This is a genomic window from Shewanella sp. HN-41, assembly GCF_000217915.1.
Lineage (GTDB): Bacteria > Pseudomonadota > Gammaproteobacteria > Enterobacterales > Shewanellaceae > Shewanella.
The window spans coordinates 1-115,343 of sequence record NZ_AFOZ01000013.1 but is presented as its reverse complement, the minus strand read 5'-3'; the positions used below and the strand labels follow the sequence as shown (position 1 = coordinate 115,343).

At 46.8% G+C, this 115,343-nt stretch carries 97 protein-coding genes, 1 tRNA gene, 2 pseudogenes and 1 riboswitch (1 of these 101 running past the window's edge); of the genes and pseudogenes, 46 read left to right on the top strand and 54 right to left on the bottom strand.

Translation table 11 applies throughout. From position 1 onward, the window contains the following. Both epd and tkt read right to left on the bottom strand, forming a co-directional pair. Positions 1-899, bottom strand: partial view of an erythrose-4-phosphate dehydrogenase gene (gene epd / locus SOHN41_RS02135; protein WP_007645049.1) — the 5' portion only. It extends 118 nt beyond the left edge of the window; only the first 899 of its 1,017 coding nucleotides appear in the window; the start codon lies at positions 897-899; its stop codon lies beyond the left edge, outside the window. A gap of 128 nt (positions 900-1,027) precedes the next feature. Beyond that, positions 1,028-3,022 carry a transketolase gene (tkt, locus tag SOHN41_RS02130; protein ID WP_007645043.1) on the bottom strand — a complete coding sequence of 665 codons (1,995 nt, stop codon included), beginning with the start codon at positions 3,020-3,022 and terminating at the stop codon, positions 1,028-1,030. 488 nt (positions 3,023-3,510) lie between these two features. Between tkt and metK the strand changes: the two genes are divergently transcribed. The 3 genes from metK to SOHN41_RS02115 all read left to right on the top strand — a co-directional run bounded on the left by metK (position 3,511) and on the right by SOHN41_RS02115 (position 6,454). Then, positions 3,511-4,662 (top strand): methionine adenosyltransferase, encoded by a 1,152-nt coding sequence (gene metK, locus SOHN41_RS02125; RefSeq protein WP_007645041.1) that lies wholly within the window; start codon positions 3,511-3,513, stop codon positions 4,660-4,662. A gap of 465 nt (positions 4,663-5,127) precedes the next feature. After that, positions 5,128-5,691, top strand: coding sequence for a hypothetical protein (locus tag SOHN41_RS02120; RefSeq protein ID WP_007645029.1), 564 nt, complete (start codon positions 5,128-5,130; stop codon positions 5,689-5,691). Between the two features lie 73 nt (positions 5,692-5,764). Continuing rightward, the gene (locus tag SOHN41_RS02115; RefSeq protein WP_007645026.1) at positions 5,765-6,454 is read left to right on the top strand and encodes a hypothetical protein; all 690 of its coding nucleotides are present in this window, start codon (positions 5,765-5,767) and stop codon (positions 6,452-6,454) included. Between the two features lie 57 nt (positions 6,455-6,511). On the opposite strand, the gene SOHN41_RS02110 is transcribed toward SOHN41_RS02115, so the two are convergent. Both SOHN41_RS02110 and SOHN41_RS02105 read right to left on the bottom strand, forming a co-directional pair. Beyond that, positions 6,512-6,862: a hypothetical protein gene (locus tag SOHN41_RS02110; protein ID WP_007645024.1), complete on the bottom strand. Its 351-nt coding sequence runs from the start codon at positions 6,860-6,862 to the stop codon at positions 6,512-6,514. A 28-nt stretch (positions 6,863-6,890) separates the two neighbouring features. Next, complete coding sequence (locus SOHN41_RS02105) at positions 6,891-7,439, bottom strand: GNAT family N-acetyltransferase (RefSeq protein WP_007645022.1); 549 nt, start codon at positions 7,437-7,439, stop codon at positions 6,891-6,893. Between the two features lie 173 nt (positions 7,440-7,612). Here SOHN41_RS02105 and SOHN41_RS02100 point away from each other — a divergent pair, with 173 nt between their 5' ends. Further along, on the top strand, positions 7,613-8,626 hold the full coding sequence (locus SOHN41_RS02100) for a GGDEF domain-containing protein (RefSeq protein WP_007645020.1): 1,014 nt from the start codon (positions 7,613-7,615) through the stop codon (positions 8,624-8,626). Between the two features lie 17 nt (positions 8,627-8,643). Here the strand turns inward: SOHN41_RS02100 and SOHN41_RS02095 are convergent, their stop codons facing one another. Further along, the gene (locus SOHN41_RS02095; protein ID WP_007645018.1) at positions 8,644-8,877 is read right to left on the bottom strand and encodes a hypothetical protein; all 234 of its coding nucleotides are present in this window, start codon (positions 8,875-8,877) and stop codon (positions 8,644-8,646) included. Between the two features lie 70 nt (positions 8,878-8,947). On the opposite strand from SOHN41_RS02095, the gene SOHN41_RS02090 reads away from it, so the two are divergent. After that, positions 8,948-9,364 carry an META domain-containing protein gene (locus SOHN41_RS02090; protein ID WP_007645016.1) on the top strand — a complete coding sequence of 139 codons (417 nt, stop codon included), beginning with the start codon at positions 8,948-8,950 and terminating at the stop codon, positions 9,362-9,364. A gap of 54 nt (positions 9,365-9,418) precedes the next feature. On the opposite strand, the gene SOHN41_RS02085 is transcribed toward SOHN41_RS02090, so the two are convergent. Next, positions 9,419-10,750 carry a dicarboxylate/amino acid:cation symporter gene (locus SOHN41_RS02085; protein ID WP_037457858.1) on the bottom strand — a complete coding sequence of 444 codons (1,332 nt, stop codon included), beginning with the start codon at positions 10,748-10,750 and terminating at the stop codon, positions 9,419-9,421. Positions 10,751-10,927: 177 nt separating this feature from the next. Next, entirely contained in the window at positions 10,928-11,224 is a 297-nt protein-coding gene (locus SOHN41_RS02080) for a hypothetical protein (RefSeq protein ID WP_007645012.1), read from the bottom strand. A gap of 209 nt (positions 11,225-11,433) precedes the next feature. On the opposite strand from SOHN41_RS02080, the gene SOHN41_RS02075 reads away from it, so the two are divergent. Then, complete coding sequence (locus SOHN41_RS02075) at positions 11,434-11,877, top strand: GNAT family N-acetyltransferase (RefSeq protein ID WP_007645010.1); 444 nt, start codon at positions 11,434-11,436, stop codon at positions 11,875-11,877. 79 nt (positions 11,878-11,956) lie between these two features. Here SOHN41_RS02075 and SOHN41_RS02070 read toward each other — a convergent pair whose 3' ends face one another. Further along, the gene (locus SOHN41_RS02070; RefSeq protein WP_007645005.1) at positions 11,957-13,252 is read right to left on the bottom strand and encodes a serine/threonine transporter; all 1,296 of its coding nucleotides are present in this window, start codon (positions 13,250-13,252) and stop codon (positions 11,957-11,959) included. A gap of 441 nt (positions 13,253-13,693) precedes the next feature. Further along, complete coding sequence (locus SOHN41_RS02065) at positions 13,694-16,258, bottom strand: acylase (RefSeq protein WP_007645001.1); 2,565 nt, start codon at positions 16,256-16,258, stop codon at positions 13,694-13,696. A 257-nt stretch (positions 16,259-16,515) separates the two neighbouring features. On the opposite strand from SOHN41_RS02065, the gene yjjX reads away from it, so the two are divergent. The 3 genes from yjjX (at position 16,516) to SOHN41_RS02050 (ending at position 20,814) form a co-directional block, all read left to right on the top strand. Further along, positions 16,516-17,070, top strand: a complete 555-nt coding sequence (gene yjjX / locus SOHN41_RS02060; protein WP_007644999.1) for an inosine/xanthosine triphosphatase — start codon at positions 16,516-16,518, stop codon at positions 17,068-17,070. Positions 17,071-17,181: 111 nt separating this feature from the next. Then, positions 17,182-18,144: a bifunctional helix-turn-helix transcriptional regulator/GNAT family N-acetyltransferase gene (locus SOHN41_RS19710; protein ID WP_007644997.1), complete on the top strand. Its 963-nt coding sequence runs from the start codon at positions 17,182-17,184 to the stop codon at positions 18,142-18,144. Positions 18,145-18,357: 213 nt separating this feature from the next. Further along, a complete protein-coding gene (locus SOHN41_RS02050; protein WP_007644996.1) occupies positions 18,358-20,814 on the top strand; it encodes an ankyrin repeat domain-containing protein in 2,457 nt (818 codons plus the stop codon). Positions 20,815-20,981: 167 nt separating this feature from the next. Here the strand turns inward: SOHN41_RS02050 and SOHN41_RS02045 are convergent, their stop codons facing one another. Both SOHN41_RS02045 and SOHN41_RS02040 read right to left on the bottom strand, forming a co-directional pair. Beyond that, on the bottom strand, positions 20,982-22,172 hold the full coding sequence (locus SOHN41_RS02045) for a serine hydrolase domain-containing protein (protein WP_007644995.1): 1,191 nt from the start codon (positions 22,170-22,172) through the stop codon (positions 20,982-20,984). A gap of 118 nt (positions 22,173-22,290) precedes the next feature. Next, positions 22,291-22,608 carry a hypothetical protein gene (locus SOHN41_RS02040; RefSeq protein ID WP_007644994.1) on the bottom strand — a complete coding sequence of 106 codons (318 nt, stop codon included), beginning with the start codon at positions 22,606-22,608 and terminating at the stop codon, positions 22,291-22,293. A gap of 300 nt (positions 22,609-22,908) precedes the next feature. Here SOHN41_RS02040 and SOHN41_RS02035 point away from each other — a divergent pair, with 300 nt between their 5' ends. Beyond that, on the top strand, positions 22,909-23,307 hold the full coding sequence (locus tag SOHN41_RS02035) for a hypothetical protein (RefSeq protein ID WP_037457855.1): 399 nt from the start codon (positions 22,909-22,911) through the stop codon (positions 23,305-23,307). Positions 23,308-24,020: 713 nt separating this feature from the next. Here the strand turns inward: SOHN41_RS02035 and nqrF are convergent. Genes nqrF through SOHN41_RS02005 form a run of 6 tightly spaced genes read right to left on the bottom strand, consistent with a single transcriptional unit; the run spans position 24,021 to position 29,911 of the window. Then, positions 24,021-25,238 (bottom strand): NADH:ubiquinone reductase (Na(+)-transporting) subunit F, encoded by a 1,218-nt coding sequence (nqrF, locus tag SOHN41_RS02030; RefSeq protein ID WP_007644992.1) that lies wholly within the window; start codon positions 25,236-25,238, stop codon positions 24,021-24,023. A 51-nt stretch (positions 25,239-25,289) separates the two neighbouring features. Next, positions 25,290-25,898, bottom strand: a complete 609-nt coding sequence (gene nqrE, locus SOHN41_RS02025; protein ID WP_007644991.1) for an NADH:ubiquinone reductase (Na(+)-transporting) subunit E — start codon at positions 25,896-25,898, stop codon at positions 25,290-25,292. A 9-nt stretch (positions 25,899-25,907) separates the two neighbouring features. Further along, positions 25,908-26,528, bottom strand: coding sequence for an NADH:ubiquinone reductase (Na(+)-transporting) subunit D (locus SOHN41_RS02020; protein WP_007644989.1), 621 nt, complete (start codon positions 26,526-26,528; stop codon positions 25,908-25,910). Next, positions 26,525-27,319, bottom strand: coding sequence for a Na(+)-translocating NADH-quinone reductase subunit C (locus tag SOHN41_RS02015; RefSeq protein WP_007644987.1), 795 nt, complete (start codon positions 27,317-27,319; stop codon positions 26,525-26,527). Before SOHN41_RS02015 ends, SOHN41_RS02020 begins: the two co-directional genes overlap by 4 nt. Next, the gene (locus tag SOHN41_RS02010; RefSeq protein ID WP_007644985.1) at positions 27,309-28,541 is read right to left on the bottom strand and encodes an NADH:ubiquinone reductase (Na(+)-transporting) subunit B; all 1,233 of its coding nucleotides are present in this window, start codon (positions 28,539-28,541) and stop codon (positions 27,309-27,311) included. The genes SOHN41_RS02015 and SOHN41_RS02010 overlap by 11 nt, the downstream gene beginning before the upstream one ends. Beyond that, positions 28,541-29,911: a Na(+)-translocating NADH-quinone reductase subunit A gene (locus tag SOHN41_RS02005; protein ID WP_007644983.1), complete on the bottom strand. Its 1,371-nt coding sequence runs from the start codon at positions 29,909-29,911 to the stop codon at positions 28,541-28,543. Before SOHN41_RS02005 ends, SOHN41_RS02010 begins: the two co-directional genes overlap by 1 nt. A 453-nt stretch (positions 29,912-30,364) precedes the next feature. Between SOHN41_RS02005 and SOHN41_RS02000 the strand changes: the two genes are divergently transcribed. Both SOHN41_RS02000 and SOHN41_RS01995 read left to right on the top strand, forming a co-directional pair. Further along, positions 30,365-31,405 carry an NADP(H)-dependent aldo-keto reductase gene (locus tag SOHN41_RS02000; protein WP_007644981.1) on the top strand — a complete coding sequence of 347 codons (1,041 nt, stop codon included), beginning with the start codon at positions 30,365-30,367 and terminating at the stop codon, positions 31,403-31,405. A gap of 123 nt (positions 31,406-31,528) precedes the next feature. Beyond that, the gene (locus SOHN41_RS01995) at positions 31,529-31,951 is read left to right on the top strand and encodes a VOC family protein (RefSeq protein WP_007644980.1); all 423 of its coding nucleotides are present in this window, start codon (positions 31,529-31,531) and stop codon (positions 31,949-31,951) included. Between the two features lie 199 nt (positions 31,952-32,150). Here the strand turns inward: SOHN41_RS01995 and dbpA are convergent, their stop codons facing one another. From dbpA to SOHN41_RS01975, 4 genes are all read right to left on the bottom strand, one after another. Next, a complete protein-coding gene (gene dbpA / locus SOHN41_RS01990; protein ID WP_007644978.1) occupies positions 32,151-33,560 on the bottom strand; it encodes an ATP-dependent RNA helicase DbpA in 1,410 nt (469 codons plus the stop codon). A gap of 285 nt (positions 33,561-33,845) precedes the next feature. Further along, positions 33,846-34,703: a pirin family protein gene (locus tag SOHN41_RS01985; RefSeq protein ID WP_007644976.1), complete on the bottom strand. Its 858-nt coding sequence runs from the start codon at positions 34,701-34,703 to the stop codon at positions 33,846-33,848. A gap of 517 nt (positions 34,704-35,220) precedes the next feature. Then, a complete protein-coding gene (locus SOHN41_RS01980) occupies positions 35,221-35,835 on the bottom strand; it encodes a LysE family translocator (RefSeq protein WP_007644975.1) in 615 nt (204 codons plus the stop codon). Beyond that, positions 35,835-36,941, bottom strand: coding sequence for an NADH:flavin oxidoreductase (locus SOHN41_RS01975; RefSeq protein WP_007644973.1), 1,107 nt, complete (start codon positions 36,939-36,941; stop codon positions 35,835-35,837). Before SOHN41_RS01975 ends, SOHN41_RS01980 begins: the two co-directional genes overlap by 1 nt. Before the next feature lie 104 nt (positions 36,942-37,045). On the opposite strand from SOHN41_RS01975, the gene SOHN41_RS01970 reads away from it, so the two are divergent. Then, entirely contained in the window at positions 37,046-37,957 is a 912-nt protein-coding gene (locus SOHN41_RS01970; RefSeq protein ID WP_007644971.1) for a LysR family transcriptional regulator, read from the top strand. 262 nt (positions 37,958-38,219) lie between these two features. Here SOHN41_RS01970 and SOHN41_RS01960 read toward each other — a convergent pair whose 3' ends face one another. Further along, positions 38,220-38,489, bottom strand: a complete 270-nt coding sequence (locus tag SOHN41_RS01960; RefSeq protein ID WP_050801810.1) for a hypothetical protein — start codon at positions 38,487-38,489, stop codon at positions 38,220-38,222. 521 nt (positions 38,490-39,010) lie between these two features. After that, positions 39,011-39,214, bottom strand: a complete 204-nt coding sequence (locus SOHN41_RS01955) for a YheV family putative zinc ribbon protein (RefSeq protein WP_037457901.1) — start codon at positions 39,212-39,214, stop codon at positions 39,011-39,013. 252 nt (positions 39,215-39,466) lie between these two features. On the opposite strand from SOHN41_RS01955, the gene SOHN41_RS01950 reads away from it, so the two are divergent. Next, positions 39,467-41,377, top strand: coding sequence for an ABC transporter ATP-binding protein (locus SOHN41_RS01950; protein WP_007644963.1), 1,911 nt, complete (start codon positions 39,467-39,469; stop codon positions 41,375-41,377). Between the two features lie 41 nt (positions 41,378-41,418). Continuing rightward, a complete protein-coding gene (locus SOHN41_RS01945) occupies positions 41,419-41,880 on the top strand; it encodes a DUF2390 domain-containing protein (protein ID WP_007644961.1) in 462 nt (153 codons plus the stop codon). Positions 41,881-41,922: 42 nt separating this feature from the next. Here SOHN41_RS01945 and SOHN41_RS01940 read toward each other — a convergent pair whose 3' ends face one another. From SOHN41_RS01940 to SOHN41_RS01930, 3 genes are all read right to left on the bottom strand, one after another. Further along, positions 41,923-42,333 carry a GFA family protein gene (locus SOHN41_RS01940; protein ID WP_007644959.1) on the bottom strand — a complete coding sequence of 137 codons (411 nt, stop codon included), beginning with the start codon at positions 42,331-42,333 and terminating at the stop codon, positions 41,923-41,925. A 16-nt stretch (positions 42,334-42,349) separates the two neighbouring features. Next, positions 42,350-43,951, bottom strand: a complete 1,602-nt coding sequence (locus tag SOHN41_RS01935) for a GMC family oxidoreductase (protein WP_007644958.1) — start codon at positions 43,949-43,951, stop codon at positions 42,350-42,352. Positions 43,952-44,029: 78 nt separating this feature from the next. Beyond that, entirely contained in the window at positions 44,030-44,539 is a 510-nt protein-coding gene (locus tag SOHN41_RS01930; protein WP_007644957.1) for a hypothetical protein, read from the bottom strand. A 110-nt stretch (positions 44,540-44,649) separates the two neighbouring features. Between SOHN41_RS01930 and SOHN41_RS01925 the strand changes: the two genes are divergently transcribed. The 3 genes from SOHN41_RS01925 to SOHN41_RS01915 all read left to right on the top strand — a co-directional run bounded on the left by SOHN41_RS01925 (position 44,650) and on the right by SOHN41_RS01915 (position 46,866). Continuing rightward, on the top strand, positions 44,650-45,621 hold the full coding sequence (locus tag SOHN41_RS01925; protein WP_007644956.1) for a hydrolase: 972 nt from the start codon (positions 44,650-44,652) through the stop codon (positions 45,619-45,621). A gap of 22 nt (positions 45,622-45,643) precedes the next feature. Beyond that, entirely contained in the window at positions 45,644-45,889 is a 246-nt protein-coding gene (locus SOHN41_RS01920) for a YheU family protein (RefSeq protein WP_007644955.1), read from the top strand. Positions 45,890-45,978: 89 nt separating this feature from the next. After that, positions 45,979-46,866, top strand: a complete 888-nt coding sequence (locus tag SOHN41_RS01915; protein ID WP_007644954.1) for a phosphoribulokinase — start codon at positions 45,979-45,981, stop codon at positions 46,864-46,866. A 422-nt stretch (positions 46,867-47,288) separates the two neighbouring features. Here SOHN41_RS01915 and SOHN41_RS01910 read toward each other — a convergent pair whose 3' ends face one another. Both SOHN41_RS01910 and pepB read right to left on the bottom strand, forming a co-directional pair. Next, positions 47,289-47,798 (bottom strand): GNAT family N-acetyltransferase, encoded by a 510-nt coding sequence (locus tag SOHN41_RS01910; RefSeq protein ID WP_007644953.1) that lies wholly within the window; start codon positions 47,796-47,798, stop codon positions 47,289-47,291. A 174-nt stretch (positions 47,799-47,972) separates the two neighbouring features. Continuing rightward, positions 47,973-49,265, bottom strand: coding sequence for an aminopeptidase PepB (pepB, locus tag SOHN41_RS01905; protein WP_007644951.1), 1,293 nt, complete (start codon positions 49,263-49,265; stop codon positions 47,973-47,975). 181 nt (positions 49,266-49,446) lie between these two features. On the opposite strand from pepB, the gene sfsA reads away from it, so the two are divergent. The 8 genes from sfsA (at position 49,447) to SOHN41_RS01865 (ending at position 56,336) form a co-directional block, all read left to right on the top strand. Further along, positions 49,447-50,151, top strand: coding sequence for a DNA/RNA nuclease SfsA (sfsA, locus tag SOHN41_RS01900; protein ID WP_007644949.1), 705 nt, complete (start codon positions 49,447-49,449; stop codon positions 50,149-50,151). 163 nt (positions 50,152-50,314) lie between these two features. Next, positions 50,315-50,758, top strand: a complete 444-nt coding sequence (gene dksA, locus SOHN41_RS01895; protein WP_007644947.1) for an RNA polymerase-binding protein DksA — start codon at positions 50,315-50,317, stop codon at positions 50,756-50,758. A gap of 175 nt (positions 50,759-50,933) precedes the next feature. Continuing rightward, positions 50,934-51,827: a tRNA glutamyl-Q(34) synthetase GluQRS gene (gene gluQRS / locus SOHN41_RS01890; RefSeq protein WP_037457849.1), complete on the top strand. Its 894-nt coding sequence runs from the start codon at positions 50,934-50,936 to the stop codon at positions 51,825-51,827. Between the two features lie 19 nt (positions 51,828-51,846). Further along, a complete protein-coding gene (locus SOHN41_RS01885) occupies positions 51,847-53,343 on the top strand; it encodes a polynucleotide adenylyltransferase PcnB (RefSeq protein WP_037457848.1) in 1,497 nt (498 codons plus the stop codon). Beyond that, on the top strand, positions 53,343-53,831 hold the full coding sequence (gene folK, locus SOHN41_RS01880) for a 2-amino-4-hydroxy-6-hydroxymethyldihydropteridine diphosphokinase (protein WP_037457846.1): 489 nt from the start codon (positions 53,343-53,345) through the stop codon (positions 53,829-53,831). Before SOHN41_RS01885 ends, folK begins: the two co-directional genes overlap by 1 nt. A 56-nt stretch (positions 53,832-53,887) precedes the next feature. Further along, entirely contained in the window at positions 53,888-54,682 is a 795-nt protein-coding gene (panB, locus tag SOHN41_RS01875) for a 3-methyl-2-oxobutanoate hydroxymethyltransferase (RefSeq protein ID WP_007644943.1), read from the top strand. 27 nt (positions 54,683-54,709) lie between these two features. After that, entirely contained in the window at positions 54,710-55,555 is an 846-nt protein-coding gene (panC, locus tag SOHN41_RS01870; RefSeq protein ID WP_007644941.1) for a pantoate--beta-alanine ligase, read from the top strand. A 277-nt stretch (positions 55,556-55,832) separates the two neighbouring features. Next, positions 55,833-56,336 (top strand): hypothetical protein, encoded by a 504-nt coding sequence (locus SOHN41_RS01865; RefSeq protein WP_007644940.1) that lies wholly within the window; start codon positions 55,833-55,835, stop codon positions 56,334-56,336. 53 nt (positions 56,337-56,389) lie between these two features. Here SOHN41_RS01865 and SOHN41_RS01860 read toward each other — a convergent pair whose 3' ends face one another. Next, entirely contained in the window at positions 56,390-58,894 is a 2,505-nt protein-coding gene (locus tag SOHN41_RS01860; RefSeq protein ID WP_007644939.1) for a S8 family serine peptidase, read from the bottom strand. A gap of 409 nt (positions 58,895-59,303) precedes the next feature. Between SOHN41_RS01860 and SOHN41_RS01855 the strand changes: the two genes are divergently transcribed. Together SOHN41_RS01855 and SOHN41_RS01850 are read left to right on the top strand one after the other, a co-directional pair. After that, positions 59,304-59,723: a curlin gene (locus SOHN41_RS01855; protein ID WP_037457843.1), complete on the top strand. Its 420-nt coding sequence runs from the start codon at positions 59,304-59,306 to the stop codon at positions 59,721-59,723. A 14-nt stretch (positions 59,724-59,737) separates the two neighbouring features. After that, the gene (locus tag SOHN41_RS01850) at positions 59,738-61,246 is read left to right on the top strand and encodes a curlin (protein ID WP_007644937.1); all 1,509 of its coding nucleotides are present in this window, start codon (positions 59,738-59,740) and stop codon (positions 61,244-61,246) included. A gap of 114 nt (positions 61,247-61,360) precedes the next feature. On the opposite strand, the gene SOHN41_RS01845 is transcribed toward SOHN41_RS01850, so the two are convergent. After that, positions 61,361-62,026, bottom strand: a complete 666-nt coding sequence (locus tag SOHN41_RS01845) for a helix-turn-helix transcriptional regulator (RefSeq protein ID WP_007644936.1) — start codon at positions 62,024-62,026, stop codon at positions 61,361-61,363. A 635-nt stretch (positions 62,027-62,661) separates the two neighbouring features. Further along, complete coding sequence (locus SOHN41_RS01840) at positions 62,662-63,270, bottom strand: DUF2238 domain-containing protein (protein ID WP_007644935.1); 609 nt, start codon at positions 63,268-63,270, stop codon at positions 62,662-62,664. Positions 63,271-63,424: 154 nt separating this feature from the next. On the opposite strand from SOHN41_RS01840, the gene serA reads away from it, so the two are divergent. Then, positions 63,425-64,654, top strand: a complete 1,230-nt coding sequence (gene serA, locus SOHN41_RS01835; RefSeq protein WP_007644933.1) for a phosphoglycerate dehydrogenase — start codon at positions 63,425-63,427, stop codon at positions 64,652-64,654. A 153-nt stretch (positions 64,655-64,807) separates the two neighbouring features. Further along, positions 64,808-65,770, top strand: coding sequence for a tRNA-modifying protein YgfZ (gene ygfZ / locus SOHN41_RS01830; protein ID WP_007644931.1), 963 nt, complete (start codon positions 64,808-64,810; stop codon positions 65,768-65,770). 62 nt (positions 65,771-65,832) lie between these two features. On the opposite strand, the gene SOHN41_RS01825 is transcribed toward ygfZ, so the two are convergent. The 3 genes from SOHN41_RS01825 to SOHN41_RS01815 all read right to left on the bottom strand — a co-directional run bounded on the left by SOHN41_RS01825 (position 65,833) and on the right by SOHN41_RS01815 (position 73,699). Continuing rightward, complete coding sequence (locus SOHN41_RS01825) at positions 65,833-66,849, bottom strand: response regulator (protein ID WP_007644929.1); 1,017 nt, start codon at positions 66,847-66,849, stop codon at positions 65,833-65,835. A 66-nt stretch (positions 66,850-66,915) separates the two neighbouring features. Next, positions 66,916-72,213 carry a PAS domain S-box protein gene (locus tag SOHN41_RS01820; protein WP_007644927.1) on the bottom strand — a complete coding sequence of 1,766 codons (5,298 nt, stop codon included), beginning with the start codon at positions 72,211-72,213 and terminating at the stop codon, positions 66,916-66,918. 127 nt (positions 72,214-72,340) lie between these two features. After that, the gene (locus SOHN41_RS01815) at positions 72,341-73,699 is read right to left on the bottom strand and encodes an alanine/glycine:cation symporter family protein (protein WP_007644925.1); all 1,359 of its coding nucleotides are present in this window, start codon (positions 73,697-73,699) and stop codon (positions 72,341-72,343) included. 249 nt (positions 73,700-73,948) lie between these two features. Next, positions 73,949-74,079, bottom strand: a riboswitch (glycine riboswitch). A 418-nt stretch (positions 74,080-74,497) separates the two neighbouring features. On the opposite strand from SOHN41_RS01815, the gene SOHN41_RS01810 reads away from it, so the two are divergent. From SOHN41_RS01810 to SOHN41_RS01790, 5 genes are all read left to right on the top strand, one after another. Beyond that, the gene (locus SOHN41_RS01810) at positions 74,498-75,187 is read left to right on the top strand and encodes an ABC transporter ATP-binding protein (RefSeq protein ID WP_007644921.1); all 690 of its coding nucleotides are present in this window, start codon (positions 74,498-74,500) and stop codon (positions 75,185-75,187) included. Between the two features lie 9 nt (positions 75,188-75,196). Beyond that, complete coding sequence (locus SOHN41_RS01805; protein WP_007644918.1) at positions 75,197-77,794, top strand: ABC transporter permease; 2,598 nt, start codon at positions 75,197-75,199, stop codon at positions 77,792-77,794. Beyond that, positions 77,791-78,957: a lipocalin-like domain-containing protein gene (locus SOHN41_RS01800; RefSeq protein WP_007644916.1), complete on the top strand. Its 1,167-nt coding sequence runs from the start codon at positions 77,791-77,793 to the stop codon at positions 78,955-78,957. The genes SOHN41_RS01805 and SOHN41_RS01800 overlap by 4 nt, the downstream gene beginning before the upstream one ends. Before the next feature lie 226 nt (positions 78,958-79,183). Then, complete coding sequence (locus SOHN41_RS01795; protein WP_007644914.1) at positions 79,184-79,414, top strand: hypothetical protein; 231 nt, start codon at positions 79,184-79,186, stop codon at positions 79,412-79,414. A gap of 207 nt (positions 79,415-79,621) precedes the next feature. Next, entirely contained in the window at positions 79,622-80,323 is a 702-nt protein-coding gene (locus SOHN41_RS01790; RefSeq protein ID WP_007644913.1) for a DUF3581 domain-containing protein, read from the top strand. Positions 80,324-80,469: 146 nt separating this feature from the next. On the opposite strand, the pseudogene SOHN41_RS01785 reads toward SOHN41_RS01790, so the two are convergent. Both SOHN41_RS01785 and SOHN41_RS01780 read right to left on the bottom strand, forming a co-directional pair. After that, positions 80,470-81,530: pseudogene (locus SOHN41_RS01785) on the bottom strand (porin). A gap of 430 nt (positions 81,531-81,960) precedes the next feature. Further along, positions 81,961-83,025, bottom strand: coding sequence for a porin (locus SOHN41_RS01780; protein ID WP_007644907.1), 1,065 nt, complete (start codon positions 83,023-83,025; stop codon positions 81,961-81,963). 429 nt (positions 83,026-83,454) lie between these two features. On the opposite strand from SOHN41_RS01780, the gene tcdA reads away from it, so the two are divergent. Further along, complete coding sequence (tcdA, locus tag SOHN41_RS01775) at positions 83,455-84,261, top strand: tRNA cyclic N6-threonylcarbamoyladenosine(37) synthase TcdA (protein ID WP_007644903.1); 807 nt, start codon at positions 83,455-83,457, stop codon at positions 84,259-84,261. A gap of 104 nt (positions 84,262-84,365) precedes the next feature. Here the strand turns inward: tcdA and SOHN41_RS01770 are convergent, their stop codons facing one another. Further along, the gene (locus tag SOHN41_RS01770) at positions 84,366-85,979 is read right to left on the bottom strand and encodes an ATP-binding protein (protein ID WP_007644902.1); all 1,614 of its coding nucleotides are present in this window, start codon (positions 85,977-85,979) and stop codon (positions 84,366-84,368) included. Between the two features lie 169 nt (positions 85,980-86,148). Between SOHN41_RS01770 and SOHN41_RS01765 the strand changes: the two genes are divergently transcribed. Continuing rightward, on the top strand, positions 86,149-86,760 hold the full coding sequence (locus SOHN41_RS01765; protein ID WP_007644901.1) for a superinfection exclusion B family protein: 612 nt from the start codon (positions 86,149-86,151) through the stop codon (positions 86,758-86,760). 124 nt (positions 86,761-86,884) lie between these two features. Here the strand turns inward: SOHN41_RS01765 and SOHN41_RS01760 are convergent, their stop codons facing one another. Beyond that, positions 86,885-87,016, bottom strand: coding sequence for a DUF3149 domain-containing protein (locus SOHN41_RS01760; protein ID WP_007644900.1), 132 nt, complete (start codon positions 87,014-87,016; stop codon positions 86,885-86,887). Positions 87,017-87,300: 284 nt separating this feature from the next. Between SOHN41_RS01760 and SOHN41_RS01755 the strand changes: the two genes are divergently transcribed. The 3 genes from SOHN41_RS01755 (at position 87,301) to SOHN41_RS01745 (ending at position 90,861) form a co-directional block, all read left to right on the top strand. Continuing rightward, a complete protein-coding gene (locus tag SOHN41_RS01755; protein WP_007644899.1) occupies positions 87,301-88,890 on the top strand; it encodes a bacteriohemerythrin in 1,590 nt (529 codons plus the stop codon). Between the two features lie 147 nt (positions 88,891-89,037). Beyond that, a tRNA-Leu gene (locus SOHN41_RS01750) sits at positions 89,038-89,124 on the top strand. 639 nt (positions 89,125-89,763) lie between these two features. Further along, positions 89,764-90,861 carry an RHS repeat domain-containing protein gene (locus tag SOHN41_RS01745; protein WP_007644898.1) on the top strand — a complete coding sequence of 366 codons (1,098 nt, stop codon included), beginning with the start codon at positions 89,764-89,766 and terminating at the stop codon, positions 90,859-90,861. A gap of 368 nt (positions 90,862-91,229) precedes the next feature. On the opposite strand, the gene SOHN41_RS01740 is transcribed toward SOHN41_RS01745, so the two are convergent. The 12 genes from SOHN41_RS01740 to SOHN41_RS01680 form a co-directional block, all read right to left on the bottom strand. Continuing rightward, on the bottom strand, positions 91,230-92,321 hold the full coding sequence (locus tag SOHN41_RS01740) for a porin (RefSeq protein ID WP_007644897.1): 1,092 nt from the start codon (positions 92,319-92,321) through the stop codon (positions 91,230-91,232). A gap of 137 nt (positions 92,322-92,458) precedes the next feature. Beyond that, positions 92,459-93,439, bottom strand: coding sequence for a formate dehydrogenase subunit gamma (locus SOHN41_RS01735; protein ID WP_007644896.1), 981 nt, complete (start codon positions 93,437-93,439; stop codon positions 92,459-92,461). Between the two features lie 89 nt (positions 93,440-93,528). Next, the gene (locus tag SOHN41_RS01730; RefSeq protein ID WP_007644895.1) at positions 93,529-94,128 is read right to left on the bottom strand and encodes a TorD/DmsD family molecular chaperone; all 600 of its coding nucleotides are present in this window, start codon (positions 94,126-94,128) and stop codon (positions 93,529-93,531) included. Continuing rightward, positions 94,128-94,673 (bottom strand): 4Fe-4S dicluster domain-containing protein, encoded by a 546-nt coding sequence (locus SOHN41_RS01725; protein WP_007644894.1) that lies wholly within the window; start codon positions 94,671-94,673, stop codon positions 94,128-94,130. The genes SOHN41_RS01730 and SOHN41_RS01725 overlap by 1 nt, the downstream gene beginning before the upstream one ends. Positions 94,674-94,683: 10 nt before the next feature. Continuing rightward, positions 94,684-96,897, bottom strand: coding sequence for a molybdopterin-dependent oxidoreductase (locus SOHN41_RS01720; protein ID WP_007644893.1), 2,214 nt, complete (start codon positions 96,895-96,897; stop codon positions 94,684-94,686). A 111-nt stretch (positions 96,898-97,008) separates the two neighbouring features. After that, the gene (locus SOHN41_RS01715) at positions 97,009-98,445 is read right to left on the bottom strand and encodes a disulfide bond formation protein B (RefSeq protein WP_007644891.1); all 1,437 of its coding nucleotides are present in this window, start codon (positions 98,443-98,445) and stop codon (positions 97,009-97,011) included. A 209-nt stretch (positions 98,446-98,654) separates the two neighbouring features. Further along, complete coding sequence (locus SOHN41_RS01710; RefSeq protein WP_037457837.1) at positions 98,655-99,617, bottom strand: LysR family transcriptional regulator; 963 nt, start codon at positions 99,615-99,617, stop codon at positions 98,655-98,657. A 549-nt stretch (positions 99,618-100,166) separates the two neighbouring features. Then, the gene (locus SOHN41_RS20250; RefSeq protein ID WP_007644883.1) at positions 100,167-100,445 is read right to left on the bottom strand and encodes a hypothetical protein; all 279 of its coding nucleotides are present in this window, start codon (positions 100,443-100,445) and stop codon (positions 100,167-100,169) included. Positions 100,446-101,128: 683 nt separating this feature from the next. After that, the gene (locus tag SOHN41_RS01695; protein ID WP_007644881.1) at positions 101,129-101,770 is read right to left on the bottom strand and encodes a response regulator transcription factor; all 642 of its coding nucleotides are present in this window, start codon (positions 101,768-101,770) and stop codon (positions 101,129-101,131) included. After that, on the bottom strand, positions 101,745-102,824 hold the full coding sequence (locus SOHN41_RS19565; protein ID WP_158091847.1) for a PAS domain S-box protein: 1,080 nt from the start codon (positions 102,822-102,824) through the stop codon (positions 101,745-101,747). Before SOHN41_RS19565 ends, SOHN41_RS01695 begins: the two co-directional genes overlap by 26 nt. A 313-nt stretch (positions 102,825-103,137) precedes the next feature. Beyond that, entirely contained in the window at positions 103,138-103,587 is a 450-nt protein-coding gene (locus SOHN41_RS01685; protein ID WP_007644877.1) for an Hsp20/alpha crystallin family protein, read from the bottom strand. A gap of 27 nt (positions 103,588-103,614) precedes the next feature. After that, positions 103,615-104,085, bottom strand: coding sequence for a CBS domain-containing protein (locus SOHN41_RS01680; protein WP_007644875.1), 471 nt, complete (start codon positions 104,083-104,085; stop codon positions 103,615-103,617). Between the two features lie 334 nt (positions 104,086-104,419). Between SOHN41_RS01680 and SOHN41_RS01675 the strand changes: the two genes are divergently transcribed. The 5 genes from SOHN41_RS01675 to napB are packed head-to-tail and all read left to right on the top strand — an operon-like array spanning position 104,420 to position 109,381. Continuing rightward, positions 104,420-104,689, top strand: a complete 270-nt coding sequence (locus SOHN41_RS01675; protein ID WP_007644873.1) for a chaperone NapD — start codon at positions 104,420-104,422, stop codon at positions 104,687-104,689. Continuing rightward, the gene (napA, locus tag SOHN41_RS01670) at positions 104,686-107,166 is read left to right on the top strand and encodes a nitrate reductase catalytic subunit NapA (RefSeq protein WP_007644871.1); all 2,481 of its coding nucleotides are present in this window, start codon (positions 104,686-104,688) and stop codon (positions 107,164-107,166) included. Before SOHN41_RS01675 ends, napA begins: the two co-directional genes overlap by 4 nt. Positions 107,167-107,217: 51 nt before the next feature. Beyond that, positions 107,218-107,952 (top strand): ferredoxin-type protein NapG, encoded by a 735-nt coding sequence (gene napG / locus SOHN41_RS01665; protein WP_037457833.1) that lies wholly within the window; start codon positions 107,218-107,220, stop codon positions 107,950-107,952. 41 nt (positions 107,953-107,993) lie between these two features. Continuing rightward, positions 107,994-108,953 (top strand): quinol dehydrogenase ferredoxin subunit NapH, encoded by a 960-nt coding sequence (napH, locus tag SOHN41_RS01660; RefSeq protein WP_007644868.1) that lies wholly within the window; start codon positions 107,994-107,996, stop codon positions 108,951-108,953. After that, positions 108,950-109,381, top strand: a complete 432-nt coding sequence (napB, locus tag SOHN41_RS01655; RefSeq protein ID WP_007644867.1) for a nitrate reductase cytochrome c-type subunit NapB — start codon at positions 108,950-108,952, stop codon at positions 109,379-109,381. The genes napH and napB overlap by 4 nt, the downstream gene beginning before the upstream one ends. Before the next feature lie 220 nt (positions 109,382-109,601). On the opposite strand, the gene SOHN41_RS01650 is transcribed toward napB, so the two are convergent. Then, positions 109,602-109,754, bottom strand: a complete 153-nt coding sequence (locus SOHN41_RS01650) for a hypothetical protein (protein WP_007644866.1) — start codon at positions 109,752-109,754, stop codon at positions 109,602-109,604. A 94-nt stretch (positions 109,755-109,848) separates the two neighbouring features. Between SOHN41_RS01650 and SOHN41_RS01645 the strand changes: the two genes are divergently transcribed. Then, the gene (locus SOHN41_RS01645; protein WP_007644865.1) at positions 109,849-110,736 is read left to right on the top strand and encodes a LysR family transcriptional regulator; all 888 of its coding nucleotides are present in this window, start codon (positions 109,849-109,851) and stop codon (positions 110,734-110,736) included. A 135-nt stretch (positions 110,737-110,871) separates the two neighbouring features. Here the strand turns inward: SOHN41_RS01645 and fusA are convergent, their stop codons facing one another. The 3 genes and pseudogenes from fusA to SOHN41_RS01630 form a co-directional block, all read right to left on the bottom strand. Beyond that, the gene (gene fusA, locus SOHN41_RS01640) at positions 110,872-112,965 is read right to left on the bottom strand and encodes an elongation factor G (RefSeq protein WP_007644864.1); all 2,094 of its coding nucleotides are present in this window, start codon (positions 112,963-112,965) and stop codon (positions 110,872-110,874) included. Between the two features lie 451 nt (positions 112,966-113,416). Beyond that, the gene (locus SOHN41_RS01635) at positions 113,417-114,868 is read right to left on the bottom strand and encodes a diguanylate cyclase (RefSeq protein WP_007644862.1); all 1,452 of its coding nucleotides are present in this window, start codon (positions 114,866-114,868) and stop codon (positions 113,417-113,419) included. Positions 114,869-115,023: 155 nt separating this feature from the next. Further along, positions 115,024-115,343, bottom strand: a pseudogene (locus SOHN41_RS01630) (acetyl-CoA carboxylase biotin carboxyl carrier protein); the annotation flags it as partial.

Here is a 115,343-nt window from a genome sequence, read left to right as displayed (position 1 = left end):
TGGGTACCATCGACAATACTGGAACGGGGATCATGGTTAAAATCACATGATACTAAAGGCTCATCAGTATAGCCTAAGATGCCGTTAAACCGTCCATTAGCGGCCAATTCTAACACTTGATTGACGGTAGCAATATCCACTGTTTTCGCTAAAGTGACTGAAAGATCGATGGCGGTCACATTGATGGTGGGAACCCGCACCGAAATCGCCTCAAACTTGTCTTTCATGTGCGGCAGAATACGTTCGATACCGCGGGCAAGTTTAGTATCAACAGGGATAATGGATTGGCCAGCGGCGCGAGTACGACGCAAATCATCATGATAGGCATCAATCACTTGCTGATCGTTCATTGCAGAATGGATAGTGGTAATGGCACCGCTTTTCACCCCAAAGTGTTTATCGAGCACATCGATAACCGGGACGATACAATTTGTCGTGCAGGAGGCATTAGAAACCACAGTGTGCTCGGCGCGCAGTAAATTGTGGTTCACGCCATAGACAATAGTGCCATCCACATCGGCCGACGAGGGATGGCTAATCAGCACCCGTTTAGCGCCCGCATGAATATGGGCCTCGCAGCTTTGGCGATCTAAGATTGCGCCCGTGGCTTCATAGACGATATCAATATCCATCTCGCGCCATGGCAATTTTGCGGGATCCGCTTCATGGAGAATTTGAATGGCATCATCGCCGATCAGCATATGATCATCGACTAGCTTAACTTTATGCGCAAAGCGACCGTGGGTTGTGTCGTACTGGGTCAAATGAATAATGGCTTCAGGCTTAGCCAACTCGTTTATCGCGACAATCTGTATTTGTTGACGTTTTCCCGACTCATATAAAGCTCGAAGAATAGAGCGGCCAATACGACCATAACCATTGATTGCGACTCGGATCATTGAGGTCTCAACTTCCTCTTAACAATACAGCATAAACAAAAACGGCCTGCAAACGATTGCAGGCCGCATTATACAGATTAACAGTTCAAAAGTTTAACCTTTTGTATTTAATCTAATCCCTTAAGCTATTAGCCTAATGATTTTGCTGCATTCAGCACATTTTCAACGGTGAAGCCGAAATGGTTCAGCAGTACATTGCCAGGAGCCGACTCGCCGAAAGTCGTCATACCAACGACAGTGCCTTCGAAACCAACATACTTATACCAGAAATCGGTATGAGCCGCTTCGATAGCGACACGCTTAGTCACTGCTTTTGGCAGTACAGACTCTTTATAAGCCGCATCTTGCTTATCAAACTCAGTGTTTGAAGGCATAGAAACCACGCGCACTTGCTTACCTTGCTCGGTTAATGCAGCGGCGGCATCCATCGCTAATTGCACTTCACTACCGGTCGCGATCAGGATCAGCTCTGGTGTACCAACACAATCCTTAAGCACGTAAGCACCTTTCGCCACATTGGCTAACTGCTCACTAGTACGCGCTTGAGCTTTAAGGTTTTGACGGCTGAAGATCAGTGACGTTGGCGCATGACGACGTTGAATCGCGGCTTTCCAAGAAACGGCAGTTTCAGCCGCATCACAGGGGCGCCACACGGCCATATTTGGCGTCATACGTAAGTTGGCTAATTGCTCAACTGGCTGATGGGTTGGGCCGTCTTCACCTTGACCGATAGAGTCATGGGTGTAAACGAAGATGTTCTGAATGCCCATCAGCGCAGACATACGCACCGCATTACGGGCGTATTCCATAAACATCATGAAAGTCGCGCCGTAGTTGATGAAGCCACCGTGGAGTGACACACCGTTCATGATGCCGCTCATACCGAACTCACGCACACCGTAGTACACGTAGTTACCCGCAGCATCGTCTTGAATGCCCTTAGAACCTGACCATAGGGTTAGGTTAGAACCCGCTAAGTCGGCGGAACCGCCAAGCAGTTCAGGCAACATAGCACCAAAGGCTCCGATGGCATTTTGTGAGGCTTTACGGCTCGCAATGCCTTCGGCTTTATCTTGGCAAGCTTGGATAAAGGCCTGCGCCTTCTCTTCGAAATCGGCAGGTAATTCACCTTTCAGCACACGGCGTTCGTACTCGGCAGCCAGCTCTGGATAGGCTTTCGCGTAGGCAGCGAATTTTTCGTTCCACGCCGCTTCACGGGCAGCACCAACTTCTTTTGCATCCCAACCCGCATAGACTTCGGCGGGGATTTCGAATGGTGCGTATGGCCAGCCCAAGAATTCACGGGCCGCAGCAATTTCTGCATCGCCTAATGGTGCACCGTGGCAATCGTGGCTGCCAGATTTGTTTGGCGAACCAAAACCAATAATGGTTTTGCAGCAGATCATGGTTGGCTTGTCGGTCACCGCTTTCGCCGCTTCGATAGCCGCGCGAATCGCATCGCTATCGTGGCCATCGACGTTAGCAATTACATGCCAGCCGTAGGATTCGAAACGTTTTGGCGTGTCATCGGTGAACCAGCCTTCTACATGGCCGTCGATAGAAATGCCGTTGTCATCCCAGAATGCAATCAGCTTGCCTAGACCTAAAGTACCGGCAAGAGAACAGGCTTCGTGGGAAATACCTTCCATCAAGCAGCCATCGCCGAGGAAGCAGTAAGTATAGTGGTCGACAATATCATGGCCATCACGGTTAAACTGCGCCGCTAGTGTTCTTTCGGCAATCGCCATACCCACAGCGTTGCTGATACCCGCACCTAATGGGCCTGTGGTGGTTTCAACACCAGGGGTATAGCCGTATTCTGGGTGACCAGGGGTTTTTGAATGCAACTGACGGAATTGCTTCAGCTCATCCATTGGCAAGTCATAACCCGTCAGGTGAAGTAAAGAATAAATCAGCATTGAGCCGTGGCCATTAGAGAGGATAAAACGATCTCTATCTACCCATTTTGGATTGTTCGGATTGTGCTTAAGGAAATCATTCCACAGCACTTGCGCAATATCTGCCATGCCCATTGGGGCGCCGGGGTGGCCTGAGTTTGCTTTTTGAACTGCATCCATACTTAACGCACGGATTGCGTTGGCGAGTACTTTACGGGAAGACATGCTCTCTCCTGCTTAATTTGTGGGGTCTAGCGGGCAATTTGGACGCATATTTTCCCCTACATAAAGGGATGACGCAAACGAAAAATGCACACAAAGGCTTAAGTGGGGGCATTTAAAAGCGATATGGAACCGGCATTCTGACAATAAAACGCCTCAAATCGACAACATTTACATTACATAGCATTTAATAAGACCATTTTATGCACCTCAAGTCCGGCTATCGGCAAGGTAAAAAACCTCTATACTTTGAAGGCCCACATGAAAGGCCCAGATTTATGCCAAATGGAAATGACATAAATAATTAAATAAATTCAAAATATTAAATGTACTTCCCAAGCCAGTAGCCCCCTTCGCAATTTGGGGTATGCCTCACTTTACACACAAATATTTAGCTTAGGGGGTGTCATCAAAGTGAAATTCCACTAAAATAGCCGTCTAGATGTAGATGCTTCTACACGTTTGAATGCTAACGACGAGATTTTCCTACTATGGCAAAGCACTTGTTTACTTCTGAGTCGGTCTCAGAAGGTCATCCCGATAAGATTGCAGATCAGATTTCTGATGCTGTGCTAGACGCAATTCTGGCTCAAGACCCAAAAGCACGCGTGGCGTGTGAAACTTATGTCAAAACCGGCATGGTATTAGTAGGTGGTGAAGTCACTACCTCTGCCTGGGTTGATATTGAAGAGCTAACCCGTAAAACGGTTCGTGAAATTGGCTATACCCATTCAGATATGGGCTTCGACGCCGATTCTTGCGCCGTATTAAACGCCATTGGTAAACAGTCTCCCGACATTAATCAAGGTGTTGATCGCGCAGATCCTAAAGAGCAAGGCGCCGGCGACCAAGGGCTGATGTTTGGTTATGCCAGCAACGAAACTGATATTCTGATGCCTGCACCTATCACCTATGCCCACGCATTAGTGAAGCGCCAATCAGAAGTCCGTAAAGACGGCACTCTGCCATGGCTGCGCCCCGATGCGAAAAGCCAAGTCACCTTCGCCTACGAAAACAACAAGATTGTCGGTATCGATGCGATCGTGCTTTCAACCCAGCACAGCCCTGACATCGCCCAAGCAGATTTGATCGAAGGCGTGATGGAAACCATCATCAAGCCGGTTCTACCTGCCCAGTGGTTAAGCAAAGACACTAAATACTTTATCAACCCAACCGGCCGTTTCGTTATCGGCGGACCTATGGGTGACTGTGGTTTAACCGGTCGTAAGATCATCGTTGATACCTACGGCGGTATGGCGCGTCATGGCGGCGGAGCTTTCTCGGGCAAGGACCCATCGAAAGTTGACCGTAGCGCGGCATACGCTGCCCGTTATGTGGCGAAAAACATCGTTGCTGCGGGTCTGGCTGACCGTTGTGAATTGCAAGTGTCCTATGCTATCGGTGTGGCAGAGCCAACATCAATCAGCATCGAGACCTTCGGTACGGGTAAAGTGTCTGAAGAAGTGCTGATCAAGTTAGTCCGTCAACACTTCGATCTGCGCCCATATGGCCTGACTGAAATGTTAAATCTGGCTCGCCCAATTTATCAGGCAACGGCCGCTTACGGCCACTTTGGCCGCAACGAGTTCCCATGGGAAGCGACGGATAAAGCCGAAGCACTGCGCGCTGACGCGGGTCTGTAGCCCTAAGACATCCCACGCTTTACGATTAAGCGCCATAAAAAACCGCCATTGGGCGGTTTTTTTATACCTGTTTAACCCCTTAGCCAATCCCAAATAGCACTTTTTTGAGTATTTTCTATTTCTTATTAATCAGGCGATTATAAAGGCGAGATAATTATACTCACGCTTACCCAATAGCATCTTTTTTCAATCTAAGCTGTTGAATATCAAGTTAGTACCTGGACTCAAAAACCATTTATCTAGCCACTTAGCACTGCAATTAACATCGACAAAAGACATTTGATTTTGAAACACAGTCAACTACGCTTATGGGCACTGCGAGATATCTCTTTGCAGTCACTACGGGTTTTACTTTGACAGGGAAGTCGAGAACAACCTCAGCTCTATTTTCCCTAGGTATAAGTAAAACAAACATGTCACTCTATGCTGGCATAGCCAGTTACTGTTCGAATAAGGATATTCAAAATGACTAGTTTGAATTTTATCGCCCCACATAATCAAATTGCTTTTGCTGCCCCAGAAAGAAACAGCACGGGGGTTTCCTCTTGGAAAGTTTCGACTAAGCGCGGTACCCAATCAGGTTTGGGAGTCTCGGTCTCAGGTGCCGGAGCTTGGGCCAAACTAGATGGTACAATGAAATTCAAAATTCGTAGTTTAGATAACTCAAAAACCTACGACATGATGAAAAAGGAATACCACATCGGTGGAGGTGTAAGCGCGTTCTGGAGCTGGTTAGGTATTTCGGCCAATGCGGAAACCCATAAAGAAGAAATTCACGAAGTCTTCAAAGAAGTTTCAAACTCGCAGGAAGTCGATGGTGCAGCCAATGTTAGCCTTTATGTTTCGGGCCAATATCCTAATGTGCAGGTAGATGCGTCAGGCTATGTGTTAATTATGCAAATTGAGGACAGTTCTGGTAATACTTACAACATGATGTCAGCGGGCGACCCAGCTAGCGATACTGGTGCGCAAGATCAAAACGGTAATGCATTACCGAGTAAAGATAACAACAGTACTATTACCTTGTAGCTACCAGCAGCATAGATAGCCATATCATCGCCCCAGCTCGATGTCTGGGGCGTATTTTGAGAAAATAACTCACATGTATATTGTCACACTCCCCCAAGATCTGATTCAGCGCAATCATTTGATTCTCGCATCATCGGGTGAAAAACGTTTAAAAACTGATGAAAAACAGTTAATAACACCACCAAACACGGCTTCAATGCTAAGTGGTACAGTCTATCAAGGGTATAATCAGGTATATGCGCAACTGACTGCTGGCAGCCAAGGTTCAATTGAACTCCACTTTGAGCTTTCAATTCCCAGTCTTTCGGCTGCAACCTTTGCATCATACCGTGACGAAATTAGGCAAATATTATCCCCAGAGGATGAATTACACATTGCGATTGCAGCAGGGATTAAACCTCCACCACCCCAAGCAGCAACTAAAATGGCGAATTATGGATTACAACTGTTTGCACAACAGATAGTCAAAGGGGTCAACATCACCGCACACAGTATCAGCTTTAATGCGTTTTCGTCCTCAGCAGATTGTCAAAAAATACTGTTGAGTATGCGTCAACTAGCTGTAGTACAAGTCCAATTTTCAGGTTCACTCGCATTAAGTTCACACTTAACCACAACACAAAATCTAGCGGTATATTTACCAATCACATCGATTGTTTTCGGTGACGGTTTAACGATTCCATTTTCAGCTTATGCCACAAATGCACTTATCACTGAGACGCCACAGCAACAATTAACTATCCCCGAGCATTTCTGGTCCTAAGCAACTGTCGTCATAAGTAGATTGAAGAGCCTCGTAATCAGTAGCCTTATATTGACATTAGCAATGGTCAAAATGGGCGTTTTGCATGCAAAGTAGACCCAGCTGCTCCTGGGATAAAATGGCGCACTCCAGTGGCTTCATAGTGTTGACTCGGCTTGCTTGTTCCTCGGTTAGCCGTGTTACCGCCGCCGAATAGGCATTGGTTCTGCCGCAATCGAGCCAAATATTGCCAACTTGTACCCCATAATGCAGTGTTTGCCCTGAGCCCGAGACAAACTCAACTTCGAATCCCTTCGCCTCACAGCCATGGTGAGCGCACTCAGATAGGACCAGTCTCAGATTATCCCAAGCCGATAGAGTGACCCCGGTGTAGGCCGCCAATAAGGACTCAACAAATTGTATACTCACGCATTTACCTCCAAGGTAATCTAAGCGATTACCGCAGTGTTTCTGCCACCATTAAATAATAGTCTCTGGCAGAGACAGTGAAAAAGTCCAAAACTTGCATCTTGGCCTTACCTGAATGGGCGGCAAAGGAGCGCTCATTATCTTCGGCAATAAAGGTCAGCATATAGCTAAAATGGGGAGCTACTTGGCGGCAAATTTCACTGACTAACGCCTCGAAAACCCCTTGTCCACGGTAGGTTTGTTGCACCCAAATAGGTCCGTATTGGCAAGAGTTTGCCTTAGTTAATTTAGGCCCATGCCAATCGAGTTGGGGTAAACGATTCAGCAAGGTACGGTAAATGGGCCAAGCCTCGAAAAATCCCCAACGGCCAGCAATCACATACCCCATAATCCGCCCTTTATCTTCGGCCACGACAATCCAATGCTTAGTGATTAATTCGGTCAATTCCGTGCGGTTAAATGCCTGTCCTTCGAGCCCCATAGCTGAAGGAGACAGTTCGTCATTAAGAAACGTTTTCTCTAATAGCACTAATAAATCAACGTCTTGAACTGTTGCTGGTCGAATATTTACTGTCATTCTATTTACTCAAGATAGTGAGCTATCTGGCTGGCGGCGCGCCAGTATACAGTAAGCGGATCGCATCCTAATAATAGATGCACAAAAAATGATGTTTTTTTATCCTATAGGTTTGCTAATTATCCTTTTGTTTCCCAAACTTAATGCATATTTAGCGACTGCTAGGCGACTTTATGCTGCCCGATACTATCAATCCAAATGTGAGCCTGCTCGACAGTGACCATCAACAAGTCAATTTTGGACGTTGGATGCACCAATGCGAATTGATCAAAAGCTTCTATAACGCCACCAGCGTGTTTGTGCTCCAATCGATTAACTCAGGTTTTGAGATTATCGTCAGCTCCATAAGTGAAACCCCGCTCTTCACTTCTGGCACCCTCTATCCGCTAGACTTTCCCCTCTTTAAACAGTGTGTTTATAGTAAGCCAGAGGGAGATTATCAAAATCTATCGCGGTTTATGCTCGATGAATTACCGCGGGATTTTGATGGCATACAGTCTATTCTCTCACGCCCCATCACTTGGCCCGATGGCAGCCAGTTTGGGGCGTTATGCGTACTCAACCCACACATGACAGATCCCCTAGGCAATGCCGCTATGTTGGAGCCATTTCAGATCTTGTTGCAACAGGATCTCTCCCTCTTGTGTCAGTACCATCGCATCGAATCCCTTTCCATGCGCGATCAAGAAACCGGCATGCTCAATCATTATGGTTTCGTGATGATGGCACCAAGGCAGCTCAACTTGGGCCGACGCTTTGGCGCCCATGCGGGGATTATTTTCTTTGAATTACAATGTCCTAAAAACACAGAAAAGCCCCTTGAAGAAAAACACCATAGATTACTCGGTAACTTGATCCAAGATACGATACGCACCGCCGATATTGCCGCACATTACACTGCCACTCAGTTTGTTGTGTTGGTATTTGTGGATAATGAGCGGGATGTTCTGCATATTATGAAGCGCGTCGAAAAGCAGTTAGAACAACAAAACCATGCACTTAAACTCGATAGCAGTTATAGTTTTTTTACCCCAGAATCGAGCGCCAAACTCGCACCTATGATGGAGGATGCCCGCTGTAAATTAAAATCCATGTCCCCAGAGCCAGTGCCAAAGGTTAGTAATCAGGAACAAGGGATTAATGCCAAGCTTTATGATAATCCCGCGGCAGACTCGGCCGAGCTGTAAACTGTGCCTCAGTGTTATTATTCGTTGGACTCTGCATCCTGACGTTTTGCCCATTGAACAAACAACACCACTGGATAGGGCGACATCAGTACAAGCCCTAAACCAATCAACGTTGAGATTAATAACATGCCGCTGATCTCTTGACTCCATTGGGTCAACAGATAGATCCCAATCCCGCAAACTAACATCAATACGCCTAACCAATGTAAAAACTTCAACAAATTCATAATACTTTTAATTGGGTCTACCATATAAACCTCTTTAGATCTCGGGCTAAACTTGTACACTATGAACATAGACATGGAACAAGGAACTGAGACAATGTTAAAGCAAACATTCATTTTAGGTGCATTCGCATTGGGATTAACTGCCTGTCAGAGCGCAGATACAGTCAAAAACGACACTATCCCACTACAGGGCAGTTGGTATATTGAGGCGGTTCAAGGTCAGCCCACTATCGATTACAGCCCAGCACAAATTACCTTCGACGCCGAAGGTAAACTCCATGGCAACAACAGTTGTAATAACTTTTTCGGCCAATACACTCAGCAGGGGCAAGAACTTAAGCTTATGCCCGCTGGGAGCACAATGAAAGCCTGTGTCGATGCCCTAATGCAACAAGAGCACAAAGTGATGCAAGCCATGCCACTCGTCGCCAAAGCAAAACTGCTGCAGGGTCGCCTCACCCTATTGAGTAACGACGACAAACCTGTGATGGTGTTAAGCCAAATCAAATAAGCCTAAATCTAAAAAAACCGCCAATGGCGGTTTTTTTAGATCCAATATCATAACTTAGGCTTTGGCATTCTTCGCCGCCGCATGTTCGATTGCCGCATTTTGCTCGGCGAACACAGCGCTTTGTGCCATATCGGCATTGTAATGCTCGACATCGAGTTCATCTTCAGACTTGGCAATCACAGTCGTTGCCACGAGATCGCCCGATACGTTAACGACTGTCCGTGCCATATCCAGAATACGGTCAATACCCGCAATGAGCGCCACCCCTTCTAAGGGCAAACCCACGGTTGAAAGCACTAAGGTCAGCATGACTAAACCGGCACCAGGGACACCCGCCGTCCCGATGGAAGCCAACGTCGCGGTTAAAATAATGGTCAGATAATCCACCCAAGTTAAATCGATACCGAAGGCCTGCGCCACAAACAACGCTGTCACCCCTTGGTATAAAGCCGTCCCATCCATATTGATCGTGGTGCCAAGGGGCAACACAAAGCTCGAAATCTTTTTATTAACCCCGAGATACTCGCTGGCACACTTCATACTGGCGGGCAACGTACCCGCCGAACTTGAGGTAGTGAAAGCCACCGCCATAGCATTACTAATGCCCTTGAAGAACTGCAAAGGGTTCAGCTTAGCAAATACACGTAACACAATACTGTAAAAGCCTAAAACATGAATAATACAGCCTAGATACACCGCAATAATCACCTTAATCAGCGGCCATAACATCTCAATGCCATATTCCCCCGCGACCCATGCCATTAGGCCAAATACGCCGTAGGGGGCGAGTTTCATCACCATATCGGTAAGCTTGTACATGGCCTCGGCTAAGCTCTCAAACACTTTGACAGCAGGTTTGCCATGGTCGCCAATCAGAACCAAAGCTATGCCCAAAGCCACTGCAAATACAATCACCTGTAAAATTTGGCCGCTTGCCAACGCGGCAACGGGATTGGTTGGCACTATGTCAATAAGGGTTTGCATCACCGAAGGGGCTTCCTTCACCGTCTGCACCGCATCATGCTGTAATAACGGGACGCCAGCACCGGGCTGAATAACATAGCCCACCACTAAACCTAAGCTGATCGCAATCGCAGTGGTACAGAGATAAAATGCAAAGGATTTGAAGCCAATCCGCCCCATCTTGGCGGTGTCTTCCATAGAGGTCACGCCCACAATTAACGAGCAAAATACCAAGGGCACAATCAGCATCTTAATGGTATTGACGAAGAGCGTGCCTATCGGTTTTAAGTAAGTCGCCTGTTCACCGAGCACCACACCAACGCTAATGCCCAACACCATACCGACAAAAATTTGTAGCCATAACGGCACTGACATCCAAAAAGACCAAGCTCGGCCTAACGCTGATGACCTCTGTTTTGACATGTTTTTAACCTTGAATTTTAAATGATGATATGGCGTGCCCTATCCTTGGCGGCACTAATTTAAGCCTCTAAATTAGCTAACCGCCGAGTCTAGCATAAGGGATAAAAATCTAAGGATGATCTGCATCACGTTGATGCCAACCGCTGCAAAATACACCAAGGTGTAGAAACAAAGCACCTAAGCCTCAAAATATCCCGTATTCACTGGCGGGGCAATTTGTTGGCGGTAAAGCGCGGCCGGAGGTTGCTCACGCTCGATTAAATAGCTCCAATAATCATCATCAAAGCCGCTAAAGAGTGACTCGGATCCTCCCTGTGATTTGAGTATGAGCCACCACCAAACTAGACCCCACAATCCAAACGTCAGTAAGGTTAGAATAAAATGCAATCCATGGTTAATCTGCTTATCTTTTTTGACATCGTAGACGTGCAAAAATCGGGGTTTAAAGCGGCGACTAGACTTAACGAATCCCATAATCGGCTCACAAAATTAAAGGTAGAAAAACCTAATACAAGCCTAGCAGATTAGACTTTAGTCGTACAAAGTTTCACCATTAAAAGGTGCAATCACAGGCAAATCCCTAGCCTACTCGTTATCCCAGTGGGTTCCATGCTAAAGTGAGCCGCCCCAATTTCTTACCCAACAAGAGCGGTATTATCGAATAACCGCCGAGGAGATTTTATATGTTGATCCGTAAAGCTAAAGCACAGGATCTTACCGCCTTAGTACAATTTAATCAGGCGATGGCCCAAGAAACCGAAGGCTTGGCCTTAGATGAAACGACGCTTACTCAGGGGGTGAGCACCTTACTCAACCATCCAGAAAAAGGCTTTTATCTTGTGGCACAAATCGCTGAAGAGATTGTGGGCTCGCTCATGGTGACATTCGAATGGAGTGACTGGCGCGCCAAGGATTATTACTGGATCCAGAGCGTGTATATTCGCCCGCAAAATCGTCGCCAAGGCATTTATGGCAAACTTTATAGTGAAGTTAAACATTTAGCCGAAATCAATGGCGGTGCCGCAAGTTTCCGTTTATATGTCGAGCAGGAAAATCTGAGTGCGCAGCAAACTTATCAAGCGCTGGGGATGAAGCAAAGCTACTACCTGATGTACGAAGAAAAATAAGTTATTCAACACATTGTCTATAAAAAAACAGGATCGAGCCTATGGCTAAATCCTGTTTTTTTACGGCTAAAAACCTAAACTAACGGAAGAAACCAAACAGAATCGCCGTCATAGCCAACAGACCCGCTATCACTACAAAAATATTGCTGATCCGGCCACGGTAAGCCTTTAAGGCTGGCACTTTATACACTGCATACATAGGCATTAAGTACAGAATCGCCGCAATAATTGGTCCACCTAACGCCTCGATCATCCCGAGAATACTGGGGTTTATAATGGCAACAGCCCAGATAGTCGCAAACATAAATACCAGAATAAACTTGTTAATTTTTCGCTCTGGGATCGTTTTATTGCTAGAGCGTAGCTGTTTAACAATAATGCCCTTCATCCCTTCGGTCGCGCCCATATAATGCCCAAAGAAAGAAGAAACAATCGCAATAAAAGCAATCAGCGGGCCAAAATAGCTCACAAAACCACTGTTATGTACGTTTGCTAGGTAGGACAGAATCGGCAGGTTTTGTGCTTTTGCATCGGCGAGTTGCTCCGGTGATAGGGACAACACACAGGAGAACACAAATAACATCACAAAGCCGACTAACATCATGGAGGTATTGCGTAAAATCACATCGGCCTTACGGGCCGCATTCGCCCCATGATCACGTTTTAAGGAGACCGAAAACTGTGAAATGGCAGGAGAATGATTAAAGGCAAATACCAGCACAGGAATGGTCAACCATACGGTGCCTAAAAAAGCCCCGGCCTCTGGCACGACCTGCAGCGCATCCATTTTCCATTCTGGGATTAAATAAATCGACATAAATGCCAAAATCCCCACCAGCGGATATACCAGTAGCTGGGTCACTTTGAGCATAAACTTCTCGCCAGCGACCATGACCGCCATCATCCCGAGGATCAACACGCCAGAGAGCAGAAAACGCGGAGGTGAGGCCATACCCAATTGATTCACAATAAAGCTATCAACCGTATTGGTTATACCCACGCCATAGATTAACACTATGGGATAAATGGCGAAGAAATACAGCAAGGTAATGGCTTTACCCGCGCCAATACCAAAATGTTCTTCCACCACTTGAGTAATATCACTGCCAGGAATGCTCGATGAGCACACAAACCGTGAAAGGCCGCGGTGGGCTAAATAGGTCATAGGACCTATGATCGCAGCCATGAGCACTAGCGGCCAAAAACCGCCCATACCCGCATTGATAGGTAAAAACAAAATACCAGCACCGACTGCGGTACCAAATAAACTCAGCATCCAAGTGGTGTCTTGGCGTGTCCAAGATAAACCTCTTGTTGTGTCCTGTTCCTGCGTACTTTGGGGTGTTCCAAGAACACTGGTCGCATCTTTTTGCATATAAAAGTTACCTTACGGTGTGACTGGCATAAAAAATTCGCGGTAAGGATAACCAAAAAGCGCCCCTAAAAGTTGATCTGACACCATTTTAAGTAAGAGAATTTCAAGTTAAGCCAGTATTGGGATCTAGATCTATGATTACACGTAATAAATTTTCAAAACGACATCAAATAGATCACATAAAAGCACCAAGAAAAACAATAAATTCACTATGGACCCTAGGTTGTGACATCCATATCCGTCGATAAAAACGCCGAAACGGATTGAGATCGCAAAAACTTAAAAATCGGTCACTCATCCGCAAATGCCAACAAAATATTGAAGGAGATCACCCGAACAATTGTTAAATTTTCACAATTTGCTACATTGCAGGACGCCAAAATCCCCATAAAAAAGGCCCATTTTTCATGGGCCCTTTGTCTGGCTATGCTGAATCGTCGACTAAGGTTTTTGTAGACTTAACTCGGTCGTTGACACTACGGCTGGCGCTATGTCGGCCTCCTTAAATAACAGAGGACGGAAGCTCTTCGCATCTGAATATAAGAGGCTTTGATCGGTAAACTCTGGCGTCAGAATATTGCTCGACTCGGAATAAGTTAAAATCCCCCTCGCCACTGGACCATCATCGGTAAAACTCACCGCCATCATCCAACTCGAACCATAGCGGATCTGATACCCCTTAGCCGTCAAACCAGAGTTCATCGTCTTACCTGTCACCACATCCATCATTGGGGCATATTTATGCTGCGGGATCAGAGTGTCATCGCCGGATAAGCTGGTGGAAAACACATTGAACCCACCTTCGGCATTATGACTTCCCGGCCAAGGTAAACGAGCACCACTTGGTGTGCCATTAGGCAGGGATTTTTCCACAAACTGCACTTCACCTAGGGGCGCATCTAAGGCAAAGCCTGCGGCCTCCAAATTCAGTGCGCCGTGGGCTAAGGCGACTAACGCGCTGCCATCTGTCGTCAAGGTTTTAGGTGTAGTCGCAGCATTGGCAGCATCGAACCCTTGGGTCAGCATAGTCGCTTGGCTAAATTGATGGGCAAACTCACGCAGCAAGGCGCCGCCTTTGCTGTCGTTATCTTGCTTACCATTCCACGCCTTTAATGCCGCACAAGCTGAGGTGATATCCTTAGATAAACCCGCCGACACCACCACAGGCGTACTACCCTGTGCATCACACTGGGCGATAAGCTCCGGTAATACCAGTTCTGCCAAATAGCTACGGTTTGATAATACCGCGGCTTCCAACTCTTCCAGACTGAACTTGCCATCGGAGCCCGCAGCATCCTGCATTAAGGTTAAGCCCATACGGGTACGCAGTGATAACTGACCAGCCTCAGGGCCATACATGGGTGAGAAGTAAGTCAATGGTTCATTCAGGTTAGTCGACCAGAAGGAATCATTGGAGTTTTGCACAAAGTCAGCCCGTTCAAGTTTTGGCGCTCGCTCGTAGGGTGTGGGACCATTAAAGCTAAATAGCGAATTATTGCCAGGAAGAATGGTAAATCCAGCCTGCGCCTTAGCCGCCTTAATCTCGGGTGAAGTCTTCAACACTACGACCGCCGATTCCGATAGCCCAGGCACGGTTGAGTCGTCGATATAAAAGGCATTACCCTCTTTATCGGCGTACATAGTGTTATTGAAAATAACCCCGTCATAGTCCTTAAATGCCTGTTGGAACTCGGTTTTATTCGTCGCCATATTCATGGCTAACCAATGATCCACAGGATCCATAGTCCCCATATTGGCATCTTGGAGCATAAAGGCACTGCCATCATCCCAACCAAAAGGCGCGAGGGATGGCGGCGCTTCCACCATAGGGCCTTTAGCCGTGGTATAAATATCCTTCTCTGCCACTAAGATCCCCGCAGGGCCAGCGTTAACCAGAACGGATACCGTTTCTTTGGTGATTGGCATTGGCTGACCATCGAACAGATACTGCATGCGATCGCCCGAGACTAGCTCTAGGTTATACATCACAAAATGTTCGGCGGTTGAGAAGGTATGTGTCCAAGCTAAGTCTTTGTTAAAACCTATATTAATCGGTCCTGGCATCCCCACAAGTGAGCCACCCATCATATCTAAATGTCCAGGGATGGTGATATGGGACTGCCAAAAACGCAGGTTACCCGTATGCGGAAAATGAGGGTTACCCAGCACCATGCCTTTACCGTTTTCGGTCTTATCCTTACCTAAACCCCAACCGTTTGAACCAAGATCACGGGGATTGGTATCCGGCGTGCTAATACGAGCGGCGCGAGCCAGTAATTTAGACTGCATATCCGTGACAAAGGCAGTTTGCTCTTGGCTTGGAGCAGGTCCGACGATACGCGGCATATATTCCTGCGCATCCCCAGGGTTAGCGTAGAAAATTAAATCGAGGAAGTTAGCCGCACCGGGTAATAAAGCAATAGAAAACAGATAGGTAACAACATCCTCTGGCACAATGGGTTTCACCCAAGGCTGACCGTTACAGAAAGGTTCTGCCGTTTGCTTACCCGCTTCAACATCGCTCAGGTATTGGTTATAGCCAGCGGCAAAACCTTGGATCAACGCCCGGGAGTTTTCACTAAACTGTGGCCACTTAGCCTCGGCTTGCTCCCTGATCTTCAATGCCTTATAGGCAAAGTCAGAGATTAAGTTACCATTATCCTCGGCGGTGGGTTGCCCAGTCGTGAAATCAATCGATGCGTGGGGACCAAAGTACAGAGAGCGTTGTGAGTTGGCCTTAATAAAACCATCGGCCAAGACACACAGGTTATCCTGCGCCTGCGCATAGCCACTACCAAACCCTAAACTTTCTAAGTTATCGGCTTGAATGTGTGGCACACCATAGGTGGTTCGGCGAATGTTGGCTTTAAGCAGGCCATTGGGAGCAAATGTTTGCAGTTTATTTTCAGGTTCAGTCGGGGCAGAGCTATCTTCGCTATTATTACAACCTGCGAGTATGACCCCGCAGGCGATCCCCATAGCGATCACGAGTTTGTTGAATTTCATTATTATTATCTCTTGGTTTGGTCCCTTCAATAACATATAGCCTTACTGCCCATCCCACCCAATTTACTGAAGGAGCAATAATCATATGTCGCTTCCTGATGCCCGGCTATGGCTACTTGCTCCCCATGCATTCGCTTTTTTACTGAGCCAAGGCGATGAATATGGCAAAATAGAAAACCCAGAGACGAGACACCTCAGACCATTTAAACAATGATTCAAACGAGCGTCTACATTAAAACCGGAAATAAACAACTTATATGCAACAAAATATTATCAAGATTGTTGTGGGCTCTAAAAACCCTGTCAAAATCAATGCTGCAGCCAAAGCGATGGCACAGCTGTTCCCCGATAGCACAATAGCCGCCAGCGGTATGGATGCCCCCTCCAATGTCGCCGCCCAACCTATGACAGATCTCGACACACGACAAGGTGCCATCAACCGCGTGCATTACTGCCAACAATACGACCGTGAACAAAATAGGGAGGCAGACTACTATTTTGCGATGGAGGGTGGCGTCGATTGCTTCGATTTTGGTCCCGCCACTTTCGCCTATATTGCCATAGGCCATAAAGAGCAACTGGCCATTGGTCGCAGCGCAATTTTGCCTCTGCCAATGCAGGTTTATCGTGCATTAGAAGCGGGGGAAGAACTCGGGCATGTGATGGATAGGTTGTTCAATACCGTCAATATCAAGCAAAAAGGCGGTGCTATAGGTTTGCTCACCCACGGCCATGCGACCCGTGAAAGTAATTACACTCAGGCGATTATTCTTGCCATGGCGCCACTATTAAATCCCGATATTTACCGATAATTTTTGTTAATCACATGTTGCAAACACAATTAAAGCCCACTAAATTAGTTGTGACTTACAACCAAGTCCATTCAAGCCAAACACACACTATGTGTACACTCTGGTTTCACTATGGCGCTACTGACAACAGATTTACCCGAAATGATGACACAAACAGCTTGCTCTTCAAGCCAACTTAGGCAGCTATCCCGTTCAATGGTAAGACATTTAGGTGTGTTAAATTCCGCCTGTGGTGATTTACCCCTATCACCAGTGCAAGCCCATGCTCTGTTTGAAATTGGCCGTCAACCGCTGACGATTAAAGAACTCGCCTATAAACTCAGCATAGATAAATCCAATGCCAGCCGAGCGATTAGCCACTTGGTCGAAAAAAAGCTTGCCCAGAGTCAAATTCATCCTAGGGATAACCGCTGTTTGGTTGTACAGCTCACGCCCGCCGGAAAAAAATTATTAGCTAAGTTAGATACCCAGCAAAATCAGCTATTTCAAGAGATCCTAGCCCAACTCACTCAGGCACAAACCCAGCAAATAGAGCAAGCACTTATGTTATATAACCAAGCGATCAATAATGCCAAACATCAAAGTGGCTGCCTTATCCGCCAAGCCAGAGCCCAAGATGATGCCGCCATTGCCCAAGTGATCCGCGCCGTCTCGGCCGAATACGGCTTAACCGCAGATAAAGGTTATAGCGTGGCGGATCCGACACTAGACTGTCTCAGCCAAATTTACTCACAAACGGGTGCCAATTATTGGGTGATAGAAGTGGAGGGACGCGTCCTTGGCGGCGCAGGTATTGCCCCTCTGGCAAATAACGACGGCGTGTGTGAACTGCAAAAGATGTACTTTATGCCAGAAATCCGCGGTAAGGGACTCGCTAAACGTGTCGCACTGATGGCACTGGATTTTGCCCGTGAAGCGGGTTACCAACGTTGTTATTTAGAAACCACTGCCGTGCTAAATGAAGCGATAAAACTCTATGAAAAATTAGGTTTTATCCACCTTTCGGCGCCACTGGGTAACACGGGACACGATGCCTGCGAAATCCCCATGTTATTGAACCTTAAGCCTGCATAAATCTAAACCTATAACTCACAGTGCCAAACCCATATCGCTATTTATGGGTTTTTTGCTGCTTTTTATCAATAGAATGTGACCTTATAATCAGTCTTAAAGCATAGTTTTTCTGTCACTAAATGCATTAAAATATAGAAAATTTCACTTTATCAAGATTAATTAATTGAAAAGTGATTGATACTATTTTGTTAATAGCATTAAATAGGGAACATTATGCTAAATTGGATTTTTAGTGATAGTAAACTCACACTGCGCGATATTTGTTTAGACTCGGCACTTTCAACATCCAAGAAAATACAAAAAATTGAGAAATATCTCGCTAACGGTGGGGATCTCAATTTTATTGACCCTAATATTTCCCCCTGTAATGTCTTAGTCCCGCTCTCCCGCAGCCCAGAGTCGGATTTAGCACTTATCCAATATCTACTCGACAAAGGCGCGCAGATTGAATGCAATGGTTTCAGTGCCTTACATTCTGCTATCGAATATAACAATCCTGAACTAGTTAAGCTTTACCTTGCATCCGGTGCCAATCTTTACTACCAAAATCAATACAATCATTGCTGGCTGAACTATTTATTTCATCCTAATCCACAGTATATCTATCAGGATCAGCAACGTAGAAACATGCTGGATTGTTTATTTGAAGGTAATTTAGATATCAACAAATCGGTGAGTTTTTGGACTAATGGAGAGCTAAATCATCCGCTAGAAATATTAATCGATGAGCGAAATAAAGATCTGTTTCTGTATATCATTAATAAAAAAATTCCACTGGATATTGGTGAATTAAGCCTGATTGAAAATATTATTGCTTCGAGCGATTTTTGGGGAATTGAAGCCTTTTCGCCTTTAGTAAAACGCTTTCCTCACTTTAAAAAGTCCCGTTATATTATGGCGAACGACAGTAGCTTTTGGGATGACGCGAATCTATTAGAACTGTGCGTTTACGCCAAAGCACAAGAATACACTGAATACCTGTTAGACAATTATCCACAGCTAAAGGCCGACTCCCACGCTAAAAGTTTGGTCTATGCGGCATTGACCTCAGAATTTGACCTTGGGATTATCGAAAAGCTGCTTAAGGTCACCGTCGATATTAATCGCATCTATAGGATGACACCGCCTGACGCCGACCATTCCCCCTTGCTCAACCAATATCTTGATCTCGCCAAATTTACCGATGTGAATAAACGGCGTTATATCTATCAAGCCCTTGAACTCTTGCTTAAATATGGGGCTAATCCAAATGCCGAATTTGTGAATACGGGTAAACCCTATGAAATGTTAGTCTGGTCGAACTTGCGACTGCTGGTTTATCCTATGATCGAAAACAAAACCTTTCTGCCAGAGTTTCTCGATCTCTTCCTGCAATATGGCATGGATATCAATAAAAAATTTGGTGCTGTGGATGAGCCAAGCTTACTGACCCTCTGCCAGCGCGGTTCGGGTAAAGAAGACCAAGCAACGCTTATCCAAGTGATGGAATATCTGCTCACCAAGGGACTCGATTTAAACCTCACCAATATCTACAACACTAACTATGTGTCTGCGGCAGCTATCTCCTGTCGAACCCAAGTACTCGAATGGCTTATTAACCAAGGCGGGGATATTTTTACCCATTGCGGCCACGATAACTCGCCCATTCTACACAAGGCGATTTCAACCTACTGGTGGGATCAAATCACAGGTCCCATGCGCCGCCAAACCGTGGAACTATTACTGCGCCACGGAGCTAAAATTGAAGAGTTTTCGGTCGATGAACAATTTACGCCACTCATGTGCGCCAGTTACTACGGCGCGCAGTCCTGCGTAGAAGCCCTACTCGAACATGGTGCAAACCCTAATGCCATCAACGCCGAAGACACCACCCCAGCCCTTTGCGCCGTGATGGGCGGCAGTTCAATCGAGTTTCCTCGCTTTGAATCCACAGCGGTGCGGATCTTAAGACTATTGCAACAATATGGCGCCGACTTAACAACTGAGAACTGCCGCGGCAATAGCCCGCTGGTCGCAGCTATAGAGCAGGAATATAAGGAGATTTTCGAAGCGCTGCTGCAAATAGCCTCCTACAGTGAAACTCAGCTTGAGCGAGCACTCGAAGTAGCGGAGCCAGAAAGCTATTTCAGCCGTCGCCTGCTGCAGCATATTAATGGCGAGACAATACAACAGCCGACTCAAGTTCAGGCCCAGACGGAGACTAAGCCTATATCAAATATGCAGACAACCGAGACTGCAGATGATAATGCTCCTGCAGACCAACCAGATATAGCACCTAGAAAAGCCAAATTAGAGGTCAGTAATGCGGCCTCAGATAAAAACCAAATTCCAACTATTTTCGAACTCAAAACCAAAGTGCAGAGTTTTTTTAAATTTATCGCAAAGGATCCCGATATCACTGTCGCCCAATTTAAAGGCATAGAAGAACAGCTAGATCTGCTGATTGAAAAACTGAATGATTTTAGTTTTTTCCGCAATCAGGCCACCAAAGCGGAGTTTGAAGAAAGCGTGCAGGAATATATCGATGAAACCGTCGAAGAAATTAACAAGATTATCGAGGATGATTATCCTGCGCTAACCGAAGCCTTAGTCGATTCCGTTTGGACTATTTTGCAGTACTTTAGGGTCGATATCGAGATTGAAACCGCACTCAGAAAACGCTTTTGGTAGCGGTTAGTACCTTTATTGCCAACGAGAACCACGAATAAAGCCCCAGCTTTGGGGCTTTATTCGTGGTTAACTCTAACAAAAAGTGACGTTTCGGATACTGGCACAGGTAGACTTAGCGGCCTATCAGCCAACATGATCGCGAAAGCTAAGGTTTAAACATCAGAGGCTTAAACATTAGACGCTTTAGCAAGCAGTAACTGGCTACGGATTATTTGGCGTATCTGATTATGCAGTTCAAATACTCGATCGCGATCATTTAGGTTTAGCGATAGATTTTCCAGCATCACCAAATCCAAATTAAACTCGGGATAATGCAACGTCATCGACATATAACCCGAGACATAGCCCGTATGGCTATATTCGACTAAGCCATTATCCTTATTGATCCTTATCCCATAACCGTAACGCATATTCGGCCACAAAAATGGCAGCTCGATATACGCAGTGGTCATCCGCCGATAACTCTCAGGGCTTAACAAGTTGCCAGCATGTAATTGTTGCTGAAAGGCGATATAAGTGGCCGCAGAGGCAATTAATCCCCCTGCGGGCAATAGCGCTTCATCAATCACCAGCTCAGAAGGCGCAATCAGTTCGCTTTCCTGCAATCCCACCGCAAAGCTAGGTACTTTGGCATGAATCGCCTCAATACTGCCAAGCTCAGCACTCATGCCATTAAGCTGATATCGCGTAGCAAACTGCGCCACTTGCTCGGCAAAGGATTGATGATTGACCTTCTCAAGCACTTGCCCAAGCAGCGAATAACCAAAGTTGGAGTATTCAAATTGGCTTCCGGGTTCGAATCGATTGGCCTTACCCAGTTTATCGACACCCGATGTATGCGTCAGCAGTTGGTGCAAAGTAATCCGCTCATCATAACGACTGGGATTCAAAGCGCCCGTATTGGTGTTCAGTTCAGTGGCTTTAAGTGCCTTGTGTTCCCCTTCAAGCTCACCAAAAAGGTAATGATTTAGCGATTGATTTAAGTCGAGTTTCCCCGCATCGAGTGCCTGTAATACTAAGGTTGCAGTAATTTGTTTAGAGAGCGACGCCATCACAAAGCGCGACTCATGATTAATTCCTTCGCCCTTTTGCAATTCAAGCAGTGGTTTACCCTCTTCAAGCAGAATAACGCTGCCACTAAATGGCTGCGGCGAATCCTTTATCGCGGCTTGAATTAAGGTCTCAATCTCCGCCGCCTTTGAGACAGAAGATGCGGTTTGGCTTTCAACGGTAATAGCGTTACTGCCTTGCCCGATCTGCTCTTGTTCAGCACCCATCTCAAATAACAGGCCAAAACTATTAGCACTTGGGAATAATAACAAACCCGTTAACAGGGTACTGATGACACTCAAACGCATAGGTTATCCTTAACGTAATTGGCCAATGGCCAGAGTTGAAAGCGGCCAGCTTATCACAGGCACACCTTAAGTGTTGCTTGAGGTTTTGAGTGCCACTTAGGAAGCAATTGATAATTCGTTATAAAACCACGACTGTAATAATTACCGCACCCAACATATATAAAACAGCGGAGAGTGATATCGATTTTAGCGGGCTAAACTCTTCAACTTCCAAGGTCTGTATCTCTTCAATTTTGACTTCTTTTCCCTCTCCCTCAATCAGCTGCTCCGTCACTCTTTCGACTTTAAATTCCATCTGTTCACCCGATATGGTGGTGACTTTGACCTTTTCGCCGATATAGCTAGGCGCCGATTGAGCGTCTAATTTAACCTCATTGAGTGAAGAACATGCACTAAGGGAGAAACAGATAAGTGATGCTATAGCTAACCTTTTCAAACAAGCCTCCTATCCTACAAACAGTTGCATCCATGATAAGTTATACCTTTAGGCATAAGCACTTAGGTATAGTAACTCAGCCTATAGAGTTTCGCCCATAAGTTAAAGAAACCTAGGCCAAATCCACTTAAGTTAAATTCTTTGACTGAGGTTCAAGTAATGTGGATAGCCACTTTTGCCCCTATCTTTAAAGCGTCACAAATCATGATTGGCTTGAGAGGAAGCCCAAAGCAGATTATGTTGTTGATTTAAAATGGCTGGCGAAGGTATCAATTTGAATATCTGTTCTAAGGAGAGAGCATGTTTTTTACATTACTATTGATTACATTTGCACTATCTATAACCGTTTCATTTCTGGTTGTTTCGATTTTCAAAAAACCATTGGGAGAAATATTTTCTCGAATAATTCAAGATTCAATCAGTGCCGCGTGGCAAAAATATATCATTTTTGCCACATATGTTGTGGGTATTTCTGGTGGGGTTAGGATTTATGATTTAGAGCGCTACATTACCGCTCGACATAAAGATGTAGAGATTCTACAGCTAACACTAGAACGTTGGACTATTGAGATCTATCGGACAATTATTGAAACTTTGCAAAGTATCGCATGGATGTACCTTATCGTATTCATATTTGCCCTTATCGCATATGTCATTGTTAGAGGCTTTGAACATAAAAACGCTAACAAGCAAGAGTAATATTTAAAAACATAGCCACCCATTGTTAAACTGTCCTGACGTTCAATTTTGCATAAATTTTCTTATTTATAATACACTTAGAGCAATATGGTATTACCATAAAAGTGATTGTTCGCGGCAATTCTATTGTCTATTGGACCTAAAGATTGCATCGATGCTCAACAGGAGAGCCATGGTGATGGGCGAGCCGACCGTCCGCCCCATGGCCGCTTTTTGGCATCCATGCCATCGCGGCATTTGTGAATCCTTTCACATCAGATGGGGCGGCCTTGCATCCTCGGATGGACTTGAACAACATCCGTGTTTAACTGCCAGTTCGCCATCCATGGCTCTCGTTCATAAGCTCAGAAATCTAGGTTTCTATTCACCGTGTCGGTGAGTCAATGCCATGGCGCACCTGTATGAGTGAAAATCAGCGAACGCAAAGTGCCTAATAACTGAAGTTATAGGTTACTCAGCTGTACTAGCACTACACAATTTTCCAATACTCTTTTATCCAAAAGCGACTTGCGTTTGATTTAAGACTTCCCCCTAATTACTCAAAGTACGCCAAAACCCAAAAAACAAAACTCGCGTTAAGTTGCCTTAACGCGAGTTTTTAGTTTCAAGCTTTAACCGTTCGTTGAAACTCTGATTAAGCTCTGGTTTAACCGCAGCTTTAATCTTAAGCCTTAACCTAAGCGTTAACTTAAGTGCTAGCTTAAGTTTAAGTGCTAATCACCAAAGTCATCGAGCAGGATATTTTCAGGCTCGACCCCAAGGCTTTCGAGCATACGGATCACCGAGGAGTTCATGATCGGTGGGCCACACATATAGAACTCACAATCCTCTGGTGCCTTATGATTTTTAAGATAATTCTCATAGAGCACATTATGGATAAAGCCAGTGTAACCGGTCCAGTTATCCTCTAGTAACGGCTCCGACAGCGCCACATGCCAGACGAAGTTGTCATTCTCGGCCGCTAAGGTATCGAAGTCTTCTTGGTAGAACACCTCACGGGTCGAACGAGCACCGTACCAGAAGCTCATCTTACGCTTAGTTTTCTTGCTCTTTAGCTGATCGAAAATATGCGAGCGCATAGGTGCCATACCCGCACCGCCGCCAATAAATACCATTTCCGCATCTGTCTCCTTCACAAAGAACTCACCAAATGGGCCAGAAATGGTCACCTTATCCCCAGCCTTCAGGTTAAAGATGTAAGAAGACATCTTACCCGGTGGCACATTGGCCGAAGGTGGCGTGGCGATCCGCACGTTGAGCATGATGCGGCCCTTTTCATCGGGATAGTTCGCCATAGAATAGGCACGCAACACATCTTCATTCACGGTCGAAACCAGATCGAACAGGCCGTATTTTTCCCAATCGCCACGGTACTTAGCCGGAATATCAAAGTCAGCGTATTTAACCACATGGGCTGGCGCTTCAATTTGAATATAACCCCCAGCTTTAAAGTGAACATCTTCGCCTTCGGGGAGCTTCAATAATAACTCTTTGATAAAGGTGGCCTTGTTATCGTTTGAGATCACCTCACATTGCCACTTCTTCACCCCAAAGATTTCTTCGTCTAGCTCAAGCTCCATATCGGTTTTCACCGCCACTTGACAGGCGAGACGACAGCCTTCTTTGGCTTCTTTCTTGGTGATATGCCCAAGTTCCGTCGGCAAAATATCACCGCCGCCCGATTTGACTTTGACTCGACACTGGCCGCAAGTACCGCCACCGCCACAGGCCGAGGGAATAAAAATACTCTGGCTCGCCAGCGCGCCGAGCAATTTGTCGCCAGCGGCGACTTTAATGCTTTTCTCGGCATCATGGTTAATGCCGATAGTCACTTCACCGCTGGTGACTAATTTCTTTTTGGCGATAAGGATCACTACCACCAATAGACAGACCACGAGTGTGAACATGCCTATGCCAATTGCCATTTCCATTCGATAACCCTTTTTCTAAACAGAATGCGGTTTCACTTTCTCAAGCACTCGTTACAGCGAGATCCCCGAGAAAGACATAAAGCCCAGCGCCATCAAGCCCGTTGTGATAAAGGTGATACCAATACCTTGTAGGCCTTCGGGAATCGCGTTGAATTTCATTCTTTCGCGCAAGCCCGCCAACAGCACGATGGCCACCGCCCAGCCAAGACCAGAGCCCATAGCGAATACCGCCGATTCCGCAAAGTTATAATCACGGTTCGCCATAAAGATCACCCCCGCAAAAATCGCGCAGTTCACTGTGAGCAAAGGTAAAAAGATCCCAAGGGAGTCATACAGGCTTGGAATATATTTATCCAAAAACATCTCAAGGATTTGCACTAAAGCCGCGATCACGCCAATAAAAGTAATCAACTGCAGGTAACTTAAATCGATGCTAGCTAAGCCCGCCCAAGATAAAGCGCCAGGCGCGAGAACCTTCACATAGATCAGCTGATTTAGCGGTACGGCTAAGGTCATCACCACCACTACGGCCACACCTAAGCCAAAGGCGGTGGACACCTTTTTAGACACGGCTAAAAAGGTGCACATGCCGAGGAAGAACGACAGCGCCATGTTGTCGATAAAAGTGGCCTGCAAAAATAGATTTATATAGTGTTCCATATCTGCTCCTTAACCCCGTTTACGCTGGATCACATTGATGGTCCAGATCAGCACGCCAATCAGGAAGAAAGCACTCGGCGGTAATTTGAACATCTCGTTCGGTAGGTACCAGCCACCGTTTTCAATGGTGGTAAATACGCTATGGCCAAACAGGTTACCTGTGCCTAAGAGTTCACGCACAAAGGCCACACTGATCAAAATCAGGCCATATCCCGTCGCATTACCCACGGCATCAACAACCGCTAAGTGCGGCGGATACTTCATCGCAAAGGCTTCGGCGCGGCCCATAATGATACAGTTAGTGATAATTAACCCAACAAATACAGAAAGTTGCTTAGATAACTCATAGGCCACATCCTGTAATACCATATCGACGATAATCACCAAGGAGGCAATGACCGTCATCTGGGCAATAATCCGCACACTGTTAGGGATAAAGTTGCGAATGGCGGAGATGATGAGGTTGGAGAACACCAGCACAAAGGTCACCGCCAGTGTCATCACCACGGCGGTTTGCATTGAGTTACTGACCGCCAGTGCCGAACAGACCCCTAGCACTTGCATCGCGACGGGGTTATTGGCAAACACAGGCCCCGTTAGCATGTCACGCATGGATAAAGTGTTGCTCATTTTGCACCTCCCAACTCACCCTGCACTGTCGGCGCTTTTAACTGGTTGAAAAAGGTTTGAAAGCCTTCAACGCCAAACCAAAACTCCATTGCCCGCTGTACGCCACGACCTGTCATGGTCGCGCCACTCACAGCATCGACACCGTGAATATCCCCTTCTTTAGCGCCACCCTTGACGAGACGCATAGCAAACTGGCCTTTCTCATCAAATAGTTGCTTACCCTTCCACAGGGATAACCATTGAGGATCTGTCACAAAGTCACCAATACCTGGGGTTTCACCGTGTTCGTACACGACCAGTCCCTTGATGGTATTAAAGTCGGGTTCGACGGCGACATAACCATAGATCATCGACCAGAGCCCTTTACCGTAGAAGGGCACGACCACACTAGCTAACTTGCCGTCGGCATCTAAAACTTTAAATACGCGGGCATCGTTGGCACGGGTTTTAATTTTTGCGATATCCTTTTTCGGGGCGCTTGAGGTTCCAGGGTTAATCGCCGCCATACGCTCATCGAAATCGAGCACATTGGCATCTGAGTCCACTTTGCCCGTGTCGAGATTAATCAGTAGTGGCTTAACGGATTTAGCAAAAACTTCTCTAAACTCATTACCTTGGCCTAAGTTCACATCGGCCGCCATCAACACATAACGCTGCAGTTCATCACGTTTTTTCGCTAATTTGCGTTCTTTCAATACGCCCGCGGTGCCGGTGATCATAAAGGAGCACAAAAGGCAGAGCGTAATGGTGAAGATCATGGTCCCCACCACAGTATCTTTCTTAAATACCATGACGTTTTAATCTCCGTTTGATGTTGGCACGGGCCACCAGATAATCGAACAACGGTGCCCACAGGTTGGCGAACAGAATGGCTAACATCACGCCCTCAGGCATTTTGGGGTTCGCCACACGGATAAGCACAGTCATAAAACCAATCAGAGCGCCATAGGCAAATTTGCCGGGGCGGGTATAGGAGGTGGTCACGGGATCGGTCGCCATAAACATCATCGCTAATGCAAAACCACCGGTGACTAAATGCCATGTCCAGGGCATCGCCATCATTTGGTTAGTGCTTGAACCGATAAAATTACATAAAGTGGCAGTGGCTATCATGCCTAGCATAACACCCACAACAATGCGCCAGTCGGCTAGGCGGGTCAGGATCAGCAGCAAACCACCCAGTAATACCGCCAACGTGCTGGTTTCACCAATTGCACCCACGGTAAAACCAAAGAAATTATTCCACCAATTAGGATCGCTAAAGGCGCTATACCAAGCGTAATCGGCAAACTCAAGCTTGCCCGCCGCCGCTTGTGCCAACGCCGTTGCCCCGGAAAATCCATCAACCGCCACGAGTTGTTTAACGGTAGCGACTTCGGATGGATAGGCAAAATAGATAAAGGCAAGGCCCGCCAACGCAGGATTGAGGAAGTTATATCCCATGCCACCAAACAGCTCTTTGGCCACGACGACCCCAAAACTGATGCCCATTGCCACCAGCCAAAGTGACGTTGAAACGGGCAAGATTAAGGTAAACAGCAGTGCGGTAACGAAGAAGCCTTCGTGCAATTCTTGACCACGTACCCGCGCAAACACGACCTCCCAAAATAAACTGGTGAGCAATGCTGTGAGGTAAATCGGCAAATAAAAACTTAAGCCATAGAGACATAAACCAATCATGCCTGTCTGTTCCGTTAAACCACCGCTTAACGCATTAAACAGAGTAAGTTTCCAAGTGTCCGGTGTCGTTAAACCACTGACTAGGGCGATTTGAGCCTGTAAGCCTAAGTTATATAAACCAAATAAAATAGCAGGCAATAAACACAGGCCGACCAGCGTCATGGTACGTTTTACGTCAATGGCGTCACGTACATGCACTTTCCCCTTAGTGCTACGGCCACTGGCGATCACCAATGAGCGTACAAAACCCTTCATGGATTTGCCCGTAGCGTAGTACTCTTCTTGTAAATCAGTGGCCTGCTGTAAATCAGGTTTTTTTGGTTGTGTCGTCATTAACCTTCCCTCTCAATAACATCTAGACAGGCACGTAACTCTTTACCGAAGTCATATTTGCCGGGACACACAAAGGTGCACAGTGCCAGATCTTCTTCATCTAGCTCCAATGCACCTAAGGCCTGCGCCTCATCGGTATCACGCACGACTAAATCTCGAACTAACAAGGTGGGTAAAATATCCAGTGGCATCACCCTATCTAGCTGACCAAAGGCCATCATGGCTCGCGGTGAGCCACCTTGGTGGGTGGTAAATTCAAAGGAAGTTGTTAAGCCAAAGAGCCGTGAAGTCACAGTACGAGTAATGGAGAATTTATCCGAACCACCCCGTACCCAAGGTAATACATGGTGCTCAGCGTCTTCGGCGAGTACCGATACCTGATTGTGGAAGCGACCTAAAAAGTCATGCACGCCCTTGGCGGTGTGGCCCGATAACACAGAGCCGGATACCACCCGGTTATGGCCGGGTTTGATTTCATCCATCACGAGCGTAGTTAACTGGGCGCCAAGCTGAGTCCGCAGTAAACGGGGATTGAGCACACTTGGGCCACCCAAGGCGACGATACGGTCGGTATATAACTCACCGGTTTGGAATAACTTGCCATAGGCAATCACATCCTGATAACCGATATGCCAAACCTGACGTTCAATACTGACTGGCAAAGTGAAATGAATATGGGTACCGACTAATCCCGCAGGATGTACGCCCGTAAAACGGCGTATAACAACTTGGGGCGACAATTCTCCCACTATCGCGGCACCTTTATCTTGGCAGAGGTAAACCTTGCCTTCGGTCAAGCGAGTCAACACTTGTAACCCAAGCTTAAAGGCATCGGCTTGTTCGGCAATGATCAGCCGTGGATCTGCGGACAATGGATTGGTATCCATTGCCGTCACAAAAATTGCCGCGGGTTGCGTATCAAGCTCAGGTACCCTTGAGAATGGGCGAGTACGAAGAGCCGTCCACAAACCGCTGTTCACCAATTGTGCTTGTACCACATCCGCAGAAAGCGCCTGCACATCGCTGTGGATATCAAAACGGATTTGCTCATCGTCATCTAGGCCATCACAGCGGATCACCACAGATTGCAGCACGCGGCGTTCACCGCGGTTGATCGCCACAATCTCGCCGCTGGCGGGAGCCGTAAATAACACACCCTTGGTCTTTTTATCCTCAAACAAAGGTTGGCCTTTTTTGACCTTATCCCCCACTTCAACCAACATAGTCGGTTTTAAGCCAACATACTCCTCACCGAGCAGTGCCACTTGGGATGGCCTGTTACCGGGTTCGATGATCTGCCGAGGCTCACCCGCTATAGGCAAGTTGAGGCCTTTCTTGATCGTGACAATTTGGTTTGAAAAATCTGCCATAACAAATATCAACCATGAAAATTTTTAGATAAATTTAGGGTAGAGGTTTGTTAACAGATATTCCGATATTGGCGTCACATTCCACTGCAAATTCGTAAGTTAAATACAAAATTTCACGCCATTTTGTGACATTGATTCACATCCATGCGCACGCCAGTCGAGGAATGTAGTTTTATAACTATTTATTCATAAATAGATTACCGCAGCGTTGCTACGTCTAAAATCATCAGAAATAAACAAAAATCTAGGTTTGGGGGATTGTTGGCAGCATAAGCGCTAAAAAGACGACTTAGCGTATAAAATTCAACCTGCTACTCGCATTAAAGTGGTGCAATATCCCCCTTGTTAATTGATTGTTTTTCACGCAGTAGCATTTAACCACATGGTTTAACCTTTGCTTTACCGCAAAAGCTTGATAGCCTCGAACTAAGAAGGTTTTCGTAGGAGAAATAGATGGAATACAGACGCATACCGCATTCTAATCTCGAGGTCAGCAAAATTTGTTTGGGCACTATGACTTGGGGCGAACAAAATACCCAAGCCGAGGCGTTTGCACAGCTAGACTACGCCATAGGTAATGGCATCAATTTTATTGATACGGCTGAAATGTATCCTGTTCCACCTAAGCCGGAAACCCAAGGGGAAACCGAGCGGATTTTGGGGCAATATATCAAGGCCCGTGGTAACCGTGATGACTTAGTGATAGCCACTAAGATTGCCGCGCCGGGTGGTAAGAGTGACTATATTCGCAAAAACATGGCGCTGGACTGGAATAATATCCATCAAGCGGTCGACGCCTCGCTCGAACGCCTGCAAATCGATACTATCGATCTCTACCAAGTGCATTGGCCAGACCGCAATACCAACTTCTTTGGGGAATTATTTTACGACGAGCAAGAGATTGAGCATCACACCCCGATCCTCGAGACCCTCGAAGCCCTCGCCGAAGTCATTCGCCAAGGCAAAGTGCGCTATATAGGCGTGTCGAACGAAACGCCATGGGGACTGATGAAGTACCTGCAATTAGCAGAAAAACACGGCTTACCGCGGATTGTGAGTGTTCAAAATCCCTATAACTTACTCAATCGCAGCTTTGAAGTGGGCATGAGTGAAATCAGCCACCGCGAAGAATTGCCACTGCTGGCCTACTCGCCCTTAGCCTTTGGCGCCTTAACGGGCAAATATTGCAATAATCAGTGGCCTGAAGGCGCGCGCCTAACCCTGTTTAAACGCTTCGCCCGTTACACGGGTTCGCAAATGGCCCTCGATGCCACGGCAGCCTATGTGGATTTAGCCCGAGAGTTCAAACTCACGCCGGCACAAATGGCCCTAGCCTTTGTAAACTCACGCAAATTTGTCGGTTCAAACATCATAGGTGCCACGGATTTATATCAACTTAAGGAAAATATCGATAGCTTAAAAGTCACGCTATCGCCTGAGTTGTTAGCGCGATTAAACGAACTGTCCGATCAATTTAGATTACCTTGCCCTTAGTCTCTTGAGTCAGTGACTGACTTACGCTACTGATTGATGTTTTATGCTATCGCAGCGGTATCCCGACCGTTGCGATAGCGATTAAAATAGCCCTTGTAATAGACATCAAAACTCGAGAAAAAGATGAAACAGGCGATTGTCCATATCGCACTTGTCGTAAGAGATTACGATGAGGCGATTGATTTTTATGTCAATAAACTCAAATTCGAGTTGATTGAAGACAGCTATCAACCCGAACAGGATAAACGTTGGGTCGTGGTAGCGCCGCCCAATTCCCATGGCACAGCCCTACTGTTAGCCAAAGCCTCCAAACCCGAGCAGGAATCATTTATCGGCAATCAGGCCGGTGGTCGCGTATTTTTATTCTTAAATACCGATGATTTTTGGCGCGATTATGAGTATATGCGGTCAATAGGCATTCACTTTATTCGCGAGCCGCAGGAGCAGGATTACGGCACAGTTGCCGTATTTGAAGATCTCTACGGTAACCGCTGGGATCTGCTGCAACTTAACCCTAATCATCCCATGGCGAAAAGATGTCTTTAGCTATGTAATTGAATAAAATGGTAAATCAGCCTTTTCTCATTTAGCTATCATACGCTCCATCGACACCGACGCAGTAATGGCAAGCGTCGCTAGTTACGGCCAAACACTCGGATTATGACAAGGCACTATCAAGTTAGATGCGATAAAACAAAAAAGCGAAGCCATTTGGCTTCGCTTTTTGCCCAGATACCAGTGGTATCTATTTCATTGGCCATGCACGGTAAGACTTACCCTTAATGCGGCCGCTGGTGATCTTGTTCAGTGCCTTTTTAGCGACCTTACGGTTTACCGCCACATAGGCACGGTAATCCGTGACTTGGATTTTACCGACCTGTGAACCTTCGATACCGTTTTCGCCCGTCAGAGCTCCTAAGATATCGCCGGGGCGAAGTTTCTCTTTCTTACCGCCATCGATCTGCAAGGTGATCATGGTCGGTGCTGCTGGTGTGTTACCGAGTAAACCTATGGCTGGCAGTGGCTCACTTTGGATTTCACGCTCTAAGTACTCTTCTAACAAGGCAATCTTGTAACCGTCTTGGTCGTTATAGAAGGTGTAAGCTGCGCCTTTACTACCTGCACGGCCAGTACGACCCACACGGTGAATATGCACTTCGGTATCGTAGGCAACATGGTAGTTAAATACCGCATCGAGGGCATCGATATCCAGTCCACGGGCGGCCACATCGGTTGCCACCAGTACGCAGGCGCTCTTATTGGCAAATTGCAGCAGGGTTTCGTCCCTGTCTCTTTGCTCTAAATCGCCATGTAGTGCCAATACGCTAAAACCGAGAGCCTCGAGTTCATCGGCCACTTTTTGGGTTTCACGCTTGGTATTACAAAACACCACGGCGCTTTCAGGCTTATGTTCTAAGAGCAATAATTGCAGCGCTTGCATGCGTGCTTTATCGTCATCGAGCTGATAGAAGTGTTGCTCAATGGTGTTCTTTTCATGGGTAACCGCCGCTTTTACCATGGTTGGGTTATACATGATTTGCTTAGCAATAGATTGAATCTGTTCGGGGAAAGTCGCACTAAATAGCAGTGTTTGACGCTCACGCGGAGCCTGCTCAATAATTGCATCCAACGCAGGTTGAAAGCCCATTTCTAACATGCGGTCAGCCTCATCGAGCACTAACATGTTGAGATGACTTAAATCTAAACGGTTACGATCTAAATGATCGACAATACGTCCCGGCGTACCGACGATAATATGTGCACCATGTTCGAGCGAGCCCACCTGTGGCCCCATTGGCACACCACCACAAAGGGTCAGCACTTTAACATTGTGGATCCCCCGGGCAAGGGTACGGATTTCCTGCGCCACTTGGTCGGCAAGTTCGCGGGTTGGGCACAGCACTAAGGTTTGAATGCGAAAACGTTTCACATCGAGCTTATTCAGTAAACCTAGTCCGAAGGCGGCCGTTTTACCCGAACCAGTTTTCCCTTGGCCAATCACATCCTCACCCGCCAAAATGGGCGGTAAACTTTGCGCCTGAATTGGCGTCATTTCGTTGTAGCCCATTGAAGAAAGGTTCTCAAGCAATTCGGTTTTTAGCTTAAGAGTCGAAAAAGCCAGTGATGGAGTAGGCTTAGTATCTGAGTTGCTCAAGGTGAATATCCTGTGGTGGGTAACGAAGCGGCTGCTAGGTTACTGAAATTGCGTTACTTATCGATTAAACGGGTATTGTGGGCTTAAGATTGCGCTTAGCGCAAATGCCAGCCCAATCTAAAAACTTGGCTATTGTAACAACAAAAGCAGGCTTTTGCCTTAAGTCTTAAATAATCCCCACTAGGACAACCATTCTCGCTAGGCTGATAAAAACAACAGCCCTGTCATCCATCAGTAGGATCACAGGGCTTAAGGGGTTAAAGCTAACTTTCATCCCTCAAACTATCAGGCAATTTGCCCAAAGCGACCTTCTTGGTAATCGCGGATCGCCTGCTGAATTTCCGCTTGAGTGTTCATCACAAAGGGGCCCATTTGGACGATTTTTTCACGGATAGGTTTACCCACAAACAGCAACATACCCGCACCACGCTCATCCGCCTTCAAGGTTAATGGCGTTTGGCTATCGAGCACTAAAAACTCACCCTGATTGAATGACCACTGTGATTGATCGCCTTTACTTAAGCCGCCTTGGTAAATATAGAGTGCGGCAAACTCATGTTTGGATAAATCGAGCCGAGCTTCACCATTGGCATTGATCATCAAGTCGGCAATCGCCGCCTCTCCCGCTAATCCTTGGATGGTAGAGCTTATAGCAGGCTCACCAACAAAGGCCCAATCCCCCGCCAAGGCTTTTAAGGTTGCCCCTGTGTCGTTCGTGGTTTCAACACTTGGGCTTGAGGCCGTATCCTGATAAGTCGCGGGGCGCAGTTTGTCCTTGGCGGGCATATTGACCCAAATTTGAAAACCATGCAGACCATCGAGCGCATCGGCCAACGGCATTTCAGAATGCACCACGCCGTAACCCGTGCTCATCCACTGTACATCACCCGCACGGATCGCTTTGACGTTACCCATCTGATCCCGATGCTCGAACCCGCCCTTACGGATATAGGTAAAGGTCTCCATCCCACGGTGTGGATGTGGCGGGAAGCCACCAATAAAATCCTGTTTATCATCGGATTTAATCTCATCCATCATCAAAAATGGATCAAAATGGGTGGTGACAAAGTCAGCCACACGGCGAATATTCACCCCATCGCCATCCATCGCAGGTTTAGCAGAAAACTGGCTTAAGACTTTCATTGCGCTCTCCAATTAGGTTAAGCAAAGCGATGCGTGAAACGGCAAACACAGGCAGCTAACACCAAATAACTGCTCCTAATTATGCTACATCGCAGGATATCGCACGCAGGCACGCCATGAACTCTTCCCTGAGGGCTCCACCGCGCCATCCATGGCGCAGAGGACCTGCTTACCGATACCCTAATCGCCCTACAAAGTGATCGAATCGACTATTTAGATAGCTAGAGCATCTGGCAGCTAATACCAAACGCAAACGCTTTGCTGATGTAGGCAGAATAACAAGGAAATTCACCAAAAAATAACGCGAAATAACGGCCTAAACATTCGAAAAAATAGAATGGTAGGCTGTTAAATAAGAGGATAAGGATTAACCACTAGGTGGAGCCTATATAGACCTTTTGCAAACTAACGCTAAGAGCTACTACAACCGTGAAGTGATATTCAGCCTTCATGTCGTGGCACAGTGAACCAATACCGCTAATAGGAGGGATTTAACTCAACGGAACAAGACCTTCAATTAACTGCTAATGAGCCAAAACACCGCAATACTGATCATCATTAGTGCCGAAATCCGGCCTAATATCTCACCCCGCCCCTGAGCTAACAACAGTCTGTTGACCTTGTATCCCCCATAGGCATAAATCAATAAGTTGAAACATTCAATCAGTGCGATCATGCTGATAAAGAGCAACGTTTGCACACCCAATGGCAAAGCAGGATTAATAAAGGGTGGCAGCAATGTCATTAGAAATATCCAAGACTTAGGATTAGAAATCGCAACCGAGAAGCCCCGCAATATTAATTCAGCACTACGACAATCCACCTGCATAGTGGCAGTATTAACTTTGGCATCCCGCCAACCGCTAATTCCCATCCATAAAAGATAACAAGCGCCCACATATTTAAACACTTGCATAAATACAGGATATTCAACCAGCACTCGGGTATAACCCAACAAGGCTGTCAGAGCGATAAGTGATACCCCAAGGACCTCACCAAAAATCACCCAAAGTGCTCTCTTAACCCCCAAACTGGCACCGTAACTCAAGGCAAGCATCATACACAGACCTGGAGATATCGATATCAGAAAAAAGGTAGGAATAAACATCAATAGCAGCATCCACTCAGACATCATGCTTCCTTAACTCGCTTAACCACACCAGTCATAGTCCTCAGATACTCAAGCGCTGCTGAGGTGAAACCCTGATCGAGCATCCATGACTCGCTATAAGGTGGACAAACTAATGCTATTCCCTTATCGACCTTCTTAACCCAGTCAGGATTACCTAAAGCGGCGGTGCCAATGGCCACCAAATCTGCGCCACCTGTTAGTGCCAGCTTGGCGCCTCTAGCATCCCGAATGTTTCCTGCAACCATCATAGGGATATCGTCAGGAATGGCTCGACTCAACTCGGTCAACAAGTCCACTCCAACCTGACCGTTAACGGATTTAAATGTGTCTCCCATGGAATAATGCACATAATCAATATCTTCAGCTGCCAGCAAGCGGGTAACAGCTAACTGATTATCCAGTTCGGTCCCAACCACATTGGCATAACTCTCTGGCGATAGCCTTACCCCAATTAAAAACTGGCGTGGCATCCGCGCACGGATCCCCCTAACTATCTCGATTAAAAACCGAGCTCGATTTTGCACACTACCTCCCCACTGGTCAGTTCGCCGATTCAGTTTGGGGTTGAGGAAGTTACACAGTAAGAAGTTATGTGCTGCGTGCAATTCAACGCCATGCAAACCCGCGTCATAAACACGTTGTGCAGCTCGGATGAACGCCTCTATAAGCTCACGGATATCATTATCCTTAAGCTCAGTCACCCCAAGAGCGTAACGACCGCCAGATTGCTCACCGCTAGGGCCGAAGGGTGATCCGGCATTCAGTTCAGGCATAGCCCTTACCCCGCCATGATGAAGCTGCACTAATACCAGCGCTTCATTTTCACTCGCTGTTTTTGCTAAGGTCGAAAAAGCATTCTGCTGCGAAAGGGTCATAAGCGCGGGTTGTCCTGACCAGCAACGACCGCCAGGCCATACCTGAGTTGCGGCGGCAATAATTAATCCAAACCCACCACGGGCACAGCGTGCAAGCCAGTCAAGTTCAGCTTGGCTTGGATCACCATTTTTAGCGCTCATATTATGAGTAAGAGGAGCGAGTACTACGCGATTTTTAAGCCGCATCCCTGCTTTAATAAAGTGAAACTCATCATTTAAATCTTTGTGCATTTGTCTATCCAGTTAAGCAATGAGATTTAGCACACTGTAACCCATGCCGAATAAGATATAATCAGAACAACAGGAAAGACATTAACGCCCAACAGGACACAATAATGAATAATCACAAACTAGACACTCTTTATCTAATGCGTCTGTTGGTCACCATAGTCCGATTCGACTCCTTCGCTTTGGCAGCCGAGCACCTAGGGATAACTCCCAGTAAAGCCTCAAAAGACCTCAAGTATTTAGAGCACACCTTAGGAACCGTATTACTCAATCGCACTACTCGTAAACTCCATCTAACGGACGCTGGTGAATTGACCTATCGTCAAGCAGAGCAGATGATTACGCTACACGAGCAATTAATCGATGGATTACACAATCGCCGCAACTCACTCTGCGGTGAGCTTCGCATCACAGCCCCCACCCTATGGGGAGAAATAATGTTAACCCCAGTACTGCTTAAGTTTCGGGCGAGTCACCCTCAGGTACGTTTGATAACTGACTTCAGTAACCTCAAATCAGACTTGCAAAGAGACAATATCCATGTGGCATTTCGCAGTACAGAGCTAAACAACGAACCCTATATGGCACGTTTCATTGCCCAAGATGAAATGGTCCTATGTGCGGCTGATACTTACCTTTTACAATATCCGCCATTAACTCATCCAAGGGATTTACAGACGCATAGTCTAATCACCCGATGCACCGACTATTCACGCTATGAGCAATGGACCTTATTGGATAATGGTAAAGAATTGGCAGTGAAAGTTGCCGGTGAGCTGGCTTTTAGTAACAAACAAGCGATTCACGCAGCCATGTTGCAGGGGTTTGGGATAGCACAACTGCCTCGTTATCTGGTAGCCGACGAGTTAGAACAGGGTATCGTTCGCGAAGTATTGCCAGCCTATCGCCCAAAAGGCGCAAACTTTTACGCCCTTTATACTCAGCGACGGGCTGAATCGGCCTTGATAACTCACTTTGTCGAGTATGTTATTCAATCCCTTGGTGTAGTGGTTAACTGAATTAGACTACAGCCCTAGAGACTAAAATCCATAAGAGTAAATCGGGCTAGAAAGGAATAAATCAAGCCACCCAAGTTAAAACAATAAGAGTCATAATTTTTCCTTAAACAGGCATCATCGCCACTCACTTTTTCAAAAAAGTAAAGCACGCCAAACAACGCGGCGGCAATGGTAATAGGGTGTTTAAATTTTCTTCCTAAGAATAAAAAAGCTAGCAAGTGCTAGCTTTTTATGCGTCAATTTTCTTAGATAACCTTAAAAATCACGCAAGCTCTGCACGACAATGTTTGCAAATCTTCGCTTCTGCTTTGACTAATTCAGCGCAATCTGGACATTTTTTCATATCACCGGATTGAATGGCATTGGCTTCAATCACTCCTTTTACTGGTGACATAACTAATGCAATGATAAATCCTATAAGTGGAGAGAAAACGACCGCGAGAAGGAAAAATCCCAATCCAGATCGACCTTTAGTGTTCGCATATACACCCACTAGAATTGCCAAAATTAGCCATCCAAGAAACATAAACATAGTCATTTCCTTATTTACTTTAACTAACTCAAAATAGTCTTATTTATAAGCTATTGATTCATATCCGCTCGCAGTAAATACCGAACATCGATTTTTTGCAATAGCCGATTGCCGTCTAATGACTAAGATACTGGCAATCTTACACCACCAGTTTATACATTCACTAAGTAGATAAATCACTTTGGAGCAATAGCTGTTTAGGTGAACGAGCAGCGAGAGGGTTAGTTAGGATTGGCATTATTACGGAAGTGACCGTCGGTGGCATGGCCGCTCTTTCACATCAGATCCATAGGGATATGGGGAATGTCATTATAATGTCTGGAACATTATTGACCATGTGATCGCAACATTCGATTCTTGTAATCAAGAGCCATATACAGCAGATGCCACCGTCGAGCCCTCAGGGAGCTTATTTTAAAAACAATAGCCGGCGTGTCACTGGAGTAATAATGCCAATCGACACTGCACATCGGTGATGTCTTTTAGGAGCTAGCTTTTAAAGGCGACCAGCGAAGCCAAACCTAGTCAGGTTTAAACACCCCTATCACTGCGCCTGTGGCTTTTTCAGCTACCTTTTCATCGGTTTGCTGCTCGCGGTAATCGCACTCAGTGCATTCAACGGTTTCAATACCATGTTCTTTAAACAATAAGATGCTGTCTTTAGCACCGCATTTAGGGCACTTTGCGCCAGCAACGAAGCGCTTTTTGATTTTTGTCGTTGTCATATCTTGGACCAAATCGTTAGCCCTTGGGGCTAGGTCATAAAAATTGCCGCTATTTTGCCACACTCCCTATCGATTACCAGCCTTACCTTAACGGCAAGCCGTTTGAGGCAAAGCCTAAGGTCAAATCCTAAAGCAAGCACACATCACTTAAGGATTTACCTGACTAATAAAGACACTAGCTATGGTCTGCGATGGCCATGTAGGCTATTATCCATGCCCTGACGAATTCACGTTCTTACCAAGTTGTAGTTAATGATCAGCATCAACCAAGCGCAATTAATCCGCGGCAGCAAAACCCTGCTAGATGAAGCTTCTCTCACGATTTACCCGGGCCATAAAGTCGGGCTAGTCGGTGCCAATGGCACGGGTAAGTCCTCATTGCTCGCATTAATTTTAGGTCACTTAAGCCTAGACAAAGGTGAGTTTAGCCTGCCATCGGGCTGGCAAATCGCCACCGTTGCCCAGGAAACACCTGCACTTGACATCTCAGCCTTAGAATATGTGCTTGATGGTGATAAAGAATATCGCCAGCTAGAAGCCGACTTACACACGGCTCAAGAGCAAAATGATGGCCATGCCATTGCGACCTTGCACGGTAAAATCGATGCTATCGGTGGTTATGCTATTCGCGCCCGCGCGGGTGCACTGCTGGCGGGTTTGGGCTTTAGCGAAGCCGAGCAAAGCAATCCTGTTAAGAGCTTTTCGGGCGGTTGGCGTATGCGCCTCAACTTAGCCCAAGCACTACTGTGCCGCTCGGACTTGTTACTGCTCGACGAACCCACCAACCACTTAGACCTAGATACCATGTACTGGCTCGAAGGTTGGATTAAATCCTATCAAGGTACCTTGGTTTTAATCAGCCACGATAGGGACTTTATCGATGAAATCGTCGATGAAATCGTCCATGTTGAAAATCAAAAACTCAATTTCTATAAAGGTAATTACAGCGCCTTCGAACGTATTCGCGCCGAACGCATGTCACAGCAACAGGTGGCCTTCGAGCGTCAACAAAAGGAACGGGCGCATATGCAGTCCTTCGTTGACCGTTTCCGCTACAAGGCCAGTAAGGCGAAGCAAGCCCAGAGCCGCTTAAAGGCACTCGAGCGCATGACTGAGCTGCTACCATCCCAGGCCGACAGCCCCTTTTATATGGAGTTTCGTGCTCCAGAAGCCCTACCCAATCCATTGATAAAAATGGAACAAGTGGCAGTGGGATATGGCGATAAGCAAATCCTTAGCAAAGTGCATTTAAACTTAGTGCCCGGTGCCCGTATTGGGTTGCTAGGCCGAAATGGCGCAGGTAAATCGACATTAATTAAGCTGTTATCGGGTCAATTATCGCCAATGACAGGTTTGTATGAACCTAATCCTGGCGTCAATATCGGCTACTTTGCCCAGCATCAAATCGAATTTTTACGCCTCGATGATACGCCGATGCAGCATTTAGTGCGTCTGGCGCCGAATGCCCGCGAGCAGGAATTGCGTAACTTCTTAGGCGGTTTTGGCTTTAATGGCGATATGGCGCTCTCACCCGTGCGGCCTTTTTCCGGCGGTGAGAAGGCCCGTTTAGTGCTCGCGCTGTTAGTGTGGCAACGCCCTAACTTGCTATTGCTCGACGAACCGACCAACCACTTAGATCTAGAAATGCGCCATGCGCTTACCATGGCATTGCAAACCTTTGAAGGCGCAATGGTTATCGTGTCCCATGATCGCCACTTGCTGCGGTTAACCTGTAGCGATTACTATCTGGTTGATCAAGGTGAAGTTCGCGCCTTCGAGGGTGATCTTGAGGATTACCATCAATGGCTGCTCGACGCGGCCAAGGCCAACGCAAATCAAACCAATAATAGCGATGACACTAAGCCCGCTGCCGATAAGAAGCAGCAAAAGCGCCTAGAGGCGGAGATCCGCCAAAAAGTGTCGCCCCTTAAACGTAAGCAAGCCAAGCTAGAAACCGATCAGCAAAAGCTCAGTGAACGCCTCGCCGAACTAGAACATTTACTGGCCGATGGTGAATTATATGAGCAAGACAATAAAACCAAACTCACTGCCGTACTGAATGAGCGCACCAGTTTGACGCAAACCTTAGAAGAAAGTGAAATGCAATGGCTTGAGTTACAAGAAGAAATTGATTCAATGGAGCTTGAGGTTATGGCCCAGTAGTCCATAATCTACGCCTTAAGCCTAACGTACAAGGAAATAGTATGTCGGATGTAATTCAGTTAGACGGCCATATTTGGCATTGGTGTGATATGAGTTATGGGCAAAATAAGGCTCTGTGTCTCGATTTGCAGGACAGCTGCCGAGTCAATGTGAATCTGTTACTGCTGGCACAGTATTTAGATATCACCCTAGATGTCGCGGGCCCGAGGGAATACAGCGTTGAGCAGTGGCAGCGATTAGTAGTCGCAGTGAACGAATGGGATGAAAAGTTTCTCACGCCCTATCGCCGCCTTCGTCGCCTTGTAAAAGCGAGCCTAAACGAAGACGAATATCAGCAAATGCTCAATGTAGAACTGATGATAGAACGTAAAGCTCAGCGTACTATTTTGAAGATTATCAATGGACTATCACCCAATGGTCGCCAGACAAATTTAGTGAGTTATCTGAGTTTATTTGGGCTGGGTGAAGGGGATGTGAAGCAACTTGGCCTGATCGCCCCTTAGCTCGATGCTTCTTGCAATATATATCCCCTAGCAAACCCAAGGTCAGGTGCTGCGGCCTTGGGGATAACGTTTGCAATTGTCCTCAATAGTTAACCAACTCACCTGATTATCGGTATAAATATGGTAATTCGGTTTAATACTGCTTGGATTATCTAAGCTGGCAATGGTTAAGGTTAAATAATCTGGGTATTGGGTATGCCTGTAGGTGAGCGAACAACCACATTGCTGGCAAAAGCCCCGCCTGACACTATCAGAGGAAGCAAACTCCGTCACTTGCCCCTTAAGCCAGACCACCTGCGGTAACTTAAAATCCATCCAAGCACCAAACACGGCACCGATGCTCTTTTGGCACATACGACAATGGCAATAATCGGCATCGAAGGGCAAACCTTCAATCCGATAACGAATAGCGCCACATAAACAGCCACCTTCTAAGCCTTGCTCTTGTTTCATAGGTGCCTCGGTTTATTTATCTATGCTCTCGACCGTCGGTTAGCCTTTGCGCCAATGCGGTTGCATTACGGGCGGTAATACCATAAATAGACAACTGGGGGTTGGCCCCTAAACTGGTGGGGAAAATAGATCCATCCATCACCGACAGATTTTCAAGATAGTGCGACTGGCCGTAACTATTGACCATTGAAAGCTTTTCATCCTCACCAAAGGGACAGCCTCCCATCACATGGGCCGAAGCAACCACGGTACGCAGTGGTGCCAGTGACATCTGGGCGATACTTTCTTTAGCATCCTGCCAAGAGGTGAGATATGGCATGCCATCACTGATCGGCAGCACTTTTAATGCCCCCGCAGAAAATTGTAATTCAGCCATGCTGGCATAGGCGCGCCGCGCCGCACGCCAAAACGCATCGGTCAATGGATAATCCAAGGCAAAGCCCGTCGAAGTCAAATGCACTTGTCCACCTTGGCTATCGGGGTGATAGCCATCTCTAACTAAGGCAATAGTGACCTGCAGTTGGTTAAATTGCGACATTAACTCGGCGTGGCTCGTGCCATAGCCCAATGTTTTTGAAGAGATTAATATCGGATGCACGGGGGGGACTTCGAGTTTATACCCCAGCTCACCCTCGGCACCATCTCGCCATACAAATTCATCGGAATAGATAGATTGAGGCGCGCCACTATGGGCATTTATCGCATCGGCAAACACGCCGCCAGAGAGTAAGGTGGGATGTAAGAAGGTACGTTTACCCAAAAGTTTGTGGGGATCGGGCACTTGGGAGCGCATCATCAGGGTCGGTGTATGGATAGCGCCAGCACTCAAAATATAATGCTTAGCTTTAAATAACAGCTCAACTGAAGTAGGTCTTAAATTCACATCCAAGGCCTGCGCTTTTAGGGCCAATACTTGGCCATTGTGGTGTTCAATCTTGACGACTCTTGCCCGACTGATCAACTGCGCACCTTTATCCAATGCCGCAGGAATGGTCGTGATTAACATAGATTGTTTTGCATTGACGGGGCAGCCCATGCCGCAATATCCCGTATTCCAACAGCCCGCCACATTGCGTTTGATAACGGTGTAATCCCAGCCCAGATTGATACAACCTTGTTTTAATGCCCCATTATTACGGTTAGGCTCGTAATTCCACTCATGGATATTAAGCCGCTGTTCCATCTGCGCAAACCAGGGATCTAAGCTCTCACGATTTAATCCTGCTACCGATTTATGTTGCTCCCAAAAGGCTAAAGCCTCAGTCGGGGTACGAATCGAGGTAGTCCAATTCACCGTTGTCGAGCCCCCCACGGCGCGGCCCTGAAAAATACCAATGGCCTTGTCGGCGGTTTTCATCGCCGCAGCCTGCTGGTACAAATTGGGATACGCGGTCCGCTCTTCCATATTAAAATCACTAGAAGATTTTAGCGGCCCCGCCTCAATCATGATCACGCTAAGCCCAGCTTGGGTGAGAATTTCAGCCGCAACACCACCACCGGCGCCAGTACCGACTATGATGACATCAGCTTCAAAGCTTTGATTTTCTTGTAGTTGACTGGCATCGGTATGTAACCAACCCGAATTTAAACCATTCACTATGGGATCTATGATTGCCAAGTTTTGTGCTCCATTGCCGCAGGAAATCTTGTTATCGATTGATTTGGACTGTATTAGTTTTAATGATGCAAAACAGCTTTAGGACTTAAATAACTCCGGCTTGGCATAGTGCAGACGACCCCAATGTTCGGGGCAAGCGTAATAACTTGCCATCACCAGTTCCCTCAAACCTAAATAAGCCGTTTGCAGGAGGGCAAAATAGCTGTGGCGCCAACGCTCAAGCATTTGGGCTAATTCGGTGGGTGAGCGCAGGAGCAGTGGCGTCATGCTCGAGGTCAACACCAATAGCCCTAGACGATTTTCGAGCATAGCTAAGAGTTCAAATAACTCGGCTTGTTGCTCATCCGGCAGCACAGAAATCGATTGATTGATCGCATCTAAGGTGCGGTTCTGCGCCGCCAGTTTGTGAGTCGCCACATCGGGTAGCGCCCCTTCCAGCATCACGGGCAAGAGCACGCTAAATAACAAACGGTAGTCTTTAGCTTCATCCTCATCGGGCACACTAAACTCCGGAGAATAGAGATTGACCCCTAAGGCTAATGCCGCCGTTCCGGCAAACGTGCCCAGTAAAAAGGTACGTCTATTCATCTAGTTCTCCTAAAACGTTTAGTAATAAACAATTGTGCTACAATAGCCGCGGATCTAAATTAAACATACGTTTTAATTTTCAGCAATAGTCGATACCAAGATAAAATCCCATGTTAAATACCTTTATACCGCCTTGGTGGGCCAAGAGCCCTCATATACAAACGATTTTGCCCGTCTTCACTAAAGTGGCCAAACCAGTGCTGCAAAGGCAACGTATAGAGCTACCCGATGGCGATTTTATCGATCTAGACTGGCAAGGCTCACCACAGGAAGGCGCGCCCATTGTGGTTATCATCCATGGTTTAGAGGGGAGTTCCCAGTCACATTATGCCAGACGCTTACTCCTCGCCTGCAAGGAGAAGCAACTCACAGCGGTAGTGCATCACCATAGAAGTTGTTCCGGTGAAAGCAATCGCCTCGCCCGCAGTTACCACAGTGGGGACACGGATGATTTGCAGTTTAGCTTATTGAAACTGCAACAAACCTATCCGCAATCACCTCTACTCGCCGTAGGTTACAGTTTAGGTGGCAATGTATTGACTAAATACCAAGGTGAATATCGAGATGAGAGTCTATTGACCCGAGCCGTCGTCGTCTCGGCACCGCTACAATTATCAGCCTGTGCTAAACGCTTAGAGAATGGCTTTTCAAAAGTGTATCAAAGCCATTTAATCAAACAGTTACAACAAAAAATTAGCGGGAAATTAGCAGATCCGGATTTAGCCAGCACCATTCCCCTAAACCAGATGCAAGTCGCCCAGCTGCATACTTTCTATGAATTCGATGACAAAGTCACAGCACCGCTACACGGTTTTGCGAGTGTTGACGACTACTACGCCCGAGCCAGTGGTTTGCCCTTTGTCAGTCGCATCACTAAACCCACACTGATACTGCACGCCAAGGACGACCCCTTTATGACCGACGATGTCATCCCACACCCTAGCCAAGTGTCTGAACATGTTGAATATGAATTACACGCCTATGGTGGCCATGTCGGCTTTATCGAGGGTGGCACCCCATGGAAACCCCGTTACTACCTCGAACGGCGTATTTTAGATTTTTTACTCGGTGATGATCATTAAACCTTTGCCACAAGGAAACCCTATGCTTGTTCCCTATGAAGCCCTTTTACAATTGCCAAATGAAACATTGATGAATTTGATCCGTGAATATCTGTTTGGCCAAGTGGAGGATGGCAGTTTTGCCAGCCTCGATGAGCAGGAATTATCCCAAGCGATAGTTCAATGTCAACAAGCACTTAAGCAAGGTAAGCTAGTGTTAGAATACAGTGAGGATGACGAATCCTTTGCCATACGTTCGGCAGATCAAATTACCAAACGGCAAGATTGACCCACACAGCCACTGTACCGTATAAATAGAACTCGTGGTTTTATCGCTTACCATAAGCGGCTCTTTTGGTTTCCAGCTAGGTAGAAAAAATGTCAGCAAAACATCCCATTATTGCAGTTACAGGCTCATCAGGCGCGGGAACTACCACGACTACCACCGCCTTTAGCCATATTTTTCGCCAGCTCGGGATCAATGCAGCCTTTGTCGAGGGTGACAGTTTTCACCATTACACTCGCGCTGAAATGGAAGTGATGATCCGCAAATCCCAAGCCGAAAACCGCAACCTCAGTTACTTCGGCCCAGAGGCCAATAACTTTGCCCGTTTAGAACAATGCTTTCGCGATTACAGTGCCACAGGCCAAGGCGAAACCCGCAGCTATTTGCACACCTTTGACGAGGCGGTGCCTTTTAATCAAATGCCCGGCACATTTACCCAATGGCGGCCGCTTCCAGAAAATACCGATATGCTCTATTACGAAGGTCTACACGGCGGCGTAGTGACGGCGGATGCCAATGTCGCCCAACACGTAGACTTGCTTATCGGCATGGTGCCCATTGTTAACTTAGAGTGGATCCAAAAGATTATTCGCGACACCTCTGAACGCGGCCATAGCCGTGAAAAGGTCATGGGCTCCATTGTCCGCAGCATGGACGATTACATTAAGCATATGACACCACAGTTCTCCCGCACCCATATCAACTTCCAACGGGTTCCTACGGTCGATACCTCTAACCCTTTCAGTGCAAAAGATATTCCGAGCCTAGACGAGAGCTTTGTGGTAATCCGTTTCCGTGGTATTAACAATGTCGATTTTCCCTTTTTCCTGAGTATGATCCAAGGCTCTTTTATGTCACGAGTTAACACTCTCGTTGTCCCCGGCGGAAAAATGTCCCTCGCAATGGAGTTGATCCTGACACCATTGATCAAGGATTTGATGGAAAAACGCCAACAACTTAATAGCCCTGAGGCAAATTAAGATACAGGATATTTTTTGTGAGATTTGACTAAAGGTTAATGAAATAAAGTCTTTTTTAGCAATAGATTAAGTTTGATTTAAGCCATAGACGTTAATCTTGCCGACATCGGGATTTCAGGCGAAAGAACGATAGTTGGCATACTCTTGGGAGTGAATTCCCCCATCTTGATCTGTTGATTCCCTTGAGTATGCCAGCAACCTTTAACAACATAGGTTCTAGGTTCTAGGTTCTAGGTTCTAGGTTCTAGGTTCTAGGTTCTAGGTTCTAGATTCTAGGTTCTAGGTTCTAGATTCTAGGTTCTAGGTTCTAGGTTCTAGGTTCTAGGTTCTAGCAACCAAGCTTCCTAACAGTTGCAAAGCAACGCCCTAGATTCTAGCTGCAGCGTTTTTTGCTGCGCCCTAGCCGCGAGCTTGCGAGCGTCCTAGCATGCCGAAGGCCGTCCTAGATTCTTATACATCACCTTACATTCCAAGGCGATGCCGCGGGGTGAGCAATAGACAGAATCCTCCTCTAAGCCTTCGCCACCAAAACCACAGTGGCGATAGAAATCAACCGCATTTAAAGTCGATTCCAACCTGAGCTGAGCAATACCCTGATTAAAAGCCATAGATTCAATAAACGTTAACAGCGCCTTACCCACGCCAAGCCCCATGGCATCGGGGGAGACAAACAATGCTTCTAACTGGGCATAGGGTTCATCTAACATGGCAGTGCCTACAACCTTTTTATCCAACGACGCATCCGTAAGTAGCTCTGCCACATAAAAATGTGCATCGACGATACGACTAAATTGCTCGGTCAGTTCGCCTTCGGTCCAAATAATCAGATCGCCCGCAGCATAAAATCCGGCGCAGCCTTTATTGATGGCTGCATTGCGGATATCCCAGCAGGCCTGAGCATCTAATTGAGTCGCCTTTCGTATCCTTAGCATAGTCTTCCCCGATTAATCATCTCAGCCAAATCGAATAACTAACCTTCTGAATCATAATATAAACACGCAAATACTCTATACTGCTTATTGATAGATTTTATACAAGAAAAAACCGCCCGAAGGCGGTGTTAAATCACAGAGTATTGCGACTCGCTAAGCTCAATTAGCGAATGCTTAACCCTTAATCAGCTCGCTAATGGTCAGTACGCCGTGGGTGGTGGCACCCGCGCCCCACAGTGCAGAAGCCGAATCTTCAAAGGCGGCCGCTAAATCGACATGTAGCCATTTAGCTTCGGCGGATACAAAGCGCCATAGAAAACCTGCGGCATTGGAAGCACCACCTGCACCACCGCCTTTGACCGGACGACTGTTTGCCGTATCCGCATAGGCCGATGGGCACATCTCTTTATGCCAAGGATCCAGTGGCAGCGGCCATACGCGCTCGGCAACACTGGTCGCTTTTTGTTGGGCCAGTTGCAACACATCCGCCTGTGGCGAGAAAATCGCATTGTAGTTAGAGCCAACTGCCATCACAGCGGCGCCAGTTAAGGTTGCGGCGTCGATAATAAAAGGCGCACCCGTGGCAGAGGCTGCTTGCAGACCATCGGCCAACACTAAGCGGCCTTCCGCATCTGTGTTCACTACTTCCACTGTTACGCCATTCTTGTAGGTCAGGATATCGCCTAACTTGTAGGCGCGGCCGCTGATCAGGTTTTCAGCACAGCATAAGAAGAGTTTAACCCGTTTGTTTAGACCAGATTTAATGGCTAAGCCGAGTGCGGCCGTCACAGTCGCCGCGCCGCCCATATCGCATTTCATCCCCAGCATACCTTCAGAGGCTTTGATGCTGTAACCGCCTGAGTCGAAGGTAATACCTTTGCCCACAAGCGCCACAGACACAGCTGCATCGGCAGCTAATGGATTGAAGTCTAACTCTAACATTGCCGGTGGACGCTCACTGCCGCGACCCACTGCATGGATACCAATCCACTGTTCTTCGAGCAGTGCTTCGCCTTCGATAATCCGATAGTTCACCTTGTCGCCACCGATATCGGCCAACCATTTGGCCGCTTGTTGCGCAAGTTTTACCGGTGATAGGTTTTCAGGGGTGTCGTTGATCAGTTGACGGGCAAAGGTCGCCACTTCTAAGCGACGTTGTAACTCGGCTTGCACTGAATCATCACCACACCATTGAATTTGATAACCCGTTTTAGCCGTCGCAAAACCCTGTGCAAACACCCATTGAGTGTTCAGATCCCAAAGCTGTCCTTCTAAGACCACACTGCTAATACCTTGGCTGCGCAGTTTACGGGCCGCCATTTGAATTTGGCGCAGCTCATCGCCACCCGCTAAATGAATGTGCGCCCCTTCGACACTAAAAGTCACATCGGCCTTGCCCCAGTGGGCAGCTGGCGCTTCTTTGGTTAGTCGCACTTTCATTAATTCTGTTACTTTTAGTTCACTCATTAGGGATCCTTATTTTTCGATTCGTTTTAGAACAATCAATCAGAACAAACTTTATGGCGGCAGTTTACTGCTAGCCGCCTGCGACGCAAAGCGATTGGCGGCAGTTACTCAGGTAAAATCTGTAAACATTTGCGAAATTTGCTAGTCTTTGGGCTAATGGTTATCGATACAGGTCAAAGGCATGCGCTTTACTCCAGCACTAAAGCAGGGAAAATTACTCAGGCGTTACAAGCGCTTTCTCGCTGACATCGCACTGGCCGATGGCTCTGAAATTACAATCCACTGCCCTAATACGGGCTCGATGCGCAATTGCCTCTTTCCCGGCGAGCCTGTCTGGTTCTCAACCTCCGCCAATTCTAAACGCAAATATGCCCACACTTGGGAACTGATGGGCACTCAAGAGGGGGGACTCATTGGCATACATTCGGGGAATGCTAATGCGCTGGCGGAGGAAGCGATTAGGCTGGGCATGATCAGCGAACTAGCGGGTTATGACAGCCTAAGGCGTGAAGTCAAATATGGGGATGAAAATAGTCGTATCGATCTTTTGCTCGAGAGTGCTCAAAAATCCGCCTGTTATATAGAAGTCAAAAGTTGTACTTTGCTCGAAGGGGGGCAAGGCTATTTCCCCGATGCGGTGAGTCTACGCGGTCAAAAACATTTGCGGGAATTGATGCAAGTGGCCAACCTTGGGTACAGGGCGGTGTTGCTTTTTGTGGTACAACACACACAGATTTTCAGTGTCGCCCCCGCAGAACATATCGATCCTGAATATGCTAAGCTATTGAAAATGGCTGTTTTAGCTGGAGTAGAGGTATTGGCCTATCGCTGTGAAATATCCCCCTCAGAGATACACCTAGCCCAAGCATGCACAGTCCGAGTATGATGTTAAGATCCCGTAAATTTAAAATTAAATTCAATTAGCGAACATAGTCATAAATTTCAATGAAGGCGAACTGAAAAATTTGCCTCGTTGTAAAGATTCTGATATAGATAGCGGCCGTTCTTAAGGACGCCCTACAAACGCAAATGATTACAGGAGATGCGTTATGCCTGAAGGCACCAAAAAACTTGGCGTACTCGCTATCGCAGGTGTAAGTCCCTACCAGGAAAAGCCGGGTGAGGAGTATATGAACGCTAAGCAACTGGGTCACTTCAAGACAATTCTTGAAGCTTGGCGCAATCAGTTGCGTGAAGAGGTCGACCGTACTCTGAGTCACATGCAGGATGAGGCAGCAAACTTTCCCGATCCTGTTGACCGTGCAGCACAGGAAGAAGAGTTCAGTCTCGAACTTCGTGCCCGCGACAGAGAGCGTAAGTTGATCAAGAAGATCGAAAAAACACTGCAAAAAATCGAAGAAGACGATTTCGGCTTCTGTGATTCCTGCGGTATCGAAATCGGCATCCGCCGTCTCGAAGCGCGTCCAACGGCCGATCAGTGTATCGACTGTAAAACCCTTGCAGAGATCAAAGAGAAGCAAATGGCGGGTTAATTTGCCGAACTGGGCGGGGATTCCCCGCCTACTTGTTTCTAAACGCTAGATACTTCATCTAGTTTAAGCCTCGCTCACTTCATTTTATTCCTCGATTCGCTTTTCTCTTTGTGTCCCTCTAAAATACCACCACTTTTGCTAGCGCTTCCTACACTCAGCCTAGATGCTATTGCCTATGTCATTAACGCTTCATCCAAGTAACCAGCCCTATGTTGGCCGTTTTGCGCCCTCCCCCTCGGGTGCGCTACATTTTGGTTCACTGATCGCCGCCCTTGGTAGCTATTTACGGGCCCGTTCCCTCGCTGGTCAATGGCTCATCCGTATCGAAGATATTGATCCCCCACGGGAGGTCAGAGGCGCTGCAGATGATATTTTACGCACCTTAGAAGCCTATGGCTTGGAATGGGATGGCGCAGTGTTATATCAAAGCCAGCGCACCGAGGCCTACCAATCGCACATCGATCTTTTACTGGCCCAGGATAAAGCCTATTTCTGCCAGTGTAGTCGCAAACACATTCAGGCCATGGGTGGTATCTACGACGGCCGTTGTCACCGATTGCCACAAGCCCACGTATCGGGTGCGGTACGGATAGTCAATACGGCGCAAGTCCAGGAATTTGACGACAACTTAATGGGCCATATCTGCGTCGATACCCCATTTGCCGCGGAGGATTTTATCATTAAACGCAGCGATGGCTTGTATGCCTACCAGCTCGCGGTAGTGCTGGATGACGCCTATCAGGGGATCACCGAAGTGGTGCGCGGTTGTGATCTAATTGAGGCCAGTTGTCGCCAATTAAGTCTATATCAGACCTTTGGTTTAGCCGCGCCCGAGTGGTTACACTTACCCCTCGCCTGCCTGACACCAGGATTTAAACTTTCAAAACAAAACCATGCACAGGCCATCGACAAACAACATCCCCAAGCCAGTCTAAATGCGGCACTGGCATTTTTAGGCCAACAACCTGTTGAGACCCAAGGTTCTGTGGCACAAATGCTCACTCAAGCCGTGGATCAGTTTCAATTTTCCACTATACCGCAACAATCTGAGATACTGATCGAGCCCTGATATACTCATTAGGCTGCATTTGGTATATGATAGCCGCCAGATTTTTAATCACATAACAGATCATATTTCGAGGTGTCCCATTTTTCGCCGTATCAGCCAATTCTGCAAGCAGCTATTTGAAGACGCGCCTAAAACGACCGCTCCGACTCCAGCTCAGATTGAACCCCAAATCCCTGAAGTTTCTTCCGGTACCTTAAGCTTGGAGTTAGTGCCAAGAGATGCCCATTCCATCTCCCGCAAACAAATTAGCGAAAATGCACTGAAAGTATTGTACAGACTAAATAAATCTGGTTTTCAAGCCTATTTAGTCGGTGGCGGTGTGCGTGATTTACTCCTCGGGCTCGAGCCAAAGGATTTCGACGTTGTGACCAACGCAACGCCAGAGGAAATCAAAAAACTGTTTCGCAATTGCCGCGTCGTTGGCCGCCGTTTCCGCCTTGCCCATATCGTCTTTGGCCGCGATGTCATCGAAGTGGCGACTTTCCGTGGCCATCACGGTGAAAGTAACGAGAAAGTCTCTAAGGCCAATGCCGAAGGCCGCTTACTGCGCGACAACGTCTATGGCGAAATTGATGAAGATGCCGAGCGCCGCGATTTTACCGTAAACGCCCTCTACTACGATATCAGCGATTACTCCATCCGTTGCTACGGCGGTGGTATGAGCGACCTCAAAGCAGGCACCTTAAGGCTGATTGGCGATCCTGAAACCCGTTACCGTGAAGATCCCGTTCGTATGCTAAGGGCGGTGCGTTTCGCCACTAAACTCAGCATGGGTATCGAAGAAGTCACAGCTAAGCCTATCAAACAGTTGGCTCCGCTGTTAAAGGACATCCCCGCCGCACGTATGTATGAAGAAGTGCTCAAACTCTTCTTTGCAGGCAAAGCCTTAGCCAACTTCGAACTGATGCAGGAATACAAGCTATTCGCGCCGCTGTTTCCACAGGTCGATGCGATACTCAAAGAAGATCCAAAGGGTCCAGCGATGAAGATGGTGCAGGCCATCATGAAGAGCACTGACAGCCGGGTCAACGAAGATAAACCCGTCACCCCTTCCTTCTTCTATGCCGCCATTCTTTGGTATTCCCTGCGCCAACGCGCCGAAGATATTGCCGTTGAAAGCGGTTTGACCTTATACGATGCCTTTTTTGCCGCCATGGGCGATGTGATGGAGCAGCAATGTCAAACCATCAGTATTCCACGTCGTTTTAGTACGCCAGCAAAAGACATTTGGCAGTTGCAGTTACGTTTTGACCGCAGCCAAGGAACCCGTGCCTTTAAACTGATGGAACATCCCAAATTTAGGGCCGCCTATGACTTGCTATTGCTTAGAGGCGAAGCCGAGGGTGGTAATGTCGCTAAGAGTGCCGCCTGGTGGCAACTGTTTGTCGAAGCCGATGAAACCGAGCGTTTGGCTATTGCGCGCAGCGGTAATAAGGCGCTAGGGAATCGCAATCGTAACGCCACCCAGCGCCGTCGCCGCCGCCCTAGCGCACCTAAAGCGAAAGCCGCAGAATAATGACTCGAGTGTTTGTCGCCCTAGGGGCTAATCTTGAGGATCCTAAGACGCAATTGGACAATGCCACCGTCGCCTTGTCCGCCCTTGCCCTAGGAAATAGCTTAAAGGTTTCCCCCTATTATTGCTCGGCACCCATGGGGGATGTCGTCCAGCCCGACTATGTCAATGCGGTAGCCAGTTTTGAAACGGATCTCGCACCACTGGCCCTTCTCGATGCCTTGCAACAGATTGAAAACACACAGGGACGAGTACGTAAAGAACGCTGGGGACCGAGAACCTTAGATCTCGACTTGCTATTATATGGCGATGAAATCATCGATGAGCCTAGGCTTAAAGTCCCCCATTACGGTATGAAGGAGCGCAGCTTTGTGTTGGTCCCACTAGCCGCAATCGCTCCCGATCTTATCCTGCCCTGTAAGACTGCCCTTGGCAGTCTTATCAGTGAAAATATCTTGGCCGAGTTACAACTACTGGGCATTGATCATTGAAGTCCGTCCCCAGTTAGCTTATAACACCACTTCTATTTGGTTTGAAGATCATCCATATGTCTAAAATTACTAGCTCAACCCTGTTGAAGTACAAACAGGAAGGTAGAAAATTCACGGCACTGACAGCCTATGATGCCAGTTTTGCCAGCGCCTTCGATGGCGAAGGTGTCGATGTGCTGCTCGTCGGCGACTCTTTGGGAATGGTTCTACAAGGCCATGATGATACCTTACCCGTGACCAATGCCGATATCGCTTACCACACCCGCTGTGTTCGCCGAGGCATCGAACGTGCCCTGCTGATCGCCGACATGCCTTTTATGAGTTATGCCACGCCAGAACAAGCTATGGTCAACGCCACTGAGTTAATGCAGGCGGGCGCCAATATGGTCAAAGTTGAAGGTGGCCACTGGTTACTCGAAACCGTCACTAAGCTCACCGAACGCGGTATCCCCGTGTGCGCTCACTTAGGCTTAACACCTCAGTCAGTCCATGTATTTGGTGGCTTTAAAGTCCAAGGCCGCGATGCCGAAAATGCCCAGCGCATCCTCGACGAAGCTAAGGCGCTAGAAGCGGCAGGTGCTCAACTATTGGTTGTGGAATGTATTCCCGCGTCACTCGCCGCGGCGATCACCCAAGCCTTAACCATTCCAGTCATTGGCATTGGCGCCGGCGCATCGACCGATGGGCAAATTTTAGTAATGCATGATGTACTAGGTATTTCAAGTGGTTATATTCCACGATTCTCCAAAAACTACCTTAAACAAACCGGCGAAATTCGCTCGGCCGTGCGTGCTTATATCGATGAAGTTGCCCAAGGAACATTCCCCGGTGACGAGCACACTTTTAACTAATAACAGATTTATGCAAGGTAAGGCCCAATGATCACTAGCGCCCATATTGATGATATTCGCACCCAAGTGCGTGCATGGCGTGCCAAGGGCGAGACAGTCGCCTTTGTGCCCACCATGGGCAATCTCCATCAGGGACATATCACCTTAGTGAAGCAAGCGGCACAAAAGTGTGACCATGTGGTGGTATCGATTTTCGTCAATCCAATGCAATTTGGCCAGAACGAGGACCTCGATGCCTACCCACGCACACTGGAAGCCGACAGCCAAGCACTCACCGCTGCGGGGGCGAAGCTGCTATTCACTCCGACGCCTGCCGTTATCTATCCCAAGGGATTAGCACAACAAACCTATGTTGAAGTGCCAGGTATTTCGGATGTGCTCTGCGGCGCAAGCCGTCCTGGGCATTTCCGCGGCGTTGCCACTATTGTCTGTAAACTGTTCAACATAGTGCAGCCCGATGTAGCCCTATTTGGTAATAAAGATTATCAACAACTCTTGGTCATTAAAACTATGGTTGAAGATTTATCATTACCTATTGAAATTATAGGGGTAGACACAATACGGGAAGACTCTGGCCTTGCCATGAGTTCGCGCAATGGCTATTTAACGGCCGAAGAAAAAGCTGTGGCACCTGCGCTTAAGAAAGCCATAGATGCCATGGCGCAGGGCATCAAGCAAGGTGTGAGTATCGAACAAGTTACAGCTGAAGCTAAAGCGAGCCTTATCGCCGCAGGCTTTACGCCGGATTACTTGGAAGTGCGTCACGCCTACACCTTAGTCAAAGCAGAACCCCAGGATAAAGCACTGGTGATTTTGGCGGCCGCATATTTAGGTAAGGCTCGCCTTATCGATAACTTAAGATTTGACCGTTAATTTTACACACAGTTAAAAGGAGCTTCGGCTCCTTTTTTATGCCTAATCGCAGCATCCCACGTTGGTGACAGATAGGCTAACGTCAAAAAATATCCATAGTCAAAAAACTGGTATTATTTTTAAACTTACTCCATAGTAATGACAGATGTTAACTCTAAGTAACAATTAGATCTGCTGTTATAGTGTTTTGTATAGTACAACGGCTCAAATTCCATCAACCATCATGCCGATATGCTAAGTTAAGCTATTACCCAATATACAAAGGATTTGTAGTCGAATGGCTAGACTCATATTGACCCTTATTTGCGTTATGCTACCGACAGTGACCCAAGCAAATACTGTCTATAAATGCCGTAAAGACGACAAAATCGTCTTTAGCCAGACCGCCTGCCCGCAGGAATATAGCCAACACAAACTTGAGTATCAGCTGGGGATCATCACAGAAATTGATTCGGACAAACAAGAAAAGCCCGTCGATCCGCTGCAAGCCCTGCTCAATAGCCAAACCCTATCCAAGGAAAAACTACTGCAATTACTCGACAGTGAACTCTATCGGCTTAAACAGGAAAACAGTTACTTCGAGATACTTAAGATTAGCGAACTACAAAAGCTAGAGCGTCAACGCTATTGGCGCAACAAAACAAAAGATGATCCGGACTATGTCAGCCAAATGAATAATATTAATGACCATTTCAATGGGCTGATCCTAAACAATGATACCGTAATGCAACAATTATCCGCTCGAAAAAACCAAATTCTTACCGAGACAGAGCCCGAATAAATCCCGTAATAGAAAAGGCGACCCTAAGGCCGCCTTGCATTAAGCGTTTTCCCTTAAAATTGAGCAAGGATAGGGGCTGAACACAAAGTCCCTTCCGTTTCGCACACTTGATAAGTCACGCTGCTTGCCGAAGTTGTGAAACGATCGCGGTAGTTACCATCGTTCTCTGTGGTCACCACCAACTCACCGTCACGGTAAAGAGCCACACTGTCACCTAATGCACTATTCCATGCAATATCCACCATAGCGCTACCACGGCGTGAGACTAATGCTCGAGTGACAGAAGCATTGATACTATGCTCATACACTTGAACTTCCATGGTCACAGTATTGCTGTGTTCCATTGAGTCAGTCACTGTGAGGGCCACAGTGTAAGTTCCAGCTGCGGTGAACACATGACTTGGGCTCATTTCAGTAGAATTTGAACCATCACCAAAGTCCCAGTTGTAGCTCACGATATCATCGTTTGCATCGGTACTGGTGTTGGTAAAGGCGACGCTTAAGCCTTCAACGGCAAACTCGAAGCCCGCGACGGGGACCGCTGGAGATGCTTCGCCTAAGCCACTGATCACTAAACCCCAGTTATTGAGAGTACCAGTGTCAGCGCCCGCATTATCGTCCACGGATAATGACCAAGTTCCCTGTGCATTTTCACCATCGAACGCACTTAAGTCCCAGCTCTTAATGATATTGTCGGCGCTGCCGCCATCACGGTTATGCAGTACCACTTCGGTGCCCACAGGCGAAGTTAGCACGACACGTAAGTCACCAATCCAAGTGTGGCTGATATTGACATCGGCAGTCACGCCAAAAATCTGCACATCATCGGCAACTGCAATCGTGCTCACAATACCATTGGCATTGTTATCAGGAATCGCAACCGTGTTCTCATTGCCATAGGTAAAGTCATTTAATCCCTGCGGGAACACATTCAGCGAAACGACTTTAGACTTCTCGACTGCACCATCATTCCCCGTCACGGTAATACTGTAATCCCCCCAAGCTGTTTGTGCGGTTGTCGCAACATCTAAGCTAAATGAATCACCCGCAGAAACGGTTGAACTAGATAACGAAACCCCTTCGAGTGCCGGTGATACACTGACAGTCAATGCTAGGTCACCATCCCAACCTGCCACACTCCCCACACTGAAGTTATAGCTTGCTGTGCTGCCCGCTTCGACCGATTGTGATGCCGGTGACACAGTGAACTTATAACTTGGTGAGGGGTTGGCCTGCTCGAGGGCATTCGCCACATTGAGACGGGTTCCAGCAACGGTTTTACCGGTTAAATCGACGTTAGCATCACCGGAGGCCATCAACAGTGCTTTCATCTCCACAGGCGTTAAGTCGGGATTGAGCGACCATACTAACGCCGCGGCGCCTGTTACATGGGGAGTCGCCATGGATGTCCCTGAATAGGTAGCGTAACCACCAGGAACCGTCGATAGGATCGCCGAACCTGGCGCGCCCATATCGACACTCGTCAATCCCCACTGGGAGAAATCGGACATATGATCGTTGCGATCGGTACTGGCGATCGACAGCACAACCTCGGAATCATAGCTTGAGGGATAGTGTGGGCTGGCATCATTATCGACGGCATCGTTACCCGCCGCCGCCACGAACAAAATGCCCGCCTCACCACCAGCATCGATAGCATCCTTCAGTGCTTGGCTAAAGCCACCGCCCCCCCAAGAGTTGTTGGTTGCTTTGATATCAACACCATGGTTCACTTTTAAATTTGTGAAGTAATCAATACAAGCAATCGCCCCCGCCGTTGAACCGTAACCATCGGCATCGAGGAACTGGCAAGCTGCAATTTTCACGTCCCAGTTTACCCCAACCACACCCACACCATTGTTACCCTTAGCGCCAATAGTGCCAGAAACATGGGTGCCGTGGCCGTTACCGTCCATTGGATTACCATTATCATTCACAGCACTGTAACCATGAACGTCATCTATCACCCCGTTGCCATCGTCATCCACGCCATTACCTGCAATTTCACCCGTATTGACCCACATATTGGCTTGCAGATCGGTGTGGTTATAATCCACACCCGTGTCGATCACGCCGACAACCACATCGGCACTCCCCGTCGTGATATCCCAAGCCTCAACCGCATCGATATCGGCATCGGCGCTACCGCCGCTCTGACCAGTATTATTCATCCCCCAGAGGCTCGCAAAACTTGGGTCATCTGGGGTACCAATCGCCTTGAGAATATAGTTAGGTTCGGCGTATTTCACTGCGGGATGGCGACTGATCACCTTAATGGCATCTTCAATATTGGCGCCTTTACGCAGAGCCAAACGAGCTAATTTCCCGTTTAATAGGTGCCTGAATTTATCATCCACACCATCGGCATTCGCGTCAGTTAAGGTGCCGCGGATCAAACGCTGGGCAGCGGTTCGCTCTGCCTTGGTCGTATTGTCTTTGTACACCACAAGAATCGAGTCTTTTTCATAGACAGGGGCATCCTTAGCCATTGCGGGTAATGCTGAAAACGTCATTGCAGCCGCAATTGCTAGGGCCAGTGGTGAGAGTTTTATCGACATAACAAATTTCCTATAGTCCTTTACTTTGAGGTTCCGGCACCATAATCCCGCAGCGTCCCCCAATGGCATCGGGCAAAGGAGGACTGACAAGGTAATAACCGGCGTGTTTACCTACAAATTGTTGCCATAATGTTTCAACTTAAAAAAGATGCCATGGCGTAAATACGACTTAACTACTAGACCTAGTTGGCTAGATAAAATCCCCAAGTTAGCCACAAACCTTATACAAACTAATTTAAATTCAATTAATTATACATAAATCACCCCGATGAAATTTAGCTCACTCCTAGGTAAATAAATACCCTTTCGGCCGATTGTCTCTCCCCTCTATGGCCCGTACCTTGGTGCCTGAGTTGGGGGGGTTATATTCAACCCCTCCCCAAACACCTATGCATACAAGGGGTCTTTTGTGCCAAATCCATATTCACGCTTTTTGGTACTGCTCATCTTGTTATGTAGTTGTATGGCATCGTCCTACGCGGCCGATGTCAGCGAGTTGCCAATCACTCTGCAAGCTCTTCTGGAACGTTCTGGGCGCGATAATCTTATCGACCTAGTGCAACAAGGAACCGCTAATCAGAGTTTACTGTTCCAATCCGGCAGCAATAACGACGCCTATGTGACGCAAGTGGGCATGGATAACAGCGCCTTTGTGACTCAGATTGGTTCAGATAATGAAGTTCAACTACTGCAAGTCGGCACTCAAAATACGGCTTCGATTACTCAGATTGGTAACAACAATCTAGTGCAATTGAACCAACTAGGAAGCGGCAATTTTTCGATAGAGCAGATTGCAGACGGTGCTGCAATCACAATTACTCAATATTAAACAGGGAGAGTCACATGAAATCACAAGCTAAAAAGTCTTTAATTGCTTTAGCGATCACGGCGGGTTTAAGCGGTCATGCACTGGCAGCGAGTGTTGTTAGCGACATAGGTGTTACACAAACTGGCCAAGGCCAAGAGGCACTCGTCGCTCAAACTGGTCAGCTCAATGCCACGACGCTTGTACAAACCGGTAATGACCAAACCGCAACAGTGCTTCAGGATGGGGTATGGCATGAAGCCCAAGTTAATTCAACGGGCGATGCCAACGATGTGACTGTTAGCCAACAAACCGATTGGCATGTGGCAAGTGTTAATGTCACTGGCAATAACAACCAAGCCGAAGTGACTCAGGATGGTTACTATAACCAAAGCAGTAACGATGTCGTTGGTAATGACAACCTAGTTTCAGTTAACCAATTAGGTGAGGTTAATGAAAGCTATGTTGAAATCACAGGTAATGAAAACAGCGCTTTCGTAGAGCAAGAAGGTGATACTAACCTTGCCGTATTCCGCGTTGAAGGTGATAACAACGACGGCGATATCAAACAATATGGTGATAACAACCAAGCGGGTTTAATTGCACTCGATCTGACCGCCAACGTCGGCAACAACAACGACGTATCTGTTGAGCAAATTGGTAACAGTAACTTTGGTGCTGCTAAAGGGGTTGCGGGTAACGACAACAGTATCGATATCTACCAAAAGGGTGACAGCCATGTGGGCTTCGTTTACGCCTTAGCGGGTAGTGACAACGATATCACGATGAAACAGGAAGGTAACAGCAATACGGCTTACCTATCAATGACTACAGGCGATGATAACAGCATCGATATCGCTCAAGACGGCGACAGCAATACTGTAGGTGATACCTTAGTGGCCGATATTCAAGGTAGCGATAACGATATCAGCATCAAACAAAAGGGTGATAGCAACGGTGCTGAGTTCCAAGTGTGGGGCGATAGCAACGACGTTGACTTAAAACAACGCGGCGATACTAACTTTGCCACCTTTGGCGCTTATGGCACCGACAACGACTTCGACTTATCTTCTAAGGGTGATAACAACGAACTCGTTGCCTTCGCAACCGGTGAAGACAACAGCATTGAAATCAGCCAAGAAGGCGATGTGAACTTTGCTTATGTCGACGCAACGGGTAACGATAACGAAGTCGATGTAGAACAAGATGGCGGTCAAAACGAAACCATCATTACTGTTGCTGGTAACAACAATGCCGATGTGACCGCACTGCAACACCATGGCGATCTGAACCTTATCGATTTAATTATCGAAGGCGATGAAAACTCAGCACAAATCACTCAATCAGGCAGTGGTAACTGGGTGGGTGGCGATAGCGGTAGTTCATTTGCAGCCAGCTCATTTGCAGTGAGTGGTGATAACAATAGCCTACTAATCAGCCAAACAGGTAATGACAATTTAGTGTTAGGCTCTCAAGCGGGAGATAACAACAGCATCAGCGTGACCCAATCGGGCGATATGAACGTTGCGACTGTAGTGCAATATTAAGGCTCACTTCTGTCGAGCAGGCCTAATTAATAGGGCGTGACCATTAAATAAAACGGGAACATTGACATCAATGTTCCCGTTTTATTGTTCCAAGCAAGCGTTGAAAATACCAGTCTAACTGCAAAACTCGAAATGGGTTTGGTAGGTCTGCGCCCAACGTAACAGCTCAACACGGTTACGGGATTGGGTCTTTCTGAAAATAGAAGAGATATGCGCTTTCACTGTATGTTCGCTAATGCATAATCTGTGAGCGATTTCTTTATTTCTCGCACCACTGGAAACGAATTGAATAATGGTCCGCTCACGGGATGTTAGCATTTGCAGCATAGCCACTGTATCGGCGGGCATCTCATTGTTACCATCTAATTTTTGTACGACGCGGCGAAACATTTTGCTCAGTAGGGTTCTATCATACCAAAGTTCATCGGCCACCATTTTACGCAGCCCTGTCAACATCAAATCCATACGCTGATCAGCAAATAAAAGTCCGCGAATGCCGAGTAACATAGCAGACTCTTGATCTAAGGAATTACGTTCAACTTGATAGAGTGCAACGGGAAAATGGGACACTAAACGGGATGCCAACAGGGGAATACCTTTGTTATCTAATGCCGCCCCTTTTTGCGCAATAAGGCAAAAGCTGCGGTGGCTCTTATCTAAATCTAATTCAGCAGCGTGTTTAACTATCCGTGTTTTTAGCCCCATGGACTCTGCGAGTATCGCTAAATGGCAAGGTGCAGCCACTTGATGTAAGAAAACCAACTCATTGATTATGCTCACTTTACTCTTCTCCCTGAAAAGTATCTATTTCTCTTCTGCATGAGACTTATTGAAATTGCCTACAACGCATCATTAAACATTTAATTAGCCTAGCCATTCTGACTAGTTACCCAATGAATGCTATAACCCAAATGTACTAATAATGACTATTTATATGTAGTACGTTCGACTAACTCACTAGGGGATAACGCTTATATAGTGATAAATACTAAGCTGTGACAAAGAAGATGTCAGCCACTACACCTTAGTCTATACCCAAACAACCTGGAGATGCAGGATTCAGCGGGAATTTAACGCACTTTAGGCAAGGCGGTTATTTGCAGACCTAGCGGGCTAAGTTAAAAATAACCAACGCAGTATAAAGTGCGTTAAAACCCGCCGGGACGGAGCGCCTAGGGCACTCCACTTCCGTGTTGCATCAATTCAAAAGGTGGCCGACATTCTTTCATTGATGCGCCTTGAATTGAAGCACCCTAGGCGCTCTGAAACTAGTATCTTCAGGTAGCTTGGGTATAGATAAACATCAATCGAAAGTTTAAACAAAAATTTAACATTGAGAGGTGCAATTTGGAGAGCGAAAATGCCCATGAAGCCAGCGCTTTTAGGGCATAAATGCCTATATTAAGAATAACTTGCTATGAGTGGGCCAACAACCTTGCGATTTGCTTATCCTGCTGACGAGATAACAACAGCAACGCCACTATCGCACCTATTAATGCCAAAAACATATCCGATTGGGTATCCCATATATAACCTTGGGTGCCTAAAAAGGCCTCGGCGCCCTCACCCGTTGCAGCAGCGACCCACCATTCGATCAACTCATAGAAAGCTGAAAATGCCAATACAAAACAAGTCACCAAAAATGCACACCAAGCCCCTGGCTTAACAGCTTGATGACGTAACATGATTTCACGCGCCAACAGCGCAGGAATAAAGCCCTGGGCAAAATGGCCTATCTTGTCGTAATTATTGCGCTCCGATCCCATCCACTGGGCGAGTGTGTCGAACAAAGGCACTTCGGCATAGGTGTAATGGGCACCAACAAATAAAATACCGCAATGTACTAGGATGAGAAAATAGACTAAGGGCGTGAGTGGAAAGCGTTTACGGGTAAAAAATAATAGAGGTACAGCCACTAATGCGGGCAAGGCTTCGAGCCACCAGGTAAAAGGATCTGCAGGTTTTATCGCCGACCATACGAGAACTGAGAGGTAAATACCGCACCAAGCGATTTTGTTATTCAATGTTTCTTCCTCTTATGCGATATTGTTCTAAATTTAGAATATTAACTTTAGCCATCTAGCCCTCCACACTGAGCAAAAAAAGTGCTACTTTGGTGGCGAAAGGCTGTCAGCATATCATAAGAAACATTTCTATTAATTAGAGGGTACCCATATCATGGCGAAACATTCGCTGGACAAGGATAAGATCAAGATCCTGCTGTTGGAAGGCGTCCACCAATCTGCGGTAGATGTATTTGAACGTGCGGGTTACACCAATATCGAATATCACAAAGCCTCTTTGGGTGATGAAGCCTTACTCGAGTCCATCAAAGATGCGCACTTTGTGGGTCTTCGTTCGCGCACCCAATTAACTGCCGATGTGTTGAAACGTGCCGAGAAGTTAATCGCGATCGGTTGCTTCTGTATTGGTACTAACCAAGTTGATCTTGCCACCGCCGAATCCCTTGGTATCCCCGTATTTAACGCGCCATTTTCTAACACTCGCAGTGTTGCCGAGTTAGTGATTGGCGAGATCATTATGCTAATGCGTGGTATCCCTGAGCGTAACGCTATCGCCCACCGCGGCGGCTGGATGAAGACCGCCGCAGGCAGCTACGAAGTGCGAGGTAAAACCCTCGGCGTGATTGGTTACGGCCATATTGGTACTCAGCTTGGCATTTTGGCTGAGACTCTGGGCATGCGCGTTGTGTTCTTCGATATCGAAGACAAACTGCCGCTGGGCAATGCACAGCAAATCCATTCAATGGAGCAATTGCTGGCGCAGGCTGATGTTGTGAGTTTACACGTTCCAGAAACCCCACAAACCAAGGACATGATAGGCGCCGCCGAATTTGCCGCTATGCGTAAAGGCAGCATCTTTATCAACGCATCACGCGGTACTGTGGTCGATATCGATGCCTTAACCGTCGCCTTAAAAGAGCGCCACCTCGCGGGCGCCGCGATCGATGTGTTCCCCGTAGAGCCGCAATCGAATGATGATGAATTTATCAGCCCACTGCGCGGCCTAGACAACGTATTGCTCACGCCCCACGTGGGGGGTAGCACGGCTGAGGCTCAAGAAAACATTGGTATCGAAGTCGCTGGCAAGTTAGCTAAGTATTCAGACAACGGCTCGACCGTTTCTGCGGTTAACTTCCCTGAAGTATCACTGCCAATGCATAAAGGCACCTCACGCTTACTGCATATCCACCAAAACCGCCCAGGCGTGCTGATCAAAATCAACAAAGCCTTCTCGGAAAAAGGCATCAACATTGCCGCACAATATCTGCAAACCACCGCAGAGATTGGTTATGTGGTGATGGAAGTCGACACTCACCAAGCCGAAGAGGCCTTGGTTGAGTTGAAGGCGATTGAAGGGACACTGCGTACCCGCGTGCTGTTTTAAGATTTATGCCCAACCCTATTAAGCATATCGGCTAAAGCGCACATACTGAGGCGCACATATCATTCACAGATATGTGCGCCTTATGCTTTTGAGCCTACTGGAATTCCGTTACAATCTAGCCTCTCACATCGTCTTCATTTTCAGGATCTCGCTATGACTATTTCAGTTTCTACACCCCATTGGGATCTGGACGCTTCCTTGCCTCCACTAATGCTCGCCAACTTATCTCATATGGGCCTGATCAAAGTGGTTGGAGAACAGGGCCGCAGTTTCATCCATGGCCAAGTGACCACAGACATCAGCTCATTAGCCGATAACCAGTGGCGCTGGGGAGCCCATTGTGACCCTAAGGGTAAAATGTTAGCCAGTTTCAGGACCTTTGCTATCCAAGATGCGCTCTTTATGCTGATGCCGAAGGATGTCATCGAAGTTGATTTACCCCAACTGCAAAAATATGCCGTATTTAGCAAAGCCACCTTAAGCAAGGCATCCGATGAATGGACTCTGCTCGGTGTTGCTGGCGAACAAGCAAGCCAATTTATAAGCGAGCATTTTGGTGAGATCACCCAAGAACTGACCTTGATAGACAAGGGAGCGATATTAAAAGATACAGATCGTTTTATATTAGTATTACCCCCAGAGACTGCAGCGGCTTTAGTCGCTAAATCGGCACTGAGCGTATTTGATGCCAGCGCTTGGCAAGCATTAGAGATTTCAGCGGGTTATCCAAATCTTGCCGCCAGTCATGCCAGTCAATACGTACCGCAGATGTGCAATCTACAAGCGGTTAACGGCATTAGCTTCAACAAGGGCTGTTACATGGGGCAAGAAACCATAGCGCGGATGAAATATCGCGGCGGCAATAAACGCGCCCTGTATATTCTGCATGGCCACACTCATCTTCAAATCAACCTAGAGTCAAGTCTTGAAATCGCTATGGAAGATGGCTTCCGCCGTGGCGGCCATATTATCGAGTTTGTACAACGTGGTAACCAAGTCCTATTGACCGCAGTGCTCGCCAACGACACCGAGAGTCAGGCTAAGTTGCGTTTTGCCGATGATGAAGAGTCCAGCTTAACAATCCAAGCCCTACCCTACTCATTAGATGAAGCCTAATACTTTAAGGTGAGAATCCTCCCGATAATAAAGGCGCTAGCAGCGCCCTTATTATCGGAATGTTAGTGTTCAAGATAAGTATCTCTAATTACTATCACCTCTGGCAAAATTTGCTTAAACTCCTCCACTAACTTAGGGTCAAAATGCTGCCCTGCTTGGCTTTCAAGCAATTCCATTGTCGCTTCAATAGTCCAAGGCTGCTTGTAGGGGCGCAGGGATGTGAGCGCATCAAACACATCCGCAATGGCAGTTATGCGCCCCTCTATGGGGATTTCCTCTCCAACTAAACCATTGGGATAACCGGAGCCATCCCACTTTTCATGGTGGGTTAAGGCGATGCGACGGGCCATTTGCAATAAGGGATCGCTGTGCTCACCGATGATCTCAGCCCCTATGGTCGCATGTTGTTTCATAATCTCCCATTCTTCCCCATCAAGCTTACCGGGCTTTTTAAGCACCGCATCGGGCGTGCCAATTTTGCCAATATCATGCATTGGCGCCGCATTATAGAGTAGGTCGCAGAAGGAGCTTGGCAGGCCCAGCTTGACCGCGAGTAAACGTGCGTAATGACTCATGCGCACTACGTGTAAGCCAGTTTCGTTATCTTTATATTCGGCGGCGCGGCCTAAACGGCGAATAATCTCAAAACGAGTATCTTCTAGTTCCTGGGTGCGTTCTTTAACCTGTTGCTCTAGAAGACGTTTTTGATCGTATAGTGCAAGCTGGGTTTTTACCCTAGCCTTCACTATTGGGGCACTCACAGGCTTAGTGATGTAGTCCACTGCGCCCAGTTCGAATCCTTGGGTTTCATCAGCGACCTCGGATAGGGCTGTCACAAAAATCACTGGGATATGGCAGGTCAGCGGCTCCTGTTTCAGCAGTTTGCACACCTCGTAGCCATTCATTCCCGGCATCATTACATCGAGTAATATCAGATCCGGCTGTGCTTTTGCCACCAAAGCCAACGCCCTTGGTCCATCGATAGCCACTTTGACTTTATAATCGTCCCCGAGTATTCCCACTAAGATATCGATGTTCTCTGGGGTATCATCGACGACTAAGATCGTTGCCTTTTCCATGATCAACTTCACCTCACTCTATACTCTTATCTAGGCCTTTGTGCTGTAGGCTTCATCCGTAAACAGCTACGCTAATTCAGCGATAACCTCATCAATCAGATCGACCGCTTCATCAAACTGATATTGATTGATCATTGTCAGTGCGGGACTTAACTGCCGCCATAACTTGGCATTCACTTGGGGTTTTAATGCATCAATTTGCACTACCGCCTGCGCATCCGCATCCTCTAAACTCTGGCGCAAGCGTTTTAGCGCCGCGATCAAAGACGCTTCTGGCAATATATTTGCCTCGACCGGCACCAGATGCTCGTGCTCAGGCTTAACTTTCTCTATGGCCTCACAAATCGACGCCACTAGCACTTGAATTTGTTCAAGTTCAGCTTGGTATGGGCTACCTTCACTCAAGTGTAATTCTAATTGCCGGGCAAGCTCGGCTAATTTAGTCGAACTTAAATTGCCTGCTAGCCCTTTAAGGGTATGGGCGAGCCTAATGGCCTCCTCAGGTTTGTTAGCGGCAATTGCCCTGTTTATCGCCTCAACGACATGTCGTTGACCGCTTAAAAAACGTTCAAAAATCCGTTGGTACAAACGGCTGGAATTTTGTACTAACTGTAATCCCCTATCGATATCCAATTCGGGATGCTCTGGCCACTTCACCATTAACGCGAGGTCGGTATTGAGAGCTTTAGTCTCTCCTCCCTGTTCCTGGGTATCAGCAATAACGTCGGGACTATCCGCCGCCAGATACTTAAGCAGGGTCTGGTAGAGAATGTTCACTTCGATAGGCTTGGCGATATGATCGTTCATTCCAGCGCGAATGCACATTTCCCTGTCACCCGCCATCGCATTTGCCGTCATGGCGATCACGGGCAGTTCGGCAAGTTCAGGGCGTTGCCTCAATGCCTTAGTGGCTTGATAACCGTCCATAACGGGCATTTGGCAATCCATCAGCACTAAGTCAAAACTCTGTTGCATTAACTTGTCCAAGGCAATTTGGCCGTTGGTTGCTATGGATAAAATAATCCCGACCTGTTCCAAGAACTCGGTTGCCACCTCAAGATTCATCTCATTGTCTTCGACCAAGAGGATACGCTTACCCTTAAGCGGTAATAGGAGCTGAGGATCGAGTGCCTCATTGTGCCGTCTTACTGGCAGAATGCCAGCGCGGCCGAGTGCGTTCATAATGCCATCGAGCAGGCGTGATGCGCTAATAGGCTTGCTGATATACCCCGCTAAACCCAACTGCTCTATTTGGGTTAAAAACTCTTGATTAGCATGGGCCGATACCATCAAGATCCGAGGGGGTGTTTTCGCCTGTTGTAGAATTTGCCTTGCCGTATCTAAACCATCTAAATTCGGCATTTTCCAGTCGATTAACGCCACCGCATAGTCTCGCTGAGTGCAGCGATTAACGGCTTCATCCCCCGAGCGAACCGTATCGACCAAGAAGCCCATTCCCTCGAGGGTTGTGCGCATGATGTCCCTTGCGGTCGCATTATCGTCGACCACCAACACAGACATACCTTCAAGCTCTTGGCCTATTACTAATTTTTGACCGCTAGAGATTTGTAATTTCACAGTAAAGTAGAAGGTACTGCCATGTCCAAACTGGCTCTCAACCCCAATACTGCCGCCCATCAGTTCGACTAACTGCTTACAGATCGCTAAGCCTAGGCCAGTGCCACCGTATTTACGTGTAGTGGAAGTATCCGCCTGACTAAAAGATTTGAACAATTTTGCTTGCTGCTCATCGGTTAAACCTATCCCGCTATCCCGCACACTAAAACGTAGGGTCACATCGTCGTTCTGCTGCTCGACTAAGTTTAGCGACAGCAATACTTCGCCACGCTCAGTAAACTTAATCGCATTGTTCATCAGGTTGATCAGCACTTGGCCTAAACGCAGTGAGTCGCCAAATAGGTGCCGAGGCACATTGGGAGCAACGGCAAACAACAACTCCAGCTGCTTGTGTGCGGCTTTTTCGGAGAACATGTCACTGAGATCTTCCAGCATAGTATCAAGCTGGAATGGCACTGATTCTATATCCAGCTTACCCGCTTCGATCTTAGAAAAATCGAGGATATCATTAATGATCGAGAGTAAAGATTGCGAAGCCCGCTCTATTTTTTCCACATAGTTTTTTTGCTTCTTATCGAGTTCGGTCTGCAAGCACAACTGTGACATACCGATAATGGCATTCATGGGCGTGCGAATTTCGTGGGACATGTTGGCAAGGAAATCCCCCTTCGCCTTACTGGCCGCATCGGCCTCTTCCTTGGCGATAAGCAACTCGTCCGACAGCAATTTAAGCTCAGTCATATCGACCATGCTCATGACCGCAGAACTAAACTGTCCCTTACTATCCAAGAGCGCCGACACATTGACCGTCATCCACAAAGGTTTGCCCGAGGGATGAATAAAGCGGCGTTCTCCACGGTATTGCTCTATCTTACCCTCAGTTAACTTCTTAAACTGTTCCTTAGCGATCCCTTTGTCCTTGGGACTGAGCACCTCGAAAATAGGTGTATTACACAGCTCATCTCGGCTTTGGCCTATATCCTCACTGAATTGCTCATTGCAATCGAGGATAACGCCTTTAGCATCCACGTTCACTATGCCAATGGTCGCGCCATCGAAAAGTGCCTTAAAGTGTGCTTCACTGACCGCCAGCTCTTCTTCAATCGCTTTACGCTCGGTAATGTCCATCACATAGCCATTCCAGATGATCGCCCCATCTTGCATCATATGGCCGCTGGCACCCGCTTCCATCCAACGAGTACTGCCATTAGGGTGACGATAACGGAACTCACGTAACCATTGCAGCTTGTCGTCGCTCTTGCCCGCCAGAGCCCGCACGACATCGGGGCGTTCTTCATCGAAGATCCGCTCGGCAATGATATCGAAATCATTCATCAAATCATCACGGTGCAGCCCCAACATATGGATAGCGGCGGCGGAAAGGAAAGTAAATGCGCGGTCCGATGGCGAATTCCACCGCAGTTGGTACACAGTACAAGGGATAGACTCAGTAATATTCGTCAGTTGCTGACGTGATGCCTCAAGTTCGACTAAGGCGAGTTTACTCTCGGTAATATCATCGATACTGCCATCAAACCAAAGAGGGAAGCCATCCTCATTGTAACTTGCCTTACCTTTTTCGTGTACCCAGCGAATGCTGCCATCGCGGTGGCGAATACGGTATTCCACCTCGAAGGTTTCCTGTTGTGCCAACGCCCTGTCGATATGGCTATGGCATAGGGCAAGATCCTCTTCCAAAATCAAGGAGGCAAATGTGCGTTGACGATTCTCAATAAATTGACTTGCGGCGTAACCGGTAATATCGGCGATATTGTCGCTGATATATTCTATGACCCATACATCACCGATCCGGGTGCGATATACGGCACTCGGAATATTAGTCACTAGCCCTCGGAAACGCAGTTCGCTGTCGCGAATTTTTTGTTCAACGGCAATTTTTTGGGTCATATCCCGAATGGATGCAGCCAGCTGCTGGCTGCCATGGATGTCAGCGGGGAGCATACTCAAGGCGATTTCGGCAACAAACTCGCTACCATTGGCCTTTAAGGCGCGCACATGACGCGCATTATCCACTGAGCGCTCACGCCTCTCTAGGGTAAATTGCCCCCTGTCGCGCCCCGGTGTATTTGCAAAGGCTTCTGGCAATAGTGTCTCAACCTGTATGCCCAGCATGGCCTGGGAGTCATAACCAAAGAGCTGCTGGCAGCGTGTGTTTGTAAACACAATCTTACCCACTTGGTCGACAATCAACATAGCCTCGGGTGCGGCCTCCAGCACGGCATTAGACCAAGCGGCGGCCGAAAATTGCTCTGTGACATCGGTAAATAACATCTCCACCGACATTAATTCGCCCGAATCTGAGACTAAGGGCTGCATAAAAACATCGAGTCTCCTTGGGTGGCCCTTATCATCGATCATTTCAACCTGATGTGAGGGGACATTTTGGCCTTTCAAAGCCAAGTCGGTATATTCCCAATTCTTCTCATTGAGGGGATTGGCCGAGAAGAGTCTTTGATATTTGCGCTTTAATAGATCAGGAGAGATCCCCAATACCTTAGTCACCCCCTCACTCACTTGAGCCAGATGGCCATCGGGGTCGAGGGAACAATAAAAGGACTTTTCGCTCATACCATCGATCAAACGAGCGAAACGGTTACCGCGGGAATCTAAAATAGCCTGTTCCCGTTCGGCCAGTAACTCTGTCATTTGATTAAAGGTTTCGCTTAACGTCACTATCTCGCTCACGGCGCCTTTAGGGATCGCTAGCTGTTGGGTTTTCCCTTGACCGAAGGCCAAGATCCCCGACTCCAATGCTTCAAGCGGCCGCGTTAAGCGCTTAGCGGCTAGGTAGCAAGTGAGCAATAGTAATAGGGTTAATAGGCTGAGATTGAGTACTACAGAAGCAACATCATCTAGCAGCGTAGTAAACAGCTGCTGCTCTGGCACCATCACTATGACCCGCCATTTGAGCTTAGCCACAGAGGTAACACTGGCGAGATACACAGTACTCTTATCATCGATAAAACGCGCTTGTCCGTTTAAGCCCTTATCCAATAATGCCCAAAAATCACCGTTTCGGCGGGTATTCCTATCGAGCCACTCGGCCGACGTCACCGCCAGCACTTTCTCTTTATCACTGTGGAAAATGAATCGCTCTTGATCATCGATAACCACTAATTGGCTCGGCTGCACACCTAGCTGCTCAGGCAATTTATTGAGCGCCAAATCGACCGTCGCTACCCCAAAGTAATCATTTTTAGGGCCAAAGGGGACCGAATAAGTCACCATTAAGGTATTTCCCGCGCCCTCATCAAAGTAAGCCTTAGACCAATAGCCTCCCGCCTGATTGATTGCCTTAGACCACCAATCCCAAGAACCATCGGTATAGTCATAACCCTCGGCGCCAATATCCAAGTAATGGAAGTTGTTACCATCGCGGTAAACATAGGGGGAAAAGAGTTTTTTATCGGGGAAGGTATAAGGTTTAAACGCAACGGCTGAACCATAAAAATCCGGGTTACGCTCTAGGCGATTGGTCAACACCCGCCTGATTTTCTCACTATTATTAATCCCCTCCTTATTGGATAAAAAACCAATAAAATCGGCAACGCCTTGAGTATTGGCCTGCGCATGTTCGAGCAACAGTTGTAAACGATACCCAGAATTAGTGGATTCCTGAGCTAAGGAGTCGTATAGCTTTCGCTCGATAGAAAGATAATTAAACCAAGCATTAATGCCGTAAACGGCCGTCATGATAAGAATTAAAGGCAGCGCAATATGAGATAGAATTTTGCTGCGAAAGGTACGAAGTTTACTTTTATCCATGGCGTCGCCTCAAAGCCCCCGTTTTAATGCACCCATTTTAGGGTAACTCCTATAAAGTAAACGAAGAACCCTGTGGCGACAATCTCAAAGTTAAAATAATGTGAACTAATATATTGTTTTCACAACATTAATAAACCGCATCTAATGACCCCTTAGAAAACATTCGCTCAAAATAACGTTGAGTTTCCGCAATAATCACCTGACGTAGCCCTAAAATGGCAATCAAGTTAGGGATAGCCATTAAACCATTGACCGTATCCGCAAGCAGCCAAATCAGATCGAGTTTAATAAAAGCCCCACTCGCGATCAGCACCACAAATACCACTTGATACAAGCGTAAACCGCGCTCGCCGACTAAGTAGTACCAACAGCGCTCACCATAATAGTGCCAGCCCAATATAGTGGTAAACGCAAAACAGACTAAGGCAATGGTCACCAGATACTGACCCACAACCGCAGATCCACCGAGGGCGAACGCCGCGCTCGTCATGGCCGCGCCCGCTGTTTCACCGCTCCAGACGCCGGTGATGATCAATACTAAGCCCGTCATAGTACAAATGATGATGGTATCGAAGAAGGTGCCCGTCATGCTGACCAAACCTTGCTCAACGGGTTCATTGGTCTTAGCCGCTGCCGCTGCGATAGGTGCACTACCGAGGCCTGACTCATTGGAGAATACACCACGGGCAATACCGATTTGGATCGCCTGCGCGACTGTCGCGCCTAAAAATCCACCCGCGGCCGAGACTGGCGTAAAGGCCGATTCAATCACTAACCCTAGGACGGGTAAAATTTGCTCATAAAATCCGACTAAGATCCATACACAAGCCAGCACATAGCCAATCGACATGGCAGGCACTAGTTTTTGCGCCACATTCGAAATTCGCTTTACCCCACCTAAAGTGACTGCGGCAACTAACACAGTCAACACGGTCGCTGTCAACCAAGTCGGCACCTCAAAGGCAATCGTCAGCGCATCGCTGATGGCGTTAACCTGTGCAAAAGTCCCGATACCGAAAAAGGCCACACCAACCCCGAAGATAGCGAACAATTTCGCCATCCAAGGCAGACCAAGGCCGCGTTCGATATAGTACATAGGTCCACCAGCAATCTGTCCGCGAGCATCGGTAGTGCGATATTTTACTGCCAACATACACTCGGCATATTTAGTCGCCATGCCGAAAAATGCCGCCAACCACATCCAAAATAATGCGCCCGGCCCGCCCATTTTGATGGCTGTCGCCACGCCGACAATATTGCCCGTGCCTATGGTAGCGGACAACGCAGTACAAAGCGCCGCGAAGGAAGATAAATCCCCATGACCTTTGGCTGGTTTAAATAACAATCCCAGCGCCATAGGCAGTCGAAAAACTTGGATAAGTTTGAGGCGCGCAGTGAGATAAATCCCCGTGCCCACCAGCAAACAAAGGGTGATTGGGCCCCAGACGATGCCATTAATGCTGGCAAGTAAAGCTTGAAAACTCATGATATTCCTCGAATATTAAACAACAAAATTAATAAACGGAGGAGGAAAAGAAATGGCTGTGACGCGCCGCAGTCGGACGCTATTGCAAACTATTTTTAGCCTGTTCTCGACTGAGATTCGCCTAAGCTAAACGCGAAATGCGTGGCAAGCGAGTACTCTCAACGAGTGCTTTCAATAGATGCAAAGGTGCGCCATCTCAAGCAAAGGTAAAAATAGCCCACGACGACAAACGACAGGGACTGTGCAGTCATCCTCTCCTCTGTCCTTTTGCCTGAGCGTTTCGCGCCGCAGGTTAATAACCCACAACACTTTCGCCTTCGGCGCCATCTGACTGCACTATAAAGCTAAGTGCAATTGGTGGTCTCTCCAGAGGCTCGTCCAGTAACAGTCCACGCCTTACGGCACCTGAAAGAGTGCTTTGTTTTTATAAGAAGACTCGCTTCGATAAAACCAAAGTTGCCTCGTCGGTGTGGGGTTACATCCCCACTCTCCTGCTACCTTCATCCGAACGGATTGTTAAATCGAGTTTTGTACTCAATCTAACAGGGCGCACAGCATGCAATAAAGCATCCAATAGCTCAAGCCCATTTGCTCACAGTTCACGCAGGATTTAATTCAATTGATGTTTTTTACAGCAGATGCTGGGTTATATTTTGTTATCCTTTGATGATCCCATCCGCGTAAAAATCAGTATTTATCTGAATAAGAAATGCTTTATGTTAAACATGGGCTGGTAATGCTAGATTAGCTGCACAGCGTGTAATCTTGCTAACCACAACTGCATACGGGAGTTGCTCAATGGCCGACGTCACTCAACTTAACCCCGTCGCTAAGCTTAACCAAGTCACCAAGGGCTTTCGCGATGGCGAGCAATATCATCAAGTGCTACATGCGGTCGATCTGCAGATCAACAGGGGGGAAACCGTGGCACTCACGGGTCCCAGTGGCAGCGGCAAGAGCACCTTGCTCAATCTGATCGCCGGTTTTGAAATGCCAGACTCGGGCGAAATCCTGCTAGAACAAGCATCCACGTCAACTTGGCAAGACAAAGATTGGAGCCGTTTCAGGCGCAATTCCTTAGGCGTTGTGTTTCAACAATTTAACTTACTCACACCACTCAATGTGAAAGACAATATCGCCTTTCCCTTAAGTTTAACGGGGCTGCCGTGGTCAACTTGGTGTGACTATCTGGTTGAAAAACTTGGGCTAACACCACTGCTTCACCGCCAAGTGGAGGCCCTGTCCGGCGGCCAACAACAGCGGGTTGCCATCGCCCGCGCCTTAGCCCATAAACCAACCTTGCTGCTTGCTGATGAACCCACGGGTAACTTAGATGATATATCCGGTAAGCAAGTGATGGCGCTGCTATGCGAACTTGCCAAAGAAAGCCAAACCAGTATTTTGATGGTCACCCACAGTGAAGAATGCGCCGCATTTATGCAAAAGCGTTGGCACTTATCCCACGGTGCAATGGCGATTTACGGATAAGGAGCGGCAATGCGCCAACCGACTTTACACCACGCCATCATCGACTCACCGAGTGGCTCGATACAACGAGTCCTACTGAGTCTTAAGATCTTTTTCGCCCACTATCGCCACGCACCACTGCAGGCGGGGGCAACCTTGCTCGGTATCGCTCTGGCGGTCACCTTGCTTATCGGGGTAAAAGCCACTAATGACAATGCCATTCGCAGTTATAGCGAGGCGACCGAGCTATTAAGCCAAAGGGCGGACGTACTACTCACTGCGCCCCTAGGACAGGAGAATCTAGACGAATCGGTTTACTTCGTCCTAAGACAAGCCGGACTAAGCCAAAGTCTTGCCGTGGTCAGCGGCCGAGTCGCAGGTAAGGATGGACAATTCTGGCAGATTGAAGGTAGCGACTTAATCGCCGCTCTTACGCTAAGACGATCTCAAAAAAATACCGACATAAATACAAGTCTCTCCCTCGGGGAGCTACCGCTTGGCGAGCTACTCAGCGGCGAACCTCTGGTTGTCATGGGCCACAGTTTAGCATCTAAAATAGCCCCAAAGGGGGAGCTTGAACTGGCGCACCTCACCCTAAAGGTGTTCAGTATTGATGATAAGTGGGGCCTTGGCAGCGCGATCTTGGCCGATATTTCCCTTGCCCAATCATTACTTGGTTTACAAGGAAAACTCAGTTATATCGCCCTATTTAGTGACAGGGATAAACTCGCCGATTTAAAAAACCAGCTTGATCACCTTGGCATTACATCGCAACAAGCCAGTTTTAATCTGCAGGATCAGGGCCAAGCCCTCATGGCACTCACCCGCAGCTTTCATTTAAATCTCAACGCCATGAGCATGCTCGCCTTTGTAGTCGGCCTTTTTATCGCCTACAACGGGGTGCGCTACAGCTTAATGAAACGCCAAAAGCTGCTCATCCAGCTACTGCAGCAAGGTATGGAACGTCGAGTCGTCATGGGCGCACTGTTGACAGAATTGACTACCTTAGTGGTTCTAGGATCGACTATCGGTTTTATCCTAGGTTTACAACTCAGCCACTGGCTACAACCTATGGTGTCCATGACATTGGAGCAAATGTATGGCGCCCACTTACTGCCGGGAGTCTGGCAATGGACTTGGCTGGTACAAGCCATAGGTCTCACCTTAGTCGCCGCCTTAGCCGCTTGCTTACCCTTGTATGTAGACTTAACGCGCCAGTCCCTCGCCCAAGGCGCGAACCGCTATCAACAAACACTGGCACACAGTAAAATCCACCGTCGACAATTTGTTATCGCCTGCGGCCTATTATGTCTTGCCGCAATACTGTTCCCCTTCAGTCAGAGCTACAATATCAGCCTAGTGCTCTTGGGCATAGTCGCTGTCGCTATCCCACTATTATTGCCGCAACTACTGCACTGGGGAGTGAACGGCCTATTGCCCTTAGCCCGTCCGGGATTATGGCAATACCTGCTCGCCGAAACCCGCGAGCTTATCGCGCCGCTCTCCTTAGCTATGATGGCAATCTTGCTGGCGCTGAGTGCCAATGTGTCGATGAATACCCTCGTCGGCAGTTTTGAGCGCACCCTAAGGGTATGGCTCGATACCCGTCTACATGCCGATCTGTACATTCGCCCACCGACTCAACGTATTGCCGCAGTAAGAGACCATCTGATGCAAGACCCAAGGATAAACGGCCTGTATCAACAATGGCGACTTGATGCCCAGCTATCCAGCACAGGCTCAGAGCCCAAAAACATCCCAGTGGATCTTATTAGCCGCGACGAATATTCGATAAAGTACACCAGCGTGCTAAAAGAAAGCCTACCTAAGCTCTGGCAAGTCTACTTCAATGGCCATTACCTATTGGTAAGTGAGCCCCTCGCGATAAAATATCAATTGCAACTTGGCGATACCGTTACCTTGGATGTACTTGATAAAACATCGAGTAACCAAGTCGTTATTGCAGGGATTTACTATGACCACGGTAATACTCGCAACGAAGTCATCATCAGCCATACACTCTGGCAGCAAGCGCAGTTGCCCACACTCCCCATCAGCCTCGCGGCAAGCTTTTATGGTAAAGATAAGCACAGCAGTCTAAATGAGGCTGAGCTTGAGCAAGTTCAAATGCAGCTTGCCACTGAGCTGGATTTAGCCCAAGCGCAAATCTACAGCCAAACGAAGATAAAGACCCAAGCCATTAGCATCTTTAAGCGTACATTCTCAATCACCCTAGTACTTAACAGCCTGACCTTGCTGGTTGCCGCCATCGGTCTCTTTAGCGCCAGTTTAATGTTAACTCAGGCACGGCAAGCGCCACTTGCGAGGCTCTATTCCCTCGGCGTGAGCAGAAGCGAGTTACGCTACATGGTATTTATCCAAATGTTGCTTGTGGTGCTAATCACTTGTCTTATCGCCATGCCGACGGGCGCGCTGCTAGGTTACCTGCTGATCAATAAGATAACCCTGCAAGCTTTTGGTTGGACGATAAAAATGATTTGGGATTGGCAAACCTACGGCCATGCAATACTGATCGCCTTAACCACCTGCACCTTAGCCGTGATTTTGCCCCTATATTGGCAAACCCGTAAGCCATTAGTCTCCAGTTTGCAACAGGAAACCCTATGATGAAGATATCAAATTGGGCAGCACTGAACTTACTGGCAATACTGCTACTCCCCCTTATGGGTTGCGATCATCCATCAACGGCGACTGATACAGACCCAAAGTCCATGGCCAATGTCCTAGGGCAAACCGCTAATGGCGCAAGTGATAACGCATTTTCCCCCGTCGTATTAGGGTACACATTCGAGTTCCCACGGGATCACTTAGCCCATAATGGCTTTAGGCAAGAGTGGTGGTATCTCACGGCCAATTTAACCACGGCAGGAGGAGAGCAACTAGGGGCCCAATGGACTCAGTTTCGGGCCGCACTTAAGCCACCCCAATTATCCCCCCAGAGTCAATCTACTTGGGCAAGCGAACAGCTTTATTTGGCCCACAGCGCATTAACCTCGAGCAATACTCACCTTGCCCATGAAAAGTGGTCACGCCATCATCGCGAATTTGCCGAGGTTAAATTGGAGCCCTATCAAATCCGCCTCGACAACTGGCAATGGCAGAGCGAAACCAACGCACTCTTCCCCGCCACCTTAACGGTGGAGAATCCTGATTTTAGCTACCAACTTAAGCTTAATAGCCAGGCGCCACTACAATACCAAGGCACTGACGGCTATAGCGTTAAAAGCCACGATGGCCAAGTGGCGTCCTACTATTACAGCCAACCCTTCATTGAGATCACAGGTGAAATCAACCGCAATGGCAAAGCTGAGCGAGTCACGGGCCAAGGCTGGCTCGACAGGGAATGGAGCTCTCAATTTCTCACTAAAACCCAACAGGGCTGGGATTGGTTCGCGCTCAGACTAAACGATGGCTCGACGTTAATGTTGTTTCAGTTACGGGATCAATCACAAACAGAGAGCGCAAAGAATATCCCTATCTCGGCATTTTATAGCGCCAGGAGAATGTTTGCCGATGGCACGGGGCGCAATATCAATTCCACCGACAGCCCCAATGACATCCAGATGACGCCACTCAAATGGCAACACACAGTCAATGGCGATTATCCCGTCAGTTGGCAGGTGAAGATCCCCAGTGAGAATATCGATCTCACCATCACGCCACTCAATCCTAGTAGCGCCATGCCGTTATCCACGCCCTACTGGGAAGGCCCTGTGCAACTCTCTGGTAGCCATGCCGGCACGGGTTATATGGAGCTAACGGGATATTAACATCTGATGCCATTTATCCATTCGCACTCGATTAATAAGACGTCTGTATTGTGAGTATTATCCATCAAACAAACTGGCAGAGTATTGGAGATGAGAATGCTTAACCAAACATAGTGACTTTTGTCACTGGTGGATTAACCTAAACTTAAGCATACTTATTTTCATGCTTTGATTGCTATTCAAACTCAGCTAATAACAACGACCCACTAGATAAAGGAATTCGATTATGAATGCCGGAACGCTCGCCTTACTTATCCCCATACTCGCCATTGTCGGTGGCTATATAGTGGCAATTATGAAAATTCGTGAGAAACAAAGCATGGCAAATAGTGCACAAGCCGTAGAAAACCAAGCATTAAGAGCCGAGTTAGAAACGCTACGTCGCCGAATTGAAGTGCTAGAACAGCTAGTGACAGATGATGGTTTTCAATTGAAGCGTGAATTCAATAGGGTTTAGAAAGCGCCTTGCCGCACCGCCCTGTGGTGATATGAAGAGGAATAACCGGGGCCCATGCCCGATTGGCTTTACAAATATCACCATAATGTTACTTTGTACGACCTCCCTATACTCAAGTCATCGGGTGAGTTAAATACCTAAATTAAGGTAGACTCGTGATAAATTTGTTATCAATCCTTATCTTGAGCCATTTAAAATAGAGTTTATATGTTTCTAGCGCCTTATTTTTCCAAGCAAAATCAAGCTATTTCCGTTTCAGCCCAACAAGCCAGTGACTTCGCTAAGAAAATTGCGCAGGACTTTAATCCCATTCACGACGTGGGTGCTAAGCGTTTTTGTGTTCCGGGAGATTTGCTGTTTGCCTTAGTGTTAACCCAGTATGGTTTAAGCCAAAGCATGAAGTTTAGCTTTGCGGGTATGGTAGGGGATGGCGTTGAGCTGCAATTTCCGGAGCAAGTGAATGAACATTTTTCGATTTGTGATAGCCGAGATAAAACCTATCTAAATGTGACCCGCCAAGGCGATGTCAGCTGCTGCGATGCACAGACAGAATCCTTTATCCGCAGTTATGTGGCGTTTTCTGGGCACAACTTTATCGATATCTTGATACCTCTGATGAAACAGCATCAAGTAATGATCAATCCAGAACGCCCCTTAGTGATTTACGAAAGCATGTCCTTCGATCTCAGTACCCTCGATTTTGTGGAAGTCACCCTCTCCCTTGTAGGCCAAGATCTGCAGATCGATGGCAAACGTGGTGATGTGACACTGCACTTTGAGTTGCACAGTGGTGATACTTTAGTAGGCACAGGCATTAAGACATTAGTGATGAGTGGCCTACGCCCCTATGATGAGGTCCTAGCCCAGCAAATGTGTGCCACCTATGAGGGCCGTAAGACTGACTTCTAATTGCGCCGGATTGACCTAAACTAGGCAGGCCACGCTCGTCCAGTAAGCCACTTTCAATAAATAACTTCCAATAAAAATGCCATTCGCCCTTAAGCGAATGGCATTAGATTAATATCGATTTACACGCATCAATGTCCTATAGGACATTAGAAGTCGTAACGTACGCCTACAGAGAATACATTGTCGTCTTGTAAATCAGTTTTAGCATTAGCAACTGTAAAATCACCACGGTACATAGCATATTGGCCATAAACCATAGTTGATTTCGCTAAACGATAATCAGCACCAATGTTGAAGTTTTGGAAGTTGATGTCATCAGCACCTTTCACGCCACCCAGTTTAGTGTATGCGCCACCTAAACCAGCTTCGTCAACACCGTATTCGGCCTTCAGGTTAACACCATTCAGATCATAGGAAACGTTAACGAAGTAAGTGTTACCGTCAATGTCACTGTTCACTACATCTTCAGAGTTTTGGAATAAACCACCGACTTTGAATTGGCCGAATTTTGCTTGACCAACTAAACGATAGGCATCAACACCCGCAATACCTTTGTTATAGGCTACTGCGGCATAGTAGTTTTGATCTTTAAAGCCTTTATCACCTAACGTTGCACTTAATGCATATAAGCTTTCAGACGTTTTTGCAGTAGTGTCGTTATCATCGAATAGATAAGTCGCGTTCAGTGTGACTAAGCCCGCGATTTTTGGTGAGTAGTACCAAACACCATCTGCACTACGGGTTTGTGCGCTAACTAGACGGTCGATATCGGCGTTAGTGTTACCGAAAATATCGACGTTACCTTCGGCTTGTTTGAATACGGTATCGTTACGGCCCACTAATACAGTACCTGCGTTAGTTTTTAAGCCTAAATAGGTATTACGCGCCTTGAATACATCACCCGTTGTTGATGTATTTTCAACTTGGAATTCCATTTGATAGATAGCTTCGAAGCCATCGGCAATTTTTCTGTGCCTTTAACACCTAATAGAGAGAAGTTGTTTTCTAAATAGGTACCAGCGTTATTTTCATCGGCGTAATTTTTTGTATCAACACCATTAGTACCAGATTGTAGAGTCGCACCGGTTTCAGTATTAGTGACAGCAAGCTCTAAACGACCATAGAAGCTCGGGCCTTCGGCTAGCGCACCGAATGAAGCCAATGCCAGTACTGATGCAACTGATGCAGAGATGAATGTCTTTTTCATGTTTTGTGCTCCCTCGAACCTAAGTTCTTATCCATTTTTCATGGTTTTTGTGTGGTTTAAAACATTTGCTACTGAAATCGGTAACAAAGTTGCCGCCGATTTTTACAGTTTTACGACTCGCAGGCTGTGGTGCAGATCATGTTTTTGGCTCTCCTTGTCCGCATTCGGGCTTTTTTAGGATATTTCCGTATATCTCGACCGCAAATTGACGTGAAAGTGGTAAAACGGCATGTTTCACTTACTACTAAAGAGGTAGATTAGGCGCCAAAGCCCAAGTAAGTCGGCGAGGCTAACTGTAGCATATACTAATGTTGTAGCAAGTTTGTCATATAGGGGCTCAATGAGTGAGATTTGCAACGTTGCAGGTAAAAAAAGCGACATAAGTCGCTTTTTTATCAAAATCCGTTTCTGTTTAAACTAAATAATCTATTTAAAAATCAACACGTAAACCAACAGTAAATATGTTGTCATCTAAGTCTTGCAAAGTACCATCTAGCATAAGGTCACCATCAAAGCGAGTGTAATGGCCATAGACCATAGTCTTAGTGCTAAGTCGGTAATCGGCACCCAAACTGAACTGCTGCAGGTCAACATCGCTCACTTGTTCTAGCCCAGCATTGTTCTGATCGCCTACATAACGACTCACATATTTACCTAAGCCGGAGTCATCTTTGCCGTACATCATTTTTAATTTAAGGTCGCCAATCAGGTAAGCTGCGTTAACAAAATAGGTGTCTCCGGACAGATTGGAGAATTTATCATCCACATGTTCACTGTGCTGGTATAACGCCCCTAAAATCAGATCACCAAACTTGACTTGAGCGACCCCACGATAGGCTTCTACATTCTCAATACCATCATTGTATGCGGCGGCAACATAGTAGTTTTGTGTTTTAAAACTTTTATCCCCTAAGGTTGCACTCAGGGCGTACATTTGATCTTTGCTGTAGATATCATTGCCATTGCTATCTAATTGATCATAGTTATCGCTCATCAGATAAGTTGCGTTTAGGCTGAGTAGATCAGCAATTTTGGGGGAGTAGTAAGAGATACCATCGGCCGAACGTGTTTGGCCTGCAAGCAACAAATCGATATCGGCATTGGTGTTACCGAAAAGATCGAAGCCACCTTCTGCGGCCTTAAATACGGTATCATTGCGGCCAACTAACGCCGTACCGGCTGCACTTCTTACGCCAAGGAAAGTGTTACGAGCATTAAAGGTTTTATTCGAGTTATCAAAGTTTTCAACCCCAAATTCCATTTGATAAATGATGTCAAAATAGGGGCTTACGGTTTCAGAACCCCTTACGCCTATCCAAGAGAAGTTGTTTTCAAGCACAGTACCATCTTTTTGATTTTGGGTGGCATAACCCTTTTCTGAGTCTGTAATACTCAAATCGGCATGGCCATAAAACTCTGGACCATCCGCGAGCGCAGTGAATGAGTAAAATGCTAGGCAAGAGGTAATAGCCGTCGTGAGCAGATTCTTTTTCATCTTCAGTTTCCTGTTCTTATATCGCTGTTTTATGCGCGGTTAAACGAGGTTATCCGCAGCAAGTGGTTGAGCTTTTGTGCCGCGAAGTGTGCACAGGCTTTAGAATGAAAAGTGTGACCAAGATCAATTTCAGCCCAAAGAGGCATATTTTCAACACATTGTTTTACAAAGAAAAAACAACGTTACAATGATATTTTCACTAGAAAATCCCGAGAGCCATGCAGCCTATCTTCATTTATTACATTTGCACGGCATTCGTATCGCTCTGCATCTTTAGTGTTGATTTTGGAGATTGATTTCGATTTTCACGCTAAATCGTTTAGAATCCACGGCGCATTTTTAGTGTGCTCTCGAGTTTTAGGTCGTAGCCCCAAGGTGAGTGAGAGTGGGTTTCTTTGCTGTTGTTAGGTCGATATAAGGTACGTATTTATGACTGAAGCCTATCAAAATCGCTTTAGTGGAATTGGCCGTTTGTACGGACAAAAGGCGTTAGCAAAATTTGCCCAGTCCCATGTGGTGGTGATTGGCATTGGTGGTGTAGGCACTTGGGCTGCAGAAGCCTTAGCACGTAGCGGCATAGGCCAAATGACTCTGATTGATTTAGATGATATCTGTGTCACTAACACCAATCGTCAAATCCATGCGTTGACTTCAACCATTGGTGAATCAAAAGTGGCTGTCATGGCGCAGCGGATCCGCGAGATCAACCCAGATTGTCAAGTCAATGAAATAGAAGATTTTATTACCATAGATAACCTAGGTGACTATTTGCTCGGCCCCAAGACCGGGGGCAATATTGATTATGTGGTTGACTGCATTGATGCGGTGAAACAAAAGGCGGCATTGATCGCTTGGTGTAAGCGTCAAAAAATTAAAATCGTTACCGTTGGTGGTGCTGGTGGACAAACGGATCCGACCCAAATCCAGCTGACTGATCTTGCTAAAACCTATCAAGATCCATTGCTTGCAAAAGTTCGCAATCTCCTGCGCCGCGAATATAATTTCTCAAAAAATGTGCAGCGCCGCTTCGCCGTCGATGCCGTATTTTCCAGTGAACAATTAGTGTATCCCCAAGCCGATGGCTCAGTGTGTAACACTAAGGCGACGGCCGATGGCACTATGCGTATGGACTGCGCCTCAGGTTTTGGCGCAGTGACTATGGTAACGGGTACCTTTGGATTTGTGGCGGCGAGTCGCGTATTGGCGCGGTTGGCACAAGTTGCCAATGAGTCTTAGCGCTATCCCAAGCATAGTGTATTGATATCCACGGCCAACTGCCGTGGATGTTTGTTTTAGGGCAAAAGCAGTGTTTCTCAAGCGAGTACCGATGACCAATGATGCTAGATCGCCAGTTGCACAAACTCACAGGGCACTAAGGGAAAACGGATATTGAACTGCGCCCCACCAAGGGCCGAGTCAGCCTGATAACTCATAGTACCTTTTAATAGGGTAGCGGCATTGAAGGCTGCCGATAAACCTAGGCCCGTACCGCCTTTATTCCTATTGGTGGTAAAAAAGGGTTCGAACATATGTTCCGCGACTTCGGCAGAAATTGCTAATCCATTGTTTTGAATACTTATATTGACATAGTTATCATCAATATCCGCACAGATATCAACGAGATTATCTTCCCTATTTTGAAATGCATGGGTGAAAGCATTGGATAAAATGTTACTAACAATTTGATTTAGTAGACTAATATTTATTTTAACGTTTAGAGTTGATGCCACTTTGATCTGCGTTTTGACATTAACATTGGGATACATGATCAAGGTCGATTCTAAAATCTCGTTTAACTGCTCCTTTAGATTGACGCATTGATGTTCTTCGTGACTGCGATCGATAGCAATCGTTTTGAATTTTTGAATTAGGCCACTGGCTTTAGTGATATTACGGACGATAAGTTCACAGCTTTCCTGATACTCATCCAAAATAGCATTGATCTCATCGAGTGTGGCTTGATCACTATGAATAAGCTCTATCAGTTCTTCGATATGACTTAGCTGTGTGCTCGCGGCCGTCAAACATATACCAATTGGCGTGTTAATTTCATGGGCAACCCCCGAGACTAATCCACCTAAGGCCGCCATTTTTTCTTGTTCGACCAATACTTGCTGAGCACGCTTCAGTGCCGTGAGAGACTGCTCTAATTCCAGAGTTCTTTCTTTGACTTGCCTTGCCAATTCTTCTTTATAGCTGCGCTCCAACTTGAGTAAGCGTTCCCTGTCTTCTAGGGCAGTTTGTAACTCGGATTTAGAGTTTTTAAGGGCATCAAAGGAGCTACGCAGCTGATGTTGCATACTATTGATGGCATCGGCCACCTGTTTAAACTCGTCGGCCTTTTCTTTACGCTCAAATTGGAGTGGTTCGTAATCAGTGTCAAGATTAATGCGCTTACAATAATTACTGAGTTTATCCAAGTGCTTAGTGATATTGTACCAGACCAAGAAGAGGATAAATCCAGCGACTAAGAAGGTTTTTATACCATTGGATAGCAAGATCAGCATCGCCTTATCGTACAGGCGTTGATAAATTGCATCCATATCGGCTTGCACTTCTAGCGTCCCCACGTTAATGCTTTCTGTTGGAGATTTATAGACTAAAGAAAAGCGCTTATCGAGTGCATGCTCCGGCTTTAATTTACCCGAATTCCAAGATTGGCCGCTGTCGTCTTTTATTGAAATGTAATTAATATCAGGCAGTTGAATTAGACCATTCAGTTGAGTATTGATCAGTCTCTCGTCAATAACCCAAATACTCGCCGCCAGCACATCGAGGTTAGCTTTTTCAATATTCGAAAAGACTCGATCAATACGGCTAACATCGCCACGGTAATCATTCACAAGCTGATAAGCCGTCGTCATTAACGTGATTAATGAGCTAAAGAGAATGATAGACAAGGTGAGATGTCTGCCTATGGGACTTTTAATCAATTGGCTAAAGAATGTCAGCATCTTAAATTTTCTATACACAATAGCGGCTTGAGATGCTTATAAGCATAGACCCCATGACTAAAATTGTGCATTTTATCAATATGAAATATCCCAAAAGTCTTACTTTAGTTATGGCACCAAATTTGCTTACTCATCAACAGGTTCAATTTTTTGTCACTGGGATAACACTATGTTTAAACTCAAGCTGGATCCAGTTAAGTTTTTTAGCCCTAAGAAAATGATGTTTAGAGTCATGCTCTGGCTAATGGTGAGCTGTGCTGTCTTATTATCGATTCCATCCAATGCATTAGCGATTCTGGCCCTCGATAAATTTGTACCGGAACACGCACACTTTATCGGCCTAGGTCTGATTATTGCTGTCGCGTATTTCTTCAGCCAGCTGTTAAATCTGGGCTTAGATGAATCGATCCGTCACTTGAGTGATAAACGTATCACAGAGACCATTGAAGCCAAAGTCAACCTTCTTGATCGTGCAGAACGAGCATTACTACGCGAATTCTTTTTGCAGGGCGCCACCATTTTGACTCTGCCGCAAAATGAACCCGCGGTGAAGAGCTTACTCAATGCTTGTATCTTGGAACATCTGGGTAATGAGCGCCATTACGCTATCCAAGGTCCAACAGCCGATTACAAAATTGCGATGAAGGCACGTATGTATCTAAATCGTGATGTCTTACGCCTACCTGCGGGTGAGCCAAGCCAAGAAGAAATGCAGCATCTGATTAAGGCGCGCCCACAGTTTTTGAATGGATTAGTACAGAACCGTAAACATGCAGCTTAGTGAAAAAACAGACTAAGTGATTGGAATAGTTTGTAAAATTTAGATATAAAAAATGGGGGTATCCAGACCCCCATAATAATGTGCAATTTTTACAAAGAACAAAATAAACAAATGGAAGCAAAAACTACGGCTGTTGTGCAGACTTCACAATAAACATCCAAGTGATATATGAGACTATCCCTATTGTGCTAAAGATAACGATCATTGAGAGTAAACCTATAGGGTTACCAAACATTAAATCTAACCAAAATGCCATGATTGAAATCCTCTTTCCTGTGAAGTCCCCTCTAAACTAGCTGCCTTCAGGGGTAGAAATAGTGATCCTGATCAATAAAAATTCGACACTATTAAACAAAATTGCAACTCTCGCCTAACTATGTGACGAATATCAAATTTAGAACCAGGCAAATTGAGGGCGAGTTCAAGAAATTTGGTTTTGTTTCTTATTAAGTTAGCAACTAGGATTACATATAAACCACACAATGATTCTAAGATCTGTACCTATGCTTAAGCCTGTGTACATTTTTGAAGGAGCGACAAATGACCAACAGCCGAATACAGAATGGAACTATGGGATATAGTTCCATTTTTGCGCCACTGATATTACTGGTTTATCCTCTTTACAGCTTAGTTATCAGCCAAGATATTATTGCTCTCCTCTGCTTGCTCGCTTTGGCCATCATGCTGATTTTTAACATCAATAAACTCATCCGCAGCCTAGCTTCACTCGAACATGCCGCCCACCATTTAGGTGATGGCGACTTGAGCTATCAACTCGATGAAAAAGAGGCAGGGGTGTTTATTAGAGTCGTGCATAGCATTAATAGAATGGGAGAAGATGTGAGCCGCACCATTTTATCTCTGGTGGACACCTGTGAATGGATGAAAAAGGTCGCTTCCGATATCAAACAGATAAGTGAACAAGCTAAACAGGGCGTATTAGAGCAAGAGCGCCAGACTGAACTTGCCGCGACAGCAATGACACAGATGGTTTCAACGGTACAAGAAGTGTCACAAAATACGCTAAGCACAGCAAAGGCGGCCGATATAGCACAGAGTTCAGCAAAACACGGCGATCAAATAATGGGTACTATCGTCCATAAAATTAAAGATATGACCCAACAAATTCATCAAACCAAAAACGTCATTGAACATCTGGCGGCCGATAGCAATAACATCAGCAGCATTATAGAAACCATCTCCCAAGTCGCAGAACAAACCAATCTACTCGCCTTAAATGCGGCGATAGAGAGTGCTAGAGCGGGTGAACATGGCCGTGGATTTGCGGTTGTCGCAGATGAAGTCCGTAATCTCGCCAAACGGACTTCCGAAGCTACCGTCGAAATCCAGCAACAGATTGTCACCTTACAGAAGGGGGCCCATCAAGGCGTCGAAGTGATGCAGAAAAATGTCACCGTTGCCGATGAAACCGCACTCATGGTTGAACAAGCCCACACGGTGCTCGGTGATATAGTCACACAGATCGAATCCATTACCGATATGTCCCATCAAATCGCGACCGCCTCAGAGCAACAACAAGCAGTAGCTGAGGAAATTAATAAAAATATCAGCGTAATGGCCGAGTTAGCGTTAAAGAATGCCCACCATACCAACGACACGAATCTATCGAGTCTGAAGATTTATAATATGTCGCAGGAAATAGGCTCCCTGCTACATCGATTCCATGTAGATGCTCATTTATTTAACTCCAGCCAAGCACAGAGCCAACTCTTTGTAAAATGGGGACCCGAGCTTGATATCGGTATGCCTGAAATTAACCGTCAGCATCTGCGTTTAGTCTCACTGATTAACGAACTGCACCGCACCTTAAGTGAAGCCTATGGTCTTGAGGCGATAAAACGCATAGTTCAAGGGCTGGTGGATTACACCGCAAACCATTTTTCCTATGAGGAAGAGTTATTTGCTCGTTTTGGTTATCCCCAAACCGCGAGCCATAAAGAGAAACACGGACAACTTGTCAGTCAAGTGCTTGAGTTCCAGAAGCGAGTTGGCAGAGGAGAAGATGTTGCCGATGAACTAATGTCCTTCTTGAAGTCCTGGTTGGTTAATCATATTCAGAAAAGCGATAAAGAATACACACAGTTTTTGCTTTCCCATGGTGCGGAGTAAATTCAAGAGTCTGATTTTTGAGCGGTTAAATATAATTTGCATACATGTCCCCATAAAAGGGCTTGCCATTGTCACGGGCAAAGGTATAATTCCCAGCACTTAGAGCCAGCCAGTTGTTTTTGTTGAATCTAAGTGCAATTTAGCAATGCCAGTGTGGTGAAATCGGTAGACACAGCGGATTCAAAATCCGCCGCCCTTAAAAGCGTGCCAGTTCGAGTCTGGCCACTGGTACCATCTCTTAAAGAGATATAAACCGACCTTAGCGTCGGTTTTTTTGTATCTAAAATTTGGCTTCCGGTCTATCTATGGTTCATCTTGTGTCGATTCTGGACGCAAGGGGATCCTAGTCAATCCAACGCTCTCTAACGACTAGTAATTTTCAGTCTAGTATTACCAAGGTCTGTGGGGGGGGGAACCATGGTCCCGTCATGGTGACTTTACTGTTCTATGATTATTATCTTGGTTTTATTCGTAACTCATTAAGAGCGACAAGACCTTACGATTCTTGGTTATCGGTGCTGTGTGTCGTTAGGCAGTTGGGGATAGATAATAAACAATTACAATCGCAACCAAAATATGCCATCACACTCAGCTGCATTAGATACCCGTAGCGAACTAACTTAATTAATATCTCCCCAAAATTTCTACCCGAATAAGCTTGCCCGTCAGTTGGTCACTGAACAACTCTAACAAACACCTCTTGATGAATTGCCAACCCAGTATCCACTCACTTGACGTTGCCTTAACTCCCCCGAAATAAAGTCCTATTCAAACTCATATTACTTCATTGATCATTAAGTTAATGGAGGTTTGAATGAGTACAACTCAACGACTCACTACCGCATATCTAAACAATTGTAGTGGCATAGTGAATTGTCTCTACGCACAGTTGAGTCGTACAGTGCCTTAGGGAGTATCAATCAACAACGATTCAGCAACGGTAAGATACAACAATTCTTCCGCAATGAAGCTGGCTCTCCACTTTCGATTTGTACCAGTAATAACGGCAGTTGTAGCACAGTAGGTATTCAGTATCTTAACTATGACTACGATGCTATGGGCAATCTGGTTCGGCAAGAAAATGCCATCGCTCGCTTTGCAGAGGATTATACCTACGATGAACTGATGCGGGTCGATAATTCCACCAAAACCATCAAAGGCACCACGTATGCGCCTATCAATTATGACTATGATGCTGCGGGGAATATTCTGGTCAAAGGTGATTATGGCAGCAGTTATCTCTATGGTAACGCGGGTAAAGGTTTAGGGGGTAATGCAGGCCCAAACGCGATACGGCAGTTTATTCGCGGCGGTACAACCTACAACTTTACCTATGATAACAATGGTAATCGGTTAATTGGCGATGGGGCGACCTTAACCTACGATGACCAAAACAAGCCCTTAACCGTAGTGCGTAATGGCACTACCAGTACCTTTAGTTATGATGCGAATGGTCAGCGCTATAAACAGGTTAAAGAGCAAGGTAGCAGCATCACGACAACCTACTATGTAGGCAGTTTTGAACGTGAAGTGAGCAGCAGTGCCACCATCGATAAAACTTACATCGGTGACCACACCATCAAGATGAAAGCCCATGTGGGGAGCTTAGGCAATCAGTCACCATTTCAGCACGTATTAAGGGACCACTTAGGCAGTGTCGATACCTTAATCGATGGACAAACTGGCACTGTCCTGCAATACCGGGGTTATGATGTGTTCGGCCGGCCACAGGATATTGCCGCAGGCAATGTATTACTGACGGCCTGGCAAGGCGTGACTAAGGGCTACACCGACCACGAGCATTTGAATGAGCAACAGTTAATTCATATGAACGGTCGGGTGTACGATTACAACCTGGGTAGGTTCATGAGTGTGGATCCGTTAATACAGGCACCTACGAACACCCAAAGCATCAACCCGTACAGCTACATCATGAACAACTGTAGCGGCATAGTAAATTTGGTCATCTAATCAGAAGTGTATGACTCAGCTCAGAGCAACCCTACAGATTTAAAGCGGTTAAGCGATACTTTGTTCTGAGTGAATTTGAGTTATGTCTCAACTAATTTTAAGAGTGAAACATTAAATACTGATAGATATATGGCTATTTATGCACAATATGCTGCATAAGCTGAGTTTGGCACGAGCCTATTACAATAATGTGCAAAGCACATCGTTTAAGCACTAAAACACTCGAAAATTGCGTTTTAATTCACAGGGTTTCTATCAAGCTGATCAATTCTTGTAGACCATTACACTTTTGTATCTCCATGAACTGGGATGAGATAAAAGGCTGCGAACCAGCCTCTTTAGGTGGGTGCTATCGGTTGCTGACTATATTAGCCTTGCCAAGTCAGGTTGAAGTCGTATCTAAAGCCGATGGTGACAGCTTGGTCATCTTGACCATTGTCGAGATCCTTATTGAGATACTCTAAGTGCACGCGCACGTTATCGAGCGGATTCCATTCCAGTGTAGTATTGAAGCCATTGTAGTCTGCAGAGTCGTTACCATCGATGCCATCTTTAAACTGAAAATACCCCAGTTTGATTTTGTATTCATCGCTGAAAGGGTAAGCCAGTGCCGTATCTAAGGTGCTTCCACTTCGGTCGACACTAAGAGTCTGGTTGTCGAAGTTGTACTGCTTATCTTGGTAACTGACAGCCAGATATAAGCCGTTGTTAAACGTGTAGGCGGCAGCACCACCAAAGGTTTGATTGTCGCCGTCAACTTGCTCATTTGTTAAGGTATCTTGAGTGACATAACCTAAACCTAAGTGTAACGCACCAGTGTCGTAACCCACACCAAGGTTAATCATATCGACGTTGGTATCGCCTTTGTTACCATCGACTTGAGCGCCTGCCATCCAAGTGAAGCCACCAGTGACTAATTGATAGGTGACAAAGTTATCGACAAAGAATGGGCTTTCATGATCGTAGGCATAAGGACTGTTACCGTGGTTAAAGATATCCACATATTCGGCCACTAAGGTGTATTGTGCTGGACGTTGTTTACCTATACCGACTTGACCGTAAGGTGACATGATCGCTGCGTAAGCTTGGCGGGCTTTACCTAAATTGCCTGAGTTGGCGATATCGACACTCCATTCACCTTGCGCAATCGCACGCCAACCATCGGCAAACTCGGTGCTGGCTTTGATACCGACTCGAGATAGTGCATCTCGAACATCCCAACTTTGCTCATCATTTTGATCAAGATAGCTTAAGGTTGGACGAATGGAGCCGTACAGGCTGACTTGGCTATTTTTAAATTGCGAGGGTGCACTATTTTGTTCTAGCTGTGCAATACGTTGATTTAGCGCCTCAACTTGTGTTGTTAGTACCTCATTTTCTGTGGAGTAGGCATTAGTGGTACATAGCCCCATAGCCAAAATCAGGACGGTTTTAAGTGGCGTAATATGATTATTTATCATCGGTGTAGACCTTCTTTAAGGTTTTTGGCATGCAAATCGCCGCCAAGCTCTCGCTAGAGAGTTGGTAAGCTGTGTTCACAGTTGTTGAATTTAGGTTGGCGAGGCTCAGTGCCTATGCACTCAGCCTCGGTTTGGTTTTACACTTTTCCTGCTTTTTTCAGGTCATTAAACCAAAGGTTATGATGTTGTTTGGCCCAGTTTTCATCGCAATAGCCAGAGGTCATGTTTGACATGCCGCCCTCTGACATCACAGTTGCCATAAAGATGTGTACTACAGAGAATGCGCTGATGATGATGGTTGAAGCTATGTGTAGCACCAGCATCAAATTGGCCGTATTCTTGGTTACGTCAAACGTGGCGGGGAACATCATGGTTAAACCAGATACCACCATCACGCCACCAAATATGGCGAACACCCAGAACCACAGCTTTTCGCCCGCATTGGCAAAACCTGCATCAGGGTGCTGTTTTTTGCCCATGTTGATATACCCACCCAACACTGCAAACCATTTAAGATCATAACTTGCAGGGAATTGCTTAGGTGCCCACATAATGATCATCAGCAGATAACCGAGGATAAATGGCCACGCCATAAGCTCATGCAAGCCACTCGATAACCCCGCTAAGGCAGACCAAGCAACTGTGTTCATGCTAGGCTCAAAGTAGAGGCGACCGCCGCCCAGTACCAAACCAGTTAGCATCAACAACAGACAAGGAATCGCACCTAGCCAATGGACACTAACACTTAAGCCTGACCAACGTTTAATCAGCTTGCCTGAAAATCCATGATCTAGCTTGGATACGCCGTTTATCATCACGAAAACGATGAAGATCAACATGACACCAAATAGGCTAGCAAACAGCAAAAAAGCGATGCTATCAGTGGCACTCAAATAGGCCAACAGTGACTCGTCGGCTTGTTCTGGGATAGATGCAGGCATCAGCAGTTCAGGTTGTGTTGGCATGCCACGGATCTCGGGAATGTCCCCCGCTATCACTTGAACTTCAATTGTTTGCCACTGCTGTGGTTGCAGCGTAGCGACCTCATCAGCCAATGCATAACTGGATGCAAATAGGCTGAGTACAATAAGGCTTAACCATCTTATTGCTTGACTCATTAATAACTCCTTGCGATACATTTAGTTCGCGTACGGGCCTAGCCGTGATTAACACTGGCTCACGAATAGACGACTCATTAGAAGACCAGTTAGTGCTTAACTGGAGGATGTTGGCCATTGATAAAGTGCAGTAGCTCTTTGGCAAACTCGCGCCAGAATGCTTGACTAGCGTGTTGGATAATTCCCTCGCAAAACGGGGTTATCCAACGACCTAGATGCCTTTCAAGAAACTCATCAGCAAGTTCGTTAAGTGCTAACACATACTCATGTTTATCGAGTGCATGCTGCTCAGAAGCCATTGCATGTAAGCAGTAAAGGAATTCAAGTTCATTACCGATGAAATCGGCGGGTTCATTAAATCCATCGTCAATAATGAGGCCAATTTGCTGGTAAAACTCCGCCACTCGAACCGTTTCTTCGGTAAAAATTTGATGGTTACCACTGAGATATACTGATTCGTAGGGGGCGACTAATAACTTATATGGCCCGATACACATACGGTTAAAGTCGAACTCTAACTCCGATGCATCACTGCTAAACTTCAGCGCCTCATCCAGTAATGGACTTTCTGGGCGCGTTTGCTGCAGATAGGTAATTACCCCTGCTAACGCATTGAGATCTGAAGGTACAAACATCATTGCTTTAAAGGCATGATAAGCCATAGCCGTGGAACCATATTGGGTTGTCATTATGCGCGTTCCTTAATGATTACCATGTTGGGTTTAGTAATGCAGTCACTATAACCAATGCCTTTTTTACTCGCAGATGGACGTTTGAGTGCCTCTTGCAGATTGCCAACATCGAGACATTCCACAGGGCAACCACTGACGCAAGCTGGTTTCATGCCGCGATCGAGTAGTTCGACACACATATTGCACTTGTCGGCTTTACCATCATCTTCACGAATACTGACCGCAGCATAAGGACAGGCGCTGGCACAAAGGCCACATCCGGTACATTTCTCTCGATCCAGTACCACAATGCCATCATCACGAACATGGTAGGCTTTGGCAGGGCAGACCATTAGGCATGCTGGGTTTTCACAGTGCATACACGCATGGGACAGCCACACATCAATCGCACCGTCATCGCGCTTTACCTCATAGCGATCAATTTTGCGAAAACGATGGTTTTCGGGCAATTCATTGTGGATTTGGCAGGCAACGGTACACGCACCGCAGCCAACACAGTTCTCTTGTCTGAATACAAAGCCCACTTTCTTATTTAATGACATCAGTTACTCCTTAGGCTTTGGCAATCGCGACACGGGTAGAATGATATGCAGAGCAGCCGCCCATATCGGTCAAGGTGTCGGTGGTCAGGTTATTGGTACAGCTGGCTTTACCTTGAGGGTCCATGCGGCGCCAGTTATTTTTAGGTGCCATCACGGTTCCGCGTACCACTTGGGTAGATACCTGAGCAATAAAGAAGGCTTCGCCTCGTTGGTTATTGAGTCTGACTCTATCGTTATTTTTTATCCCCAATTCGGCGGCATCTTCGCTGTTGATCTTGGCGAAGTAGGCTGGGAAGTTACGGATATATTTTACGTTATAGAATGAGCTGTTGGCGCGTTGCGGAATCGCAGGTGACAGCAGGCGGAATGGCAGTGTTTTTTCTGCAGATACCATCTCATCTTCAGGTAGCCCAAAATCAATAACAGGATGGAAACCTGCCTCTTTCATCATCTCTGAGTAGAACTCAATTTTGCCGCTTTCGGTCTTATATTTACCATCGCCGAAATAGGGACGTTGGTCATAGACGGTGACAAATTTGTCGCGAATGATTTGCTCATAAGTAATGTTGTTGTGTCTAAACGCAGGCTCTTCAGTATCGAGGAAATCACGCAAGATCTGTTCATAATCGACACGTAACTCAGGGAAATGATCGAGTCCCATATGTGCAGCCAACTCTTTAAAGAAGATCCAGTTATCTTTAGATTCACCTAAAGGCTCGATAACTTTTTCAGAGGTTTGCATGTGATACCAGTTGTAGTCGGTACCCATATCAGGGAATTCAAACTGGGTGGTTGACGGTACAATGATGTCAGCCAGTTCAGCGGTATCCGTCATCAAGAAGTCATGCACAACTAAGAACAGATCATCACGCATCGCACCGCGGCGACAGGCGTTTGAATCTGGGGCTACCGAGACAAAGTTACCATTGTAGTTAATTACCGCTTTAATTGGTTTTATCGGCTTGCCGTAAGCCATTGGGTTTTCTGGATCGAGCGCTTTGGCGATTTCGGTCATATTCACGTGGCCCACGGTATCTGGATTAGGATGAATATGGTCGGCGCGGCCTTTGCTGTAATTTAAGCTGTCATCGGCTTGGGTGTTATCGTAAATAAAGCCATTACCGATTTTGCCGTATTGACCTGCAACAGCGTGCATCATTGCGATGGCGCGAGACATACGTGCGCCGTTGTAATTACGTTGCATGCCATAGCCTAAGCGCAATACAGAAAGCTCTGATTCACCATAGACTCTAGCAAACTCAAACATCTTGGCTTTAGGAACGCCAGTGACGCGCTCAATCTCTTCATAACTCATCTCATTGAGGCGGGTAAGCAGTTGCTCGTAGCCCAAGGTGTTTGCTTTAATAAATTCGAGATCGGCCAAGTTGTTTTCAATCAAATACTTCATAATGCCAGAGGCTAAATGAGTATCGGTACTGGGTCTTGGCTGTAGCCAAATATCAGCTTGTGAGGCGATAGGAGTGCGAATGGGGTTAACCACCAGCAGTTTGGCACCTTTATCGCGCGCTTGGTTAATAAACTTAATGCCATGCACATTGGTGGCGGTTTCATTTTGCCCCCAAGAGATGTAGCAGTTGGTATAGATGTTGTCATACGGATCGGGACCTTGATAAGTCCCTGTGACCGATTTTAAGCCCTCATAAGCGGCGAATACACACACTTTTCGGTCTAGCTTTCGTGCACCAACAGCATTAAAGAAACGACTTGGTCCGCCGTATTTACCGATAACGCCCTCATGGCCTGAGTAGCTGTAAGGCAGAATAGAATCTGCACCGTGGTCTTTAATGATTTGCTGTAATCGGCTCGCAATTTTGGCATAAGCTTCATCCCAAGAGATGCGACGCCATTTACCTTCGCCTTTTGCGCCAGCACGTTCCATTGGATGGAGAATACGATCCGCTGCGTAGGTGTATTGCACATAGGCATGGCCTTTTACGCAGGGAGAGGTCCCCATCTTCTTCATCTCTGAAGCACCTTCGACATAGGTCATACGGCCATTTTGCACAGTAAACTTGAGCAGACAACGGTCGGCGCAGTTACGTTGGCAGGTGTGGTATTTTATCTCACCTTCTCGTTTAGCTAATAGCCCAGTATTGGTACCTGATTGTTTGGCATGTGCTATGCCGGGGGTTAACCCTGACAGAGAGGACAGCACAGCGCTTGCCGCAGCTCCCTGTAAAAACGTGCGTCTATCGATTTTCATCGTCATCACCCACCATGATTTGAACCTTAGGTTCGTTTTGATTATTGTCTTTGTGCCTTTTATATCGCCGGGGAACCGGCATGCCCCGAGAGAATCCCGGGGCGAAATTGCTTACATCACATAGGTTTGCAGTTGGTTTTGCCCATTGATCTGGCTGATAGTCAACAGCTTGCCATCCTGTACTAACAGTCCTTGTGGATTGTTCGTGCCAGTCAGTTTGGCCATAGGCGCTACTTCGCCTGTGAGCAGATTGAGCTTAAGTACCTCGCTACCGTCGTTGTTGAGGATCCAGGCTTGCTCGCCTTGAACGCTGATGCCCGTTATCTGTGGTAATGCAGGGAGTCCTTGTAGATTAGATTCGGCAGATAGGGTCATATCTGTGCGGTCAAAGCGTGATAACACTAAGTGTTCATTGAGTGCATCGCGGGTCGTCACAGTGACAAATTGTGCGAGAGTGCTGCTGTACCCCAATACCAAGCTGTAGCTGGTTTTAGCGCGTACAGTGCTGAATTGGCCGCGAGCGGTTTCACCTATGCCATCGCTACTCTGGTTGAATCGGCGATAGTTCATTTCCCAGTTTTGTGTAGGATCTAGGGTTAATTCAGCCCATGCCTTATTGAAGCCCATTACCAGTAGGCTGTTGCTTGAAGTAAAGGTAACCCCCTGAAGCGTTTCAATATGCAGCATATACATGCCATCAATTTGCGCCTTGCTGAGGATTTGCATCTGCTTATCGAGGATATAGACCCAATTGTCTGTCGTCGTCAGAGCATAAATTTGTGCTTCGGCCTGATAGTCAATGGCTGTCACGCGTCCACTTATCTCCGATGGCAGTACTTGTTCTGTGGCTAATTTCACTCTAGGGGCTTCTGCAAATAGCGGTTCTGTTGGTTGCCAAGTCTCAATATCAGGATTATCAATGGCGTAAGCACCACGGGCATTAGGCGCATAAGTTGGCCAGTGGTCGAGTTCCCAACTCATGTATTGAGGATTAAAAGAGACTCGGCCAGGGCTGTCTTGACCGACGAAGGGAAGGGGGCCGGTTTGCGTAAAGGCTTGAACAATATTGCCACTGATCACGATCAGGAATACCCCACAGGCAATCTTAGGAAGTGTATCGAGTGGTTGCTTACCGTAGCCGTTACTTGGGAATTTATTACCCAGTGTGAGCATGAGTAATGCCACCACAATAAGCACAACGACAAACACGAATAGCGCCCAAGTATAGGTATGAGCGCCCATGATTTTCAGTGAGAAACCTTGGCCAATATCACTGCCTAAATTGATAGAGGTATGAACTGAGGCCATAAAGGCACCATATATTCCAAGCCATATTAACGCGGCGATATATTTAGGTTTTAGGCCAAACCGGACGATATAGAGTGCCGTTAGCGCCACTAAGATCATGGCGGTACGTTCTTGCCAACAGAAAGCACAAGGATTATCTAAATAGATAAAACCAAAAATAAAACAAGCAATACCAACGGGTAATGCCATGATAATAATAGAAGCAAATGAAGCTAGCTTGTTAAATAAATGCTCTTTCATGGTAACCCTTTAGTAATTGCCGACAGGAAGTAAAATGCCCCAGGACATCATTATCCAAATGAAGAAACTTAAACCAATGCAACCAAATAATAATTTATCTGCGAGCGACTCTTTTTCTGGTTTTTTTAACACAAGATAAGCGGAAAATGCTGTGATGCAAAAAAGTGTGAACTCCATTAACTACCTCTTTATTGACGCGTGACTTATATCTAAATAGTGGAGGCTAATCGCCATTCTCTTTCTAATCCGTAAATTAGTTTTGACTTAACCCAATTGAATGCGAGTGAGTTATTGATATTTCCATAGAGAATATAATTTCCAACTGCTCTTTGTTCGCTACGAATTTCCTTAATATCCTTAATCATTTCATCATTTAACCTTCGGTAACTTACTGTTGGGATCATATCGACAAATTGACGAGTGAATTGATTACAACTTAGCGTGATGCAGTCTGATTTCGCTAGCATTTGCATGGCTGTTGCAACACTGTCTGTATAACCCGCAACATCCATTTGCAACCCTTTATCGCGACAAAGATTGACTAGTAATGGACAACTGAGATCGTTATAGTTATCGATCTCTAATAAAGGATAATGTGACAATTGCTCCAATGAAATCTCACCCTCTAATATGGGGTGATTATGATTAGCCAAAATATAGATATCTCCGGTTTCTGAAAATATTTCGCTGTTCAGTCGGCTGTCATCAAAACCTTCATAAACAACAATAAAATCAATATCACCTGTAATTAACTCATTGTTACAGTCGTGACTTAAGCTACGGACATCAAATCTAAGATTGGGTGCTTCTGGTTGAATATAATTAGCGATCACGGTGTGAACAGCATAAACAAATTCATCATAGGCGCGTATTACAAAATGCCCCCCCGATTCATTAGGAGTAAAAACAGAATGTTGGCGCTCAAGCAATTGATATTGTTCAACCAGATATTTAGCATGTGGAATGAGTTCTTCTAACTTTTTTGTTGGAATCAATCCATGAGACTTCCGAATGAACAATGAGTCCATAAATATATCGCGTAGTATATTTAACGTACGAGTAACGTTACAGTTTGATAAGCCAAGTTCCGCCGCAGCAATGTTGCCTTGTCGATGTTTATAAATGGAAAGCAAAACTCTAAGTTGAAGGTAATTAAGATTATCTATATTCACTTTATTGAACCCTTAGCTTTATTTGCATATCAATATGAACTCTTTGTATGCTTGTTGCCAAGGTTATTATTAGATCATACTATGGTTAACTTTTCGATTTATGAGCTCGCCCCTGTTTTTCAATGATTGAAATAATCTTATTTCCGATGGTGAAATTGAAATTTCATGATTTTTATTGAGAATATGTGAATAGGGTCAAATATAAAGTTGAAAGATAATTTGGTATAAATATTTGTGATGTATGTACTTGTGTTAGCTATCTCCCTCCTTTTTTAGAGCTCCTATCAGCGATTAGTTGCCACTAGGAAACCTAAAAAGTTACTATCATTGCCTGTAATTTGGACATGGTGGTGATATTAAATGCGGTGTTGTAAAAGCTGAGGTGTCCTGTAGTGGCATACTGAATTTGACCATTAAGCAAGAAGTGTAGACTTTACTCGTAGCAATTTTGGAGTTCTACAAATTCAAGGCTATTAAGTAATACTTGTCTGAGTTCAATTATGTTAAAGCGCTTTCTCCGCTGATACGTCGAGTAAGTGTTATAACTCGCTAAAACTGCACTTTAAGCATAATTAAAGTGCAGTTTGTTTTAAAATCAATAATTGCACCATTGGCCGATAAAGAGGACTCTTGAGCTGCCAGCATCCATTTATGGTCAACGGCTTCTTTGAACACTAACTGCATGGCGGCATTGTGGTTTAGCAGTGTCGATTTGGCTGGGACTCTATCAAATTGTTCAATACGCCATTTATCAAATTCACGCAGCTTCTCACTATCAATTGAGGTAATGTAAGTACGGTCGAAGAAAGGGATATGATACTTTCGCAAAAGCTGAATGTAGGTCGTGAACTTGTGCTTTTATCTTTATCTTTGCCCTTTTCCTTTTTGATAATCTCTTCCATAGTACTAATGGCTTTTTCTTTCTGCTTAGTTGCTTTGGCGTGTCACTTACCCGCGACTTTAATCCGAGCATACCAACGTTCGCTATTATCTTGCAGGTAGATGTATAGTTTGTCGGAGATGTAGTGTCGTTCGACCTGTTTGCTCATCATCTGCGTCTGATGTGGGTTTGAAAAGTCTGCACATTAAATCATAACAATATGAAAATAATAGCAATATTACACAGCATCCATTAAAAATCCGCCGCCCTTAAAAGCGTGCCAGTTCGAGTCTGGCCACTGGTACCATCTCTTAAAGAGATATAAACCGACCTTAGCGTCGGTTTTTTTGTCTCTAAAATTTTTGTATCTATAATACCCACCACTTGTTTGTTCGTGCAGTTCAGGCTGCGATTTTTGTATCGCTATGTCCGAAGGCACCCTTCCTGTTCCTGCTTTTCCAGCTGTCCCACCGACTAAGATAAGAAAAGTAGTGTGACATGGTTAAATCCCAAACGAGTAGATGTAGCCATATCGCCATGACCAGTAACATGAGAGAATTTTCCAGTTCAGAGCAACATATCCTGAATAGTGGGCTAATGTCGGGGACGGGATCTGGAGCGCGGTTCAAGGTCATAACTCCATCACCCAGGCTACGGCGTGCCGGATCAGACTGTTGTTGTCCGCGATGCAAAGTTTTTCCTTGATATGCTCCTTATGGGAGTCCACAGTCTTACTGCTTAGGTGTAGCTCAGCTGCGATCCGCTTGGTGGAATAACCCTGTCCCAGCATCATATAGACTTCCATCTCACGGTCAGACAATCTGGACGCACAGGGGGAGTTAATGTCGCTTTGCCCCTGCAATTGACTGCGAAGCAGCTGCTCGGCCATCACAGTGCTGAGATACAATTTCCCCTTTAGTACTTGACGGATGGCGGGCACAATATTGGTGACAGCTTCAGCCTTGTTGAGGTAGCCGTTGGCGCCAGCCCTGATCACCCGTTCGGCAAACAGATTTTCTTCATACATGGAGATCACGAGTATCGGCGTGTGGATGTCCTGAGCACGGACACTTTTGATCAGTTGCAGGCCGCAGCCCTCCCCCAAGTTGAGATCCACTACCAGCACATCAGGTTTAAGTTCATGCACCAAACGCTGAGCTTCAGGCACAGACTCTGCTTCACCGCATAATTGCAGATCCGTCTCGGCCTCTATCAGTGAGGCCATTCCACGGCGATAAACCGGATGATCATCGATCAACAATATCCTGTTCATACCATTGTCCTGTGTTGTGACTGTGTTTTGACCTAGCATAAAGACATTGGATGTGGGTGCCCTTATTGGCAGAGGACTCAATACTCAACCTAGCGCCTATCACATGGGCGCGGAAGTAGATGTTGCGCAATCCTTGGCCATCCTTGATCAACCGACCATCACGGATCTTTAACGTCGGTGACAGGCCTTTACCATCGTCTTGAATATCCAGACAGATATGTTCGGCCGTTTGCTCTAGTCGCAGTTCTATGAGGCTAGCCTCGGCATGTTTTAAGGCGTTGTACACAGCTTCACGGGCGATCCTATACAACTGGACCTCTACACCATAATCCCCCACAGCCCACTTGCCGCTAAATACCATCCGCACCTGTGCTTCCCCATAGCCATTGCATTTGTCGATAAAGCGCCTGAGCGCCACCTCTAGACCCTGCTCCTCCAACTCCACCGTGGCCAACTCGTTGATCACATTCCTAATATTTCTGACATTCTGCTGTAATTCTTCGCTTAAACTCAGCAATGGCTGCCATAGGGCATGACCGTCTTTCTCCAACTGATTGGCCAGTCCTCGCGCTAGCATAGCTTGTCCCGTTAAATTCTGGCCAAGATCGTCATGGAGTTCCCGACTGATACGATTACGCTCTATCTCACAGGATTGCAGGGCTTCCCTTTCCAATAGTACCTGCTCGGACATATCACGGATAATTCCAACAAACCGAGGAAAGCCCTCGACTCTGCGGACTAATAGGTTAATGGGAAACAGACTACCGCCTTTGCGCCTAGCCACTAATTCCCGATTTATACCGATGACTCTAGCTTCGTTCGTCCGCAGATAGCGGTCAATATAACCATCATGCTCTTTGGCGTAGGGCTCAGGCATCAACAGCGAGATATTCCGCCCGATTAACTCCTGTGGTTTGTAGTCGAATAAGCTCTGAAGCGCTGAGTTAACATGCAGAACAGTGCCTCGATAATCAATGATAACAATAACATCAGCGGCCGCTTGTAGAATGGCTCGTAATTCCTCGCTGCTTTCCTCCAGCAGAGTCTGATTCATGTCACCAACCATGATGTAGCCTTCGAAACCCAAGGTTAATATAGAGAGTTAGTAATTATAGAAGATCCGATGGCATAAGCGTTGAAGTTAACGACTTATCCGACATTATCTGTGTTAACTGTTTTGAATTGTCGAGTTGGGCGAAGATGGGGCAGTGAGGAGCATAAAACTTAGGCCTAGAGACAAACATAAACTCGGCGTTTAAGGGTTGGAAGCGGTTCTGCCATACCTACTCCCTTTGCATAACATACTGCCTATCAATAAGATGCCATGCGTGAGGCATGGCATCTTAGGATTAATAGTAACAAAAGCCTCAATTGATGCTAATGGTCTTAACTTCTTTTTTCTTGCCAGGGATCTTGCTCAGATGAACCTGTAACAGGCCATCCTTACATTCAGCCTTAATATGACCTTGGTCGACATAATCGGGTAAATGGAAACTGCGCAGGAAGCTACCATAGCCTCTCTCGAGGCGCACATAATTGTCACCCTTGTCTTCCTTTTCATGCTTGCGTTCACCGCGAATAATGAGAGCACCGTCATCAATTTCAACGCTCAGATCCTTGCGTTCCATGCCGGGTACATCCATTTTCACTAGGATTTCCTGATCGTTTTCCAACACATCCATGGAAGGGCTCCAACGTACTTCCATAGGAAATGCCGATCCGCCATTAAATAAACTGTCGTAGAGGGAACCCATGCCATTGAAGGGGTCCCAACGGGACAATTGACTACCAGTACCGAGAGTGGGAAACAGGTTCATAATCTTGCTCCTATTATGGTTAATGGATCAGGCGATGGATGAAACCTTCGCCAGGGTTCTGTGGGTACAAACGGACGCTAAAGTGTCGGCCACCTCATTGGCTTTGATGGCCTTACCGCTGTCGGCCTTGTAAGCCCGAGCGATGTCATTAAGGGAAAGGATGCCGACCTGTTGCTGCTTGCCATCCAACACAGGAAGACGTCTTAACTGTTTGGATTGCATTAGTTCTTCTGCGACTGAGAGCTCATCGTTGATGCCGATACTGACCAAGCACTTAGACATGGCTTCACTGACCAAGATGTCCCGTAAGGGTCGTCCCTGAATGAACCCTGCCATGGCGATATCACGGTCGGTGACCATGCCGATGACTTGCAACTCATTGTTAAGAACGGGTAACGCACCACAATCGACCTCCCACATGATTTTTGCGGCTTGCAGAAGAGACTCCTCAGCCTTGATGCATCTGACATCGGGTGTCATACAGGATTGGACTTTCATACTCGTCCTCCTTTTCGTTAATCCTGATACATCATAGCCCCTGCCAGCCAAGGCGGAATTCGGAGAACCCCTTGTTTTCGACTAGGGAATTTCCCTATTAGCAGACGGGTCACAGGCAATCTGGGTTCTGTATAAAAGGTAGTCGGCTGCTTAAATTTCAAACTGAGAGTTAGATCACGCGTAAAACTTTGATCCGGATCGACTATCCCCTTCAATACCTCTTCGGAGGTATACCCACAATTTTTATCAGGTCTAGACTCGCCTATATCAGCACTCGGCTGCCCCGCTTTTTATCTCCAGCAACTGAGTGAACACCACCTAAAGGTCACCCGCTATGAGTCAGGAATACCATGTCACCAGCCTTGTGGTACATGCTGCCCCGAATGCCTTACAACAGGTTGAGGCCGATATTGCCGCATTAAAGGGCTGCGATATCCACGCCGTTTCACCCGAGGGGAAGTTCGTTATCACCCTCGAAGGGGATAGCCAAAAAGCCATTCTCGACAATGTTGAAGCCATCAATGCCCTGTCCGGCGTGTTATCCGCCAGTTTGATTTACCACCAAGTAGAACCCTTAGAACAAGAGAGTGAGGAAACACTATGAGCATTAGCCGCCGCGAGTTTCTCAAGGCTAACGCAGCGGTTGCCGCTGCCACGGCCGTTGGCGTCACGCTTCCCGTGAAAATGGTCGAAGCCGCCGAGTCAGATAACATTAAGTGGGATAAAGCACCCTGCCGCTTCTGCGGTGTGGGTTGTAGCGTATTAGTCGGCACCAAAGCGGGTAAAGTGGTCGCGACTAAGGGCGATCCCGAAAGCCCAGTTAACCGTGGTTTGAACTGTATTAAAGGTTATTTCCTGTCGAAAATCATGTACGGCAAGGACAGATTAACCACGCCGCTACTGCGGATGAAGGATGGCCAATACCATAAAGAAGGCGAGTTTACCCCAGTTAGTTGGGATGTTGCCTTAGACACTATGGCCGCAAAGTGGAAACACAGCCTCGCCACTAAGGGCCCAACCTCAGTCGGTATGTTCGGCTCAGGCCAATGGACCATTTGGGAAGGTTATGCCGCCTCTAAATTGCATAAGGCTGGATTCTTAACCAACAATATCGACCCTAACGCCCGCCACTGTATGGCATCGGCCGTGGGTGGCTTTATGCGTACCTTCGGTATCGACGAGCCTATGGGCTGTTACGATGACTTAGAAGCAGCCGATCACTTTGTGCTCTGGGGCGCCAACATGGCCGAGATGCACCCAATCCTGTGGGCGCGTTTATCGGATCGCCGTCTAAGCAACAAAGATAGCCGCGTGCATGTGTTATCGACCTTCGAGAACCGCAGCTTCGACCTAGCGGACAACCCTATGGTGTTCCGCCCACAGTCAGATCTTGTGATCCTCAACTTTATCGCTAACTACATCATCCAAAACAAGGCCGTGAATACCGACTTTGTGACTAAACATACTAAGTTTGCCCTCGGTGTGGATGATATCGGCTATGGCCTGCGCCCAGATCATCCGTTAGAGAAGAAAGCCAAAAACCCAGGCAATGGCAAATCCAGCCCTATCAGCTTCGAAGAATACGCTAAGTTCGTCAGCACTTATACGCTGGAATATGCGGCGAAAATGAGTGGTGTGGAGCCTGAAAGATTAGAAACCTTAGCTAAGGCCTATGCCGATCCTAAGGTCAAAGTCATGAGTCTGTGGACCATGGGGATCAACCAACACGTACGTGGTGTATGGGCAAACAACATGCTCTACAACATCCACTTACTCACAGGCAAAATCGCCACCCCAGGCAACAGCCCATTCTCATTAACGGGTCAACCATCGGCCTGTGGTACCGCCCGTGAAGTCGGCACCTTTGCTCACCGTCTGCCTGCGGACATGGTGGTGAATAACGATAAGCACCGCGCCATCACTGAAAAAGTCTGGCAGGTGCCAGAAGGCACGATTCCGCCAAAACCGGGCTTCCATGCCGTGCTGCAAAGCCGCATGCTCAAAGACGGTAAGCTCAACTGCTATTGGACCATGTGTACCAACAATATGCAGGCGGGCCCGAATATCAACGATGAAATTTATCCCGGTTTCCGTAACCCTGAAAACTTTATCGTAGTCTCAGATCCATACCCAACCGTCACCGCCATGGCAGCTGACTTGATCCTGCCCACCGCTATGTGGGTAGAGAAAGAAGGTGCCTACGGTAACGCCGAGCGCCGCACCCATATGTGGCATCAACAGGTCAAAGCGCCTGAGGGAGCTAAGTCGGATCTGTGGCAATTAGTCGAGTTCTCAAAACGCTTTAAAGTGTCTGAAGTCTGGCCCGCTGAGCTTATCGCTAAACAGCCAGAATACGCTGACAAGACGCTTTATGAAGTGCTGTTTGCCAACGGCGTCATCAACAAGTTCCCAACCACAGATTGTAAAGCCGAGTTAAACGATGAAAGCGCGCATTTTGGCTTCTATCTACAAAAAGGCATTTTCGAAGAATACGCCACCTTCGGTCGCGGCCATGGCCATGACTTAGCCGACTTTGACCGTTACCACGAAACCCGCGGCCTACGTTGGCCTGTGGTTGAGGGTAAAGAAACCCTACGCCGCTTCGTTGAAGGTAGCGATCCCTATGTGAAGGCGGGTGAAGGTTTTAACTTCTACGGAAAACCCGATGGCAAAGCGGTGATTTTCGCCCTGCCCTACGAGCCTGCGGCAGAAGAGCCTAATGCTGAATACGATCTGTGGATGTCTACCGGCCGCGTACTCGAACACTGGCATACAGGTTCGATGACCGCCCGCGTCCCTGAGCTATACCGTGCCTATCCCGATGCTCAAATCTTCATGCATCCAGAAGACGCTAAGGCCCGTGGCGTACAACGCGGTGATGAAGTGATAGTCGCTTCTCCCCGTGGTGAGGTCAAAACCCGTGTCGAAACCAAAGGCCGTAACAAACCGCCACGCGGCGTGGTGTTTATGCCCTTCTTCGATGCGCGTCAGTTAGTCAACAAGTTGATTCTGGATGCGACCGATCCACTGTCAAAAGAAACTGACTTTAAGAAGTGCCCAGTAAAAGTGATGAAGGCCTAAGCCCTCATTTGATAGCGATGAGCTTATTTGAAAGCGATTAAGGAGTCTAAGGTGAGTCAGCAAGTGAAGAGTCCATTCACAGTCAAGCAAGTCAATCGTCGCCAGTTTTTGGCAACGACGGCTAAGGCTGGCTGCGTGATGGGACTTGTGGGATTAGGCCTGACGGCTACGGCAAAAAGCCAAGGCCAGCTCGCCCCCCAAGCTTGCAGACCGCCGGGAGCCCTTGAAGAAAGCGATTTTCTCTCTGCCTGCGTGCGCTGCGGCTTGTGTGTTGAGGCTTGCCCCTACGACACCCTATCGCTGGCACGTTGGTTTGATGGCGCCGCCACTGGTACGCCATTCTTTACCGCAAGACGCATTCCCTGCGAGATGTGTGAGGATATTCCCTGCATAAAAGCCTGCCCATCGGGAGCGCTTGATCCTCAACTTGAGCAAATTAGCGACGCTAAGATGGGGGTTGCGGTACTAATAGATGAGAAAAACTGCCTTAACTTTAAGGGATTACGTTGTGACGTTTGTTATCGGGTTTGTCCGTTAATCGACAATGCCATCACCTTAGAACGCCAACGCAATCAACATAGCGATCACCACGCCATGTTTTTACCCACAGTCAACAGCGATACCTGTACGGGTTGCGGTAAATGCGAGCATGCCTGCGTGCTCGACACGGCCGCGATTAAGGTGTTACCGACTGCCCTCGCGCTCGGTAAAGCGGCGGCGCATGACACTTATATCAACACCGAGGAAACCACCCTAGAGATGTTGAATAAGGGGCTGAGCCTATGAGTAACAAGTCTGTCAGTAACAAGTCTATGAATAACCAGACCATGAACTCAAAGGCCAAAGCCTACATGCAAGGCGAACATGCCGCAGCCATTGCAGAACTCGGATGGTTTGGCGCGCACAAATATTTGCTACTACGCCGCGCGGTGCAATTCGGCTTATTAGGCTTATTTGCACTTGGGCCATTACTGGGAATTTGGCTATTTAAGGGTAATTTATCGGCCAGTTTATTACTCGATACCATTCCCTTTGCCGATCCACTGGTGAGCTTACAAATGCTCATTAGCGGGCATATTCCCGAGCTTAGCCTATTGATAGGCGCTGCCTTGGTGATCATGTTTTATGCCCTCGCCGGTGGCAGGGTGTTTTGCAGCTGGGTGTGTCCGGTCAATCTGGTTACCGATACCGCAAGCTGGCTTAGACGTAAACTGAACCTCCCTCGCACCAGCGAGTTACCGCGCAATTTACGTTACTACCTGCTGACACTCGTGCTGTTATTGCCGCTGCTCACTGGCAGCTTGATTTGGGAATGGGTCAACCCTGTGCCCTTAGTTTATCGCGCCGTGCTATTTGGCAGCCTCAGTGGTTTATGGATCTTGGTGGCGATATTTCTGCTGGATCTGTTTATCGCCGAGCGTGCTTGGTGCGGTCACCTGTGCCCAACGGGCGCCCTGTTCGGCTTAGTCGGCAAATGGAGCCCCATCAAAATCGTCGCTAGCAAAGCCAGTGCCTGTGATAGCTGCATGGACTGCTTTGCCGTTTGCCCCGAACGCCAGGTATTAAAACCCGCGTTAAAAGGGCAAAACCCGGTGATATCAAGCCCTGACTGCACCCAATGCGGTCGCTGTATCGATGTCTGCGCACAACGCGTATTTCGCTATCAAACTCGTTTTACTGGAGCTAAGACTCCACTGAATACAGGTGACTCGACCGATAGTCAGTCGCCACTTATCTCTTCACCAATTCGTCAACACATTGCCCCCAAGGCGGAGAATGACCAATGAAAAAAATACTCACCTTAGCCGCGATTGTATTAGCCATCGGCGGCTGCTCAGGCCAGCAAACGGACATCAATCCAGCGCCCGTTAATATCAAGTCCCTCGCAGGCGATAGCGCGGTCACGGATATTCGCCCTGCCGATGCTATGCCAGTGTATCCGAGTCGTGGAACAGCATTGGAGCGCAGCTTTACCGACCAACCACCACTGATCCCCCATAAGGATGATTACAAAATAACCTTAGATAAGAATGGCTGCTTAACCTGTCATAGCTGGGATAAAGCAAAACGTATGAAGGCAACCCCAGTGGCAAGATCCCACGTTATCGACGATAAGGGTACGCTCAATGGCCAGAACTATTTCTGTACCCAGTGCCATGTCGCACAGGCGGAAAACAAGATGCCCTTAGTCGAGAACAAGTTTTCAAATCAATAAAACAGCACTTCCCTGCCCGTAAAAGCCACTGCTAATCCAGTGGCTTTTTACTCTCCCAAATTTAAAGTCTTAGAGATAAGCTTTTGCGCCATTCAGGGTTAAAAAAGCAGTGTAAAAACTCTGTGTTTAAAAAGCAGTGCGGTGAGATATTAGGCGAGGGAAAGATAAAGGTGGAGAAATGTGTAAAACGCGAAGAATACTAAAAAAGTAAAAACCCAGCCTAGGCTGGGTTTACTTGTTGTTTTGCTTTATGCAAATCACCCGCTGGAGCCGTTAATCTGGTTTGCGCCGTTTTAGCTGTTTGCACATTCTTTGCCTCAGGCATAGCCGCCTGCCACAAAGCCCCTACCCATAAACTTGATGTGAATTTCATCGATAAATCTCCTGTTCTGTTAACAAGCTCAAAGTAATACTTAGGCCATCATCAGTAAAATGAATTAACGCCATACAATGGATTCCATTTCAGCATGAACATTCCAATCAAGACCTTGCAATGTTTTTTGATTCTGGTCGAAACGGAAAACTTCACCCGTGCCGCCCAAAAATGCTTTATCACCCAACCGACGCTCAGCAAGATCATCCAAAGGCTCGAAGAGAGTTTGGGAGAGACACTGCTTATCCGTAACAATCAAAAGGTAGAGCTCACCCAGGCGGGACAAATATTTGAGCACAGCGCGCGGGAAATCCTCGGCCAATGGCATAGATTGCAGGAGGATATGAGTAACCTGAGTGGCCTAAAATCGGGGCGGCTTAGACTGGGCGTATGCCCAATGATGAGCAGCTTGATTATCAGTCTGTTGACCAGCTACCGGAGGCGCTATCCGGGAATTGAACTGCAAATGTATGAATACGGCGGTTTTGGCTGCGAACAGGCCCTGCTGAACAACAGCTTAGATATCGCCTTTACCGCGCTGCCGACCACCCATGAAGTCGAACTGGTGAACCAACCCCTCACTAAGTATCCTTTACTCGCCTGCATACCCGAGGGGCATCCCCTAGCCGATAAACCCCAGATCAAATGGCAGGATTTTGAGCCTTATCCCTTTATTCTCTATAACGAGGACTTCTCCCTCGCTAAGTTGATAAATAGGCTCAGTCGTAAGGCTGGCGTGCAATTGAATATCGCCTTTCGCAGTGGCCAATGGGACTTTCTTGCGGCCATGGTCGAAGCCGATATGGGGGTAGCGATTTTACCAGAACCCATATGCCATAGGTTAAGTACCAGCAAACTGGTCTTTAAACCCATGCAACCCGCCATGACCTGGGACTTAGCCCTGATTTGGCGCCAGAGTTTACCCTTAACCCCCGCAGCCAATGCCCTACTGGAATTAAGTAAACAAAAGACCGAGTCCTAAGAATCCGTCAACCGTCAACCGTCAACCGTCAACCGTCAACCGTCAACCGTCAACCGTCAACCAAAGTATCGCCCATAAAAAAAACGCTGCTAGCCTAGGGCTTAGCAGCGGTCTCTATGCGTGTCGAGTTAAGAATTACTTCTTAGCTTCAGCAGCTTTACGCTCTTTAACTTGAGCAACCACTTTTTCAGATACGCTGTTTGGACATGGCGTGTAGTGTGAGAACTCCATAGAGAACTGACCACGACCAGAAGTCATTGTACGTAGTGAACCGATGTAACCGAACATTTCTGATAACGGTACGTCAGCCTTGATACGAACACCAGTCACACCTGCGATTTGGTCTTTGATCATGCCGCGACGACGGTTTAAGTCACCGATCACGTCACCCACGTTGTCTTCTGGGCTGAACACGTCAACTTTCATGATTGGCTCAAGAAGTTGTGGTTTAGCTTTAGCGATAGACTGACGGAATGCCGCTTTAGCAGCGATTTCGAACGCGATGGCTGATGAGTCAACTGCGTGGTAAGCACCGTCAGTTAATTCGAACTCTACGTCTAACACTGGGAAGCCAGCGATAGTACCAGTGTTCATCATGCTCGCGAAACCTTTCTCAACTGCAGGCCAGAATTCCTTAGGAACGCTACCACCTACAACTGAAGATTTGAATACGAAACCAGTGTTTGGCTCACCTGGGCGGATGATGTATTCGATCTTACCGAATTGACCAGAACCACCAGATTGTTTCTTGTGGGTGTATTGGTCTTCAACCATTTGAGTAATAGTTTCACGGTAGGCCACTTGTGGCTCACCTACGATCAACTCAACACCGTAAGTACGCTTCAGGATGTCTACTTTAATATCTAAGTGAAGTTCACCCATACCTTTAAGGATGGTTTCACCTGAATCTTCGTCAGTTTCTACGCGGAATGATGGATCTTCAGCGATCATCTTACCGATAGCGATACCCATTTTCTCAGAGCCGCCTTTATCTTTTGGCGCAACAGCAATAGAAATTACTGGCTCAGGGAACACCATGGCTTCTAATGTACATGGGTGCTTAACATCACACAGAGTGTGACCAGTTTGCACGTTCTTCATGCCCACGATAGCGATAATGTCGCCAGCTTGAGCAGATTCAATTTCGATACGGTCGTCAGCGTACATTTCGCACATACGGCCGATACGCTCAGTTTTACCCGTCGCGCTGTTTAGGATGGTGTCACCCTTCTTCAGTTGACCTGAGTAGAGACGAACGAAAGTCAGGGCACCGAAACGGTCATCCATGATCTTGAACGCTAACGCTTTCAATGGCTCATCGGCAGAAACGATAGCGTATTCGCCAGTTTCGTTACCTTCTTCATCAGTCAAAGGCTGTGGATCAACTTCATCTGGTGCTGGTAAGTAATCAACAACAGCATCCAGAACCAGTTGCATACCTTTGTTCTTGAACGCAGAACCACAGTATGTTGGGAAGAATGCCATAGTACGAGTACCCGCACGGATACAACGCTTGATGTCTTCCAAAGATGGCTCTTCGCCTTCCATGTAAGCTTCCATGATTGCATCGTCCTGCTCAACAGCAGTCTCGATCAGCATTTCACGGTATTCTTCAACTTGGTCAACCATGTCAGCAGGAACGTCTGTTACTGTGTAGTTTTCTGGTAAACCAGAATCATCCCACACGTAAGCTTTACGAGTTAGCAGGTCAACAACACCCGTAAATTCGTCTTCGATACCGATTGGCAGAACCATAACCAGTGGGTTAGCCGCTAACACGTCTTTAGTTTGCTTAACAACACGTAGGAAGTCAGCACCCATACGGTCTAACTTGTTTACGAAGATGATACGAGCAACTTCAGATTCGTTCGCATAGCGCCAGTTAGTTTCTGATTGTGGCTCAACACCACCAGAACCACAGAATACACCGATACCGCCATCAAGCACTTTCAGAGAACGATAAACTTCAACTGTGAAGTCAACGTGCCCAGGGGTGTCAATAACGTTGAAACGGTGATCTTTCCAGAAGCAACTTACGGCAGCAGACTGAATAGTAATACCGCGCTCAGCTTCCTGTACCATGAAGTCAGTAGTAGATTCACCATCGTGAACTTCACCGATTTTATGGATTTTACCGGTTAGCTTAAGGATACGCTCGGTGGTCGTGGTTTTACCCGCGTCAACGTGAGCGAAGATACCAATGTTTCTGTATTTGGATAATTCGGTCATGATTCAACTTTAATGATTAGTTTAAGAAGTAGACGGAGTATGCGACAAACAACCGACACACCGCACATCAGATTATTTTAGGCGCATATTGTAAATTGGAACCTAGCTCTGCGCAAATGGCTCTTGCACATTTTCACAATAAAGTGGCGATAAAATTGAAAAATATTCGAAGAAAAACACATGAAAACAACCAAATAAAATACTTCAGCTTAAATTTCAAACAACTGATAAAAACCTGAGAAAATAGCGGATTTCAAATGATATTGATGTTTTTCCCGCCTTTTACCGCCTACGGGTACACAAAAACAGCTTCCTGAGCCCCCTGTCACCTGTAACAACGGTAAGCTATTAACATTAAACTCGGGTCAATTAATCGGATAAATGTGGATTCCCTTAATTAAAATGACAAATGCCGAGACTAAATCACAGATTAACGTCAAATTGATATAGGTTAGAGCACCTCATCGACACAAACTTGGTCTCTGCCTTGTACTTTAGCTCGATATAATGCCCTATCTGCTCGCTCGAAACAGGATTGCATCGGCTCATTTTCCATCAGCTTTGCGATGCCAAAACTGCAGGTTAAGTGCACGCCATCACTGAATTCATGCTCCCGTATCGTCCCTACGATCCTTTGACATAATGACTGAATCAAGGGGAGTGAGGATTGATGGCAAAGGATCACAAACTCCTCCCCGCCCCAACGTGCAACCACATCGCAATCACGCACACAGTGTTGTAATACGGCTGAGAGTTCGATAAGAATTTTATCGCCTATGGAGTGGCCATTAGTGTCATTAATTTCTTTAAAGTAGTCGATATCCACCATCACCAAGCATATGGCGGGATCCACATGCTCCGATGCCCGATGATCATCCATAAAATGTCGATCGAAGTAATGTCGATTATAAAGCTTAGTCAGGGGATCATGGGTCGATAAAAACTCCAGCTCGGTATTCTTTTCCTCAAGTTGCTGATGCAACCTTTCTAACTGTAGGTTTTTGCTCGTTAAGCGGCGGTTATATTGAATCATCAAGTAAGTGCGTGAACCGAGGAGGAGAAGGATAAACAAGGTAGCGGCAATGATTTGGTAGATCAGTCGATAATTGGTTTCATCGATAATAGTAACATTATTCCATTTTCGATAAATTTCAATATGTTCAAGTTCACTGATAGTCTCGAGGGCTTGATTGATGATAGGTAACAATGCCTCATTTCCTAAACTGACACCTATGCGTAATTCATCCTCGGGCCCACCCCAACCGGCAATTTTAAGGTGATTGAAACCCGTTTGTTGGATATAGGCATTCACGGAATACATTGAACCCACAAACAGATCCGCTTGTTTGGCAAGCACAGCCTCCAGCCCCTCAGGCTCATTATCCACGGTGATCGTCTGAACTTGGGGATAATAATGATGGATATATTCCGCCAATCGATACCCCTTAGGCACAGCTAAAATACGCCCACCTATGTTGTCAAACCCCTGCAAAAAGGGTTGTTCCATCAGAGATACCAGCACATTAGGCGAACGGAAATACACTTGGCTAAAGTGCAAATATTGCTCCCGCAAAGCAGTTTTATTGAGTAATGGGGTCAAGTCGCAACGCCCATTCTTCAAGAAAGACAAGGTTTCGCTCCAAGAACCTGTGATAACCAAACTGAATTTTAATGGCGTGTGGAATTGAATGTATTGGATATAGTCGGAGGATATACCCACATGTTTGCCATCACGAATGGCCTCATAGGGCAACCAGTCAGGGTCAACGCAGTAGCGAATAACTTTTTCACTGGTTCCGGCACTTTCCTCCGCCGATCTTAAATAGGTCGAAGCCAAATGCTCGGCATATGCCTGCAGAGGTGAAGACAGACATAAGGCTAGCAACCAATACCGAATACTCATCAATATTCTCAAGTAAACACAAGACTTAGCTGATTTAGATTTAAAAAGTGTATATGCGATGCGGTGATAATACCAATCGCCCGCCCTATAGCTTAACAAAGAGATAAAAAAATACCCGCCAGTGGCGGGTATTGAATATCGTTTGGCTAGAATGCTTAAGCTTCTACCGGTGATACCACAAACAGTAAGTCACCTTGAGACACTTGCTGACCATTGCTGTTCAGGATGCGCTCGATGCGATACTTCTGATCCTCAGGATAGAGTACGGCACCTTGGCGGTTAAAGCCTGCCAAGTTGACCTGTGAGAACATCTTCATCGCTTCTGTCAGCGCTAAAGTTTGCTCAACAGTGACAATATCACCTTCTTTCACGAAGTCAGGTTCACCCGGTGCAGGAGAGGTATAGAAGATACCCGCGCCTTGGGCTAATACTTCAATTCGTTACTCTCACCCACACGTAGGGACTCCGTATCGAC

Bases quoted from the DNA above. Each gene is read 5' to 3' on its own strand.
- tkt (WP_007645043.1), bottom strand. From the start codon at position 3,022: ATGTCTTCCCGTAAAGTACTCGCCAACGCAATCCGTGCGTTAAGTATG.
- metK (WP_007645041.1), top strand. From the start codon at position 3,511: ATGGCAAAGCACTTGTTTACTTCTGAGTCGGTCTCAGAAGGTCATCCC.
- SOHN41_RS02120 (WP_007645029.1), top strand. From the start codon at position 5,128: ATGACTAGTTTGAATTTTATCGCCCCACATAATCAAATTGCTTTTGCT.
- SOHN41_RS02115 (WP_007645026.1), top strand. From the start codon at position 5,765: ATGTATATTGTCACACTCCCCCAAGATCTGATTCAGCGCAATCATTTG.
- SOHN41_RS02105 (WP_007645022.1), bottom strand. From the start codon at position 7,439: ATGACAGTAAATATTCGACCAGCAACAGTTCAAGACGTTGATTTATTA.
- SOHN41_RS02100 (WP_007645020.1), top strand. From the start codon at position 7,613: ATGCTGCCCGATACTATCAATCCAAATGTGAGCCTGCTCGACAGTGAC.
- SOHN41_RS02095 (WP_007645018.1), bottom strand. From the start codon at position 8,877: ATGGTAGACCCAATTAAAAGTATTATGAATTTGTTGAAGTTTTTACAT.
- SOHN41_RS02090 (WP_007645016.1), top strand. From the start codon at position 8,948: ATGTTAAAGCAAACATTCATTTTAGGTGCATTCGCATTGGGATTAACT.
- SOHN41_RS02085 (WP_037457858.1), bottom strand. From the start codon at position 10,750: ATGTCAAAACAGAGGTCATCAGCGTTAGGCCGAGCTTGGTCTTTTTGG.
- SOHN41_RS02080 (WP_007645012.1), bottom strand. From the start codon at position 11,224: ATGGGATTCGTTAAGTCTAGTCGCCGCTTTAAACCCCGATTTTTGCAC.
- SOHN41_RS02075 (WP_007645010.1), top strand. From the start codon at position 11,434: ATGTTGATCCGTAAAGCTAAAGCACAGGATCTTACCGCCTTAGTACAA.
- SOHN41_RS02070 (WP_007645005.1), bottom strand. From the start codon at position 13,252: ATGCAAAAAGATGCGACCAGTGTTCTTGGAACACCCCAAAGTACGCAG.
- SOHN41_RS02065 (WP_007645001.1), bottom strand. From the start codon at position 16,258: ATGAAATTCAACAAACTCGTGATCGCTATGGGGATCGCCTGCGGGGTC.
- yjjX (WP_007644999.1), top strand. From the start codon at position 16,516: ATGCAACAAAATATTATCAAGATTGTTGTGGGCTCTAAAAACCCTGTC.
- SOHN41_RS19710 (WP_007644997.1), top strand. From the start codon at position 17,182: ATGGCGCTACTGACAACAGATTTACCCGAAATGATGACACAAACAGCT.
- SOHN41_RS02050 (WP_007644996.1), top strand. From the start codon at position 18,358: ATGCTAAATTGGATTTTTAGTGATAGTAAACTCACACTGCGCGATATT.
- SOHN41_RS02045 (WP_007644995.1), bottom strand. From the start codon at position 22,172: ATGCGTTTGAGTGTCATCAGTACCCTGTTAACGGGTTTGTTATTATTC.
- SOHN41_RS02035 (WP_037457855.1), top strand. From the start codon at position 22,909: ATGTTTTTTACATTACTATTGATTACATTTGCACTATCTATAACCGTT.
- nqrF (WP_007644992.1), bottom strand. From the start codon at position 25,238: ATGGAAATGGCAATTGGCATAGGCATGTTCACACTCGTGGTCTGTCTA.
- nqrE (WP_007644991.1), bottom strand. From the start codon at position 25,898: ATGGAACACTATATAAATCTATTTTTGCAGGCCACTTTTATCGACAAC.
- SOHN41_RS02020 (WP_007644989.1), bottom strand. From the start codon at position 26,528: ATGAGCAACACTTTATCCATGCGTGACATGCTAACGGGGCCTGTGTTT.
- SOHN41_RS02015 (WP_007644987.1), bottom strand. From the start codon at position 27,319: ATGGTATTTAAGAAAGATACTGTGGTGGGGACCATGATCTTCACCATT.
- SOHN41_RS02010 (WP_007644985.1), bottom strand. From the start codon at position 28,541: ATGACGACACAACCAAAAAAACCTGATTTACAGCAGGCCACTGATTTA.
- SOHN41_RS02005 (WP_007644983.1), bottom strand. From the start codon at position 29,911: ATGGCAGATTTTTCAAACCAAATTGTCACGATCAAGAAAGGCCTCAAC.
- SOHN41_RS02000 (WP_007644981.1), top strand. From the start codon at position 30,365: ATGGAATACAGACGCATACCGCATTCTAATCTCGAGGTCAGCAAAATT.
- SOHN41_RS01995 (WP_007644980.1), top strand. From the start codon at position 31,529: ATGAAACAGGCGATTGTCCATATCGCACTTGTCGTAAGAGATTACGAT.
- SOHN41_RS01985 (WP_007644976.1), bottom strand. From the start codon at position 34,703: ATGAAAGTCTTAAGCCAGTTTTCTGCTAAACCTGCGATGGATGGCGAT.
- SOHN41_RS01980 (WP_007644975.1), bottom strand. From the start codon at position 35,835: ATGTCTGAGTGGATGCTGCTATTGATGTTTATTCCTACCTTTTTTCTG.
- SOHN41_RS01975 (WP_007644973.1), bottom strand. From the start codon at position 36,941: ATGCACAAAGATTTAAATGATGAGTTTCACTTTATTAAAGCAGGGATG.
- SOHN41_RS01970 (WP_007644971.1), top strand. From the start codon at position 37,046: ATGAATAATCACAAACTAGACACTCTTTATCTAATGCGTCTGTTGGTC.
- SOHN41_RS01960 (WP_050801810.1), bottom strand. From the start codon at position 38,489: ATGTTTATGTTTCTTGGATGGCTAATTTTGGCAATTCTAGTGGGTGTA.
- SOHN41_RS01955 (WP_037457901.1), bottom strand. From the start codon at position 39,214: ATGACAACGACAAAAATCAAAAAGCGCTTCGTTGCTGGCGCAAAGTGC.
- SOHN41_RS01950 (WP_007644963.1), top strand. From the start codon at position 39,467: ATGATCAGCATCAACCAAGCGCAATTAATCCGCGGCAGCAAAACCCTG.
- SOHN41_RS01945 (WP_007644961.1), top strand. From the start codon at position 41,419: ATGTCGGATGTAATTCAGTTAGACGGCCATATTTGGCATTGGTGTGAT.
- SOHN41_RS01940 (WP_007644959.1), bottom strand. From the start codon at position 42,333: ATGAAACAAGAGCAAGGCTTAGAAGGTGGCTGTTTATGTGGCGCTATT.
- SOHN41_RS01930 (WP_007644957.1), bottom strand. From the start codon at position 44,539: ATGAATAGACGTACCTTTTTACTGGGCACGTTTGCCGGAACGGCGGCA.
- SOHN41_RS01925 (WP_007644956.1), top strand. From the start codon at position 44,650: ATGTTAAATACCTTTATACCGCCTTGGTGGGCCAAGAGCCCTCATATA.
- SOHN41_RS01920 (WP_007644955.1), top strand. From the start codon at position 45,644: ATGCTTGTTCCCTATGAAGCCCTTTTACAATTGCCAAATGAAACATTG.
- SOHN41_RS01915 (WP_007644954.1), top strand. From the start codon at position 45,979: ATGTCAGCAAAACATCCCATTATTGCAGTTACAGGCTCATCAGGCGCG.
- SOHN41_RS01910 (WP_007644953.1), bottom strand. From the start codon at position 47,798: ATGCTAAGGATACGAAAGGCGACTCAATTAGATGCTCAGGCCTGCTGG.
- pepB (WP_007644951.1), bottom strand. From the start codon at position 49,265: ATGAGTGAACTAAAAGTAACAGAATTAATGAAAGTGCGACTAACCAAA.
- sfsA (WP_007644949.1), top strand. From the start codon at position 49,447: ATGCGCTTTACTCCAGCACTAAAGCAGGGAAAATTACTCAGGCGTTAC.
- dksA (WP_007644947.1), top strand. From the start codon at position 50,315: ATGCCTGAAGGCACCAAAAAACTTGGCGTACTCGCTATCGCAGGTGTA.
- gluQRS (WP_037457849.1), top strand. From the start codon at position 50,934: ATGTCATTAACGCTTCATCCAAGTAACCAGCCCTATGTTGGCCGTTTT.
- folK (WP_037457846.1), top strand. From the start codon at position 53,343: ATGACTCGAGTGTTTGTCGCCCTAGGGGCTAATCTTGAGGATCCTAAG.
- panB (WP_007644943.1), top strand. From the start codon at position 53,888: ATGTCTAAAATTACTAGCTCAACCCTGTTGAAGTACAAACAGGAAGGT.
- panC (WP_007644941.1), top strand. From the start codon at position 54,710: ATGATCACTAGCGCCCATATTGATGATATTCGCACCCAAGTGCGTGCA.
- SOHN41_RS01865 (WP_007644940.1), top strand. From the start codon at position 55,833: ATGGCTAGACTCATATTGACCCTTATTTGCGTTATGCTACCGACAGTG.
- SOHN41_RS01860 (WP_007644939.1), bottom strand. From the start codon at position 58,894: ATGTCGATAAAACTCTCACCACTGGCCCTAGCAATTGCGGCTGCAATG.
- SOHN41_RS01850 (WP_007644937.1), top strand. From the start codon at position 59,738: ATGAAATCACAAGCTAAAAAGTCTTTAATTGCTTTAGCGATCACGGCG.
- serA (WP_007644933.1), top strand. From the start codon at position 63,425: ATGGCGAAACATTCGCTGGACAAGGATAAGATCAAGATCCTGCTGTTG.
- ygfZ (WP_007644931.1), top strand. From the start codon at position 64,808: ATGACTATTTCAGTTTCTACACCCCATTGGGATCTGGACGCTTCCTTG.
- SOHN41_RS01825 (WP_007644929.1), bottom strand. From the start codon at position 66,849: ATGGAAAAGGCAACGATCTTAGTCGTCGATGATACCCCAGAGAACATC.
- SOHN41_RS01820 (WP_007644927.1), bottom strand. From the start codon at position 72,213: ATGGATAAAAGTAAACTTCGTACCTTTCGCAGCAAAATTCTATCTCAT.
- SOHN41_RS01815 (WP_007644925.1), bottom strand. From the start codon at position 73,699: ATGAGTTTTCAAGCTTTACTTGCCAGCATTAATGGCATCGTCTGGGGC.
- SOHN41_RS01810 (WP_007644921.1), top strand. From the start codon at position 74,498: ATGGCCGACGTCACTCAACTTAACCCCGTCGCTAAGCTTAACCAAGTC.
- SOHN41_RS01805 (WP_007644918.1), top strand. From the start codon at position 75,197: ATGCGCCAACCGACTTTACACCACGCCATCATCGACTCACCGAGTGGC.
- SOHN41_RS01800 (WP_007644916.1), top strand. From the start codon at position 77,791: ATGATGAAGATATCAAATTGGGCAGCACTGAACTTACTGGCAATACTG.
- SOHN41_RS01795 (WP_007644914.1), top strand. From the start codon at position 79,184: ATGAATGCCGGAACGCTCGCCTTACTTATCCCCATACTCGCCATTGTC.
- SOHN41_RS01790 (WP_007644913.1), top strand. From the start codon at position 79,622: ATGTTTCTAGCGCCTTATTTTTCCAAGCAAAATCAAGCTATTTCCGTT.
- SOHN41_RS01780 (WP_007644907.1), bottom strand. From the start codon at position 83,025: ATGAAAAAGAATCTGCTCACGACGGCTATTACCTCTTGCCTAGCATTT.
- tcdA (WP_007644903.1), top strand. From the start codon at position 83,455: ATGACTGAAGCCTATCAAAATCGCTTTAGTGGAATTGGCCGTTTGTAC.
- SOHN41_RS01770 (WP_007644902.1), bottom strand. From the start codon at position 85,979: ATGCTGACATTCTTTAGCCAATTGATTAAAAGTCCCATAGGCAGACAT.
- SOHN41_RS01765 (WP_007644901.1), top strand. From the start codon at position 86,149: ATGTTTAAACTCAAGCTGGATCCAGTTAAGTTTTTTAGCCCTAAGAAA.
- SOHN41_RS01760 (WP_007644900.1), bottom strand. From the start codon at position 87,016: ATGGCATTTTGGTTAGATTTAATGTTTGGTAACCCTATAGGTTTACTC.
- SOHN41_RS01755 (WP_007644899.1), top strand. From the start codon at position 87,301: ATGACCAACAGCCGAATACAGAATGGAACTATGGGATATAGTTCCATT.
- SOHN41_RS01740 (WP_007644897.1), bottom strand. From the start codon at position 92,321: ATGATAAATAATCATATTACGCCACTTAAAACCGTCCTGATTTTGGCT.
- SOHN41_RS01735 (WP_007644896.1), bottom strand. From the start codon at position 93,439: ATGAGTCAAGCAATAAGATGGTTAAGCCTTATTGTACTCAGCCTATTT.
- SOHN41_RS01730 (WP_007644895.1), bottom strand. From the start codon at position 94,128: ATGACAACCCAATATGGTTCCACGGCTATGGCTTATCATGCCTTTAAA.
- SOHN41_RS01725 (WP_007644894.1), bottom strand. From the start codon at position 94,673: ATGTCATTAAATAAGAAAGTGGGCTTTGTATTCAGACAAGAGAACTGT.
- SOHN41_RS01720 (WP_007644893.1), bottom strand. From the start codon at position 96,897: ATGAAAATCGATAGACGCACGTTTTTACAGGGAGCTGCGGCAAGCGCT.
- SOHN41_RS01715 (WP_007644891.1), bottom strand. From the start codon at position 98,445: ATGAAAGAGCATTTATTTAACAAGCTAGCTTCATTTGCTTCTATTATT.
- SOHN41_RS01695 (WP_007644881.1), bottom strand. From the start codon at position 101,770: ATGAACAGGATATTGTTGATCGATGATCATCCGGTTTATCGCCGTGGA.
- SOHN41_RS19565 (WP_158091847.1), bottom strand. From the start codon at position 102,824: ATGAATCAGACTCTGCTGGAGGAAAGCAGCGAGGAATTACGAGCCATT.
- SOHN41_RS01685 (WP_007644877.1), bottom strand. From the start codon at position 103,587: ATGAACCTGTTTCCCACTCTCGGTACTGGTAGTCAATTGTCCCGTTGG.
- SOHN41_RS01680 (WP_007644875.1), bottom strand. From the start codon at position 104,085: ATGAAAGTCCAATCCTGTATGACACCCGATGTCAGATGCATCAAGGCT.
- SOHN41_RS01675 (WP_007644873.1), top strand. From the start codon at position 104,420: ATGAGTCAGGAATACCATGTCACCAGCCTTGTGGTACATGCTGCCCCG.
- napA (WP_007644871.1), top strand. From the start codon at position 104,686: ATGAGCATTAGCCGCCGCGAGTTTCTCAAGGCTAACGCAGCGGTTGCC.
- napH (WP_007644868.1), top strand. From the start codon at position 107,994: ATGAACTCAAAGGCCAAAGCCTACATGCAAGGCGAACATGCCGCAGCC.
- napB (WP_007644867.1), top strand. From the start codon at position 108,950: ATGAAAAAAATACTCACCTTAGCCGCGATTGTATTAGCCATCGGCGGC.
- SOHN41_RS01650 (WP_007644866.1), bottom strand. From the start codon at position 109,754: ATGAAATTCACATCAAGTTTATGGGTAGGGGCTTTGTGGCAGGCGGCT.
- SOHN41_RS01645 (WP_007644865.1), top strand. From the start codon at position 109,849: ATGAACATTCCAATCAAGACCTTGCAATGTTTTTTGATTCTGGTCGAA.
- fusA (WP_007644864.1), bottom strand. From the start codon at position 112,965: ATGACCGAATTATCCAAATACAGAAACATTGGTATCTTCGCTCACGTT.
- SOHN41_RS01635 (WP_007644862.1), bottom strand. From the start codon at position 114,868: ATGAGTATTCGGTATTGGTTGCTAGCCTTATGTCTGTCTTCACCTCTG.